This window comes from Actinoplanes subtropicus (genome assembly GCF_000721705.1).
Lineage (GTDB): Bacteria > Actinomycetota > Actinomycetes > Mycobacteriales > Micromonosporaceae > Actinoplanes > Actinoplanes subtropicus.
Genome location: NZ_JOJL01000001.1, coordinates 1 through 112,386, shown reverse-complemented (window position 1 = coordinate 112,386; position 112,386 = coordinate 1). Strand labels below are relative to the sequence as shown.

110 protein-coding genes, 3 pseudogenes and 1 riboswitch (1 of these 114 only partly in view) are annotated in these 112,386 nt (G+C 71.4%); of the genes and pseudogenes, 46 read left to right on the top strand and 67 right to left on the bottom strand.

Features of this window, described 5'->3' with window-relative positions:
* Both IH26_RS0100550 and IH26_RS0100545 read right to left on the bottom strand, forming a co-directional pair.
* Positions 1-130, bottom strand: partial view of a ribosomal maturation YjgA family protein gene (locus IH26_RS0100550; RefSeq protein WP_034213141.1) — the beginning only. It extends 272 nt beyond the left edge of the window; 130 of the gene's 402 nt are visible here — the first part of the coding sequence; the start codon lies at positions 128-130; its stop codon lies beyond the left edge, outside the window.
* A complete protein-coding gene (locus IH26_RS0100545; RefSeq protein ID WP_030434078.1) occupies positions 114-1,565 on the bottom strand; it encodes a deoxyguanosinetriphosphate triphosphohydrolase family protein in 1,452 nt (483 codons plus the stop codon). Before IH26_RS0100545 ends, IH26_RS0100550 begins: the two co-directional genes overlap by 17 nt.
* A gap of 109 nt (positions 1,566-1,674) precedes the next feature.
* Here IH26_RS0100545 and IH26_RS0100540 point away from each other — a divergent pair, with 109 nt between their 5' ends.
* Entirely contained in the window at positions 1,675-2,778 is a 1,104-nt protein-coding gene (locus IH26_RS0100540; protein WP_030434077.1) for an MBL fold metallo-hydrolase, read from the top strand.
* An 80-nt stretch (positions 2,779-2,858) separates the two neighbouring features.
* Here IH26_RS0100540 and IH26_RS0100535 read toward each other — a convergent pair whose 3' ends face one another.
* The 4 genes from IH26_RS0100535 to IH26_RS0100520 form a co-directional block, all read right to left on the bottom strand.
* Positions 2,859-3,080: a hypothetical protein gene (locus IH26_RS0100535; RefSeq protein ID WP_030434076.1), complete on the bottom strand. Its 222-nt coding sequence runs from the start codon at positions 3,078-3,080 to the stop codon at positions 2,859-2,861.
* Positions 3,081-3,217: 137 nt separating this feature from the next.
* Positions 3,218-4,225: a tetratricopeptide repeat protein gene (locus IH26_RS52855; RefSeq protein WP_051807159.1), complete on the bottom strand. Its 1,008-nt coding sequence runs from the start codon at positions 4,223-4,225 to the stop codon at positions 3,218-3,220.
* Between the two features lie 64 nt (positions 4,226-4,289).
* Entirely contained in the window at positions 4,290-5,174 is an 885-nt protein-coding gene (locus tag IH26_RS0100525) for a diacylglycerol/lipid kinase family protein (RefSeq protein ID WP_030434074.1), read from the bottom strand.
* A 34-nt stretch (positions 5,175-5,208) separates the two neighbouring features.
* On the bottom strand, positions 5,209-5,775 hold the full coding sequence (locus tag IH26_RS0100520; protein ID WP_030434073.1) for a GAF domain-containing protein: 567 nt from the start codon (positions 5,773-5,775) through the stop codon (positions 5,209-5,211).
* Positions 5,776-5,921: 146 nt separating this feature from the next.
* Here IH26_RS0100520 and IH26_RS0100515 point away from each other — a divergent pair, with 146 nt between their 5' ends.
* The 3 genes from IH26_RS0100515 (at position 5,922) to IH26_RS0100505 (ending at position 8,248) form a co-directional block, all read left to right on the top strand.
* On the top strand, positions 5,922-6,440 hold the full coding sequence (locus IH26_RS0100515; RefSeq protein ID WP_030434072.1) for a DUF1697 domain-containing protein: 519 nt from the start codon (positions 5,922-5,924) through the stop codon (positions 6,438-6,440).
* A gap of 263 nt (positions 6,441-6,703) precedes the next feature.
* On the top strand, positions 6,704-7,885 hold the full coding sequence (locus IH26_RS0100510; RefSeq protein WP_030434071.1) for a helix-turn-helix domain-containing protein: 1,182 nt from the start codon (positions 6,704-6,706) through the stop codon (positions 7,883-7,885).
* 168 nt (positions 7,886-8,053) lie between these two features.
* A complete protein-coding gene (locus IH26_RS0100505; RefSeq protein WP_157436969.1) occupies positions 8,054-8,248 on the top strand; it encodes a hypothetical protein in 195 nt (64 codons plus the stop codon).
* A 48-nt stretch (positions 8,249-8,296) separates the two neighbouring features.
* On the opposite strand, the gene ligD is transcribed toward IH26_RS0100505, so the two are convergent.
* The 3 genes from ligD to IH26_RS0100490 all read right to left on the bottom strand — a co-directional run bounded on the left by ligD (position 8,297) and on the right by IH26_RS0100490 (position 10,458).
* The gene (ligD, locus tag IH26_RS0100500; RefSeq protein ID WP_030434069.1) at positions 8,297-9,328 is read right to left on the bottom strand and encodes a non-homologous end-joining DNA ligase; all 1,032 of its coding nucleotides are present in this window, start codon (positions 9,326-9,328) and stop codon (positions 8,297-8,299) included.
* 55 nt (positions 9,329-9,383) lie between these two features.
* On the bottom strand, positions 9,384-9,920 hold the full coding sequence (locus tag IH26_RS55280) for an LPXTG cell wall anchor domain-containing protein (protein ID WP_157436968.1): 537 nt from the start codon (positions 9,918-9,920) through the stop codon (positions 9,384-9,386).
* A gap of 94 nt (positions 9,921-10,014) precedes the next feature.
* Positions 10,015-10,458, bottom strand: coding sequence for a hypothetical protein (locus tag IH26_RS0100490; protein ID WP_030434067.1), 444 nt, complete (start codon positions 10,456-10,458; stop codon positions 10,015-10,017).
* A gap of 77 nt (positions 10,459-10,535) precedes the next feature.
* Between IH26_RS0100490 and msrB the strand changes: the two genes are divergently transcribed.
* On the top strand, positions 10,536-10,943 hold the full coding sequence (gene msrB, locus IH26_RS0100485; protein ID WP_030434066.1) for a peptide-methionine (R)-S-oxide reductase MsrB: 408 nt from the start codon (positions 10,536-10,538) through the stop codon (positions 10,941-10,943).
* Here the strand turns inward: msrB and IH26_RS0100480 are convergent.
* The 4 genes from IH26_RS0100480 to IH26_RS0100465 all read right to left on the bottom strand — a co-directional run bounded on the left by IH26_RS0100480 (position 10,940) and on the right by IH26_RS0100465 (position 12,827).
* Positions 10,940-11,407: a dihydrofolate reductase gene (locus IH26_RS0100480; RefSeq protein ID WP_030434065.1), complete on the bottom strand. Its 468-nt coding sequence runs from the start codon at positions 11,405-11,407 to the stop codon at positions 10,940-10,942. The two genes, msrB and IH26_RS0100480, sit on opposite strands and share 4 nt — an antisense overlap.
* Complete coding sequence (locus tag IH26_RS0100475; protein WP_030434064.1) at positions 11,404-12,204, bottom strand: thymidylate synthase; 801 nt, start codon at positions 12,202-12,204, stop codon at positions 11,404-11,406. Before IH26_RS0100475 ends, IH26_RS0100480 begins: the two co-directional genes overlap by 4 nt.
* A 72-nt stretch (positions 12,205-12,276) precedes the next feature.
* Positions 12,277-12,507, bottom strand: coding sequence for a hypothetical protein (locus IH26_RS0100470; protein WP_030434063.1), 231 nt, complete (start codon positions 12,505-12,507; stop codon positions 12,277-12,279).
* 44 nt (positions 12,508-12,551) lie between these two features.
* Positions 12,552-12,827 (bottom strand): isoamylase early set domain-containing protein, encoded by a 276-nt coding sequence (locus tag IH26_RS0100465; protein ID WP_030434062.1) that lies wholly within the window; start codon positions 12,825-12,827, stop codon positions 12,552-12,554.
* A gap of 101 nt (positions 12,828-12,928) precedes the next feature.
* On the opposite strand from IH26_RS0100465, the gene IH26_RS0100460 reads away from it, so the two are divergent.
* Positions 12,929-13,396: a GNAT family N-acetyltransferase gene (locus IH26_RS0100460; protein ID WP_030434061.1), complete on the top strand. Its 468-nt coding sequence runs from the start codon at positions 12,929-12,931 to the stop codon at positions 13,394-13,396.
* On the opposite strand, the gene hemQ is transcribed toward IH26_RS0100460, so the two are convergent.
* The 3 genes from hemQ to hemE are packed head-to-tail and all read right to left on the bottom strand — an operon-like array spanning position 13,368 to position 16,536.
* Positions 13,368-14,069, bottom strand: a complete 702-nt coding sequence (gene hemQ / locus IH26_RS0100455; protein ID WP_030434060.1) for a hydrogen peroxide-dependent heme synthase — start codon at positions 14,067-14,069, stop codon at positions 13,368-13,370. The two genes, IH26_RS0100460 and hemQ, sit on opposite strands and share 29 nt — an antisense overlap.
* Positions 14,069-15,454, bottom strand: a complete 1,386-nt coding sequence (gene hemG, locus IH26_RS0100450; protein WP_030434059.1) for a protoporphyrinogen oxidase — start codon at positions 15,452-15,454, stop codon at positions 14,069-14,071. The genes hemQ and hemG overlap by 1 nt, the downstream gene beginning before the upstream one ends.
* A gap of 47 nt (positions 15,455-15,501) precedes the next feature.
* On the bottom strand, positions 15,502-16,536 hold the full coding sequence (hemE, locus tag IH26_RS0100445) for a uroporphyrinogen decarboxylase (protein WP_051807157.1): 1,035 nt from the start codon (positions 16,534-16,536) through the stop codon (positions 15,502-15,504).
* A gap of 134 nt (positions 16,537-16,670) precedes the next feature.
* Between hemE and IH26_RS57400 the strand changes: the two are divergent.
* Positions 16,671-17,135: pseudogene (locus tag IH26_RS57400) on the top strand (DUF3000 domain-containing protein); the annotation flags it as partial.
* Positions 17,136-17,243: 108 nt separating this feature from the next.
* Here IH26_RS57400 and IH26_RS0100435 read toward each other — a convergent pair.
* Complete coding sequence (locus tag IH26_RS0100435; RefSeq protein WP_030434056.1) at positions 17,244-18,305, bottom strand: S1C family serine protease; 1,062 nt, start codon at positions 18,303-18,305, stop codon at positions 17,244-17,246.
* Between the two features lie 143 nt (positions 18,306-18,448).
* On the opposite strand from IH26_RS0100435, the pseudogene IH26_RS0100430 reads away from it, so the two are divergent.
* The 5 genes and pseudogenes from IH26_RS0100430 to IH26_RS62555 form a co-directional block, all read left to right on the top strand.
* Positions 18,449-19,711: pseudogene (locus IH26_RS0100430) on the top strand (HRDC domain-containing protein); the annotation flags it as partial.
* A 191-nt stretch (positions 19,712-19,902) separates the two neighbouring features.
* The gene (locus IH26_RS0100425) at positions 19,903-21,099 is read left to right on the top strand and encodes a thiolase family protein (protein ID WP_030434054.1); all 1,197 of its coding nucleotides are present in this window, start codon (positions 19,903-19,905) and stop codon (positions 21,097-21,099) included.
* Positions 21,096-23,159, top strand: coding sequence for a 3-hydroxyacyl-CoA dehydrogenase NAD-binding domain-containing protein (locus tag IH26_RS0100420; protein WP_030434053.1), 2,064 nt, complete (start codon positions 21,096-21,098; stop codon positions 23,157-23,159). Before IH26_RS0100425 ends, IH26_RS0100420 begins: the two co-directional genes overlap by 4 nt.
* 162 nt (positions 23,160-23,321) lie before the next feature.
* Positions 23,322-24,287: a hypothetical protein gene (locus IH26_RS0100415; RefSeq protein ID WP_030434052.1), complete on the top strand. Its 966-nt coding sequence runs from the start codon at positions 23,322-23,324 to the stop codon at positions 24,285-24,287.
* A 157-nt stretch (positions 24,288-24,444) separates the two neighbouring features.
* A complete protein-coding gene (locus tag IH26_RS62555; protein ID WP_245664850.1) occupies positions 24,445-25,455 on the top strand; it encodes a DUF2637 domain-containing protein in 1,011 nt (336 codons plus the stop codon).
* A gap of 9 nt (positions 25,456-25,464) precedes the next feature.
* Here the strand turns inward: IH26_RS62555 and IH26_RS0100405 are convergent, their stop codons facing one another.
* The 6 genes from IH26_RS0100405 to dxs all read right to left on the bottom strand — a co-directional run bounded on the left by IH26_RS0100405 (position 25,465) and on the right by dxs (position 33,374).
* A complete protein-coding gene (locus tag IH26_RS0100405) occupies positions 25,465-26,700 on the bottom strand; it encodes a sensor histidine kinase (protein WP_030434050.1) in 1,236 nt (411 codons plus the stop codon).
* Positions 26,697-27,371, bottom strand: coding sequence for a response regulator transcription factor (locus IH26_RS0100400; RefSeq protein ID WP_030434049.1), 675 nt, complete (start codon positions 27,369-27,371; stop codon positions 26,697-26,699). Before IH26_RS0100400 ends, IH26_RS0100405 begins: the two co-directional genes overlap by 4 nt.
* Positions 27,372-27,442: 71 nt before the next feature.
* Positions 27,443-28,681, bottom strand: a complete 1,239-nt coding sequence (locus IH26_RS0100395) for an outer membrane protein assembly factor BamB family protein (protein ID WP_157436967.1) — start codon at positions 28,679-28,681, stop codon at positions 27,443-27,445.
* Between the two features lie 27 nt (positions 28,682-28,708).
* Positions 28,709-30,064, bottom strand: coding sequence for a PQQ-binding-like beta-propeller repeat protein (locus tag IH26_RS0100390; protein ID WP_030434047.1), 1,356 nt, complete (start codon positions 30,062-30,064; stop codon positions 28,709-28,711).
* Positions 30,065-30,068: 4 nt separating this feature from the next.
* Positions 30,069-31,373, bottom strand: a complete 1,305-nt coding sequence (locus tag IH26_RS0100385) for an outer membrane protein assembly factor BamB family protein (protein WP_030434046.1) — start codon at positions 31,371-31,373, stop codon at positions 30,069-30,071.
* A 78-nt stretch (positions 31,374-31,451) separates the two neighbouring features.
* Positions 31,452-33,374: a 1-deoxy-D-xylulose-5-phosphate synthase gene (gene dxs / locus IH26_RS0100380; RefSeq protein WP_030434045.1), complete on the bottom strand. Its 1,923-nt coding sequence runs from the start codon at positions 33,372-33,374 to the stop codon at positions 31,452-31,454.
* A gap of 130 nt (positions 33,375-33,504) precedes the next feature.
* Positions 33,505-33,585: riboswitch (ZMP/ZTP riboswitch) on the top strand.
* 17 nt (positions 33,586-33,602) lie between these two features.
* On the opposite strand from dxs, the gene IH26_RS0100375 reads away from it, so the two are divergent.
* On the top strand, positions 33,603-34,457 hold the full coding sequence (locus tag IH26_RS0100375; protein ID WP_030434044.1) for a bifunctional 5,10-methylenetetrahydrofolate dehydrogenase/5,10-methenyltetrahydrofolate cyclohydrolase: 855 nt from the start codon (positions 33,603-33,605) through the stop codon (positions 34,455-34,457).
* Between the two features lie 128 nt (positions 34,458-34,585).
* Here IH26_RS0100375 and IH26_RS0100370 read toward each other — a convergent pair whose 3' ends face one another.
* Together IH26_RS0100370 and IH26_RS0100365 are read right to left on the bottom strand one after the other, a co-directional pair.
* Positions 34,586-35,851, bottom strand: coding sequence for a class I SAM-dependent RNA methyltransferase (locus tag IH26_RS0100370; RefSeq protein WP_030434043.1), 1,266 nt, complete (start codon positions 35,849-35,851; stop codon positions 34,586-34,588).
* Between the two features lie 85 nt (positions 35,852-35,936).
* Positions 35,937-37,973, bottom strand: coding sequence for an APC family permease (locus IH26_RS0100365; RefSeq protein ID WP_034213134.1), 2,037 nt, complete (start codon positions 37,971-37,973; stop codon positions 35,937-35,939).
* Positions 37,974-38,087: 114 nt separating this feature from the next.
* Between IH26_RS0100365 and IH26_RS0100360 the strand changes: the two genes are divergently transcribed.
* On the top strand, positions 38,088-38,753 hold the full coding sequence (locus IH26_RS0100360; protein ID WP_030434041.1) for a potassium channel family protein: 666 nt from the start codon (positions 38,088-38,090) through the stop codon (positions 38,751-38,753).
* Positions 38,750-39,436, top strand: a complete 687-nt coding sequence (locus IH26_RS0100355; protein WP_211268545.1) for a potassium channel family protein — start codon at positions 38,750-38,752, stop codon at positions 39,434-39,436. The genes IH26_RS0100360 and IH26_RS0100355 overlap by 4 nt, the downstream gene beginning before the upstream one ends.
* Here IH26_RS0100355 and IH26_RS0100350 read toward each other — a convergent pair.
* The 4 genes from IH26_RS0100350 to dut form a co-directional block, all read right to left on the bottom strand.
* Positions 39,433-40,188, bottom strand: coding sequence for a DUF3159 domain-containing protein (locus IH26_RS0100350; protein ID WP_051807155.1), 756 nt, complete (start codon positions 40,186-40,188; stop codon positions 39,433-39,435). The two genes, IH26_RS0100355 and IH26_RS0100350, sit on opposite strands and share 4 nt — an antisense overlap.
* On the bottom strand, positions 40,185-40,562 hold the full coding sequence (locus IH26_RS0100345) for an OB-fold nucleic acid binding domain-containing protein (RefSeq protein ID WP_030434038.1): 378 nt from the start codon (positions 40,560-40,562) through the stop codon (positions 40,185-40,187). Before IH26_RS0100345 ends, IH26_RS0100350 begins: the two co-directional genes overlap by 4 nt.
* Positions 40,563-40,637: 75 nt before the next feature.
* The gene (locus tag IH26_RS0100340; protein WP_084598528.1) at positions 40,638-41,321 is read right to left on the bottom strand and encodes a DUF3710 domain-containing protein; all 684 of its coding nucleotides are present in this window, start codon (positions 41,319-41,321) and stop codon (positions 40,638-40,640) included.
* A complete protein-coding gene (gene dut, locus IH26_RS0100335; RefSeq protein ID WP_030434036.1) occupies positions 41,308-41,790 on the bottom strand; it encodes a dUTP diphosphatase in 483 nt (160 codons plus the stop codon). The genes IH26_RS0100340 and dut overlap by 14 nt, the downstream gene beginning before the upstream one ends.
* 121 nt (positions 41,791-41,911) lie before the next feature.
* On the opposite strand from dut, the gene IH26_RS0100330 reads away from it, so the two are divergent.
* Positions 41,912-42,400 (top strand): DUF3093 domain-containing protein, encoded by a 489-nt coding sequence (locus IH26_RS0100330; protein ID WP_030434035.1) that lies wholly within the window; start codon positions 41,912-41,914, stop codon positions 42,398-42,400.
* On the opposite strand, the gene IH26_RS0100325 is transcribed toward IH26_RS0100330, so the two are convergent.
* Both IH26_RS0100325 and IH26_RS0100320 read right to left on the bottom strand, forming a co-directional pair.
* A complete protein-coding gene (locus tag IH26_RS0100325; RefSeq protein ID WP_030434034.1) occupies positions 42,384-43,184 on the bottom strand; it encodes a hypothetical protein in 801 nt (266 codons plus the stop codon). The two genes, IH26_RS0100330 and IH26_RS0100325, sit on opposite strands and share 17 nt — an antisense overlap.
* Positions 43,185-43,318: 134 nt before the next feature.
* Complete coding sequence (locus IH26_RS0100320; protein WP_030434033.1) at positions 43,319-43,615, bottom strand: DUF4193 domain-containing protein; 297 nt, start codon at positions 43,613-43,615, stop codon at positions 43,319-43,321.
* A 346-nt stretch (positions 43,616-43,961) separates the two neighbouring features.
* Here IH26_RS0100320 and IH26_RS0100315 point away from each other — a divergent pair, with 346 nt between their 5' ends.
* Positions 43,962-44,504, top strand: a complete 543-nt coding sequence (locus IH26_RS0100315; RefSeq protein WP_030434032.1) for a LytR C-terminal domain-containing protein — start codon at positions 43,962-43,964, stop codon at positions 44,502-44,504.
* 4 nt (positions 44,505-44,508) lie between these two features.
* Here IH26_RS0100315 and IH26_RS0100310 read toward each other — a convergent pair whose 3' ends face one another.
* Entirely contained in the window at positions 44,509-45,318 is an 810-nt protein-coding gene (locus IH26_RS0100310) for an inositol monophosphatase family protein (RefSeq protein WP_030434031.1), read from the bottom strand.
* Between the two features lie 232 nt (positions 45,319-45,550).
* Here IH26_RS0100310 and IH26_RS0100305 point away from each other — a divergent pair, with 232 nt between their 5' ends.
* Complete coding sequence (locus IH26_RS0100305; protein ID WP_030434030.1) at positions 45,551-46,963, top strand: RNA polymerase sigma factor; 1,413 nt, start codon at positions 45,551-45,553, stop codon at positions 46,961-46,963.
* Positions 46,964-47,204: 241 nt separating this feature from the next.
* Entirely contained in the window at positions 47,205-47,444 is a 240-nt protein-coding gene (locus tag IH26_RS0100300) for a DUF7455 domain-containing protein (RefSeq protein ID WP_030434029.1), read from the top strand.
* A gap of 149 nt (positions 47,445-47,593) precedes the next feature.
* Here IH26_RS0100300 and IH26_RS0100295 read toward each other — a convergent pair whose 3' ends face one another.
* Genes IH26_RS0100295 through IH26_RS0100285 form a run of 3 tightly spaced genes read right to left on the bottom strand, consistent with a single transcriptional unit; the run spans position 47,594 to position 50,196 of the window.
* Positions 47,594-49,324, bottom strand: coding sequence for a DEAD/DEAH box helicase (locus IH26_RS0100295; RefSeq protein ID WP_157436966.1), 1,731 nt, complete (start codon positions 49,322-49,324; stop codon positions 47,594-47,596).
* 45 nt (positions 49,325-49,369) lie between these two features.
* Positions 49,370-50,011 (bottom strand): trimeric intracellular cation channel family protein, encoded by a 642-nt coding sequence (locus tag IH26_RS0100290; protein WP_245664849.1) that lies wholly within the window; start codon positions 50,009-50,011, stop codon positions 49,370-49,372.
* Positions 49,978-50,196, bottom strand: a complete 219-nt coding sequence (locus tag IH26_RS0100285; RefSeq protein ID WP_020512582.1) for a DUF3039 domain-containing protein — start codon at positions 50,194-50,196, stop codon at positions 49,978-49,980. The genes IH26_RS0100290 and IH26_RS0100285 overlap by 34 nt, the downstream gene beginning before the upstream one ends.
* A gap of 123 nt (positions 50,197-50,319) precedes the next feature.
* On the opposite strand from IH26_RS0100285, the gene IH26_RS0100280 reads away from it, so the two are divergent.
* Both IH26_RS0100280 and IH26_RS0100275 read left to right on the top strand, forming a co-directional pair.
* Positions 50,320-51,267: a pseudouridine-5'-phosphate glycosidase gene (locus IH26_RS0100280; protein WP_030434026.1), complete on the top strand. Its 948-nt coding sequence runs from the start codon at positions 50,320-50,322 to the stop codon at positions 51,265-51,267.
* Positions 51,264-52,169 (top strand): carbohydrate kinase family protein, encoded by a 906-nt coding sequence (locus IH26_RS0100275; protein ID WP_030434025.1) that lies wholly within the window; start codon positions 51,264-51,266, stop codon positions 52,167-52,169. Before IH26_RS0100280 ends, IH26_RS0100275 begins: the two co-directional genes overlap by 4 nt.
* Before the next feature lie 26 nt (positions 52,170-52,195).
* Here IH26_RS0100275 and IH26_RS0100270 read toward each other — a convergent pair whose 3' ends face one another.
* The 5 genes and pseudogenes from IH26_RS0100270 to IH26_RS62545 all read right to left on the bottom strand — a co-directional run.
* A complete protein-coding gene (locus IH26_RS0100270) occupies positions 52,196-52,612 on the bottom strand; it encodes a DUF3099 domain-containing protein (protein ID WP_030434024.1) in 417 nt (138 codons plus the stop codon).
* A gap of 67 nt (positions 52,613-52,679) precedes the next feature.
* Positions 52,680-52,919, bottom strand: coding sequence for a hypothetical protein (locus tag IH26_RS0100265; protein WP_051807151.1), 240 nt, complete (start codon positions 52,917-52,919; stop codon positions 52,680-52,682).
* On the bottom strand, positions 52,900-54,087 hold the full coding sequence (locus tag IH26_RS0100260) for a chemotaxis protein CheA (RefSeq protein WP_245664848.1): 1,188 nt from the start codon (positions 54,085-54,087) through the stop codon (positions 52,900-52,902). The genes IH26_RS0100265 and IH26_RS0100260 overlap by 20 nt, the downstream gene beginning before the upstream one ends.
* Positions 54,087-54,671, bottom strand: a complete 585-nt coding sequence (locus tag IH26_RS62550; protein WP_245664847.1) for a methyl-accepting chemotaxis protein — start codon at positions 54,669-54,671, stop codon at positions 54,087-54,089. Before IH26_RS62550 ends, IH26_RS0100260 begins: the two co-directional genes overlap by 1 nt.
* 242 nt (positions 54,672-54,913) lie before the next feature.
* A pseudogene (locus IH26_RS62545) lies at positions 54,914-55,432 on the bottom strand (methyl-accepting chemotaxis protein); the annotation flags it as partial.
* On the opposite strand from IH26_RS62545, the gene IH26_RS62540 reads away from it, so the two are divergent.
* Positions 55,389-55,757 (top strand): hypothetical protein, encoded by a 369-nt coding sequence (locus IH26_RS62540; RefSeq protein ID WP_245664878.1) that lies wholly within the window; start codon positions 55,389-55,391, stop codon positions 55,755-55,757. The pseudogene IH26_RS62545 and the gene IH26_RS62540 overlap by 44 nt on opposite strands.
* Positions 55,758-55,945: 188 nt before the next feature.
* Here IH26_RS62540 and IH26_RS0100250 read toward each other — a convergent pair whose 3' ends face one another.
* From IH26_RS0100250 to IH26_RS0100240, 3 genes are all read right to left on the bottom strand, one after another.
* On the bottom strand, positions 55,946-56,512 hold the full coding sequence (locus IH26_RS0100250) for an HhH-GPD-type base excision DNA repair protein (protein ID WP_030434022.1): 567 nt from the start codon (positions 56,510-56,512) through the stop codon (positions 55,946-55,948).
* 142 nt (positions 56,513-56,654) lie between these two features.
* On the bottom strand, positions 56,655-57,869 hold the full coding sequence (locus IH26_RS64165; RefSeq protein WP_342668239.1) for a response regulator: 1,215 nt from the start codon (positions 57,867-57,869) through the stop codon (positions 56,655-56,657).
* A complete protein-coding gene (locus tag IH26_RS0100240) occupies positions 57,866-59,008 on the bottom strand; it encodes a sensor histidine kinase (RefSeq protein ID WP_030434020.1) in 1,143 nt (380 codons plus the stop codon). Before IH26_RS0100240 ends, IH26_RS64165 begins: the two co-directional genes overlap by 4 nt.
* A gap of 121 nt (positions 59,009-59,129) precedes the next feature.
* Here IH26_RS0100240 and IH26_RS0100235 point away from each other — a divergent pair, with 121 nt between their 5' ends.
* The 4 genes from IH26_RS0100235 to IH26_RS0100220 all read left to right on the top strand — a co-directional run bounded on the left by IH26_RS0100235 (position 59,130) and on the right by IH26_RS0100220 (position 63,783).
* On the top strand, positions 59,130-59,864 hold the full coding sequence (locus IH26_RS0100235) for an ABC transporter ATP-binding protein (RefSeq protein ID WP_030434019.1): 735 nt from the start codon (positions 59,130-59,132) through the stop codon (positions 59,862-59,864).
* Positions 59,858-62,170 carry an ABC transporter permease gene (locus IH26_RS0100230; protein ID WP_030434018.1) on the top strand — a complete coding sequence of 771 codons (2,313 nt, stop codon included), beginning with the start codon at positions 59,858-59,860 and terminating at the stop codon, positions 62,168-62,170. The genes IH26_RS0100235 and IH26_RS0100230 overlap by 7 nt, the downstream gene beginning before the upstream one ends.
* 364 nt (positions 62,171-62,534) lie before the next feature.
* Positions 62,535-62,885 (top strand): hypothetical protein, encoded by a 351-nt coding sequence (locus tag IH26_RS0100225; RefSeq protein WP_030434017.1) that lies wholly within the window; start codon positions 62,535-62,537, stop codon positions 62,883-62,885.
* 151 nt (positions 62,886-63,036) lie between these two features.
* Positions 63,037-63,783 carry a phosphotransferase gene (locus IH26_RS0100220; RefSeq protein WP_084598527.1) on the top strand — a complete coding sequence of 249 codons (747 nt, stop codon included), beginning with the start codon at positions 63,037-63,039 and terminating at the stop codon, positions 63,781-63,783.
* An 88-nt stretch (positions 63,784-63,871) separates the two neighbouring features.
* Here IH26_RS0100220 and IH26_RS0100215 read toward each other — a convergent pair whose 3' ends face one another.
* Positions 63,872-64,690: a sigma-70 family RNA polymerase sigma factor gene (locus IH26_RS0100215; RefSeq protein WP_030434015.1), complete on the bottom strand. Its 819-nt coding sequence runs from the start codon at positions 64,688-64,690 to the stop codon at positions 63,872-63,874.
* Positions 64,691-64,979: 289 nt separating this feature from the next.
* On the opposite strand from IH26_RS0100215, the gene IH26_RS0100210 reads away from it, so the two are divergent.
* Positions 64,980-65,768: a sporulation protein gene (locus IH26_RS0100210; protein WP_030434014.1), complete on the top strand. Its 789-nt coding sequence runs from the start codon at positions 64,980-64,982 to the stop codon at positions 65,766-65,768.
* Here the strand turns inward: IH26_RS0100210 and dtd are convergent.
* The 3 genes from dtd to IH26_RS0100195 form a co-directional block, all read right to left on the bottom strand.
* Positions 65,765-66,187 (bottom strand): D-aminoacyl-tRNA deacylase, encoded by a 423-nt coding sequence (gene dtd / locus IH26_RS0100205; protein WP_030434013.1) that lies wholly within the window; start codon positions 66,185-66,187, stop codon positions 65,765-65,767. The genes IH26_RS0100210 and dtd overlap by 4 nt on opposite strands.
* A 175-nt stretch (positions 66,188-66,362) precedes the next feature.
* The gene (locus tag IH26_RS0100200; RefSeq protein ID WP_030434012.1) at positions 66,363-68,909 is read right to left on the bottom strand and encodes a bifunctional acetate--CoA ligase family protein/GNAT family N-acetyltransferase; all 2,547 of its coding nucleotides are present in this window, start codon (positions 68,907-68,909) and stop codon (positions 66,363-66,365) included.
* A gap of 10 nt (positions 68,910-68,919) precedes the next feature.
* Positions 68,920-70,104 carry an acetoin utilization protein AcuC gene (locus tag IH26_RS0100195; RefSeq protein ID WP_030434011.1) on the bottom strand — a complete coding sequence of 395 codons (1,185 nt, stop codon included), beginning with the start codon at positions 70,102-70,104 and terminating at the stop codon, positions 68,920-68,922.
* Between the two features lie 68 nt (positions 70,105-70,172).
* Here IH26_RS0100195 and IH26_RS0100190 point away from each other — a divergent pair, with 68 nt between their 5' ends.
* On the top strand, positions 70,173-70,703 hold the full coding sequence (locus tag IH26_RS0100190; protein ID WP_030434010.1) for a DUF1990 domain-containing protein: 531 nt from the start codon (positions 70,173-70,175) through the stop codon (positions 70,701-70,703).
* A 46-nt stretch (positions 70,704-70,749) separates the two neighbouring features.
* Here IH26_RS0100190 and IH26_RS0100185 read toward each other — a convergent pair whose 3' ends face one another.
* Positions 70,750-71,514 (bottom strand): winged helix-turn-helix transcriptional regulator, encoded by a 765-nt coding sequence (locus IH26_RS0100185; protein ID WP_084598526.1) that lies wholly within the window; start codon positions 71,512-71,514, stop codon positions 70,750-70,752.
* 247 nt (positions 71,515-71,761) lie between these two features.
* Here IH26_RS0100185 and IH26_RS0100180 point away from each other — a divergent pair, with 247 nt between their 5' ends.
* Complete coding sequence (locus IH26_RS0100180) at positions 71,762-72,451, top strand: iron-dependent transcriptional repressor DtxR (RefSeq protein ID WP_030434008.1); 690 nt, start codon at positions 71,762-71,764, stop codon at positions 72,449-72,451.
* 7 nt (positions 72,452-72,458) lie between these two features.
* On the opposite strand, the gene IH26_RS0100175 is transcribed toward IH26_RS0100180, so the two are convergent.
* Positions 72,459-73,019, bottom strand: a complete 561-nt coding sequence (locus IH26_RS0100175) for a hypothetical protein (RefSeq protein WP_030434007.1) — start codon at positions 73,017-73,019, stop codon at positions 72,459-72,461.
* 110 nt (positions 73,020-73,129) lie between these two features.
* Between IH26_RS0100175 and IH26_RS0100170 the strand changes: the two genes are divergently transcribed.
* Positions 73,130-73,597, top strand: a complete 468-nt coding sequence (locus tag IH26_RS0100170) for a hypothetical protein (protein ID WP_157436963.1) — start codon at positions 73,130-73,132, stop codon at positions 73,595-73,597.
* A complete protein-coding gene (locus IH26_RS0100165) occupies positions 73,594-74,496 on the top strand; it encodes an alpha/beta fold hydrolase (protein WP_030434005.1) in 903 nt (300 codons plus the stop codon). The genes IH26_RS0100170 and IH26_RS0100165 overlap by 4 nt, the downstream gene beginning before the upstream one ends.
* 27 nt (positions 74,497-74,523) lie before the next feature.
* Here the strand turns inward: IH26_RS0100165 and IH26_RS0100160 are convergent, their stop codons facing one another.
* Positions 74,524-76,323, bottom strand: coding sequence for a glycoside hydrolase family 127 protein (locus IH26_RS0100160; protein WP_030434004.1), 1,800 nt, complete (start codon positions 76,321-76,323; stop codon positions 74,524-74,526).
* A gap of 123 nt (positions 76,324-76,446) precedes the next feature.
* Between IH26_RS0100160 and IH26_RS0100155 the strand changes: the two genes are divergently transcribed.
* The gene (locus tag IH26_RS0100155; RefSeq protein WP_030434003.1) at positions 76,447-77,478 is read left to right on the top strand and encodes a LacI family DNA-binding transcriptional regulator; all 1,032 of its coding nucleotides are present in this window, start codon (positions 76,447-76,449) and stop codon (positions 77,476-77,478) included.
* Positions 77,479-77,493: 15 nt separating this feature from the next.
* Here IH26_RS0100155 and IH26_RS59350 read toward each other — a convergent pair whose 3' ends face one another.
* Entirely contained in the window at positions 77,494-77,763 is a 270-nt protein-coding gene (locus IH26_RS59350; protein ID WP_157436962.1) for a hypothetical protein, read from the bottom strand.
* Between the two features lie 30 nt (positions 77,764-77,793).
* Between IH26_RS59350 and IH26_RS0100150 the strand changes: the two genes are divergently transcribed.
* The 5 genes from IH26_RS0100150 to IH26_RS0100130 are packed head-to-tail and all read left to right on the top strand — an operon-like array spanning position 77,794 to position 84,968.
* Positions 77,794-78,552 carry a glycosyltransferase gene (locus tag IH26_RS0100150; RefSeq protein WP_084598525.1) on the top strand — a complete coding sequence of 253 codons (759 nt, stop codon included), beginning with the start codon at positions 77,794-77,796 and terminating at the stop codon, positions 78,550-78,552.
* A complete protein-coding gene (locus IH26_RS0100145; RefSeq protein WP_051807146.1) occupies positions 78,549-80,012 on the top strand; it encodes a glycosyltransferase family 4 protein in 1,464 nt (487 codons plus the stop codon). The genes IH26_RS0100150 and IH26_RS0100145 overlap by 4 nt, the downstream gene beginning before the upstream one ends.
* Positions 80,009-81,121 (top strand): glycosyltransferase family 4 protein, encoded by a 1,113-nt coding sequence (locus IH26_RS59345; RefSeq protein ID WP_051807145.1) that lies wholly within the window; start codon positions 80,009-80,011, stop codon positions 81,119-81,121. Before IH26_RS0100145 ends, IH26_RS59345 begins: the two co-directional genes overlap by 4 nt.
* On the top strand, positions 81,118-82,650 hold the full coding sequence (locus IH26_RS0100135) for an ArnT family glycosyltransferase (protein WP_030433999.1): 1,533 nt from the start codon (positions 81,118-81,120) through the stop codon (positions 82,648-82,650). The genes IH26_RS59345 and IH26_RS0100135 overlap by 4 nt, the downstream gene beginning before the upstream one ends.
* A complete protein-coding gene (locus IH26_RS0100130) occupies positions 82,647-84,968 on the top strand; it encodes a polysaccharide pyruvyl transferase family protein (protein ID WP_030433998.1) in 2,322 nt (773 codons plus the stop codon). Before IH26_RS0100135 ends, IH26_RS0100130 begins: the two co-directional genes overlap by 4 nt.
* A gap of 60 nt (positions 84,969-85,028) precedes the next feature.
* Here IH26_RS0100130 and IH26_RS0100125 read toward each other — a convergent pair whose 3' ends face one another.
* The 6 genes from IH26_RS0100125 to IH26_RS0100100 all read right to left on the bottom strand — a co-directional run bounded on the left by IH26_RS0100125 (position 85,029) and on the right by IH26_RS0100100 (position 90,905).
* Complete coding sequence (locus IH26_RS0100125) at positions 85,029-85,517, bottom strand: DUF3618 domain-containing protein (RefSeq protein ID WP_051807143.1); 489 nt, start codon at positions 85,515-85,517, stop codon at positions 85,029-85,031.
* Entirely contained in the window at positions 85,493-85,897 is a 405-nt protein-coding gene (locus tag IH26_RS0100120) for a phage holin family protein (protein ID WP_030433996.1), read from the bottom strand. The genes IH26_RS0100125 and IH26_RS0100120 overlap by 25 nt, the downstream gene beginning before the upstream one ends.
* The gene (locus IH26_RS0100115; RefSeq protein WP_051807142.1) at positions 85,894-86,604 is read right to left on the bottom strand and encodes a hypothetical protein; all 711 of its coding nucleotides are present in this window, start codon (positions 86,602-86,604) and stop codon (positions 85,894-85,896) included. The genes IH26_RS0100120 and IH26_RS0100115 overlap by 4 nt, the downstream gene beginning before the upstream one ends.
* A 262-nt stretch (positions 86,605-86,866) precedes the next feature.
* On the bottom strand, positions 86,867-89,746 hold the full coding sequence (locus IH26_RS0100110; protein WP_030433994.1) for a vitamin B12-dependent ribonucleotide reductase: 2,880 nt from the start codon (positions 89,744-89,746) through the stop codon (positions 86,867-86,869).
* A gap of 44 nt (positions 89,747-89,790) precedes the next feature.
* Positions 89,791-90,243, bottom strand: a complete 453-nt coding sequence (nrdR, locus tag IH26_RS0100105; RefSeq protein WP_030433993.1) for a transcriptional regulator NrdR — start codon at positions 90,241-90,243, stop codon at positions 89,791-89,793.
* Positions 90,244-90,584: 341 nt separating this feature from the next.
* Positions 90,585-90,905 carry a LysM peptidoglycan-binding domain-containing protein gene (locus tag IH26_RS0100100; RefSeq protein WP_245664846.1) on the bottom strand — a complete coding sequence of 107 codons (321 nt, stop codon included), beginning with the start codon at positions 90,903-90,905 and terminating at the stop codon, positions 90,585-90,587.
* Between the two features lie 318 nt (positions 90,906-91,223).
* Between IH26_RS0100100 and lexA the strand changes: the two genes are divergently transcribed.
* On the top strand, positions 91,224-91,967 hold the full coding sequence (gene lexA, locus IH26_RS0100095) for a transcriptional repressor LexA (protein WP_051807243.1): 744 nt from the start codon (positions 91,224-91,226) through the stop codon (positions 91,965-91,967).
* Between the two features lie 138 nt (positions 91,968-92,105).
* On the opposite strand, the gene IH26_RS61085 is transcribed toward lexA, so the two are convergent.
* The gene (locus IH26_RS61085) at positions 92,106-93,719 is read right to left on the bottom strand and encodes a hypothetical protein (RefSeq protein ID WP_030433990.1); all 1,614 of its coding nucleotides are present in this window, start codon (positions 93,717-93,719) and stop codon (positions 92,106-92,108) included.
* Between the two features lie 56 nt (positions 93,720-93,775).
* Entirely contained in the window at positions 93,776-95,212 is a 1,437-nt protein-coding gene (gene hflX, locus IH26_RS0100085) for a GTPase HflX (RefSeq protein WP_030433989.1), read from the bottom strand.
* Positions 95,213-95,385: 173 nt separating this feature from the next.
* Between hflX and IH26_RS0100080 the strand changes: the two genes are divergently transcribed.
* The gene (locus tag IH26_RS0100080; RefSeq protein WP_030433988.1) at positions 95,386-96,846 is read left to right on the top strand and encodes an NAD-dependent malic enzyme; all 1,461 of its coding nucleotides are present in this window, start codon (positions 95,386-95,388) and stop codon (positions 96,844-96,846) included.
* 47 nt (positions 96,847-96,893) lie between these two features.
* On the opposite strand, the gene dapF is transcribed toward IH26_RS0100080, so the two are convergent.
* Together dapF and miaA are read right to left on the bottom strand one after the other, a co-directional pair.
* Positions 96,894-97,727: a diaminopimelate epimerase gene (dapF, locus tag IH26_RS0100075; RefSeq protein WP_030433987.1), complete on the bottom strand. Its 834-nt coding sequence runs from the start codon at positions 97,725-97,727 to the stop codon at positions 96,894-96,896.
* A gap of 48 nt (positions 97,728-97,775) precedes the next feature.
* Positions 97,776-98,687, bottom strand: coding sequence for a tRNA (adenosine(37)-N6)-dimethylallyltransferase MiaA (miaA, locus tag IH26_RS0100070; RefSeq protein ID WP_034213118.1), 912 nt, complete (start codon positions 98,685-98,687; stop codon positions 97,776-97,778).
* Between the two features lie 180 nt (positions 98,688-98,867).
* Between miaA and IH26_RS0100065 the strand changes: the two genes are divergently transcribed.
* Positions 98,868-100,076, top strand: a complete 1,209-nt coding sequence (locus IH26_RS0100065) for a DUF349 domain-containing protein (protein WP_030433985.1) — start codon at positions 98,868-98,870, stop codon at positions 100,074-100,076.
* A 92-nt stretch (positions 100,077-100,168) separates the two neighbouring features.
* On the opposite strand, the gene IH26_RS0100060 is transcribed toward IH26_RS0100065, so the two are convergent.
* Positions 100,169-101,119 (bottom strand): threonine ammonia-lyase, encoded by a 951-nt coding sequence (locus IH26_RS0100060; protein WP_030433984.1) that lies wholly within the window; start codon positions 101,117-101,119, stop codon positions 100,169-100,171.
* Between the two features lie 84 nt (positions 101,120-101,203).
* Between IH26_RS0100060 and IH26_RS0100055 the strand changes: the two genes are divergently transcribed.
* Positions 101,204-102,094: a LysR family transcriptional regulator gene (locus tag IH26_RS0100055; protein WP_030433983.1), complete on the top strand. Its 891-nt coding sequence runs from the start codon at positions 101,204-101,206 to the stop codon at positions 102,092-102,094.
* A gap of 13 nt (positions 102,095-102,107) precedes the next feature.
* On the opposite strand, the gene miaB is transcribed toward IH26_RS0100055, so the two are convergent.
* Entirely contained in the window at positions 102,108-103,607 is a 1,500-nt protein-coding gene (miaB, locus tag IH26_RS0100050; protein ID WP_034213115.1) for a tRNA (N6-isopentenyl adenosine(37)-C2)-methylthiotransferase MiaB, read from the bottom strand.
* Between the two features lie 20 nt (positions 103,608-103,627).
* The gene (locus IH26_RS0100045; protein WP_245664845.1) at positions 103,628-104,083 is read right to left on the bottom strand and encodes a hypothetical protein; all 456 of its coding nucleotides are present in this window, start codon (positions 104,081-104,083) and stop codon (positions 103,628-103,630) included.
* 139 nt (positions 104,084-104,222) lie between these two features.
* Between IH26_RS0100045 and IH26_RS0100040 the strand changes: the two genes are divergently transcribed.
* The 4 genes from IH26_RS0100040 to IH26_RS0100025 are packed head-to-tail and all read left to right on the top strand — an operon-like array spanning position 104,223 to position 107,501.
* Positions 104,223-104,966 carry an amino acid ABC transporter ATP-binding protein gene (locus tag IH26_RS0100040; RefSeq protein ID WP_030433980.1) on the top strand — a complete coding sequence of 248 codons (744 nt, stop codon included), beginning with the start codon at positions 104,223-104,225 and terminating at the stop codon, positions 104,964-104,966.
* A gap of 53 nt (positions 104,967-105,019) precedes the next feature.
* Positions 105,020-105,886, top strand: a complete 867-nt coding sequence (locus IH26_RS0100035) for a glutamate ABC transporter substrate-binding protein (protein ID WP_051807241.1) — start codon at positions 105,020-105,022, stop codon at positions 105,884-105,886.
* A 53-nt stretch (positions 105,887-105,939) separates the two neighbouring features.
* A complete protein-coding gene (locus IH26_RS0100030; RefSeq protein WP_030433978.1) occupies positions 105,940-106,614 on the top strand; it encodes an amino acid ABC transporter permease in 675 nt (224 codons plus the stop codon).
* Positions 106,611-107,501, top strand: a complete 891-nt coding sequence (locus tag IH26_RS0100025) for an amino acid ABC transporter permease (RefSeq protein WP_030433977.1) — start codon at positions 106,611-106,613, stop codon at positions 107,499-107,501. The genes IH26_RS0100030 and IH26_RS0100025 overlap by 4 nt, the downstream gene beginning before the upstream one ends.
* On the opposite strand, the gene IH26_RS0100020 is transcribed toward IH26_RS0100025, so the two are convergent.
* Positions 107,502-108,452 carry an ArsR/SmtB family transcription factor gene (locus tag IH26_RS0100020; protein ID WP_030433976.1) on the bottom strand — a complete coding sequence of 317 codons (951 nt, stop codon included), beginning with the start codon at positions 108,450-108,452 and terminating at the stop codon, positions 107,502-107,504.
* Between the two features lie 70 nt (positions 108,453-108,522).
* Here IH26_RS0100020 and IH26_RS0100015 point away from each other — a divergent pair, with 70 nt between their 5' ends.
* Positions 108,523-109,701, top strand: a complete 1,179-nt coding sequence (locus tag IH26_RS0100015; RefSeq protein WP_245664844.1) for an MFS transporter — start codon at positions 108,523-108,525, stop codon at positions 109,699-109,701.
* On the opposite strand, the gene rny is transcribed toward IH26_RS0100015, so the two are convergent.
* Both rny and IH26_RS61080 read right to left on the bottom strand, forming a co-directional pair.
* Positions 109,682-111,406, bottom strand: a complete 1,725-nt coding sequence (gene rny, locus IH26_RS0100010; protein ID WP_030433974.1) for a ribonuclease Y — start codon at positions 111,404-111,406, stop codon at positions 109,682-109,684. The genes IH26_RS0100015 and rny overlap by 20 nt on opposite strands.
* Before the next feature lie 365 nt (positions 111,407-111,771).
* Positions 111,772-112,386 (bottom strand): hypothetical protein (locus IH26_RS61080; RefSeq protein WP_051807138.1); only part of this gene is annotated, 615 nt, incomplete at its 5' end.

The following is a 112,386-nucleotide window of genomic DNA, read 5'->3' as shown; positions in this document are numbered from 1 at the left end:
CGGTGCCGGAGATCTGGTCCAGCGGACCGGTGGCCTCCACCAGCGGCCCGGTGACCAGCCGGATGGCGAACGCCAGCCCCAGCGACCCCACGATCAGTGCGGCGCCGAGCAACCTAGAGGACGAACGCATCGGTCCAGAGCTGCCGCGAGTGCCCGCTCAACGCCTCCATCAGGGCCACCGCCTGGTTGTCGGTGAGCCCGGCCACGAAGTCGATCACCGCGCGGCCGCGGGCCTGACCCAGCCGGTCGGGCGTGCCGTCGGGCAGCTCGGTCTCGGCCAGCTCGACCAGGTCGCGCAGCCGCCGCGGCAGGCGCTGCTCCTCGTCCGGGTCGGTGAGCCAGGCCAGCAGCGCCTCCACCAGCGAGGCCAGCAGCCGGGCCTGACCGCGCTGGTGCAGGGCCAGGTCGGGCCGGGCCAGCACGAACCGGTTCTGCACGAACTTGAGGATCTGCACCTCGTGCCACTGGGCCGTGGCAAGCTGCACGTGCCCGGAGCGGACCGCGGGCTGCTCGACCAGCTCCACCGACTCGACCAGCCGCCTGGTCCAGGTCGCCGAGAACGCCGCGACCTGCGCCTCCGCCTCCAGCGAGCCGTCGAACGGGAGGGCCAGCAGGCCGTCGACCAGCTCGGCGCGGACCAGCTCGACGGCGGCCGCGAACGCCGCGTCGTCGGCCATCCAGCCGTCCTTGCGGTGCAGCTGCCGGCGTAGCGACTCGATCGCCCCGCCGGCCCGGTTCGGGTCCGCCGACGTACCCCACCGCTGCCAGGCCATCAGCTCGGCGGCGACCGCGCCCTGCTGCAGCACGCCGACCCGGTGCACGTCCTCCAGGTCGTGGATCGCGTACGCGATGTCGTCGGCCGTGTCCATCACCGAGGCCTCGACGGTCTGCTGCCAGTCGGCGACCCGCCCGGCGAACGGCGACCGGGCGGCCAGCATGTCGTCGACCTCGGTCAGGTAGGCGCCGAACTTGACCGACCCGGCCTCGGGATCGTCCGGCGACGCGGCCGCCCCGCGCGGCGGCGGGTTCATGTATCGGGCGTCGCCGTGCCGGGTCCACGGGTACTTGAGGATCGCCGCCCGAACCGCGTTGGTGAGGTTGAGCCCGATCGTCGCCTCGCCGCGGATCTCGGTGCTGGTCACGATCCGGTACGACTGGGCGTTGCCCTCGAACCCGTCCGGGACCCGCAGCCGCTGCCGGGCCAGCTGGTCGAGGACCCGCTCGCCGAGGTGCCCGAACGGCGGGTGGCCGAGGTCGTGGGCGAGCGCGGCCGCCTCCACCACATCCGGGTCGCAGCCGCCCAGCTTCTCGGAGAGCACCGAGCTTTCCGCGACCCGCTCGGCGATCGCCCGGGCCACCTGGGCGACCTTGAGGCTGTGCGTCATCCGGTTGTGCACGAGCAGGCCGGCGCCGCCGGGGCTGATCACCTGGGTGACGCCGGCCAGCCGGGCGAAGAACGGGGAGCTGACGATCCGGTCGCGGTCGACCCGGAACGGGCTGGAAGCCAGGTCACCCGGTGCGACCAGGCTCTCCCCGAAGAGCCGCTGGGCCCGCGAATCGTCCATGCCCGGCTACGTTACCGCCCCGGCCGGCGTGTCGACCGTCACGTCCGGGTAGCCCGGATCGTTGTCGTGCGGCTGGCAATCGGCCTGGTCAGTTCGTCAAACTGGGCTGATGGCGAAGCGAGGACGTACCGGAGCGTTGGTGGCACTGGCGCTGGGCGCCGCGGCGGTGTGGGTGGGCAAGGACATCCCCCGGCAGATGGGCGCCAAGGCCAAGGGCGATCGGCTGGCCCGGGTGCTGGCCTCGCCGCAGTTCTCCGGCGGGAAGTTCCGGAACACGGTGCCCGCCACCGAGCTGACCGGGGCGTCGATCCCCGGGCTCGCGCTCGCCGCCATGCGCGACCGCGAGTCCCGCCACCCGCGCCTGCCGATCCCGCTCGTCACCCCCGACCCGGGGCTCGACGCCGACGGCCTGCACGTCACCTGGTACGGGCACTCCTCGGCGCTGGTCGAGATCGAGGGCCGGCGGGTGCTGCTCGACCCGGTGTGGAGCGAGCGGTGCTCGCCGAGCCGCATCTCCGGGCCCAAGCGGCTGCACGAGCCCCCGGTGGCGCTGCGTGACCTGCCGCCGCTCGACGCCGTGCTGATCTCCCACGACCACTACGACCACCTGGACATGGAGACCATCCAGAACCTGGTGGATCTCCAGGCCGCGCCGTTCCTGGTGCCGCTGGGCGTCGGCGCGCACCTCGAGCGCTGGGGCGTGCCCACCACCCGGATCATCGAGCTCGACTGGAACGAGCGGGCCAAGGTGGCCGGCCTGGAGTTCATCGCGACCGCCGCCCGGCACTTCTCCGGGCGCGGCTTCAGCCGGGACGAGACGCTCTGGACGAGCTGGGTGATCCTCGGCCCGACCCGCCGGGTGTTCTACTCCGGCGACACCGGCTACTTCCCGGGCTTCGCCGAGATCGGCCAGGAGCACGGGCCCTTCGACGTCACGCTCGTCCAGGTCGGCGCCTACGGCGACGCCTGGCCGGACATCCACATGATCCCCGAGGACGGGGTGGCCACCCACCTGGACGTCCGCGGCGGACTGATGATCCCGGTGCACTGGGCCACCTTCAACCTGTCCCTGCACGAGTGGCCCGAGCCGGCCGACCGGGTCTGGGCCGAGGCCAAGGCCCGGGACGTGCGGCTGGCCGTGCCCCGGCCGGGCGAGCGGGTCGACGTGGACAACCCGCCCGCGGTCGACGGCTGGTGGCAGGCGATCGCCTGATCAGCGAGCCGCGTTCCCAGCGAGCCGCGTTCCCAGCGAGCCGCGTTCCCAGCCAGTCGTGTTCCCAGCCAGTCGCGTTCTCAGCGAGCCGCGTGGAAGGCCGCCACGAAGAGCATCGCCAGGATCAGCACGGCGCTGGTCACGAACTGGACGGTGTGCGAGACCACCTCGCGGCGGCCGGTGCGTTCCGCCCGGTGGGTGGTGTTCACGTCGGAGCCGCTGAGGCGGTACGCGGTGATGATGACCGTCGCCACGGTCAGGACGGCGGCGACGCTGGCGGCGGAACCCTGTTGATACGACATGCCGAAACCCCCTGGTGCCGGATGAAAGGCCAGTGTGTGGGGAGCGGATCGGTTCAATCCAGAGGATTTCGGGCCCAATAGGTCGTAAACCTCTTAACTCGATATAGACCTTTTGTCGGTAATCTGTCAATAGCCCGTCAGGCCGGGGGTGACCAGGCCTCGATCGAGGTCCGGAGGTCCTCCATCTCCCGGCGGCCGGCGCCGGCCAGGGCCACCACGTCGGCGTGCAGGGCCTGCATCGCCTCGGTGGCCTCGACGTCGTGGCCGGCCCGGGAGCGCATGTCGGCGGCCAGGAAGCGCAGGGTCAGCGTGTCCAGGTGGCTCGGGCCGAGCACCCGGTGGTAGTCCTCGGCCAGGCGATCCATCCGGGACAGGGCCTCGGCGTACGCCCCGGTCTCGCCCAGCCACGCGGTCAGTTCGACCTCGACCTCGAACACCTCGGTGGAATCCGGCCCGAGCACCCGGCGGAAGTCGTCGAGCAGCGGGCGCAACTCGGCCACCGCCGCCTCGGGGTCGGCCGGCCCGACGATCTCGACCAGGGCCACCCGGGTGTTCAGCGTGTCCCGGTGGTCGGCGCCGAGCGCGCGCTCATAGTCGGCGATCAGCTCGCGCAGCCCCTCGGCGGCGCCCTCCTGATCGCCGGACGCGTCCTGCCAGGTGGCGATCGCGTGCCGGGTGGCGAGGGTGTTCGGGTCGTCCGGGCCGAGCACCCGGCGGCGCACGGTCAACAGGTCGCGGAAGCCGGCGAGTGCCCGATCGGGGTCGCCGGCTCGCCCGTACGCCCAAAGAAGGTTGTTTCGCACGATGAGGGTGTCGGGATGTTCCGCCCCGAGCCGCGCGGCCGCGATCGGCAGCAGGCGTTCCCAGTACGTAACGGCGGCGGGCAGCATTCCCTGATGCGGCAGGCTGTTGCCGGCCCGGAACACCACCTGGTGCACGCCGCTCGCCCACAGCGCCTCATCGTCGGTCCGCACCAGCGCCTCGGCGTTGGCCCGTAGCAGTTCGACCAGCTCAGTGTCCCGTTCGACCTCGGGCCAGGCGGCGAGCAGCAGGTCGGCCGCCTCGCCTGGATCGTCCCGCATCAGCGTCTCGAAGTCGTGCTGCCACGACTGCAGATCCCCCGCCCCGGAAGGAAGATGGGTCATAGCCGGATGTGATCACACGACGACGCCGGGTGTCGATACATTGTGGACTTTTGAGAAAAGTCCCTTACCGGGGCAGGCAGATCTTCACGGCGCCGGGCTCGACCGTGGCGGTGAAGCGCGTCGTCTCCTCGCGGGCGCCGCCGTCCAACTCGTACACCATCTTGGTCTTGAGTTTGACGTCGATCCGGCGGGCGCGGGTGGTGCGGACGAAGGGCGACCGGTCGGAGCGGCCGACCGCCATCGTGCCGAGCGCGCGGGCCCACTCCAGCGCGCCCTGGGCGGTGGCGACGCCGACGTCGAGCCAGCCGTCGTCCGGCTTGGCGTCGTCGAAGGCCCGGATGCCGCCGGTGATCGTGCCGACGTTGCCGATCAGCACGCAGCTGGCCTCGTCGTCGAACCACTTCACCCCGTCGACCAGGATACGGGCGCTCGCCGCCTCGCCGTTGACGTGGCGCAGGCCGGTCCAGACGTAGGCGAGCTTGCCGAGCCGGTCCTTCATCTTCCGGTCGGCGTCGCGGATCATCGCGCCGTCGAAGCCGACGCCGGCCATCACGCCGAAGTGTTCGCCGTCGAGCTTGCCGAGGTCGATCCGGTGCCGCCGCCCACAAAGCGCGATATCCAGGGACTTTTCCAGGTCATGCGGGATGCCGAGGTTGCCGGCCAGCAGGTTGCCGGTGCCGGCCGGGATGATCCCCACGGGCACCTTGGAGCCGGCCACCACATCGAGTGCCCGCTGCACCATCCCGTCGCCGCCCCACACGAGGAGCAAGTCGGGCTTTTCCCCGATAAGTGATTTGACCTTCTTGGGGGCCTTGCGGCTCTTGTCGACCTCCTCCCACAGGAGATCGCCGACACCGAAGTCGGACAGACGGCGACGCAATTCATCCAGGCCACCGTCGAGCGTCTTCCGCTGATGGGCGACCACGGCGATCGTTCGAGGGGTGCGCATGTGCTGCGCACTACCCGATTCCGGCGCGCGGTAATCAGTTCACGGTCTCGCGCATGCGCTGCTCGGCCGCCGCGCTGCGGATCACCATGAGCCGCAGCTCCAGCTCGTCGGAGACCATCGAGGCCAGGTGCTCGAGAGCGCGCAGCTGCCGCGGCGTGGCCTCGCGCGGCCGGTTGTCGATCACGTTGACCGTGCCCAGCCGGTACCCGTCGTGGGTGCGGATCGGCGCCGCCGCGTAGAAGCGCAGGCCCAGCTCGCCGCGGACCAGCGGGTGCTCGAGCGTACGCGGGTCGACCGCGGCATTGTTGATCACGTAGACGTCGTCCTGGGCGATCACCGACGCGCACAGTCCGGGCTCCTTGCCCACCTCGCGCACCCCGCTCAGCCCCTGGCAGGCGGCCAGCCACACCCGGTCCTGCTCGACCAGCGACACGGTCGCGATCGGCGTGTCGAAGATCGCCGCCGCGACGAACGCGATCCGGTCGTACGCGTCTTCGAGCGGCTGATCGACCAGCCGGTACCGACGAACCGCCTCGAGCCGCGCCCGCTCGTCCGGCGCCACGCTGTCCAGGTATTCGTACGCGTCATTGTTGCTGGTCATGGAACGACCCCCTCCGTGATCGCCGATGGACACGAGGAAGCCTAGAAATCGCCCAGGTGTGGCGCAACACACACAATGACCGAATTGATGCCACTCGGTGCCGAACCGCCGGAGAATCGCACACGCCGTGTGACAGGCTGACCCGCGTGACGGTGTGGATCGCCCTGCTGCGCGCGGTCAACCTCGGCCCCCGCAACAAGGTCCCGATGGCCACCCTCCGTGACCGGCTGGCCGCCGAGGGCCTGCCCGGCTGCCGCACCCACCTGCAGAGCGGCAACGTCATCGTCGACTCCCCCCACGACGTCGCCCCAATCATCCGCGAGGTGGTCCGCCGCGACTTCGGCGTCGACGAGCCGGTCATGGTCCGCAGCCGTGACCGACTCACCGAGATCCTCGCCGCCAACCCGTTTCCCGCCGCGCTGGTGCGCCCCACCCTGCTCCGGGTGCTCTTCCTGGCCGAGCACCCGTCGCCCGACCGCGTCCGCCTCCTCGAGGAGCACGACGACATCCGGGTCCAGGGCCGCGAGGTCTACCTCGACTACCGCACCCACGTCCACGGCAACCCGCGCAACGCCGCCATGGTCACCCGCCGCCTCGCCCTGCACGGCACCGAACGCAACTGGACAACCCTCACAAAAACCCTAGAAATCTCCAAAACCATGTGACCGTACGCGTGGCACCTCCCCCGCCGATTCCCGGCCGCCCCGCCTCCACAACGCGACCCAGCCGCAACTCGAGGCCGCAGCGCGCCTCTCGCGTGTAGCGGTGGTCCAGCATCCCCAGCACTGCCGGTCAGCCGAGCCATCGGCATCCGCCGCCGGCCCTGCCGAGTGCGCGAGGCCGGTCAGCTGGCAGGTAGCCTCGGAGGCGGCGTGTCCGGTTGTAGCGGACTGGTCCGCCACCCGAGCCGTTAGCAGGGACGGGCCCGATGACCGACCAAGCATCGCAGTTCGCCGCCGAGCTCCGTCGACTCCGTAGCGAGCGCGGGCTGTCCTACCGGGCGCTCGCCGAACGGGCCCACTACGGCAAGAGCTACCTCGAAGACCTGGAGAAGGGCCGCAAACCCGCGAACCAGGCGGTAGCCGAGCGGCTCGACAGGGCTCTGGGCGCGGAGGGCCGACTCGCCGCGATCCTCCACCCGGCGGGTGACGGCGCGGACGACGAGATCGAGGCGATCGAGCTGGCGCGGCGGATCACCGCGTCGGACGTCAGCGATGCGACCCTCGACCAGCTCGAGTCGGCCGCCGACAGCATGGCCATGGCCTACGCGACTACACCACCGGTCATCCTGCTCCCCCGGGTTCGCAGGCACCTCGGCTACGTCAGCTCGCTATGGGACGCCCGCAAGACCCTGGCCCAGCAACAGCGACTCCTGGTGATAGGTGGCTGGCTGTCGCTGCTGCGCGCCACCCTGCACGTGGACCTGCGACAGACCGGCGCCGCCGACGCGCACCTCCGTGCCGCGGCCCAGCTAGCCGAGCAGACCGGGCATCGCGAGATCGCGGCTTGGGTGCTGGAGACCCGAGCGTGGGATCTGCTGACCAACGGCGGCTACCGGGAGGCCCTGGAACTGTCGCGGCACGCTCAGGCTGTCGCTCCGGCGGGTGGATCGGCCATCGTGCAAGCCACCGCACAGGAGGGCAGGGCGTGGGCGCGGCTCGGCGACCGGGCACAGACCGGGCGAGCCCTCGACCGGGTGGAGCGGATGGCCGACCAGCGGACACCGCCCGATCACCCCGAGCACCACTACCGCTACGACCCGGCGAAGGCGCACTCGTATGCCGCGACGACGCTTGCTTGGGCGGGCGACCCCGCGGCGGAAACGGTGGCGCGGGACGTCATCGCGGAACTTCAGACCGAGGGAGCAAGGCCGCGGCGGATCGCCTCGGCGCAGCTCGACCTGGGCTTGGCGCTGCTCGCCTCCGGTAAGCCCGACGAGGCGGCGGAGCAGGCACGTCGGGCGATCACGTCGGGCCGGATCGTGCCGTCGAACTGGTGGCGGGTGGCCGAGGTGGTCGCCGCGGTCCACCGGTCCGGAATTACCGAAGCTCGGGATCTGCGCGAGCTGGCCATCGAGCGTCGGCCCCGCGAGTTACCGGCCGGCCGGTAAAACTGTCCGCCAGTCGCGGACAGGCGGACGGCCCTGGCGGACGCGTCGCTACTCCACACGCCGCAATCGCCCGACGACGATCAGTGCGTGCACATCTGCACGGGCCGTCGCGCTCGGAGCGACCGAGGTTCCCCGGGCGTGACGCCGCCCATCGGCATGGGAGGCGGCATGGATGAAGCGATGTGGGAGGGCTTCCCACTCACCAAGGCGGCCGTCGAGGCTACCGCGCTGCCGCCGGACGACGAGCCCGAGCCGCACTTCAGGAACCGGATCCTGCGGATGTACGCCGAGCAGGGGCAGGTAGTGGAGATCGCCGAGGGCGTCTACTTCGCCAGCAAGCTCGAGCCCGGCCTCGACGAATAGGCAAGCCTTCCCTGGTGCGCCGTTCGTCCCCGGCCCCGAACCGGTGGGCTACGCGTCGTTGTCCCAGTTCGCGCGGTTCATTCGGCTCGGCTGGACGCGAGGTGGCTCGCCCGGCATCTTCGGGTGGTCCGGTGGGTAGGGCATGTCGCCCTGGCCGTTGCGCTCGTCCCGCTCCGACCACTCCAGCAGGGGCGTCAGATCATGGGCCACGTCGTCGATCGCCGCGTGGGGGTCGCCGATCTTCGCGAAGCGGGCCGGCAGCGTGCGCAGGTCGAAGTCGTCCGGCTCCACCTGGGGTAACTCGTCCCAGGTCACCGGGGCCGAGGCGGTGGCCCGGGCGTTGGCCCGCAGCGAGTAGGCGCAGGCGATCGTCCGGTCCCGGGCCATCTGGTTGAAGTCGATGAAGACCTTCTCGCCGCGCTCCTCCTTCCACCAGGCCGTGGTGATCCGGTCGGGGGCGCGCCGCTCCACCTCCCGGGCCAGCGCGATCGCCGCCCGGCGGACCTGCACGAACGACCACCGCGGCGCGATCCGGATGTACACGTGCACGCCGCGGCCCCCGGAGGTCTTCGGGAAGCCCACCCAGCCCAGGCCGGCCAGCACCTCGCGGACCACCTCGGCGGTGGCCACCACCTCGGCGAAGCCGGTGCCGGCGTGCGGGTCGAGGTCGATGCGCAGCTCGTCGGGGTGGTCGACGGCGGCGGCCCGGACCGGCCACGGGTGGAAGACGATCGTGCCCATCTGCGCGGCCCAGGCCACGTGGGCGAGGTCGGCCGGGCAGAGCTCGTCGGCGCCCCGGCCGCTCGGGAAGGTGATTTTCGCGGTCTGGATCCACGGGGGTACGCCGCGGGTCGGGATGCGCTTCTGGAAGAAGGCCTCCCCCTCGATCCCGTCCGGGAAGCGCTGCAGGGTGGTGGGCCGGTCGCGCAGGGCGCGCAGGATGCCGTCGCCGACGGCCAGGTAGTACTCGAAGACGTCCCGCTTGGTGTAGCCCCGGCTCGGGAAGACGAGCTTATCGGGGCTGCTCAGCCGGACGGTGTGGCCGGCGATCTCGTGCTCTTCCGCGGCGGCTTTCGGCATGAGACCGACCCTAACGAAACGGGCCGCCCGGTGGGCGGCCCGTTTCCATGGAAGATCAGGCGCTACGACGGCGCCGCGCGTACCAGACCGAGGCGCCGCCGCCGGCCACCATCAGCGCGCCGACCGCGACGATCGTGCTCATCGGGGCGCCGGTCACCGGTAGGGCGTGGCCGGCGCTGACTCCGCCGCTCGGGGTCACGCTGGCTCCCTTGACGCCGGTGTTCGGGGTCGTGCTCGCCTTGGTCGGCGGCACCGTGTCGACGTGCGCGGTCGGGCTGGTGGCGCTCGGTGCCGGGCTGGTCGGGTGCGTGGTGGACGGCGTGGTGGGCGTCGTCGCCGGCGGCGTGGTGGGTGTCCCGTAGCCGCCGTGCCCGCGGGTGTGGCCGGTGGCCGGCGCCGTGGTGGGCGCGACTGTCCCGGTCGCGGTTCCGCCGCCGTAGGCGCAGCCCTCGCGGGCGGCCGCGGCGCACGGGGTCGCGGTGGCCGCGGGCCGGGCCGGGTGATCGGCCGCGGCGAGGGCCGGCGAGGCCGCGAAGAACAAGGCGGCCGCCGCGGGCAGTCCGGCCACCAGGATCCGACGAGTTGCACTCATGAGGAGTTATCCGTTCTGTTGCGGTATTTCCAGGTCCGGAGGGGAGCTTAGCGGCAATTGCCCGATTTACCCCCTAACACCCCCCGGCGGGTCATCATCCCGGAAGACCACCGAAACGGTGACTACGCCACATATAGGACAAAGCGAACATTTTTACCTCGAAACGGGGGTCCGCGGCGAACAGGCCGCCGCTGTACGGCGCCTGCAGGACCAGGCTCGCGCCCGAGTCGAGATAGACCGAGACCACCGTCCGGCCACCCCGGCGCTCCTCCCGCAGGTCGACCACGTGCCGCCAGGGCGCCAGCCCCGACCGCGTGCGGATGCCGCCCGCGCAGATCTGGATGCCGGCCCGCCGCCCGGCCATCAGGCCACCGGCCGCACCGGCCAGCGGCGGGCCGGCGAGCGTGAGCACCCACGCCCAGCTCGGCGACCCGGCCAGCACGGCGACGCCGAGAGAGACCGCTGCCAGGATCGCGCCCAGGTACAGGCCGCGGCCCACCGATTGCCGCCGCGTGGGGCGGAACGATGCATCTTCCATGTTCCCGTCAACGGGTGTGCCGATGACAACGGCCGCACTACGGGTGCGTCGGCGCCCATCGACGTACCTTTGGTGCCATGGCAACAAACGACACCAGCCTGCCCACCACCGAGGACGAGTGGCGGGTCCGCCTCAGCCCGGACGAGTTCCGGGTCCTCCGCCAGGCCGGGACCGAGGCGCCCTGGTCCGGGGAGTATGTCGACACCAAGACCGAGGGGATGTACGAGTGTCGCGCCTGCGGCGCCGCGCTCTACCCGAGTGACTACAAGTTCGACTCGCACTGTGGCTGGCCGTCCTTCGACGACGCCATCCCGGGCGCGGTCAGGGAGATCGAGGACCGCAGCCTAGGCATGGTCCGCGTCGAGATCCGGTGCGCCCGCTGCGACTCGCACCTGGGCCACGTGTTCCGCGGCGAGCACTTCACCGCGAAGAACACCCGCCACTGCGTGAACAGCCTGTCGATCAAGCTGGAGCCGAAGGGCTAGGAGCGGATCAGCTCCTCGATCACGTACCGCACGCCGTCCGGGGTGCTCCGGCCGGACGACTCGGTCACGACCCACTCGGGACCGAGCTCCGGCGCACGGGTATCCCCGGAAACTTCAAGATCTATCCGCGTACGTACGATATGTCCTGCTTTGGGAAGAAAAGCGGCATAGACCGACTCACCCCCCATGATCCACACGTCGGAATCGAGCGGCACCTCGCCGACCTCGTGCACGACCTCGGCGCCCGGCGCACTCCACGCCCGGTCGCGGGTCAGCACGACGTTCCGCCGGCCGGGCAGCGGCTTGCGGGGCAGCGAGTCCCACGTCCCGCGGCCCATCACCACCGTCGAGCCCGTCGTGTGCTCCTTGAAGATGGCCTGCTCGCCGGGGATCCGCCAGGGGATCCCGCCGTCGGCGCCGATCACCCGGTCGCGCGCCTCGGCCCAGATCATGTGCACGGTCACACCGCCACCGGCGCCTTCAGGGCCGGGTGGTGCTGGTAGCCCACCAGCGTGAAGTCCTCGTACCGGTAGTCGAAGAGCGACGGCGCGTCGGCGATCTCCAGCGTGGGGAACGGGAAGGCCGGCCGGGACAGCTGCTCGGTGACCTGCGAGACGTGGTTGTTGTAGATGTGGCAGTCGCCGCCGACCCAGACGAAGTCGCCCGGCTCGAGCCCGGCCTGCCGCGCCACCAGCAGCGTGAGCAGCGCGTAACTGGCGATGTTGAACGGCACGCCGAGGAAGAGGTCGGCGCTGCGCTGGTAGAGCTGGCAGGACAGCTTCCCGTCGGCCACGTAGAACTGGAACATCGCGTGGCAGGGCGCGAGCGCCATGGCCGGCAGCTCGGCGACGTTCCACGCGGAGACCAGCATGCGGCGGGAGTCGGGGTCCTTCCGCAGGGTGTCGAGCACCCCGGCGATCTGGTCGACGTGCCCGCCGTCCGGCGTGGGCCACGAACGCCACTGCACGCCGTAGATCGGGCCGAGCTCGCCGTTCTCGTCGGCCCACTCGTCCCAGATGGTGACGCCCTGGTCGCGCAGCCAGGCCACGTTGCTGTCGCCGCGCAGGAACCACAGCAGCTCCACCGCGATCGACTTGAAGTGCACCCGCTTCGTGGTGATCAGCGGGAAGCCCTGCGCCAGGTCGTACCGCAGGCGCTCGCCGAACAGGCTCACCGTGCCGGTGCCGGTGCGGTCGGTCTTCGGCGTTCCGCCGTCGAGGACCCGGCGCAGCAGGTCCTCATACTGGGTGTCCACAGCCATGCCGCAAAGTTAGCCGCCGTGGCTCCGCCGTCGTCACCCTGGTGGCAGGAGAGTGACGAACGGCGGAGGGTCTCATCGCCCGGCCCAGGCCTCCGACATCGGGCGGCCCTGCTCGTCGGCGCCCTGCGCGGTGGCGGGCGCGGCGAAGCCCAGCTCGATGCCGATCTGCTGCCAGCGCTCGTACAGCACCTGATCGACCAGAACGTTGCGTACGTCCTGGTGGGCCGCTCGCAACTCGTCCAGCGCGGCCTCGTACCGCGCGACGCGCTTGTGCAGGTCCGAGGTCTCGTACATGGTCGTCATGCCGCCATGATTATCCAGAAATGAGGAAATTTCCGGCTTTCTGGTTACAAGCGGAGTTCGCTCCCCTGCGGGCCGACCGCGTCCGCGTGGTCGTCGTCGAGCCACACGCCGTCGCTGGCCAGGTACCGGAACGAGTAGTGGCCGGGCGGGAGCGGCACGCTGACCGTCCGCGTCCCGTCCTTGCGGCGCTTGAGCTCGTGCGCGCCCGGCTCCCAGCCGTTGAACGTACCCACCACGCTGACGTCGCCGGCCGGGACGTCGCCCGGCAGGCAGAAGGTCACCCGGGTCTTGTTGCCGAAGAGCCTGCTCTTCTTGATCATGAAGACCTCCACGCAGCTCGGACTGAAACGCAGCTCGGGCTTCCATCCCTACAACGGGCGGCCGCGATACGGGTGACGGCGCGCCGCATACGATCGGCCACATGTCTCCGGAACACCAGGACGAGCTGCGCGCCGCGCCGTTCGCCGAGCTCGACGCCGCCACGCTGTACAAGATCCTCATGCTGCGCAGCGAGGTCTTCGTGGTCGAACAGAACTGCGTCTACCTCGACCTCGACGGACTCGACCCGTCGCCGGACACCCGGCATTTGTGGATAGAACGGGCCGGCGAAGTCCGGGCGTACGTGCGGATTCTGGACTTTGATCTTGAACCGAGGATCGGTCGCGTGGTGACCGCACCGGCCGCCCGCGGCGGTGGGCTGGCCGGACGTCTGATCGCCGAGGCGGTCCGGTTGATCGGCGAGCGCCCGAGCGTGCTGCACGCCCAGGCGCATCTCCGGGATTATTACGCCAAGTTCGGATACCGGCAGAACGGTCCGGAGTACGTCGAAGACGGCATTCCGCACATTCCTATGATCCGGGCTACGGCAACACAGCAACTATCTCGCTGATCGAGCGGCGGCGGCCCGTGTAGAACGGGACCTCCTCGCGCACGTGCCGCCGCGCCGTCGCCGCCCGCAGCTCGCGCATCAGGTCGACGATCCGGTGCAGCTCGTCCGCCTCGAACGCCAGCATCCACTCGTAGTCGCCGAGCGCGAACGAGGCCACCGTGTTCGCCCGCACGTCCGGGTAGCCGCGAGCCATCTTGCCGTGCTCGGCCAGCATGAACCGCCGCTCCTCGTCGGGCAGCAGGTACCACTGGTAGGAGCGGACGAACGGATAAACGCAGAGGTACGCCCGCGGCTCCTCGCCGGCCAGGAACGCCGGCAGGTGGCTCTTGTTGAACTCGGCCGGCCGGTGCAGCGCCATCTGCGACCAGACCGGCGCCAGGTGCCGCCCGAGCGCGGTGCGGCGGAACAGCCCGTACGCGTCCTGCAGCGCGTCCGACGAGCCGGAGTGCCACCAGATCATCAGGTCGGCGTCGGCGCGCAGGCCGGAGACGTCGTACGTGCCGCGGATCGTCACGTCCTTGCCCGCCAGCTGCTCGAACAGGCCGTCCACCTCGCCGGCCAGCTCCTCGCGCAGCGGCGGCAGCGGCGCCTGCGCCCGGAACACCGACCACATCGTGTACCGGATGCTCGCGTTCAGCTCGTTGATCCTGGCCGCGTTCGTCTGCTCGCTCATCAACCCTCCAGAGACTTGCTCACGTCTTCGGCCGCCCGCTCGCCGCTGGCGATGCACGCCGGGATGCCCACGCCGTCGAAGGCCGCGCCGGCCAGCGCCAGCCCCCGCGGCAGCTGGGCCCGCGCGAACGCCACCCGAGCCCGGTGCCCCGGCGCGTACTGCGGCAGGCCGCCGCCCCACCGCTGGACCCAGGAGGCGGCCGGCGGCGGCAACTCGTCGCCGATCAGCTCGCCCAGCTCGCGCCGCGCCCGCTCGAGCAGCACCTGGTCGTCGAACTGCAGCCGCTCCTGCTCGCCGGCCCGGCCCAGCGACGCCCGCACGATCACCGGCCCGGCGTCGTCGCCCAGATGCGGCCATTTACGGGTGACGAAGGTCGCGGCCTTGACCAGCGTCCCCTCGCTCGGCGGCACCAGGAACCCGGACAGCTCGGGCAGCGGCGTCCCGGGCGGCAGCGCCAGCCCGACCAGCGCCACGCTCGCGTAGTCGAGCACGCCCACCGCCTCGGCGGCCGCCGCGGAGACGCCCGCCAGCAGCCGCGACGCGGGGCGCGACGGAACCGCGAGCACGACCGCGTCCACGTCGTCGGTCTGCGGGAAGGGAGTAGCCCCTAGGAGAAGCCGCCAGCCGTGCGCCGTACGGGAGAGGTCGCGCACCGGGAGGCCCAGGCTGATCCGCGCGCCACTGGCCGCCGCGGCCGCCGCCACCAGCCGGGTCATCCCGCCGCCGACCGCGGTGAAGATCGGCCCCGGCGTCCGGTTGCGCTTCGCCTGCGCGGCCCGCACCGCACCCTGCAGCGTGTGCTCGACCCGCGCCGCCTCGGCCAGCTGCGGGATGGTGACCTCGAGCGACAGGCCGTCGGCGCGCCCCGCATACACCCCGCCGAGCAGCGGGTCGACCAGCCGGTCCAGCACCTGCTCGCCGTACCGCTCGCGGACCAGCGCGCCGACCGCGACATCTTCGCCCGCGGCGAGCAACGGACGGCCCGCGTCGTGGTCACGGCCGTCGTCCGGCCGCGCCACGCCGCCGAGCTTTCCCAGATCAGCCGGTACGCCGACCAGCGTGCCCGCCGGAATCGGGAGGAGATGGCCACCGATCGAGAGGGCGGCCGGCACCGCGGCCGGGTGCACCAGCGACGAGCCCAGGTCCAGGCGTTTCGCGAGGGCCACCGCCGCGGAATCGCCGCCCGCCGGCCCGGCGGTCAGGAACGACTCGGCGCCCCGCTCGATCGGCAGGCCGCCCAGCTCGCCGGTGCGCAGCTTGCCGCCGAGGGCGCCGCCCTGCTCATACACGATCAGGTCGGTCGCGGCCGGCAGCAGCTCGCGCAGGCGCACCGCGGCGGCCAGCCCGGCGATGCCGCCACCGATGACCGCAACCCGCTTCCGCACGCCACCCACGATCCCAGGCGACCGGCGCCGACGGCCACCGGGGTGGGTCACTGTGAGCCCGACACCTCATGCACCAACTCGGCCAAGCGGGTCAGCACGGTCGGGTCGGTCTCCGGCAGTACGCCGTGGCCCAGGTTGAAGACGTGGCCCGGGGCGGCGCGGCCCTGGTCGAGCACCCGGCGCGCCTCCCGCTCGACGACCTCCCAGGGGGCGAACAGCACGGCCGGGTCCAGGTTGCCCTGCACCGCGTGGCCCGGGCCGATCTGCTTGACGGCCTGGTCCAGCGGCGTACGCCAATCGACGCCCACCACGTCCGCGCCGGCGTCGGCCATCGCCCGCAGCAGTACGCCCGTGCCCACCCCGAAGTGGATCCGCGGCACGTCCTTGTTCGCCAGGCCGGCCAGCACCTCCCGGGAATGCGGCAGCACGTACTCGCGATAGTCGGACTCGGACAGCGCGCCGGCCCACGAGTCGAACAGCTGGACCGCGCTGACCCCGGCCTCGATCTGGGTGCGCAGGAAGGACAGTGTGATGCCGGCGAGGCGGGTCATCAGCGCGTGCCACCGGCCAGGCTCGCCGTACATCATCGCCTTGGTCCTGGTGTAGGTCCTGGTCGGGCCGCCCTCGATCAGGTAGCTGGCCAGCGTGAACGGCGCCCCGGCGAAGCCGATCAGCGGGGTCGCGCCGAGCTCGCCGACCAGCAGCCGCACCGATTCGGTCACGAAGGGGACGTCCTCCGCGGCGATCGGGCGCAGCCGGTCCAGGTCCTTCTCGGCACGGATCGGCTCGGCCACCACCGGGCCGGTGCCGGGCACGATGTCCAGGTCGACGCCGGCCGCCGCGATCGGCACCACGATGTCGCTGTACAGGATCGCGGCGTCCACCCGGTGGCGGCGCACGGGCTGCAGGGTGATCTCGGTGACCAGATCCGGCCGGCGGCACGACTCCAGCATGCCGATGCTCTCGCGGATCTTCCGGTACTCGGGCAGCGAGCGGCCGGCCTGCCGCATGAACCAGACCGGGGTGTGCGGCACGTCCTGGCCGCGGCAAGCGCGTACGAGTGCGGAATCAGTCAACGTCACCGCGCAATCCTGCCATGGCCTTCAGTCCGGTCAGGGGTGGCGGGCGGGGCGGTTGGATGGGCACGTCGTTCGGAGGCGGTTCTTCCGGCGCGGCGATCGACGACTGACACCGGTACGCGGCATAGGCTTCCGGCATGGCGACCCCCTCCGCTCCGCCCGAGGCGTTCACCCGCGCCGTCGCGGGGCTGCGGGCGGCCGCGCCACGACCGGAGATCCTGCTCGAGGAGATTCCCGCGCCGCAGCGGCTGGCGCCCTACTCGTTCGCGGTGAGCGCCACCGTGCTGCGCTCCGGCGAGGAGGTGGCCAGCGGCCGGCTGATCCTGCTGCACGACCCGGCCGGGCACGAGGCCTGGCGCGGCGACCTGCGGCTGGTCACGCTGGTCACCGCGGAGCTCGAGCCGGACATGGCCGGCGACCCGCTGCTGCCCGCGGTGGCGTGGACGTGGCTGACCGACGCGCTGGAGCAGCACGCGGCCACGTATACGGCGATCGGCGGCACGATCACGCAGACCGCGTCGACCCGGTTCGGCGAGCTGGCCGGCCCGGCGCCCACGGCCGATCTCGAGGTCCGCGCCTCCTGGACGCCGACCTCCACCGACACCGCGGCGCGACCCCTTCAGCAGACGCCTTCAGCAGACGCCTTCAGCAGACGCCTTCAGCAGACGCCTTCAGCAGACGCCTTCAGCAGACGCCTTCAGCAGACGCCTTCAGCAGACGGCAAAGGTCGCGCAGGCCGTCTTCACCGGGATGGCCAGGCCGATGCCCTCGGCGTCCTTCGCCTTCGCGGTCGCCAGGCCGACCACCTCGTTGTTCGCGTTCACCACCGGACCGCCCGAGTTGCCCGGGTTGATCGCCGCGTCGAACTGGATCGTCGGCCCGTCCGGGTCGTTCGGCCGGTACGCGCTGATCACGCCGGTGGTCACCGTGTCGTCCAGGCCCAGCGGCGCGCCCACCACGACCACCTGCTGACCCGGCTTGACCGTGCCGGTGAACGCGGTCAGCCCCTTGATCGCCTGGTTCGCGTGCAGCAGCGCCAGGTCCTTGGTCTTGTTGACCTTTACGATCGTCGCGTTGATCTTCGTGGCGCCGCGCTCGAGCGTCACTGCCTTGCCGCCGCCGGTCCACACCTCGGCGACCACGTGATAGTTGGTGAGCAGGTTCGACTGGCCGTCCGCCGCCTTGGTGCCGACCGACCACGCGGTGCCGGTGAACTCGCCGGCGCGCACCCGGAAGACGCTGGGCAGCGCCTTGGCCGAGACCGCCTCCGGGTCGAAGACGCCGGCCAACTGCTTCGCCAGCTCGTCGGTGCGGGTCTTCTCGCCGGCCAGCACCGAGTGCATGGTGGCGTTGTCGCTGCTCATGCTCTGGATCCGGTACGCCTGCCAGGCGGCCACCGCGGCCAGGACGGCGACCAGCCCGGCCAGCATCGGCTTGACGAACCCGAACGCCTTCGGGGCGCCACCGCGGACCCGCGCCGGCTCGGCGACCTCGGGCGTCACCGGGAACGCGCCGGTCTGCCAGGCCCGCGGCTGCGGCGTCGGCTCCGCTTCCCACCGCGGCTCGGCATATTGCTGCGGCTGCTGGAACTGCTGGTACTGCGGCTCCTGGTACTGCGGCTCCTGATACTGCGGCTCCTGATACTGCGGCTCCCGGCGCGGCTCGGCTGCCCACGCCGGCCCGCCGTCCCGCTCCTCGGCGCGCCGGCGCCCGTCGTATCGGCGCTGGTCCGTGCCGTCGGCAGGGATGAACGGGTCGTACGTCGTGGTCATCCGGCACGGCCTCCCGAGTCTCGGCGCTGCGGGAGGTAGTACGGACGAAAACGCGTTCCGGATGAGTCGGCTTTCGCTTCGAGTGTCGACGCGCCGGTACCCGGCTGCACATCAGGGGGGTGGTGCACCCGTACGGTTACGGAGTGACCGACGAAGCACCCCTGCGCCGTCGGGACGAGCCAGAGCCGGCAGGGGACGGACGACCGCTCCCCGAGCCGCCCGACCCGACGTCTGGCGGTCCCGACCCCCTGCCCGCCGCCGTCCCGCTGACCGCACCCCGAGAGGGCACCCCGCGCCCGGTCGAGTCCGTGACCGAGCTCGCCGATGTCGTGGCCCGGATGGCGGCCGGCACCGGCCCGGTCGCCGTGGACGCCGAGCGCGCGTCGGGCTACCGCTACACCCAGCGCGCCTACCTGGTGCAGCTGCGCCGGACGGGCGCCGGCACGGTGCTGATCGACCCGATGCCGCTCGACGACCTGCGTACGCTCGACGCCGCCCTCGCCGAGAGCGAGTGGGTGCTGCACGCGGCGAGCCAGGACCTGGCCTGCCTCGCCGAGCTGGGGATGAAGCCGCGCCGCCTCTTCGACACCGAGCTGGCGGCCCGGCTGGCCGGCTTCGAGCGGGTCGGGCTGGCGGCGCTCACCGAGCAGCTGCTGGGGTATTCGCTCGAGAAGCACCACTCGGCGGCGGACTGGTCGACGCGTCCGCTGCCGGAGTCGTGGCTGACGTATGCGGCGCTGGATGTCGAGCTGTTGACCGACCTGCGCGATCACCTGGCGGCGGAGCTGGACCGCCAGGGCAAGGCGGCCTGGGCGGCGGAGGAGTTCGCGGCGCTGGTGGCCAGCGCGGATCGTCCCCCGAAGGTGCGGCCCGATCCCTGGCGCCGCACTTCCGGCATTCATCGCGTACGGGGTGCGCGGGCCCAGTCCCGGGTGCGTGCTCTCTGGTATGCCCGCGACGGGGTTGCGGCCCGGCGGGATTCGGCGCCCGGTCGGGTGTTGCCGGATTCGGCGATCGTGGCGGCGGCCGAGCAGGATCCGAAGGACGAGCGGGCGCTGCTCGCCATTCCCGGGTTCGGGGGGCGGTCGGTTCGGCGCCTCGCTCGGGTCTGGCTGGACGCGCTCGACGAGGCTCGCGCGCTGCCGGATGATGCGCTGCCGGTCAATCAGCCGATGGACGGCCCACCACCACCGCACCGCTGGGCCGAGCGCGACCCGATCGCGGCCGCCCGCCTGGCTCGGTGCCGCGCCGTCGTCGTCGCCACGGCCGAGTCGCACCGCTTGCCGCCGGAAAATCTGATCAGCCCGGACTACATCCGGCGCCTTGCCTGGTCGCCACCTGATGAGATCTCGGCGCGAACGGTGTCGGATACGTTGCTGGGCTTCGGCGCGCGCAACTGGCAGGTCGGGAATGAAGGGTCAGGGGCAGCGTCAGCTGGGCCCCTGGCCCGGCCTCGGCGTGAGCGACGGTCTGCACCATGCAACCAGGCACGACATGAATTTGATCTTGGTCTTGAGACTGTGACGTTTCTGGCGAGCGGGTGGCACCGCCTAGTTACTGACGAGTAGCCTCTCCTCATACGACAAGGAGGCTTGCTGTGCCCCGTGAAGTACGCGAGGTCGTCTTCGTCGACGGCGTCCGCACACCGTTCGGCAAGGCGGGCGGCATGTATGCCGAGACCCGCGCCGATGACCTGGTTATTCGCTGCATTCGGGAGCTGATGCGGCGCAATCCGCAGCTGCCGCCGGAGCGGGTGGACGAGGTGGCCATCGCCGCCACCACGCAGATCGGCGATCAGGGACTGACCATCGGGCGCACGGCGGCGCTGCTGTCGGGGCTGCCCAAGACCGTTCCGGGGTATGCGATCGACCGGATGTGCGCCGGCGGGATGACGGCCGTGACCAATGTGGCCGGTGGGATCGCGATGGGGGCCTACGACTTCGCGATCGCGGGCGGCGTCGAGCACATGGGCCGGCACCCGATGGGCGAGGGCGTCGACCCGAACCCGCGCATTCTCGCCGAGAAGCTGGTCGACCCGTCGGCGCTGGTGATGGGCGCGACGGCGGAGAACCTGCACGACCGGCTGCCGGAGATCACCAAGGAACGCGCGGACCGGTACGGGCTCCATTCCCAGATCAAGACCGCCAAGGCGTACGCCGACGGCAAGCTGCAGCCCGACCTCGTGCCGGTGGCTCTGCGTAACGCCGAAGAGGGCTGGGGGCTCGCGACCGTCGACGAGGCGCCGCGGGAGACCTCGCTGGAGAAGCTGGCCACGCTGAAGACGCCGTTCCGGCCGCACGGGCGGGTCACCGCGGGCAACGCGGCCGGCCTCAACGACGGCGCCACGGCCGCCCTGCTGGCGGACGAGGCCAGCGCTCGTGAGCTTGGTCTGCCGATCGCCATGCGGCTGGTTTCTTACGGATTTGTCGGCGTTGAGCCGGAAATCATGGGATACGGGCCTATCCCGTCGACGGAGAAGGCGCTGCAGAAGGCCGGCCTGACGATCGACGACATCGGGCTGTTCGAGCTGAACGAGGCGTTCGCCGTGCAGGTGCTCGCCTTCCTCGACCACTACGGCATCGCCGACGACGACCCGCGGGTCAACCCGTGGGGCGGCGCGATCGCCATCGGTCACCCGCTCGCCTCCTCGGGCGTGCGGCTGATGACCCAGCTGGCTCGGCACTTCGCCGAGCACCCCGAGGTTCGCTACGGCCTCACCGCCATGTGCATCGGTATCGGCATGGGCGGCACCGTGATCTGGGAGAACCCGAACTGGGAAGGCGCGGACAAGTGACCATCGAGCACCCCCATGAGGTAGTTACGAAGGCCCTCGTCCGGTTCGTTCAGGTGCCGGGGCTGGCGCGCAAGGCGGCGCTGATCACGCTGGACAACGGGCTCGACTACACCAAGCCGAACAGCTTCGGTCCGGGCGGCCTGCTCTCGTTGGACGAGGCGATCACGACGGCCACCGCCGGCGACCCCGCATTCATCGCCCTCACCGGCAAGCCGTACATCTTCTGCGTCGGAGCGGACATTACCGGTATTCCGTACATTACGGATAAGTCGCAGGCGCTGGAGCTGGGCGAGCTGGGGCACCGCGTGTTCGCGCGGCTGAAGAACTCGACAATTCCGACTTTTGCGTTTATCAACGGGGCGGCGCTCGGGGGCGGCCTCGAGGTGGCGCTGCACTGCCACTACCGGACGGTGTCGACCGGTGCGGCGGCGCTCGGGCTGCCCGAGGTCGCGATCGGCCTGGTCCCGGGCTGGGGCGGCAGCCAGCTGCTGCCCAACCTGATCGGCGCGCCGGGCGCGGCCCAGGTGATCCTGCAGAACCCGCTCACCCAGAAGGTGCTCCGGCCGAAGCAGGCCCGCGAGCTGGGCGTGGCCGACGAGATCTTCGAGGCGGCGGACTTCCTGGAGAGCTCGCTCGCCTGGGCGGCCGCGGTCGTGCAGGGCGCGAAGAGCGTCGAGCGGCCCGAGGTCGACAAGGACATGTGGGACGGCGTGCTGTTCTTCGCCAAGCAGCAACTCGACGAGAAGCTGCACGGCGCCGTCCCGTCCGCGAACAAGGCGCTCGAGCTGCTCGCCCTGGCGAAGGACGCCTCGTTCGAGGACGGCACCGCCGCCGAGACCCGGGCGCTCGCCGACCTGATCATGGGTGACGAGTCGCGGGCCAGCCTGTACGCGTTCGACCTGGTGCAGCGCCGGGCCAAGCGGCCGGTCGGCGTGCCGGACAAGTCGCTGGCCCGCAAGGTCACCAAGGTCGGCATCGTCGGCGCCGGCCTGATGGCCTCGCAGCTGGCCCTGCTGTTCGCCCGCCGCCTGCAGGTGCCGGTGGTCATGACCGACCTCGACCAGACCCGGGTCGACAAGGGCGTCGGCTACGTGCTCGGCCAGATCGACAAATTGGCTTCCCGGGGCCGGCTGGACGAGGGCACGGCCGCGAAGCTGCGCGGCCTGGTCAGCGGCTCGGTCGACAAGTCCGTGTTCGCCGACGCCGACTTCGTGATCGAGGCCGTGTTCGAGAACCTCGACCTGAAGAAGCAGATCTGGGCCGAGCTCGAGAAGATCGTCTCTCCGGAGGCGGTGCTGGCCACCAACACCAGCTCGCTGTCGGTGACCGAGATGGCCGCCGACCTGGAGCACCCCGCACGCGTGGTCGGGTTCCACTTCTTCAACCCCGTCGCGGTTCTTCCGCTCCTGGAGATCATCAAGGGCGAGCGGACCGACGACGCCACGCTGGCCACGGCGTTCGCGGTCGGCAAGGAGCTGAAGAAGTCGTCGGTGCTGGTCAAGGACGCTCCGGCGTTCGTGGTCAACCGGGTGCTCACCCGCTTCACCAGCGAGGTCTTCCGGGCCGTCGACGCCGGCACCCCGCTGGACGTGGTGGACACCGCGTTCGACCCGCTGGGCCTGCCGATGCGCCCGATCGCGCTGCTCCAGCTGGTCGGGCCGGCGGTCGCGTACCACGTGGGCGAGACGCTGCACCGGGCGTTCCCGGACCGGTTCGACGACAGCCCCAACCTCAAGAAGATCGTCGACGCGGGCCTCCCGCTGCTCGTCGACGACGAGATCAACCCCGAGGTGGTCAAGCTGGTGGCCGGCGGTTCCGCGCCGTCGACCGCCGATGAGGTACGCGAGAAGGCGCTGGCCGCGCTCGCCGAGGAGATCCGGCTGATGCTGGACGAGGGCGTGGTCGCCGAGGCCCAGGACATCGACCTGTGCATGGTGCTGGGCGCCGGCTGGCCGTTCCACCTGGGTGGCGTGACGCCGTACCTGGACCGCAGCGGCATCGCCGAGCGGGTCACCGGCAAGCGGTTCCTGCCCAAGGGCGTGGGCAGCCTCCCCGCCTGACGTCGGATCGACGACGCCCCGTGCCCACCGGGTGCGGGGCGTTGTCGTACTCCCGACGGATTTGTCCGGTCGGCGGCGCCGCCGGGCCCGACGGCGGAGGGAGCGTGTTTGGCCGGGCCGGATAGGCTCCGAGGTGGTGTAACCAATCGATGGAGCCGCCCGATGTCGCAGCCGCCGTATTCCGGCCCGCCCTACGGTCAGCCTTCCTCCGGCGAGCCCTATCCGGGGCAGCAGCCCCCGTACGGGCAGCCCCCGTACGGGCAGCCGCCGTATGGGCAGCCGCAGTACGGGCAGCCGTACCCGGAAGTGCCGCCGACGCAGGCTTATCCCCCGCCCGAGTACGGCCAGCCTCAGTACGGCCAGCCTCAGTACGGCCAGCCTCAGTACGGCCAGCCTGAGTACGGCCCACCGCAATACGGGCAGTACGGGCAGCCGGGTTTTCCGCCGCCGGTCCCGCCGCGGCCGAAGTCCCGGACGGTCCCGATCGTGCTGACCATCATCGGCATCGTGCTGGTGCTCTGTGTGGGCGGCGGCACCGCGGTGGCGCTGGTCGTGAAGAACCAGGACAAGAAGAACGCGGCCGACACCTCGTCCTCCACCACCGCCCCGACGCAGTCGACCGACGAGCCGACGCCGGACCAGACCGACGAGACCACCGCCCCGGCGACGACGAAGGTCACCATCGCGGCGCCCAAGGCGCTGGGCGGCCGGCCGAAGCTGAACGACGACGCGCTCGCCGGGGTCACCGACGCGCTGAAGTCGGCGCTCGGCCAGGTCCCGGGCGCGACCAACTCGGTCGGCGCGCTCTACGGCACGATCTCGAAGCAGGACATGGTCGTGCTCGCCGCGGCCGAGGCCCAGATCGACGACCCCGACACGATGCTGGACCTGCTGTTCAGCAGCGCGTCCAGCGGCGGCGACAAGGTCACGAACGTCACCTCGGCGCCGACCGGCTCGCTGGGCGGGGCGGCCAAGTGCGGAACGACCGTCGACTCCGGCACGAACATGGCGCTGTGCACGTGGGCCGACTCGGGCAGCCTCGGCATGCTGATCTGGTACGACAAGTCGGTCGCCAAGGCGAAGGCCGAGTTCCCCAAGCTCAGAGCCGAGGTCGAGAAGCAGGGCTGAGGGCGTCAAGCCGACACGCCGTACGGCTCGATCACATGATCGCAACGCTCCCGGCACGGACCGGACACGGTTCCGCGCCGGAAGCCGTCCGGTAACCCGCACCGGTCAGGATGGTCCGGTCCTTCCGATCGTCCCGACTGACCGAGGAGTAGTTCCGGTGGTGGTCCTGCAACACCTGCGTCGCGTCCGGTGGGCGGTTCGCGCCACCCTGTTCCTCGGGGTGGCCGCCTCGGTGGTCGCCAACGTCCTGCACGCGCTGGACAACCCGATCAGCCAGGCGATCGCCGCGTGGCCGCCGCTGGCGCTGCTGCTGACCGTGGAGCTGATCTCCCGGGTGCCGGTGCACCGGCGGTGGCTGGCGGCGGCCCGGCTGCTGGCCACGGCGACGATCGCGGGCATCGCGGCCTGGGTCTCGTACTGGCACATGGCGGGGGTGGCGGCGCGGTACGGGGAGACCGGAGCGTCGCCGTATCTGTTGCCGCTGTCGGTGGACGGTCTGATCGTGGTGGCCAGCATCTGCCTGGTCGAGCTGGGCGGTCGTATCTCGTCGATGGAGAACGCCGCCGAACCTGCCGAAATCGCCGCTCGGGCCGCCGCCACTCAGCCAGCCGCCGCCCAGCCAGCCGCCGCCCAGCAGGAGGCCGCCCAGCCGGCCGCCGCCCAGCAGGAGGCCGCCCAGCAGGCCGCCGCTCACCCCGAGGCCGGCGCCGGGGCGGCGATCCCCGGCCTGGTCCCCGCGCCGCCCGTGAGCGCGCCACAGGTCGCGGTCGGACAAAGCGGGCGCGGCGGAATGGACCATCGCACCCGCGCGGAGATCGCCGCCGCCCTGTCGCAGAACACCGGCGAGAAGCCGGCCTTCACCCCGACCGTGACCCGTCAGCCGCGGCAGCCCGTCGCGACCGGCCGCGCGGTCCCGGCCCAGCGCAGCACCGCCGCCTCGCGGGCGGCCACCAGCCGGGCGGTTCCCACTAAGACGGATAAATCGGAAAAGACCCGCCGCTCCCCCGCCGAGACGGTCGCCCTCGCCAACCGCATCAAGGCCGAGCGCCCATTCCTGACCGAGACGGAGATCGCCGCCGAACTGGGCATCAGCGCCTCCCGCTGGCGCACGGTCCGCCGCGAGGCCGCCGACCGCAGCGCGGCCGCCAGCCACACGCTGGCCGCCTAGCCGGCCCGCTCAGGTGGCCAGCCCGACGTTCTTGCCGCGCGGCACCGAGGCCGTAGCCGCCACCACGGGCGTCGCCTCCGCCGTCGGCAGCGACACCGTCACCTCGAGCCCTCCGCCCTGCTGCGCCACCGCCGACACCGTGCCGCCGTGCGCGTCACACACCGCCCGTACGATCGACAACCCCAGCCCCGACCCCCGCGACCCGGTCCGTTCCCACCCGCCCCGGCGGAACGGCTCGAACAGCCCCGGCACGTCCGCCGGCTCGACCTCGTACCCCGTGTTGCCCACGACCAGCCGGGCCTGCCCGTTCGCCATCTCCGTCCGCAGCCACAGCTTGCCGAGCAGGTGGTTGTAGCGGATCGCGTTCTCGATCAGGTTCCCGGCCAGCCGGTCGAGCAGGCTCGGATCCCCCACCACCGGCGCCGGCCGCAGATCGGTCGTCACCTCCAGCTTGAGCCGCTCGGCCTCCGCCTTCACCGCCGACAGCGCGTTGTAGACGCTCGTCGCCAGGTCGGCCGGCACCTTGCGAACCAGGCGGCGCCCCGATTGGGCCTCCGACCGGGCCAGCACCAGCAGCGCGTCGACCAGGCCGTTCGCCCGTTCCGAGGCGTTGCGCACGACCTTGGCCATCCGCCGGTACTCGGCCACGTCGGCCTCGTCGTCGCTCAGGGTCACGTCGATCTCGGTACGCATCACCGCCAGCGGCGTGCGCAGCTCGTGCGACGCGTTCGCCACGAAGCGCTTCTGCGACTCGAACGCCCCGGCCAGCCGGTCCAGCATGGCGTCGAACGTGCGGGCCAGCTCGGCCACCTCGTCGTCCGCCCCCGCGTAGCGGATGCGCTGGTCCAGCGTCTCCTCGCCGAGCCGCTGGGCGGTCTGGGTCACCGCGTGCAGCGGCCGCAGCGCCCGGCCGGCCACCGCGTACGCCCCGGCGATGCCGATGATGCCGATCGCGAGCAGCGCGACCAGGCCCTTGACCAGCACCTCGCTCGAGGCGCGGTCGATCACCGCGTTCTGCCAGGCGTTCGCGTCCTGGGTGCCGCCGCTGGCCAGGGTGACCGTCGAGCCGGGCTGGAGCGCGTCGGCCGGGTGCATCGCGTCGCCGACCAGCAGCCAGGCCAGCAGCACGAGGATCGCCCCGGCGCCGACCAGCAGGATGCCGTTGAGCAGGGTGAGCCGCAGCCGGAGCGTGGGCCGGAGGCTGAGCTCGAGCTTGCGGCTGCGGCGCCCGGGGTAGACGGTCATGAGAGGCCGACCGGCTCGGGCACCCGGTAACCCGCGCCCACCACGGTCTCGATCAGCGGTGGGTCGCCCACTTTCTTCCGCAGGGTCATCACCGTGACCCGGACGGTGGTGGTGAACGGGTCGGTGTTCGCGTCCCAGACGCGTTCCAGCAGCTCCTCGCTGGACACCACGCCGCCGCGCGCCTTGAGCAGCTCCTCCAGGACGCCGAACTCCTTGTTGGTCAGCTCGATCGGCACGCCGCCGCGGGTGACCACCCGGCGGGTCTGGTCGAGGATCAGGTTGCCCACGGTCAGCACCGGCGGGGCCGCCGGGGTGGCGCGCCGGCCGAGCGCCTGCACCCGGGCCACCAGCTCCTCGAAGGCGAACGGCTTGGCCAGATAGTCGTCGGCGCCGAGCTGCAGCCCCTCGACCCGGTCGGCGACCGTGCCGCTGGCGGTGAGCATCAGCACCCGGGTGAGCGCCCCGGAGGCGACCAGATCGGCGCAGATCTCGTCGCCGTGCTTGCCGGGCAGATCCCGGTCGAGCACCACCACGTCGTAACGGGTCACGTATGCCATCTCGTGACCCTGCAGCCCGTCATAGGCGACATCGACCGCCATGCCCTTACGGCGCAGCCCTCGAGCGATCGCGTCGCACAGGTTCCGCTCGTCTTCCACCACCAGCACCCGCACCGCACGACCTCCCACGCCATCGCCGGGAACCAGCCTCTCCGACCCAGTGTGAAGAGGCGGTAAATCAAAGGCTACCGAAGCGGCCACACCGCGACCGAGGCGTCGACCAGCCGGCAGGCCAGCACCCCGCCGCCGGTCTCGCAGCCGTTGGAGACCCCCTCGGCCGAGCCGAGCACGTCGATCGAGCGGTCGGCCGGGTCGAGCAGGCCGTAGAAGATCTGGTAGCGGCCGCGCACCTCGCGCCTGCCGTAGACCAGGCCGCCGGGCGCGAGGCCCAGCCCCTGCCAGGCGCCGAAATTCCCCCATTCCTTTCCGGTACGCGGATCCAGCACCCACAGCGGCGGCACGTCCCCCTCGGCCGCGCTCGGGGTGGCCACCAGGTACCGGCCGACCGGCGAGGCGCACGCCCACCGGCCGGAGCTCCACAGCACGTGCCCGTCCGCCGGGTCGAGCACGGTCATCCCGCCGCCCTGCTGGCGGAACGCGCAGATCACCCCGCCGCAGTCGGTCTGCATCCAGCTCTGCGACAGGTCGGCCGTGGTGTGCCAGAGCCGCCGCAGCCCGGGCAGCCGGTACCCGTCGTAGCCGTCGCCCGCCGACACCAGCAGGTACGAGCCGACCGGCCAGATCTCCCCGGCGAAGGCCGGGCGGGTGACCGCGGCGAGCGGCCGGCCGGTGTGCGCGTCGTACGTCGCCAGCCGCCCGGTCCCGGAGATCGCCACCAGCCAGTCCGGATAGCCCCCGCCCGCCTCCGGCCCCGCCTCGGCGAGAAAGCCCTTGACCGGTTGGGCCACCCGCCACCGTTCCCGCCCGGTGGTCAGGTCGACCGCGACCTCCGCGCCGTCCGCGTTGAGCAGGGCGGTCCCGTCGGCCGCCGAGGTCGCCACCAGCCGCTCCGGCCGGCGCCACAGCAGCCGGTCGCCGCCGGCCAGGTACGCCGCGGTGGCCGGGGTGCCGTCGGCGCCGACCTGATAGCTGACCACCATCGCCCCGCCGGCCTGCTGGGCGCCGCCGACCGTGCCGCTGGCCGTCGCCGCGGTACGGGCGAGCACCCGCATCGACGGCAGCTCGTACGTGCTGATCCGCTCTCCCTCGACCAGGTACATCCGCTCGCCGTCGAGGGTGAACGTGTCGGCGAGGCCGGCCGGGAGCACCGTGGGCGCGACCGGGGCCCGCTGCCGGGCGGCGCCACCGGCCAGCGCGAGCAGCACCGCCGACAGCGCGCCGAGCAGCGCGCGGTAGGGCACCGGCCGGCTGCGCACCGGCAGGTCGGCCGGCGCCTCCCCGAGGTCGATCACGGCGTGCGTCACGGTGCCCTCATTGTGCGCCCGGGCGGGTCAGCCGGCGTAGCTCCACACCTCGAGGCCGGCGTCGCCCCTGCACAGCGCGTAGCCCTCGTCGGCCACGCACCCGCCGGCCGGTCCGGCGCTGGCGCCGAGCAGCTGCACCCGGTCGTCCAGCACCACGCCGAACGCGCTCCGGCCGTCCGGCAGCGTGCGGTGCAGCACCAGCGGCTGGTCGGCGGTGGTGCTGATCGCGGCGTCCCAGCCGGTCAGCTCCACCCGGGTGGCGCCGGTGGCCCGGTCGACCAGCCGCCGCGGCGCGCCCCCGTCGGCGTCCCGCTCGAGCACGTAGCCGTCCTGCTCGGCGAGGCTGACCCCGTCGGGCGCCCGCCAGGCCGTTCGGCCGGTCGCCGGGTCGAGCACGTCGACGGCGCTGCTCGGGCCGGTGCAGAGCAGGTCGCCGCAGTCCGGCGGGTCGAGCGGCACCTTGGTGACCGGGCGCTGCCAGCGCTCGGCCAGCGAGTCGGCGGCGTAGGCGGCCTCCTGCCCGTCGACCGCGTAGTCGCCGTAGCGGACCACCAGCAGCCCATCGGCGAGGGTGCCGCCGACCGGCCCGGCACCGCCGATCTTGGGAAGCGGAATGCCGCGCTCGACCGCACCGGTGACGCCGTTCCGCCGCACCAGGCGGTCGGAGGCGAGCACGAGCACGGCCGGGTCGTCGCCGGGCGCGGTGAAGACGTTGACCGAGCCGGCCGCCGAGGCGGTCCAGACCCGCGCGCCGGTGCGCAGGTCGACGCCGTTGATCTCGGTACGGATCGGCGGCTCGGTGTGCGGCTCGCCGGTGGACGAGAAGTACAGCGGGCCGGGCTCCCCGGAGTCCTGGTCGTAGGCCGTGCCGGGGCGGAACACCTCGGTCTGGGTGAGCCCGATCCGGCCGCCCGGCAGCGGGGTGACGCCGTCCGGGGAGCGCCAGCGGATCGCCCCGGTCCGCGCGTCGACCGCGATGGTGGCCGGGCCGTCGGAGACCAGCACCACGTCGCCGGCCGGGCGGGCGTCGATGCCGCCGTAGCCGACCGCGGCCGGGTCGGACTCCCGGACCGGCACGGGCACGCTCCACAGCCGGCGCGGCGGGCTCCCGGCCCGCCAGACGGTGGCGGTCCGCCCGGCGGCGTCCGAGGTGATCGTAAAAATCCGGTCGCCGGCCAGCCGGAACTGGATGTCCCCCCGCTCCGGCAGCGGAAGCACGCCGAGGTGGCTCCACTGCAGCGGCCCGCCGGTCGACGCGCCGCCGCAGACCAGCACGAGCACGGCGGCGAGCAGCAGGCCGGGCAGGCGGTAGCGGTAGGCGGGCGGCACCGGAAGAGCTCGCGCCTCGGGCTGGGCGGTGAGGTCCAGCTCGATCAGCGCCAACTCGTCACTCCTCCTGGTACGCCCACACGACCAGCTCGCCGTAGATCGTCCGGCAGACCAGCCGGGCCGGCGCCGCCTGACAGTCGCCGGTGCCCTGGGGCAACGCGTCCAGCACGCGGGGTCGCAGGTCACCCGGGCGGGCGACGGCGACCATGGTACGACTTTCGGCGTCCGCCGCCCTGGTGAGAACCAGTCGGCCGTCGTTCCCGGTGCCGTCCACCGGCTGCCATCCGGCCAGCTGGATGCGCAGCGCACCGGTCCGCGGGTCGATGACGCCGACCGGCACGCTGCCGTCCGGGTCGCTGTAGGCGACGTACATGTCGCCGAACAGGGCGAGGCTGTGCCACGCGGGCTGCGCCCAGACCGTGTCGCCGGTGTCCGGGTCGATCGCGCGCAGCCCCGCCGGGCCGCCGAGGCAGACCAGCAGGCCGCACGGCTGCATCTGGTACGCGATCTCGGACGGCTCGGACCAGAGCTGCTTCAGCGTCTCCGGGTCGTACGCCGAGATCTCCGCGGAGCTCGCACCGGGGTGGCGCAGCAGGATCCGGCCGCCCGCCACCACCGGGTTGTCCGGGGAGTAGTCGGCGGCCGGGACGTGCGTGCTGGCGATCAGCTTGCCGGTCGTCAGGTCGTGCACTGCCATCGTCTGGTTGTCGTGCACGAGCAGCATCCGGGACTCCTCGTCGCCGAGGCCGGGCACGCCCAGCAGCACCGCGGTGGACGGCACCGGCACGCTCCACCGGGTGTTCCCGGTGGCGGGGTCGATCGCGTCGACCTGGCCCTGCACCCGGCGGCCGGTGCCGTCCAGGGTGCGCGGCGAGTCGACCGCCAGCAGCGTCGACGAGCCGGCGATGTTCACCACGTTGCCGGGCCGCTCCCACAGGTCGGTGCCGCTGAAGGTGGACAGCGCCGTGGTGCCCGGATCACGGTTGGTGCCCGCCCACGGCCGCATCAGCACGACGTCGTCGCTGATCCGCAGCCGGTACGCCGGGGTGGACTGGCCGGCCTGCCAGCGCAGCCGTCCGCTGGTCAGGTCGTACGAGGTGAGCAGCCCGAACGTCTCGGCGAGCAGCTGGCCGTCGGCGGTCGTCGCGTACGAGTCGGCCGGCCCGACCCGCAGCTGGAAGACCGCGGACAGCGGCGATCTCGGCGGCGGCACCGAGCCGGCGCCGCACACCAGCACCAGCGCCGCGAGCAGCGCGGCGGGCACCCACAGCGGGGTCGTCCGCACTCTCGGCGAGGAGTAGGTCGGCGGCTCGCCACGCTCGAGACCAAGGTCGATGGTGACGGTGCCGCCGAAGTCGTCCATCGGCCAAAGATAACGACTAGATAACGGAACTGCCCGTCAGTGGTCCGTTTGCCGCGGGTATGGACTATTAAGACCGTTCTAGGGCGCGGGCTGTGGCTCGGCCGCTTCCTCCGTTCGGGACGCCCACTCGATCACGTCCCGGGCGATGTCCTGCGCGGTCAGCCCGAGCGCCGCGAGGATCTCGCCCCGGCCGCCGTGCGGGTGGAACCCGGCCGGCACGCCGAAGTCGCGCAGCGGCACGTCCACCGCCGAGTCGCGCAGGGCGGCGGCCACCGCGTCGCCCACCCCGCCGGCCCGGATGCCGTCCTCCAGGGTGACCACCATCCGGTGCCGGCCGGCCAGCCCGATCAGCTCGATCGGCACCGGGCGCACCCAGCGCGGGTCGACCACGGTCACGCCGTAGCCCTGCTCGGCCAGCCGCTCGGCCACCTCCAGGCCCAGGCCGGCGAACGAGCCCACGGTCACCACCAGCACGTCCGTGCGGCCGGCCTCGCGCAGCACGTCGACCTGGCCGAGGCGCCGCACGGCCGGGGTCTCGGGGGCGACCGAGCCGGTCGGGAACCGTACGATCGTCGGCCCGTCGTCGACCGCGGCCGCCTCGCGCAGCTCCTCGCGCAGGGTGGCCGCATCCCGCGGCGCGGCGATCCGCAGGCCGGGCACCACGCCGAACACGCTCATGTCCCAGACGCCGTAGTGGCTCGGCCCGTCCGGCCCGGTGACGCCGGCCCGGTCGAGCACGAAGGTCACCGGCAGCCGGTGCATCGCGACGTCGAGCAGGACCTGGTCGAAGGCGCGGTTGAGGAAGGTGGCGTAGACCGCGACCACCGGGTGCAGCCCGCCCATCGCCAGGCCGGCCGCGCTGGTCGCCGCGTGCTGCTCGGCGATGCCCACGTCGTACGCCCGGTCGGGGTATTTCTTCGCCAGCGCCGCGATGCCGGTCGGCTCAGCCATGGCCGCCGTGATCCCCACAATGTCCGGGCGCTCGTCGGCGATCGCCACGAGCTCGTCGGCGAACACCTTCGTCCATTTCAGCACGGGCGCCGCCAACAGCTTGCCGGTCTCCACATCAAAGGCGCTGCTCGGCCCGTGCAGGCAGTCCGCCTCGTCCTCCTCGGCCGGCCGGTAGCCGTAGCCCTTCCGGGTCACCGCGTGCACGATGACCGGCGCGTTGAAGCCCTTGGCCCGGCGCAGCGCCGACTCCATCGCCTGCTCGTCGTGGCCGTCGATCGGGCCGATGTACTTGAGGCCGAGGTCCTCGAACATCGGCTGCGGGCTGACCGCGTCCTTGATGCCCTTCTTGACCGCGTGCAGCACCTCGTAGACCGGCTTGCCCACCACCGGGGTCGAGCCGAGCGCCTCCTTCACCAGGTCGAGCACGCGCTCGTAGCCCGGGTTGAGGCGCAGCGTGGAGAGGTGGTCGGCGAGCCCGCCGATGGTCGGCGCGTACGACCGGCCGTTGTCGTTCACCACGATGACCAGCCGGTTCTTGCCGGCCGCGATGTTGTTCAGCGCCTCCCAGCACATGCCGCCGGTGAGCGCGCCGTCGCCGACCAGGGCCACCACGTGCCGGTCCTCGCCGCGCAACGTGTACGCCTTCGACAGGCCGTCGGCGTAGGAGAGCGCGGTGGAGGCGTGCGAATTCTCGATGTGGTCGTGCTCGCTCTCCGCCCGGCTCGGGTAGCCGGAGAGGCCGCCGCGCTGGCGGAGCTGGTCGAAGCCGTCCTGCCGGCCGGTGAGGATCTTGTGCACGTACGCCTGGTGCCCGGTGTCGAACAGCAGGCTGTCCCGCGGCGAATCGAAGACCCGGTGCAGGGCCAGCGTCACCTCCACGACGCCCAGGTTGGGGCCCAGGTGGCCGCCGGTGCGGGACACCTTCGCCACCAGGAAGTCACGGATCTCGGCGGCCAGCAGCGGCAGCTGCTCGGGCGTGAGGCGCTTGAGGTCACCCGGACAGGTGATGGTCGCCAGCAGGCCGGCCGAGGCGGAAGGGGCTTCGCTCATGAGTGCCGAGTCTATCGGCGCGGCGCATGCGAGTGCGCCGCGCGAACGGCTGGCGGCAGGTCCTACACACAACCTGCACACAGCCGCCGACGGTGACTTCGCTCACCCGGCGGGCGGTATGGCATGCTGGGAGCCTCTGCGCGACTGGCGGCACGGGGATGGGTGACCATCGGGGAGCCGGCCACGGGAGTCGACCGCCTGGGTTCCCGTACCGAAAGGGAGTCCCCCATGTCCGCACGTCTTCTTCCTGGTGGCCCGGTCGCCGAGGCGGTCCTGGCCGACGTCACCACCCGCGCCGCCCAGCTGCGCGAGCGCGGCGTCGTGCCGAGCCTCGCCACCGTCCTGGTCGGCGACGACGAGGCCAGCGCCGGCTACATCCGGGTCAAGCAGCGCCAGGCCGCCGAGCTGGGCTTCGCCTCCCCGCACCGCCACCTGCCGGCCGACAGCACGCAGGACGATCTGCTCCGGGTGATCGACGAGTTCAACGCCGACAAGGGCGTGCACGGCGTCCTCATCCAGTACCCGATCCCTGGCCACCTCGACTACGAGGCCGCGCTGCAGACCCTCGACCCGGACAAGGACGTCGACGGGATGCACCCGCTCAACATGGGCCGCCTCGCCCTCGGCATGCCCGGCCCGCTCCCCTGCACGCCGGCCGGCATCGAGGCGCTGCTCGCCCACCACGGCATCCCGGTGGCCGGCCGCGAGATGGTCATTCTCGGTCGGGGCGCCACGCTCGGCCGCCCGCTGGCCATGCTGACGGCCCAGAAACGCCCCACCGCCAACGCGGCCGTCACCGTCGTGCACACCGGCGTCAAGGATTGGCCGCGCTACACCCAGCGCGCCGACATCCTGGTGGCGGCCGCCGGCGTCCCCGGCATCATCCAGCCCGAACACGTCAAGCCCGGCGCCACCGTGATCGGCGCCGGCGTCCGCTACGAGGGCCGCCGCCTGCTCCCCGACGTGGACGAATCGGTCGCCGAGGTAGCCGGCGCCATCACCCCCCGACTCGGCGGCGTCGGCCCCACGACGATCGCCATGCTCTTCCGCAACGCGATCCAGGCAGCCGAGCGGGCCAGCTGACGCGAGTCACGCTTTCCGATCCCCGAAAAGCAGCGGACGTACGCGTCGGGCCAAGTCCCCGGTCGACACCGCGAGCTGAGTGCACCGTCCAGGCCGTTGCGCGACCATCCGGGCGGAAGAGTTTGTCGTTACGCTCCGGCGGGCTCGAGCAGCGCCACGCACTCGACGTGCTGGGTCATCGGGAAGCAGTCGAAGGCGCGCAGGTCGGTCAGCCGCCAGCCCAGCCCGAGGAACGTGCCCACGTCGCGGGCCAGGGCGGCGGGGTCGCAGGCGACGTAGGCGACCGCTCGCGGCCGGGCGCCGGCGATCCCGCGGACCACCCGCGCGCCGGCCCCGGCCCGCGGCGGGTCGAGCACGACGAGGTCGACCGGGCCGGTGATCCGGCGGCGTTGCAGGGCCGTCTCCACCCGCGCCTCGACCACCTCGACCGTGGGCAGGTCGGTGAGGTTGGCGCGGGCCGCCGCACACCCCACCGGCGACGACTCGACGAGCGTGATCCGGGCCCTGGTGTGCGCGGCAACGGCGGCGGCGAACAACCCCGCGCCCCCGTAGAGGTCCCAGGCGGTCTCGCCCTCGGCCGGCCGCAGCAACTCGACGACGGCCGCCGCGAGCGTGTCGGCGGCGGCCGGGTGCACCTGCCAGAACCCCTCCGGCGGCACCGACCAGCGACGACCCACCGCCTCCTCGGCGACCTCGTCCGGCCCGGCCAGCCGCTTCCGGCGTCCCGCGGCCGACGCCGTGTCGGCGGGATCGTCCTCCGGCAGCCGCCCGCCGCCCGCCGGACGGGTCAGCACGGCCAGGTCGCCGCCGGTGGACGCGGTCACCTCGATGGCGTCGTCGTCCGGCCACTGCCGCGACAGCAGGTCCAGCCGCTGGATGGCCGGGTGGGCTATCCGGCACCGGTCGATCGGCACCACCTGGTGCGAGCGGTGCTGCAGCAGCCCGGCTCGGCCCGCGGCGTCGACCGCGTAGCGAACCCGGCTGCGCCAGCCCAGCAGCGGGGAGCCCGCGTTCGGCAAGGCTTCCACCCGTACGGGAAAGGAGGTTTTGGCCAGACGCCGAAGCTGTTCCGCAACCACCGCGGCCTTCCAGCGCAGCTGCGCGTCGCTTGCGACGTGCTGAAGGTCACACCCGCCGCAGCCGCCGGGATGGGCGTAGGGGCAGGGCGGCTCGACCCGGTCGGGCGAGGGCTCGTGGATCTCGATCGCGTCGGCGCGCACGAAGGTGCGATGCACCTCGGTGATCTCGGCGGTGACCCGCTCCCCGGGCAGCGCGTGCCGGACGAACAGCACCCGGCCGTCGAGCCGGGCCACGCAGTGCCCGCCGTGCGCCGGCGCCTCGACGACCACCTCCACCCGGTCGCCCTCGCCCAGCCCCAGGTCCGGATCGGTCATGCTGAGCCCACCCTGTGCATGCCCTTCTGGCCCTCGCCTGCGGCCTGAGCGCGCAACTCACGGAACTGCCGCTCGGTGCAGGCGGTCATGCGTGTGCATCCTCACTGCTGGGCGGCCGTTCGGTCTCCGCGGATCGGGTGCGTGGACCCCGCTGCGGCGCGTGGCTGAGGCCCCGGTCGAAGCGGTCGAGGTCGCGGTCCTGGCTGGAGCGCAGCTGCCACGGCACGCTGGTCACCATCACGCCCGGCTCGAACAGCAGGCGGCCCTTGATCCGCAGCGCGCTCTGGTTGTGCAGCAGGTTCTCCCACCAGCGGCCGACCACGTACTCGGGGACGAAGACCGTCACCACGTCGCGCGGGGAGCCGCGGCGCAGGCCCTTCACGAAGTCGATGATCGGGCGGGTGATCTCCCGGTACGGCGAGTCGACGACGGTGAGCGGCACCGGGATCTGCCGGCGCTCCCACTCGTCCTGGATCGTCCGGGTGTCCTTGTCGTCGACGTTCACGGTGACCGCGGTGAGCGTGTCCGGCCGGGTCGCCTGGGCGTAGGCCACCGCCCGCAGGGTCGGCATGTGCACCTTGCTGACCAGCACGACCGCGTGGTTGCGGCTGGGCAGCACCGGGCGCTCGTCGGTGGGCTGCAGCTCCTGGGCGACCCGGGTGTAGTGCTTGTGGATGCCCAGCATGGTGACGTAGATGACCAGCATGGCGGCGATCGCGATCCAGGCGCCGAGCAGGAACTTGGTGACCAGCACCACGATCAGCACCGCGCCGGTGAGGCCCATGCCGAACGCGTTGATCGCCCGGGAGCGGATCATGCGGCTGCGCACGGACGGGTCGCGCTGGGTCCGCAGCAGCCGGTTCCAGTGCCGGATCATGCCGCCCTGGGACAGCGTGAACGAGACGAACACGCCCACGATGTACAGCTGGATGAGCCGGGTGGTCTGCGCGTCGAACGCGACGACCAGCACGCTCGCGGCGAGGGCCAGGAAGATGATGCCGTTGGAGAAGGCCAGCCGGTCGCCGCGGGTGTGCAGCTGGCGCGGCAGGTAGCGGTCCTGGGCGAGGATCGAGCCGAGCACCGGGAAGCCGTTGAAGGCGGTGTTCGCGGCGAGGAACAGGATCAGGGCGGTGACCGCGCTGACCGCGTAGAGCAGCGGCGAGTGCCCGCCGAAGACCGTCTCGGCTAGCTGCGCGATCACCGGCTTCTGCTGATAGAGGGCCGGCCCGGAGATGATCTGGGTCTCCGGGTTCTCGACGAACTGCAGGTGGGTCATCCGGGACAGGGTGATGATGCCCACCAGCATGACGATCGCCAAGGCGCCGAGCAGCAGCAGCGTGGTCGCCGCGTTCTTGCTCTTCGGCGGCTTGAAGGCGGGCACGCCGTTGGAGATGGCCTCGACCCCGGTCAGCGCCGCACAGCCGGAGGAGAAGGTCCGTAACAGCAGATAGGCGAACGCGAAGCTGGTCAGGTTGCTGTGCTCGGCGGAGATGACCAGGCCGGCCGAGGGGGCGTGCAGGTCCTGCCCGAGGATGAAGATCCGGAACAGCCCGGTCAGGATCACGCCGATGATCACGATGATGAACGCGTACGTGGGAATGGCGAACGCCGTGCCCGCCTCGCGCAGGCCGCGCAGGTTGAGCGCGGTCAGGATGATGATGCCGCCCACGCAGAACGGGACCGGGTTGTTCTTCGGCAGGTCCCACACCGCGCCCAGCGCCGCGACGCCGGACGAGCTGGACACGGCCACGGTCAGGATGTAGTCGACCATCAGCGCGCTGGCCACGCCCAGCCCGGCCCGCGGCCCGAGGTTGACCGTGGCCACCTCGTAGTCGCCGCCGCCGGAGGGGTAGGCGTGCACGTTCTGCCGGTAGCTGGCCACCACGGTGATCATCACGACCGCGACGGCGAGGGTGATCCACGGCGAGATGGCGAAGGCGCCCGCGCCGGCGATCGAGAGGGTCAGCAGGATTTCGTCGGGGGCGTACGCCACGCTCGACAGCGCGTCGCTGGCGAAGACGGGCAGGGCGATCCGCTTGGGCAGCAGCGTGTGCTGCAGCTTGTCGGAGCGGAACGGTCTGCCCAGCAGCAGCCGCTTGGCGAGGGACGTCGAACTTGCCACGAGTGCCAAGCGTACGGGCGGTCCACCAGCCGCGTATCCCGCCCCGGCCGCCGCCCGTTCGGGGGGCATGGCACGCTCACACATGTCAGGCACCGATCCGGGAGGGCGCGACACGTGCACGTGGTGATCATGGGGTGTGGCCGGCTCGGCTCCACGCTCGCCGGGAACCTCGAAAGCCGAGGTCACTCGGTTGCGGTGATCGATCAGAACTCGGACGCGTTCCGCCGCCTGGGCTCCGAATTCGGCGGCATCACGGTGACCGGCATCGGCTTCGACCGGGACGTGCTGCGCGCGGCCGGCATCGAGCGGGCGGACGCCTTCGCGGCCGTCTCCAGCGGCGACAACTCGAACATCATCTCGGCCCGGCTGGCCCGCGAGACGTTCGGCGTGTCCCGGGTGGTGGCCCGCATCTACGACTCCCGCCGGGCGCAGGTCTACGAGCGGCTCGGCATCCCCACGGTGGCCACGATCCGGTGGGCCGCCGACCGGATGGTGCGCCACCTCGTGCCGGAGGGCACGGTCGAGGTGTTCCGCGACCCGACCAGCGTCGTCTCCATCGTCGAGGTGCCGCTGCACCGCGACTGGGTGGGCCGCACGCTCAAGGAGCTGGAGGCCGCGACCGGCGCCCGGGTGGCGTACCTGATGCGCTTCGGGATGGGCACGCTGGGCACCCCGTCGACCGTGATCCAGGACGGCGACCAGATCTTCATGCTGGTGACCGACGACACCGTGGGCGGCGTGCTGGACGTCGCCGCCGGCACCCAGACGGAAGGGCACTGACCATGCGGATCGCCATCGCCGGAGCCGGCAACGTCGGCCGGTCGATCGCGCAGGAGCTGATCGGCAACGGCCACCAGGTCATGCTGATCGAACGGCAGCCGCGCCAGCTGCGGCCGGAACGGGTGCCCGAGGCCGAGTGGGTGCTCGCCGACGCGTGCGAGCTGTCCAGCCTCGAGGAGGCGGACGTGGCCGGCTGCGACGTGGTGGTGGCCGCCACCGGCGACGACAAGGTCAACCTGGTGGTCTCGCTGCTGGCCAAGACCGAGTTCGCGGTGGCGCGGGTGGTCGCCCGGGTCAACCGCGCCGAGAACGAGTGGCTGTTCACCGAGCAGTGGGGCGTCGACGTCGCGGTCAGCAAGCCGCGCCTGATGGCCGCCCTGGTCGAGGAGGCGGTCACGGTCGGCGACCTGGTCCGGCTGATGACCTTCCGGCAGGGCGAGGCGAACCTCGTCGAGATCACCCTGCCCCGGCACGCCCCCTACGAGGGAAAGCCGGTCCGCAGCGTCCCCCTGCCCCGCGACGCTGCGCTGGTCGCGATCCTGCGCGGCAAGCGGGTCGTGGTCCCCACGCCCGATGACTCCCTCGAAGCCGGCGACGAGCTCATCTTCGTCTGCACCAGCGAGGTGGAGGATCAGATCCGCGCCGTAGTCCTCGGCAGCGAGGGCCGCGAGCTCGGCGATTAAGCCGGCGCGACCTTCTGGTCCGACGTGACTCGGTGGATTGCCCAGGCGGTGTAGGCGAACGTGGCGGCGTAGATCGGCCAGCTGATCAGGATCCGGACGACGCCCAGCGCGTTCGCCTCGCCGAGGGCCCACAGGTAGTACTGGATGCCCGCGCGGAGGCCCAGTGACACGACCCACACCAGGGTCAGCCACTGGAAGGTGCGGAACAGCCGGACGTTGCCGAACCAGTCCTGGTGTCCCTTGTTCGCCATGATGCCCCAGGCGTACCCGATCAGGGGTTTGCGCACCACGACGGAGACCAGCAGCAGCGCGGCCTGCCCGAAGGTCAGCAGGATGCCGGGGAGGTAGAAATTCTTGGCCTCACCCGTACGCCAGGCCAGGAACGCGCCGATCGCGATGCCGAACAGGCCGTTGACCGCGTGCCGGACCGGCTGCTTGCGGAGCAGGCGGAACACGCCGATGCCGATCGCCGAGATCACCGAGCCGGCGATCGCCCAATAGAGCGCGGTGCGCTTGTCCAGGCCCACCACGGCGTCGCCGAGCACGACGTTGAAGACCACGAACGCGAGCACGGGCAGGCTCGACTCGATGAGCCCGCGCACGCCGCCCAACTGCTCGGCGATCTGCTCGCTCATCGAGGGCATGGGCTCTTCGTCGGAGACCTCGTGGAGGTCGAGTTCCTCGATGACCTCCTCGGCGAGCCGCTCCTCCACTGATTCACTCGCGGCGTGACGCGGCTCGCTGCCACTCACCGGGGCGCCTCCAGCTCGTAGTACGGGTTGTAGATGACCTTGCGGTCGTCCCGGATGGCAATCCGGCCACGCGCGGTGAGCTGCCTGCCGGGCTCGATGCCGGCGATCGACCGGCGCCCGAGGAAGACCAGCGTGACCACATCGCTGCCGTCGTAGAGGTCGGCCTCCAGCGTCGGCAGGTTGGTGCGAGGAGTGTACGCCACCGTGCGCAACCGGCCGGACACCGAGACGACCTGGCCCCGGCTGCACTGGCCGGCGGGCATCGCGCCGCACTTGGCGCTCTCCCGCTGGAGATGCTCGGCGTCCAGCTCCGAGTCGCTGGCGGTCAACCGGTCGAAGAACTTGCGCAGACCGGTGCGCTCGTCCGTGGTCATGGGGTTCTCCTTAGAAGACCGGCCCGTTACGAACCACGGTACGCTGCCCGGCCCGCCGAATCACGGCCCGGTGAATCACGCGGGCCGGCCGTTGGCCCCCTGCTCGGCCTGAGCCGCCGCCTGGGCCGCCGCCTGGTCGGTCATCTCCTTGGGCAGCCGCAGCGGCAGCGCCTCGCGGACCGGCCGGGCCTCCGCGTCCCGGATCACCACGAGGCCGGCGAGCACCTCGCCGAGCGCTCCCTCGCGGGACGGGTCGGCCGCCGCCGCGCCCTGGTAGAGCGCCCGCACCATCCAGCGCGGCCCGTCCACCCCGACGAACCGCACGTCGGCCGGCCCCTCGGGGGTGTTGACCCGGGCGGTCAGCTCGATGCCGTACTTCCCGGCGACCTCGCGCGGCACGACGCCGTCGGTCGCCATGGCCTGAGCGATCTCGTCCCGCACCTCGTTCCAGATGCCCTCGCTGCGCGGCGCCGCGAACACGCCGAGCTGCAGCGCGCTCTCGCCGTCGACCAGCACGATCTGCTCGACCGCGCCGTCCGGGTTGGCCTGCACCCGCACCTCGACGCCCTCGATCGCGGGGATCAGCAGGCTGCCCAGGTCGAGCCGCTCCACGCCCTCAGGCGCGTGCTCGGCGTCCCAGGGGCCGCTGGTGGGCGGCGGGGCCTCGTCGTCGGCCGCGAGGCTCCGCTCGAGCGCCGCGGACGGCGGCGCGTCGGTCGGACGCACGTGTTTCGGGCCGCCGCGCTTACGGGAGAACATCACTGCCACCTTCCGGAATCAAGGACTGGTGCCCGCCGGTGGAGCCGGTGCCACCGGCGCCCCGGGCGGTGTCGTCGAGGGTGTCGACCGCCTGGAACACGGCTCGCTCCACCCGCTGGACGACCAGCTGGGCGATGCGGTCGCCACGAGAGATCTTGACGGTTCGCTCCCGGTCGTGGTTGACCAGGATGACCAGAACTTCGCCGCGGTAGCCGGCATCGACCGTACCGGGCGCGTTGAGCACGGTCACGCCCAGCCGGGCGGCCAGGCCCGAGCGCGGGTGCACCAGGCCGACGTAGCCCTCCGGGATCGCCACGGCGATGCCGGTGCGCACCGCCGCGCGGGCGCCCGGGGCCAGCTCGGTCTCCTCGGCGGCGACCAGGTCGGCGCCGGCGTCGCCCGGGTGCGCGTAGGCCGGCAGCGGCAGGCCGGGATCGAGCCGGCGGATCGGGATGACGAGATCGGTCAAGATCGAGTTTCCTTAGGGATGACGAACGGGAGGACGAGCGGAGGACGAGAGCGGCGGCGGCAGGCACCCACCCTGCCATCCTGCCGTGCCCGCCAACGGAGGCGCGCCGTACCCTTCCAGGGTGACACCGCAGTCCCCGGCGCGCAGCACCGAGGCCGCCCTCTACACCGAGCGGCTCGGCATCTCCCCGTGGGCCTGGCTCGCCACGCTGGCGGTCGATCTGATCATCGGCTTCGAGATCCTGCTCGGCTTCCCGCACCTGCCCGCCTGGGTCCCGTTCGCCGTGCTGCTGCCGGCCAGCGCGGCCCTGCTGGTCTGGTCCGGCCGCATCCGGGTGACCGTGACCGCCGAGGAGTTCCTGGTCGACGACGCCCGGCTGCCGCTCGCGGTGATCTCCGATGTGGTCGCGCTGGACGCGGCCGGCAAGCGCGAGTCCCTCGGCGTGGGCGCCCACCCGCTGTCGTTCGTCATCCAGCGGCCGTGGATCGGCCCGGCGGTGCAGATCCTGCTGGACGATCCGGATGATCCGACACCCTTCTGGGTGATCAGCACCCGCCACCCGGTCGAGCTGGCGACCGCCCTGCTCGACGCGATCAAGAAGATTCGATGATCCGCGGGTGGTTCCGCCTCAGGTCCTTCCGTACGTGTTCGCCGAGCGCCCGGGTGGCCCGCCGGTTCAGGTAACCGGCCACGGCCGCGCCAGTGAGCAGCGGCCCCATCGTGCTCAGGCTGCGCCCGAACCGCCGTAGCAGGCTGCGCTGCAGGTCGCGGCGGGCCGCCGTGCCCAGCACGGTGGCGACGCCGACGCCGGGCAGCAGCGGATTGATGCCGCGCTGCTGCGACCAGGACTGCAGGAGGTGCAGAGCGCGCTGCCCGGTGCTGCCGGGGAGCGGCCGGCCGTACACCTCGTGCAGCTCGCCGAGCAGCTTCAGCTCGATCGCGACCACGGACACCGTCTCGGCGGCCAGCAGCACGGGGGCGGAAAGCAGGGTCGGGGTGGCCACCCACTCGACCGCGGCGACGCCGCCGCCGACCGCTCCGATGCTCGCCGTGGAGCGCGCGGCGTTGCGGATCAGTCGTTCGGCGAGCTCGTCGTCGTCTAGGCCGGGGAAGTGGCGGTGCAGCGTCGCGCGGTCGCGGACCGGCACGTGCGGCGCGATGTCGGTGACCACGTCGGCCATCCAGCGCAACGCGGCCTTGGGGCGGAACAGCTGGCCCAGCCCGCGGCGGCGGATGTCGCCGACCAGGCGGCCGAGCAGTTCGCGCCTGCTCGCGGGCTCGAGATCGTCGGCGGTGAGCGCCGCGACGGTCTTGCCCAGGGCGGTGTCGGTGTCCGGGTCGGGCGTGGCGGCGCCCGGCTCGACCTCCGGCGTGCTGTGCTCCGGGTGGCTCATGGTCGTCCTCCCGTCGTGCGTCGGCTTCTCAGCCGAGATTCCCGGTCTGGTGTCGGTTCCAAACTAGGCAACGCCCGCACGCCCGACCGCTCGGCGGGCGGCCGGGTGGTGGCGCTTTGCGCGCGAGTCGCCGGTCAGGCGCACTCGCGGCAGATCAGCTCCCCGTTCCGCTCCGCGGCCAGCTGGCTGCGGTGGTGCACGAGGAAACAACGGGCGCAGCGGAACTCGTCGGACTGCATGGGCAGTACCTTGACGGTGAGTTCCTCGTCGGCCAGGTCGGCGCCGGGCAGCTCGAAGCTCTCCGCCACCTCGACCTCGTCGACGTCCACTGAGCCCGACTGCGAGTCGGCTCGACGGGCCTTGAGCTCCTCGAGGCTGTCCTCGCCGAGGTCGACCTCATCGCGACGCGGGGCGTCGTAGTCGGTGGCCATCGGTTTTCACTCTCCTGTATCGATGGGTCACTTGGCGTTAGTAACGCCTGTGACGAGGTTTCGGTTCCCGCTTCCGCCGGACGATTTCTGACACTGGTGCTGACCTGAAGAAACTGCCCCGGCGAGCGCGGAACGTTACCTGCGTCGCGGCATCGTTGTACGCAAACAGGCGGCCCATTGTTCCCGATGTGACCGAGGCGACATCAAAGTAGGGGCACAACGGTCTGGATCATCGTCGGCGCGCCGGAAGGATTCCCTGTTTCCGCAAGCCTGGCGCACAGACGCTAACCTCTCGACAGGTCCCGCGTCCCGAGCCTGCCGTGTTACCCGATCTGGAGCCAGCCCCATGAGCTTTGCCCGCGTCCGAGCACTGATCGTCGTCGGTGTGCTCGCCGTGGCCGCGATCGTCTTCGTCATCACCGCCCTGGTTCGCGACTCGCAGGGCAAAGAGATTTCGGGCACCAACTGCCCCGCGGGCGCCCCGCTGGCCGACGTGACCCTGCCGGACGACCCGGCCGAGGTCACCATCAAGGTCTACAACGGCACGAGCACCAGCGGGCTGGCCGACAGCGTGAGCAACGAGTTCAAGAACCGCCGCTTCACCGTACAGAAGCCCAGCGAGAGCAAAACCAGGTACAAGGGCGTGGCGGAGATCCGGTACGGGCCGGACGCGGTCGGCCGGGCACAGTTGCTGCGGGCGTACTTCCTGGACCAGTCCAAGCTGGAGTACAACCCCAAGCGCAAGGGCATCCTGATCGACATCGTGATCGGCAGCGGGTTCCGGCAGCTGGCCACCACCACCGAGGTCAACCAGTCGCTGGTCGAGGTCGGCGAGCCGACCCTCCCGCCGGGCGCCTGCGCCAAGCCCGCGAAGAAGAACGCCTCCTAAGGCATCAGGCTCCGCCGGCGGCGTCCAGCTCGACGAGGGCGTCGTGCAGCGGGCCGAAGATCGCCGGCGGGGCGGCCACCACCATGTCCAGCCCCGGGGGCGCGCCCTCGAGGCCGCCGACCAGCGCGCCCGCCTCGGCCGCGACCAGGCCGCCGGCCGCGTGGTCCCACGGGTTGAGGCCCTTCTCGTAGTACGCGTCCAGCAGGCCCTCGCCGACCGAGCACAGGTCGAGCGACGCCACGCCGATGCGCCGGATGTCCCGCACCCGGGTGATCAGCTGGGCCAGCACCGCGCCCTGGTGCGCCCGGCGCTTCGCGTCGTACCCGAAACCGGTGCCGAGCAGGACCTGGGCCAGGTCGGTCTGGGCCGAGCAGCGCAGCCGCCGGCCGGCCCGCCAGGCGCCGCCGCCGCGGGTCGCGGTCCACTCGTCGCCGGTGGCCGCGTTGATCACCACGCCGGCCTGGACCACGCCGTCCACCTCGGCGGCGAGCGAGACCGCGTACGCCGGCAGGCCGTACAGGTAATTCACCGTGCCGTCGATCGGGTCGAGGATCCAGCGCACTGCGCCCGCCTCGGAGGTGTTTTCCCCGTACTCCTCGCCCAACACCCCGTCGTGCGGCCGGATCGTTCGTAACGAGCTCACAACTTGTCGCTCGACGGCCCGGTCGGCCGCGGTCACCACATCGGTGCGGGTGCTCTTGGTCTCGACATCGGTGATCGCCTCGGCGCGCATGCGCCGCGCGGTGGCCGCCGCCTCGCGCGCCACCGGTACCGCGATGGAAAGCAGCTCGTCGGCCGCCGGAAACTCGCTCACTTGTTCGCCCTTTCCGCCGATACCATTCTCGCGCCAAGCGTCTTGAATCAGGTCGGCGACCCCCTGCGGCGTGCTGCGGCGGGAGGATCTCGCTGGACGGCGCTACAATTCACCCCTACCCGCGCTTCGCTCCGCGACCCGAGGGTCCCCACACACACCGGCCAGCCTCTTCGCCGTGCGCTGCGCTGGGCTCATGGTCGTGCACAACCACATCGCCTTCGGAAGGTCATTCGTGACAGAAGCCCACCAGAACGGTGCCGACGTTCGTTCCCTCACCGAGGCCCTGATCGCCCATGCACAGGGCGCGGGCGGGCAGCTCACGTCGGCCGAGGTCGCTCGCACGCTCGAGTCCGCCGAGGTGAATCCGGCTCAGGCCAAGAAGATCCTGCGCGGGCTCGTGGATGCCGGCGTCACCGTGGTCGTCGACGGCTCGGCGAGCACTCGCCGCAAGGTCGCCGCCGCCCGCGCGGCCACGCCCGCATCCAAGGCCACCACCGCCAAGGCCGCCCCGGCGGCGGCCAAGAAGGCGGCGCCCCCGAAGCAGGCCGCCGCCGCGGCGCCGGCTTCGGCGGAGGCCGAGGAGGCCAGGTCGGCCGCCAAGGCCGTGCCGGCCAAGAAGGCGCCCGCCAAGAAGGTGGCCGCCGCCAAGACCGCCACCGCGCCCGCCAAGAAGGCGTCTCCGGCCAAGGCCGCCACGCCCGGCGAGGAGGGTCCGGAGGACGGCGAGGAGATCGATCCCGAGGAGTTGGCCGCCGAGATCGAGGACGTGGTCGTCGAGGAGCCGCCCGCCCTCGTCGAGGCCGCGGCGACCGACGCCGCCAGCTCGGCCACCGACGGCGACTTCGAGTGGGACGACGAGGAGTCCGAGGCCCTCAAGCAGGCCCGGCGGGATGCCGAGCTGACCGCCTCCGCCGACTCGGTCCGGGCGTACCTCAAGCAGATCGGCAAGGTCCCGCTGCTCAACGCCGAGCAGGAGGTCGAGCTCGCCAAGCGGATCGAGGCGGGGCTGTACGCGGCCGAGCGCCTGCGCGCCTGCGAGGAGGGCGAGGAGAAGATCGAGCGGACGATCACCAAGGGCTACAAATTCTCCACGTACGCGACGTGGTGGATCCGGCAGGCGATCACCCGGGCGATGGCCGACCAGGCCCGCACGATCCGCATCCCGGTGCACATGGTCGAGGTCATCAACAAGCTCGGCCGCATCCAGCGCGAGCTGCTCCAGGACCTGGGCCGCGAGCCCACCCCGGAGGAGCTGGCCAAGGAAATGGACATCACCCCGGAGAAGGTGCTGGAGATCCAGCAGTACGCCCGGGAGCCCATCTCGCTGGACCAGACCATCGGCGACGAGGGCGACAGCCAGCTCGGCGACTTCATCGAGGACTCGGAGGCGGTCGTCGCGGTCGACGCGGTCTCCTTCTCGCTCCTGCAGGATCAGTTGCAGCAGGTGTTGCAGACGCTCTCCGAGCGCGAGGCCGGCGTGGTCCGGCTGCGCTTCGGCCTGACCGACGGCCAGCCGCGCACGCTGGACGAGATCGGCCAGGTGTACGGGGTGACCCGGGAGCGGATCCGGCAGATCGAGTCCAAGACGATGTCGAAGCTGCGTCACCCGTCCCGCTCGCAGGTCCTGCGCGACTATCTGGATTAGGCCGTTAGGTCAACATAGCGTGTCTGTTTGGTCACCACCCGTACATCGTCGGGTGGTGATCAGACCGTTGTGCAGAAGTGATCGTTGACGTGGCACCCTTGGATCACGGCACACTAGCCCCATCACGTGTGACCTCGGTCCCCCCGGGGCACAGTGGGAAGGCTGCAACGGTGCAGGGTGTTGCACGATGTGAGCAGTAGCCGAGGAACATGTTCATCGGTTCGAACAGAGGAGGAAGGCGATGACCCCGACTCTCACGCCGCCGGCGGGTAGTGTGGCCGGCCCCGCAGCCGATGAGCGGTGCGACCGCTGCAATGCAGCCGGAAAGCTCCGTTTGACCCTGGCTGGTGGCAGTGAGCTGGTGTTCTGCGGACACCACGCCAACCGGTACGCCGAGGACTTGGTGAAGATCGCGGTGCAGTACGCGGCGGATCCGGATTTCACCTGGCGTGGCGCGGACATGATGTCTAACTCCAACTAGATCCCCCGCTTCAAACGTGCGAAAGGAGCGCCCGGTGTGGGGCGCTCCTTTTCACATCCCAACGGCCCTCAGCAGCCCGTCAGCGGCCTGAGCGGCACGCTCCCCAGACCGGGTACGCCCCTAGGCGCCGCCGCCGCGCAGCGGGCCGCTCACAAGGTCTGGATCGTCGCGATCCGCTCTTCCAGCTGCTCGATCGTCGCCTGCGCGCTGGGCGGCCCGCCGCAGAGCCGGCGCAACTCCGCGTGAATCTTGCCGTGCGGCAGATTGGTGCGGTGGTGATGGGCGGCCACCAGGGTGTTCAGCTGGCGGCGCAGGCTGTTGCGCCGCTCCCCCGCGGTCATCGGGGCGGGCGCCGGGTCGCGCTGGGCCGGCACCTCGGCGACCTTCGGCTGCCGCTTCTGCGCCGCGATCTGGTCAGCCTGCCGCTTGTTCAGCACGATCGACACCTGGTCGGGGGTGAGCAGCCCGGGAATGCCGAGATACTCCTCCTCCTCGGCGGTGCCGGTGCGTGCCCCGGTGCCGAACGAGGTGCCGTCGTAGATGACCTGGTCGAGCTCGGCGATCGAGGACAGCGCCTCGAACTGCTTCTCCAGCTCGCCGGAGGCGTCCTCCTCGCGCTGCGCCCGCTCCATCAGGTCGTCGTCGAGGCCGTCCTTCTGCTTCGGCGCGCCCAGGATGTGGTCGCGCTGCGCCTCCATCTCACTGGCCAGCCCGAGCAGGTGCGGCACGCTGGGCAGGAACACCGTCGCGGTCTCGCCGGGGACCCGGGCGCGCACGAAGCGGCCGATCGCCTGGGCGAAATACAGCGGGGTCGAGGCGCTGGTCGCGTAGACGCCGACGGCCAGCCGCGGGATGTCGACGCCCTCGGAGACCATCCGGACGGCGACCATCCAGCGCTCCTCGGAGGCGGCGAACTTGGCGATCCGGCCGGAGGCGCCCTCGTCGTCGGAGAGCACGACCACGGCCGGCTGCCCGCTGATCTCGTGCAGGAGCTTCGCGTACGCCCGGGCGGTCTGCTGGTCGCTGGCGATGACCAGGCCCCCGGCGTCGGTCATCCCGTGCTCGCGCAGCCGGGACAGCCGGGCGTCGGCCGCCCGCATCACCTGCGGCATCCAGTCGCCGCGGTGGTCCAGCGCGGTACGCCAGGCCTGCGCGATCAGATCCTTGGTCATCGGCTCGCCGAGGCGGGCGGCCAGCTCGTCCCCGGCGTTGGTACGCCAGCGGGTCTCGCCGGAGTACGCCATGAACAGCACCGGCCGCACGACCCGGTCACGCAGCGCGTCGGAGTACCCGTACACCGAATCGGCCTTGGATCTTTGCAGGCCGTCCTCGCCGCGCTCGTAGGTGACGAACGGGATCGGGTTCTCGTCCGAGCGGAACGGGGTGCCGGTCAGCATCAGCCGGCGGGTCGCCTCCTCGAACGCGGACTTCACCCCGTCGCCCCAGGTACGCGAGTCGCCGGCGTGGTGGATCTCGTCCAGGATGACGAACGTGTTCCGGGTCATCGTCCGCCGCCGGTGCACCGCCGGGGCCATGCCGACCTGGGCGTAGGTGAGCACCGCGCCGTGGAAGTCGCGGGACGAGTGCACGTCCGAGTTGCGGAAGGTGGGGTCGAGCTGGATGCCGACCCGGCCGGCGGCGGCCGCCCACTGAGACTTGAGGTGCTCGGTGGGGCAGACCACGGTCACCGCCTCGACGGTGCCGTCGGCCAGCAGTTCGGCGGCGATCCGGAGGGCGAAGGTGGTCTTGCCGGCGCCCGGCGTCGCCACCGCCATGAAGTCGTCGGAGCGACGGCGCAGATACTCCACCAGGGCTTTGCGCTGCCAGGCCCGCAGGGGCGGAAAGGTCTCGAGATCCGGCGGTGGCGGGCTCACGAACATCCCTTCAGGTCCCGGACAAGAAACGCCAGCATAGCCACAGACGGCTCACGGCACGGCGATCGGCGCGGACCACCTCCGATAGAGGGCGAGCAGCCGCACACCCGTGATGAGCACGGCCGCGGCCACCGTCGAGATCGGACCGGCCAGACCCACACCGTGCAGAATCGTGACGAGGATCGCGCCGCCGAGCGAGGCCACCGCGTAGATGTCGCGCTGCAGCACCACCGGGATCTCGCCGGTCAGCAGGTCACGGGCGAGGCCGCCGCCGATCGCGGTCAACATTCCGACAAGGCAGGCGCCGACCGGTGGCACGCCCGCGTTCAGCGCCTTGAGCGTGCCGGTGACCGTGAACAGGCCCAGCCCGGCCGCGTCCAGCAGCAGCACCGTGCGCCGCAGCCGGGACAGTTGGGGGTGCAGCCGGAAGACGGCGACCGAGGCGAGGACCGCGGTCACCGCGTACCGCCAATCGGCGAAGGCCAGCGGCGGGACCGCGCCGATCACCAGGTCGCGCAGGATGCCCCCACCGAGCGCGGCGACGAACCCGACGAATCCGACGCCGAACAGGTCGAGGCGCTTGGCGATCGCGGCCGACGCGCCGGAGGCGGCGAAGACCGCGACGCCGATCAGATCACCGACGAGCAGGCCGTAACCGCTCAGTGGTTCATCGCCTCGTAGATCTCCTTGCACTGCGGGCAGACCGGGGAGCCGGGCTTCGGCGTCTTGGTCACCGGGAACTTCTCCCCGCAGAGCGCCACGACGAAGGTGCCCATGACCGCGCTCTCGGCGATCTTCTCCTTGCGGACGTAATGGAACATCTCCGGACCGGTATCGGCGTCCTTGGTCTCCGGCCGCTCCAGAATCTGCGTCGTCACGACAGTCTGCCCTTCAGTAAGTCTTACCGCCGTCGCCCCCAGCGCGGCGGAGGGTTCGAAGCTCCAACCAGCAAGTCTGACACCTCACAGCGGGCGGGTCCAACGGCACCGTACGGTTGCGTCGTGACTGACTTCGCGATTCGATACGGCGAGCATGTGACCCGTGCCCGCCGGGACGGCCGGCCGCTGGTCGCGCTGGAGAGCACGATCATCTCGCACGGCCTGCCGCACCCGGACAACCTGCGGGTGGCGCGGGAGATCGAGCAGACCGTCCGGGACAACGGCGCGGTGCCGGCGACGATCGGCATGATCGGCGGCGAGCTGGTGGTCGGCCTCGACGACGACCAGATCCAGCACCTCGCGCTGGCCGAGGGCGTGGCCAAGCTGAGCGTGCGCGACCTGGCCGTGGCCGCCGCCCGCCGGGCCGACGGCGCCACCACGGTCGCCGCCACCAGCGCGGTCGCCGCGGCCGCCGAGATCGGCGTGTTCGCCACCGGCGGCCTGGGCGGGGTGCACCGGGAGGCGAGCGTCACCTTCGACGAGTCGGCCGACCTGGGCACGCTGGCCCGCACCCCGATCGTCGTGGTCTGCGCCGGGGTCAAGTCGATCCTCGACGTGGGCGCCACGCTGGAGCGGCTGGAGACGCTCGGCGTCGCGGTCGCGGGCTACGGCACGAAGCGGTTTCCCGGCTTCTTCATCACCGACGGCGGCTTCGACATCGACTGGCAGCTCGACTCGCCCGACCAGGTCGCCGACGTGATCCGGGCCCGGGCCGACCAGGGCGTCGGGGCCGGCGCGCTGATCGTGGCCAACCCGCTGCCCACGGACGAGCAGCTGGACCCGGCGCTGCACGACCGCACCCTGGCAGAGGGCCTCGAGCTGCTGGCCAAGGAGCACATCACCGGCAAGGCGGTCACCCCGTTCCTGCTGTCCCACTTCCACGAGAGCACCGAGGGGCAGAGCCTCGCGGTGAACGTGCGGATCATCCTGCGCAACTCGGCGCTGGCCGCCCGCATCGCGGTGGCATCCACCGCGGCGCCGGCGCCGCTGGGCTTCGCCGCACCCGCGTGACCCCCGGCGACACCAGCAGCGCCGCCGTCATAGTCGTCGGTGACCTGGTCACTGACGTGCTCGTGGCGCATGACGGGCCGATCGAGTTCGGCTCGGACACCGCCGCGACGATCACGGTGGGCGGGGGTGGCCAGGGGGCGAACACGGCCGCCTGGCTGGCCCACACCGGCCGAGCGGTGACGCTGGTGGCGGCGGTCGGGGACGATCCGGCAGGCCGGGAGCGGGTGGCCGAGCTGGCCGCGGCCGGGGTGCGCTGCGCGGTGCGGGCGCATCCGGGGGCGGCGACCGGCAGCGTGGTGGTGCTGGCCGGGCCGCACGAGCGCACCATGGTCACCGACCGCGGCGCGGCGCTGCTGCTCGACCCGGCCGACGTGGTCGCGGCGATCGAGGCGGCCGACGCCCGGCACCTGCATCTGTCCGGCTATCCGCTGCTGCACGACGGGTCGCGGGCGGCCGGCCTCGCGGCGTTGGCGGCCGCCGCCGGGCGCGGCCTGACGACCAGCGTCGACGCGGCCTCGGCGGCACCGTTACGGGCCGTGGGGGCCAAGGCTTTCCTGGCCTGGGTACGGGACGCCGACCTGCTCCTGTGCAACGCGGACGAGGCGGAGGTGCTGGCCGGGCCGGGCCCCGCGGGCGAGCAGGCGGCCCGGTTGACGGAGCACGTGGCCCACGTGGTGGTCAAGCAGGGTGCCGAGGGCGCGTCGTGGGCGACCCGGGGCCGTCAACTCTGGCGGGGAGCCGCCTCGCGCGTACCCGCAAAAGATCCGACCGGGGCGGGCGACGCCTTCGCCGCGGGCCTGCTCCACGCCTGGTGTTCGGGCGCGCTCCCGGAGGCCGCGCTCGCGGCCGGCGCGGCCCTCGGCGCGGAAGCCGTCGCCCAGGTCGGCGCCCGCCCTCGCTAGCACCGCCCGCGCCCGCCCGGACCCGTTCAGTGGGGCTTCTGCTCGCGTTCGGGCTCGGTCGGGGCCCAGCGCTCGCCCTCGACCGGCTCGGCGTCGATGGTGATGTAGTCGATCTGCTCGGCCGAGTGCTGGCTGAGCTCGGCCTGCCGGCGTTCCTGCTCCCGCGCGGCGGCGGCCGCGGCGCGCTCGGCCTTGCTGCGGGCGGGCCGGTCGTTCGCGATGAGCACGGCCGCCCACGGCAGGATGACCATGCCGGCGGCGCACATGATGAGCCAGACGGGCAGCAGCGGCGGGTGTGCGCTGATCAGGATGGCGCCCGCGATCAGGCAGGCGGCCCGCAGGCCCATCATCGTCACGTAGCGGATCTGCCTGCTGCGGAACTGCTCGTCCTGGCTGCGGGCGGCGTCGGTGATCAGGACCGGCCGCTCCGGCTGCTTCTTCACGGTGGCTCACTCCGATCGACCCCCCATCCTTGCACCGGAACGCACGCGATGCCCAGTTGGGCGGCGGTCATCGTCCGGTGAGCAGCGGCAGCACCTGGGCGGCCAGGAAGGCGTCCGCCGGCGCCCCGCTCACCCTGGGCCGGAAGCGCAGCATCGCCTGGAAGGCACCGGCGTGCAGATGATCGCAGCGGCGGAGGTTCACCCTCGGCCGGGCGGTCATCCGCAACCAGGCGGCCAGCTGCTCCACCTCGTCCGCCGTCACCACGCCGGTCAGCGTCGCGGTGGTGTCACCCAACTCGAGCGGCAAGGCCCAGCACCTCCTTCACGTTCAGCACCAGCAGCACCAGCCCGTCGCCGAGCAGGGCGGTGCCGGAGAACTCGTCGGCGTACGCCAGCAGGCCCTCCATCGGCTTGAGGAGCACGTCGACCTCGCGGTGGAACTGCTCGACCAGCAGGCCGGCCCGCCGGCCGCCGACGCTCACGATCAGGATCGCCCGGTCCGCGGACTCCCCATCCGACCGACCCGCCACCACCCTTGAACGGACTGAAGACTCATCCGGCGGCCAGGGCATGTCCAGGGCACGGGCCAGGTCGACGACCGGGACCACCTCGCCGCGCAGCACGATCACGTCCTGGCGCAGGACCCGGTTCATCTCGGCAGCCGGGACGCGGACCGTCTCGGCGACCAGGTCGACCGGAATGCCGAAGCGCTGGCCGGCCACGCTGACCACCAACACCTGGGTGACCGCCATGGACAGCGGCAGGCGCAGCCGGGTCGAGGTGCCCCGGCCGGGCTGCGAGCGCATGGTCACCGAGCCGCCCACCTTCTCCACGCCGGCCCGTACCGCGTCCATCCCGACGCCGCGGCCGGAGAGATCCGACACCTGCTCGACGGTGGAGAACCCGGGCCGGAACAGCAGGTCGACCGCCGCCGGGCCGGCTGTCGTCGCCAGTTCGTCGGCCGAGATCAAGCCGTTCTCGTACGCCGTCAGCCGCACCCGCTCGGGATCGACGCCCCGCCCGTCGTCGGAGATCTCCACCAGCACCGCGTCGCCGTCCGCCGTCGCGGCCAGGGTGATCCTGGCGGTGGCCGGCTTGCCCGCGGCCACCCGCTCGCCGGCCGCCTCCACGCCGTGGTCGAGGCTGTTGCGGACGAGGCGCACGAGCGGGTCGGCGAGCGCCTCGATGACGTCCTTGTCGGCCATCGTGTCCTCCCCCTTCAGGACCAGCTCGACGCTCTTGCCGAGGCGGCGGCTCAGGTCGCGGACCAGCCGCGGGAAGCGGGCGAAGGCCACCGAGAGCGGCAGCATCCGGATGTCCAGCACCGCGGCCTGCAGCTCCTCGGCGATCCGATGCAGGCCGCTGTACTGGTCCTTGATCCGGCGGGCCAGGGCACGGCCGCCCGACTCGTCGGCCGACTGGGCCAGGAAGGTCAGGCCGTTCTTGGCGACGATGAGCTCGCCGACCAGCTCCATCAGGCCTGCCGGCTGGTCTCCGCCAGATCGGCGCGAACCTCCATGATCCGGTTCTGCACCGCCCTGACCAGGTCCTTGATCCGATCGGCGTTCTCGGCCGAGTCCCGGGCCAGGTTGCGGATGTCGGTGGAGACCACCGCGAAGCCCTTGCCGAACTCGCCGGCCCGGGCCGACTCGACCGAGCCGTTCACCGCCAGCATGTTGGTCTGGATCGAGACGGTCGCGATGGCATCGACGATCTTGTCGATCCGACGGGAGATCTGCTCCAGCTCGCTGACCTTGCGGACGTTCTGGATGCCGTCCCGGGCCGCCTGGCCGATCGCCTCGATCATCGAGTCGACCGCGTCCTTGTTGGTGCCCAGCAGCGACAGGATCTGGTCGACCCGCTCGACGGCGGCGCCACCACGCGACCGGGAGAGCTGAGCGCCCCGCTCGATCCGGGCGAGCGACTCGGCGATCTCCTGCACGTTCCCGGCGGCCGTCCGCGCCCCCGAGTTGATCTCGTTGATCGCCCGGTTGATCTGCCCGGCCGCCCGGTTGATCTCCTCGACCGCAGCGGACAACTCCTCCGCCGCGCTCGCCACGTCCTCGGCGTTCCGGGCGATGTCGACGCTGGTCCGCAGCGTCTCGGAGAGCTCGGCCAGGCGTCGGCGGCCTGCTCGCTCTGCCGCAACGCCTGGGTCTGATGGTTGACGGTCTGCAGCGACTCCTCGCACGCGGCCGACTGCTGCTCGGCCGCCACGGCGATCTCCTCGGACCTGGTCCGGGCCGCCCTGGTGGCCTTCCTGGCCTCGTCGGCGGCGGTCGCAATCTCGGTGGCGCCCGCCATGATCGTCCCCATGTCGGCCCGGATCGCCTCCAGCTGCCCGGTGATCGACTTGCCCTTCTCCACCTCGCTCCGGGCGGTCTCGGCGGATGCCTGTACGCCCGAGGCGATGGCGGTGACACTGGCCCGGACCTCGTCGATCAGATCGCGGATCTGGCGGGCGCTGCGCTCGCTGGTCTCGGCGAGCGTGCGCACCTCGTCGGCGACCACGGCGAAACCCTTGCCGTGCTGCCGGGCACGGGCCGCCTCGATCGCCGCGTTGAGGGCGAGAAGGTTCGTCTGGTCGGCGATGTTCGCCACGGTCTTGACGATCTCGCCGATCTCGCTGGCCTGCTTCTCCAGCTCGGTGATCGTCACGACGGAGGCGGCCTGGCGGCTGGAGGCGCTCTCGACGTTGGCGAGCAACCCGTTGATGCCGGTCCGGGTCTCCTGAAGCAGGTTCTGCAACGCCAGGCTGAGCTCGGCGACCTGCCGGGTGGTCCGCTCCTGGCGGCCGATCCGCTCCTCGACCTCGTTCATCGCGGCCAGGCTCTGCTGGGTGGCGCCGGACGCCTCCTCGGCGCCCGCCGAGATCTGCCGCATCGACTCGGTGAGCTGGCGGGACGCCTCGGCCGCCTCGGCATTCTGCGCGGAGATCTCGCCGGTGGCCGAGGCGATCCGCTCGGCCGCCTGCTGCTGCTTGGCCACCGAGCGGGCCTGCCGCCGGCCGGCCTCGGTATCCCCCCTCAGCGGCCGGGTGGACACGGGCGCCGCGACGGGTCGAGCCGGCGATCGGGCGGAATCGCCGCGCCCGGTCGAGGTGCTCGTGGTCAGGGGCATGGCGGTGGTCTCCCGTCTCGGGTGAGCGCTGTGGTGCCCGCGCACGCTGCCGTGCCCGCACACCTGCTCAGGGAAACGCGCTGCCATCTATGGCCCGGCGGTGTTACCTGCGGTTATGTGGTGCCCACCGGGCTTCCCCGCCTACCCGCAGATCGTGGCACCGGCGGTCGTCCCGCCGGGAAGAAATCCACTCACTTGAATCAAAGAGGCGCCCTACTTCTTGGCGGCGGCCTTCATCTCTTTCTTGTACGCCCGGACCTTGCCCAAAGACTCGCCGTCGACGATGTCCGCCACCGATTTGTACGAACCGGCCTCGCCGTAGCCGCCGGCCGCTTCCCGCCAGCCGGCCGGCTCGACGCCGTACTGCTTGCCGAGCAGCGCCACGAAGATCTGCGACTTCTGCTTGCCGAACCCCGGCAGCGAAGCCACCCGCTTGAGCAGCTCACCGCCGTCGGCGACGCCCGCCCAGAGGTTGGCGGCGTCGCCGTCATAGTCCTCGACAAGCGCCCGGCAAACCTCCTGCACCCGAGCGGCCATGGCCTTGGGAAACCGATGCAACGCCGGCGGCTCGGCAAAAACGGCCACCAGGCGCTCCGAATCGAACTCAGCAATCTCCACGGCCGTGGGAGCATGCCCGAGCCGCTGAGCCAGCACGTACGGCGAGGTGAAAGCCTTCTCCAACGGAATCTGCTGATCCAGAACCATCCCGATGAGCAGCGCCAGCGGGTCACTGGAGAGCAGCTTGTTGGCCTCGGCATCGATCGGCAGGCTGAGCGTCATGGCCCTATCTTGCCGCCACAACCCACCTCAGGTCGCCCACCCCCACCCGATTTTCCAACGCCCACCCTGACTTGCCCCGGCGTCGAGCGCCCCCGGCCACCACCGGCCGCTCAGCCGCCGTCCGCCCCTCGGCCCCGGGCGGTCAGCGAAGGCCGGCCTCGTAGGCGGCGACCACCAGCTGCGCCCGGTCCCGAGCGTTGAGCTTGGTCAGCAGGCGGCTGATGTGCGACTTCACCGTCCCGATGCTGACGTGCAGGTCGGCGGCGATCTCCTCGTTGGAGCGTCCCCGCGCGATCAACTCCAACACCTCGAGCTCGCGGGCCGTGATATCCGGCAGCGGGCTCACCTGCCGCTCCGGCTGCGACACGTAGGCCGTGATCAGCCGCCGAGTAGCCGCCGGCGTCAACAGCGCCTCCCCGGCCGCCACCACCCGGATGGCCCGAATCAGATCCTCCGGCAACACCTCCTTCAGCAGGAACCCGCTGGCACCCGCCCGGATCGCCCCGAACACGTACTCGTCAAGGTCGAACGTCGTCAGGACGATGACCCGCGTAGCCAACCCGGACCCACTCTGGCAAATCTCCCGAGTCGCCTCGATGCCACTCATCTCGGGCATCCGCACGTCCATCAGAATCACATCCGGCTTCTCCCGGCGTGCAACCTCGACTGCCTCCCGCCCGTTGGCCGCCTCGCCGACGCACGAAAGCCCCGGCGTGTGGTCGATCAGCAGCCGGAAGCTAGCCCGCAACAGCGCATGGTCATCCGCCAGCGCCACCCGCACCACGTCCTCAACCGCACCCACCAGATCACCCCCAGTCACCGCGCCACACACGTCACCACAGGCCATGCCTGCCCGCACTCCACCACTGGTCACGGCAACCCGGGCAGCACCGCCGCTCATGGCCCCCGCAGCGCCACCAGCCACAAGGCGCCGCGCCTCACCTCCGCGGGTCACAGCACTCAGCACCTCACCCCCGGCCGAAGCAGCCCGCACCTGAACGCCGCCGGTCAGGGCACCTCGCGCCTCACCACCGGCCGAAACAGCCCCCACCTCGCCGCGTGTCATGGCGGTCCGCGCGTCATCACCAGCCACACCACCCCGCACCTCACCACCGCCGGTCAGGGCGGCTCGCGGCCCACCACCGCCGGTCAGGGCGGCTCGCGGCTCACCACCGCCGGTCAGGGCGGCTCGCGGCTCACCGCCGCCGGTCAGGGCGGCTCGCGGCTCACCACCGCCGGTCAGGGCGGCTCGCGGCCCAACGCCGCCGGTCGGGGCAGTCCGTGCCGCGTCGCTGGTCAGGGCGGCTCGCGGCCCAACGCCGCCGGTCGGGGCAGTCCGTGCCGCGTCGCTGGTCATGGCGCGTACCGCAAGGTCGTCGCGACCGCCCAGCCGCCGGCCGGCGACGGACCGGCGACGAGGTCGCCGCCGAACAACGCGGCCCGCTCACGCATGCCGATCAAGCCCTGCCCGTACCCCTGCTCCTTCGGCCTGGCCGAGCCGTCGTCGGTCACCTCGAGCCGCAGCTCTCCCTGCCGATTGTCGATGTCGACCCGGCACGTCGTCGCCTGGGCGTGCTTGATGACGTTGGTGAGCGCCTCCTGCACCATCCGGAAGACTGCCACCCCGACACCTTCCGGCACCTCGGGAGCGCCCCGCACCTCAAGCTCCACGGCGAGCTTCGCGGAGCGCGCGGACTCCACGAGACCGCCGAGATCGGCCAGCCCGGGCGTCGGCGCGACGACCGCCTCGGCCCGCAACGCCCCGAGCGCCCGGCGCAGCTCGACCAAGGCGTCGCGGCTGGTGGCCGCGATGACCCGCAGCGACTCGCGCATCTCCTGCGGCTGGTCGTCGGCGATATGGTCGGCCACCGTGGCGCGCACCGCGATCACGCTCATGTTGTGCGCCACGATGTCGTGCAGATCGCGCGCGATACGCAACCGTTCCTGGCCGAGCGCCAGCTCGGTGGCCTGCGCCGCGCTGCGGGCGGCGTATGCCCGCCGCTCACGCACGGTCAGCCCGACCGTCCAACAGGCACCGAGCACCCAGAGGATCAAGAACACCTCGAACGGTTGCCGCACCGCCCACGCGAACGCCACGCCGGCCACCGCAAGGCAGACCAGAACGAGCCGCACCGAGCGCCGCACCTCGACATCGGTGCCCACGGTGTAAAGGACAAGCGCCAGCACGGTCGTCGGCACAGCGCCGGCAAAGTCGGGGATCACCCCGCTCGCCAGAGACGCGGAGGCCATCAGCAGCCCCGCCCACGCGGCTGGCGCCGGCCACAGGCGGCGGACCGCCAACGGCACCGCGAGCAGGACCCCGGTGGTGACCGAGAGCCAGCCCGGCTCGTGCCAGACCGGCCGCGGAGGCAGCGGCGCCGCGCTGGCAGCGAGCCAGCCGAGCACGGCGGCCGCCGCGGCCAGCAGCGCGTCGAAGGCGAGCAACTGGCCGCGGCTCAATCCGCGGAGAAGCACGGAGGGCTCGGCGGTCGTCATGCCGCGACATTAACGAGGCGAGCCGCGTTGCGCGTCGGACCAGGGTCCGATGTTTGCGATCTCCGAATGTGGACCTGGGTCTGACGACATCGAGGGTGCCCAGCCGCAATCCTCGATGGCCATGACGACACCGATGGTCTCGCTACGTGATCTGCGCAAGGAGTATCGCGCCGGCTCCGACCTGGTCACCGCGCTCGACAGGGTCACGGTCGACCTGCCGGCCGGCACCTTCACGGCGGTGATGGGCCCCTCCGGCTCCGGGAAGTCCACCTTGCTGCATTGCGCCGCCGGGCTGGATCGGCCGACCTCGGGCGAGGTGGTGCTCGACGGCGTTGCCCTGACCCGGCTCGACGAGACCGGTCTGACCGTCCTGCGCCGCGAGCGGGTGGGCTTCGTCTTCCAGGCGTTCAACCTGATCTCTTCGCTCACCGCCGGGCAGAATGTGGCTCTTCCGGCCCGCCTCGCCGGCCGCCGCGTCGACCCGGCCGAGCTCGGCGCGGCGCTGGCGCGGGTCGGCCTCGCGGATCGCGCCCGCCACCGGCCGGTCCAGCTCTCCGGTGGCCAGCAGCAGCGGGTCGCGATCGCCCGCGCGCTGGTCACCAGCCCGGCCGTGTTGTTCGCCGACGAGCCGACCGGCGCGCTCGACGCGCAGACCTCCCGCCAGGTGCTCGCCCTGCTCCGCGGCCTGGTCGACGAGCGCGGCCAGACGATCGTGATGGTCACCCACGATCCGGTGGCGGCCGCGGTCGCCGACCAGGTGCTGCTGCTGGCCGACGGCCGCCTGATCGACCGGCTCGACGCCGCCTCCGCGGAGTCGATCGCGACCCGCATGGCCGCGGTGGAGGCGACATGCTGACGCGCGACCGGCTGGGTGCCTTCGTCGCCGTCCTTTTCGGTACGGCGGTCGTCGCACTCACGTTGACCCTGCTCGCATCGGCCAAGCCACGCCTGCCCGACCGTTATGCGGCGATCGCGGTGGCCGTGCGAAGTCCGGGCGTGACCACGTCGGCCGATCCGTTCCCCGAGCCTCGCCCGTGGTCCTCCACCGAGGCGATCACGCTGACCGCGCGGCTGGCCGCGATCCCCGGTGTCACCGCGGCGATCCCCGACCGCCGCTTCTACGCCCAGCCGGTGATCGACGGCAAACCGCTCCCCGCCGCCGAGGAGGCACACGGTTGGGCCAGCGCGACATTGGCGTCCGATCGCCTGGTCGCCGGTCGGCCCGCGCGAGCCGACCGCGAGGCCGTGCTCTCCCGGCGATGGCGTGTCCCGGTCGGCGACACGGTGACGATCCTGACCGCGACCGGTCCGGCTCGATGGACCGTCACCGGTCTGATCGACGCCGAACGGCTCTACGTTTCGGACGCGACTGCTGCCCGGCTGTCCCCCGGCGTTCGGATGATCGGGCTCACCGGCCATCCCGAGGTGGCCCGCGTCCGCGCGGTCGCCGCCGGAGCGACCGTGCTGCACGGCGTCGCGCTGGGCGATCTCGAGCCACGGGCCGACGCCCGCACCCGCTGGATCGGCCTGCAGGTGCTCAGCGCCATGGCGGCCCTGGCGGCGTTCGCCTGTGTCTTCGTCATCGCTTCGACCGCGGCTCTCATGGTCCACCAACGACGGCGCGAGATCGGGCTGCTACGCGCCACCGGCGCCACTCCTGGCCAGATACGGCGATCGGTCATGCGCGAGGCGGCAGGCGTCGGCACCGTCGCGGGCCTGGCCGGGACGACCCTGGGCCTGCTCCTGGCCCCGCTCGTCGGGCGGGTTCTGGTCGGCACGGGGTTCGAGCCGGCGTCCTTCACCGTCGGCGTGCACCTTTGGCCGGTCGCGGCGGGCCTGCTGGCCGGGCCGTGCGTCGCGGTCGTCGGCTCGCTGACCGCGGCCCGCCGGGCGGCCAAGGTGGGGCCGCTGGAGGCACTGCGGCAGGCGGAGGTCGAGACCACGCCGATGTCCCGGTCGCGCTGGATCGTGGGCCTGCTCTTCACGACCGCCGGGGTGGCCGCGGGCCTGGCCACCACGACGACCGACGATCTGTCCGATCTCGGCACGTTCGCCCTGGCGGGCGCGATGGCGTTGGTGGTCGGCGCGACCGCTCTCGCGCCGGCAGCGGTGCCCCCGCTCGTGCGGGCCTTGCTCCGGCCGGCGCGCGGGCCGATCGGCATGGTGATGCGGGAGAGCGCCCTGACCGGTGCCCGGCGGACCGCCTCGACCGCTGCGCCGGTGCTGCTGACCGTGGCGTTCGCGGTATTCATCGCCGGCAACGTGCAGACCTCGGCGGATGCCTACGCGGGCCGTCGAGTCGAGGCGGCCCGGGCCGGCTCGGTGCTGGTGCCCGCCGGCACACCGGGGCTGAGCGACGCGGCGGCGCCCACCGCTCCGCTGCACACCGTGCTCTACCTGAACGACACGGCGGTGCCTGCCGTCGGCGTCGACCCCGCCGTGACGCCAGCCTTGGCGGCGCCGCAAACCGTGGTGGTGAACGAATCAAGGGCGTCACAACTGCAGGTGGGGCTCGACGACACGATCGAGGTGACCTTCGCCGACGGAGTCGGGACGCCGTTGCGGGTTGTCGGCGTCGCCGCGGACAACGCGCTGCCGGCCGAGCTGGTGGTCGGCCGCGCTACGGCTCGGCAGCACGACCCATCGGCTCTGGCCACGGCCCTACCGCTGCCCGGCGGGACGGCCCCGGTGAACGAGTTCGGCGCCCGGGTCGTCGGCGTCGAAACCTACGCCCGCCAAGCCGACGCCGAGGACGACCGGCTCGTCTGGATCTTCACGATGCTCCTGATCGAAGTGTCCGTCGGATACGGCGCACTCGCCGTCGCCAACACGCTGTTCATGGCCACCGCCCGGCGCGCGCCGGACTACCGCCTACTTCGGCTCGCCGGAGCGACCCCACGCCAGGTCCTGCTCGCGATCGCCGGCGAGTCCGCGGTGGTCGTCGCCGTGGGTGCGACGCTCGGTGGCGTGGCCGCGGTTCTCGCCCTGTGGGGCAGCACGGCCGGCCTGCGGGAGCAGACCGGGAACCCGGTGCCGATGAGCATCCCGTGGCCGACCGCGGCGATCGCGGTCTCCGCCTGTCTCCTTCTCGCCCTCGCGGCCGCCGTGCTGCCGGCGTGGTCGAGGCTGGCGCGCTTCGAGCCGATCCAGGAGCTGTCATGACCGCTCACGAGACGAACTCGGGCGTCTCGGTGCCGAAAATGGTTCCGTCCGGGTCGGAGATGACCGCTTTTGGCACGCCGGCATCATGCCCCGGGGCCGACAACCGCCTAACGCCGAGCGACGCGGGCCACACAGCCCGCCCGAGCGACGCGGGCCACACAGCCCGCCCGAGCGACGCGGGCCACACAGCCCGCCCGAGCGACGCGGGCCACAGAACACGCCGTGCGACGCGGGTCACAGAGACGGCGGTCGTGGGGCGGGTAATGCTGATTGGCGGGTTCACGCGCCCGTTCCGGGCGGATAGCGTCGCAGCGTGGCACGGCCCTCGGTCCACCGGTGGCCGGTTCGTAGGAGGGACAGGACAGTGAGCGACTCGTACGAGAGCATCGAGCGGGAGATCGCCGGCAGCGACTACGGTCCGGGGGTCTTTGACGAGCCGGAGACCTACCGGCCGGAGAAGGGCGACGACGACCCCGGTCTGTCCAGCACGCTTCCCGCGGGCAGCGACGTCGACCAACTGCAGGACGGCGGCCCCCACCCCGAGCACGGCGTGCTGACCACCACCGGCGGCACGGCCGGGCCGAACAGCTTCCGGACGCACCCGCGCTCGGGTCCCGGCGTCGCCAACACGACCACCGGGGACGCCACCACCGGCGCCCTGGAGACCCCGGTCGACAGCTACACGAGCGACGCCAGCAGCACCGCGATCGACTGACACCGTGGCAGCAGGCGGCGACAACGCGCCACCAACCGACGACACCAGGACGCCAGCCGACGACGGCACGACACCAGGCCGCGATAGCACAACACCAGGCGACAACGGCACGACGTCTGGCCGCGATAGCACAACACCCGCCGGCGTCGGGATGCCGCCGGCCGCCGACGGTCGTGACTGCCTTGGCGATGCCATAAGACGGGCCGCGAGCGGTGACCCGTTCGCGGCCGGGCGGGAGGCCGACGTCTTCCTTCTGGACGACGTCCGCGTCCTGCGGCGGTACCGGTACGCGACCGACACGACCCACGAGGCCGAGGTCATGGCCCACGCCGCGGGCCACGGCTACCCCGTCCCGGCCGTGCATGCCGCAAACGGGAGCGACATGGTCCTCGAGCGACTGCGAGGCCCGACCATGGCACAGGCGGGCTTGGCCGGCGAGATATCCCTTCCCGAGTGCGCCGCCATCCTGGCCGAGCTGCTCCGGCGACTGCACGAGCTGCCAGCACGGTCCGGCCACGGGGGCAGCACGATCGTGCACCTCGACCTGCATCCCGAGAACGTGCTGCTCACCGAGCGCGGCCCGGTGGTCATCGACTGGCGCAATGCGGGCGACGGTCCGGCGGATCTGGACACCGCTCTGACTGCGCTGATCCTCGCCCAGGTCGCCATCGGCTCGATCAAGCACCCGCTCGGAGCAGCCGCCGGCGAGCTGCTCGACCGTTTCCTCGAGCTGGCGCCCGGCGACCCGACCCGCCTGCTCGACGACGCCGTAGCCCTGCGCCGCCGCCAGCTGACGATGTCCCCCGAGGAGATCGGGGCACTCGACACCGCCGCCGCCCGAGTACGACACGCAAACGCCGACCGCCCGGCGGGAGAAATTCCCACCCGGCGGTCGTGAAGTAGAACCGGTCGTGAAGCAAAAGCGATCGTGACGCAAAGCGATCGTGACGCAAAACCGGTCGTGAGGCTGACAAGCGAACACCGGGTCAGCCGGCGTACGCCTCCAGACGCGAGGCCCGCTCCGGGTCCCGCAGCTTGAGCATCGTCACCTTCTCGATCTGGCGGATGCGCTCCCGGGACAGACCGAACTCGCGACCCACCTCGTCGAGGGTGCGCTGGCGGCCGTCGTCGAGACCGAAGCGGAGGCGGATCACCGCGGACTCGCGCTCGGAGAGCGTAGCCAGCACGATCTCCACCTCGTTGCGGAGTTCGCCCTGGCCGATGCTGTTGGCCGGGTTGCCGGAGTCGACCGCGGCCACGAAGTCGCCGAGCGCGCTCTCGCCGTCCTCGCCGACGGCCTGGTCCAGGCTGACCGGCTCGCGGTCGTACGACGGGATGCGGATCGTGCGGGCCTGGTCGGCCATCGCCCGGGTGATCGCCTGCCGGATCCACCACGTCGCGTACGTGGAGAATTTGTAGCCCTTGGTGTAGTCGAACTTCTCCACCGCGCGGATCAGGCCCAGGTTGCCCTCCTGGATCAGATCCAGGAACGCCATCCCTCGGCCGGTGTACCGCTTGGCGATGCTGACCACGAGCCGCAGGTTGGCCTCGAGCAGGTGGTTCTTGGCGGCCTTGCCCTCGGCGACGATGATCTCGAGAAGCGGTGCGAGGTCGTCGCCGGCCTCGGCCAGCTTCTCCTCCGCGTACAGCCCGGCCTCGATGCGCTTGGAAAGCTCGACCTCCTCGACGGCGGTCAGCAGGCGAGTCCGCCCGATGCCGTTCAAGTAGGCCCGCACCAGGTCGGCGGAAACGCCGCGCTCGTCCGTCGCGTCCAGGTCGGTCAGGAGCTCGACACCGTCGGTCATGATGTTGTCGGCGGTAACCACCGCCGCTGACTCCGACGCCTTCATCTGCAGGACCACCTTTCAGTCCCCTCCCCGCTGATAACCGTCTCGTGCGTTCCCAGCCGCATTCGTGCCGGTGATCGATAGCTTGGCCCGGGACGCGTTAAGCGGAGGTGAGGCAAGCGTCCAGGTGGCATGAATCAGGGAGAACCCTGACGTCGCCAAGCCGACATGTGGGTGGAATGCCGGATCTGGGATGTTGTGGTGCGCCGATAATGTCCTTCAAACGCCGTCCGGGAAGGTTCGGTTCATGGTCTTCAGGCGAATGTTGCAGGCGATGGGTGTGGGTGGTCCGTCGGTAGAGACGGAGCTGGTCGACCCGAACTGCCGGCCGGGCGGCTTCCTCGAGGGCCAGGTGCGCGTCGTCGGCGGCGACCACGCCGTCGACGTGGAATATCTCGCCGTCGGCTTGATCACCCGGGTCGAGGTGGAGACCGGCGACAGCGAGTACAACACCGATCAGGAGTTCCAGCGGCAGCGGCTGACCGGCTCGTTCCGGCTCGATCCGCACGCGCACTACGACGTGCCGTTCCACTTCGACGTGCCGTGGGAGACGCCGATCACCGAGGTCTACGGCCAGCACCTGCACGGGATGACCATGGGCCTGACCACCGAACTCGAGGTGGCACGCGCCGTCGACAAGTCGGATCTCGACGCGGTCGCCGTGCACCCGCTGCCCGCGCAGGAACGGATCCTCGATGCGCTGCTGCGGCTCGGCTTCCGGTTCAGCCGGGCGGATGTCGAGCGCGGCCGCGTCTACGGGGCCGAGCAGCAGCTCCCGTTCTACCAGGAGATCGAGTTCTACCCGCCGTCGGCCTACGCGAGCGGCATCAACCAGCTGGAGCTGACCTTCATCGCCACGCCGCGGCGCCTCCAGGTCATCCTCGAGATCGACAAGCGCGGCGGGCTGTTCGGCGAGGGCCACGACGCGTTCGGCAAGTTCGACGTCGACTACCCGACCGTCGACGAGGTGGACTGGGCCGGCCAGCTGGACAACTGGCTACGGCAGTCCGCCCAGCGACGCGGCCTGTATTTCTAGATCTCCAACAGCAGCGTCCGCGGCCCGACGTTGACGCTCTCCACCAGCATGTGCGCCCGAAATCTGCCGGTTTCCACGGTCGCGCCCCGGGCACGCAAAGCCTCGACATACGCATCGACCAGCGGTTCGGCGATCTCGGCGGGGGCCGCGGCGCTCCAGGTGGGTCGCCGCCCCTTCCGCGCGTCGCCGTAGAGCGTGAACTGGCTGATCACCAGCAGCGGCGCCCCGACGTCGGACGCGGACGCCTCGTCGTCAAGAATGCGCAGCTCATACGTCTTGCGTGCCAACTCGGCCGCCTTGGCCACCGTGTCGTCGTGCGTGACCCCGACCAGCACCAGCAGGCCCTCCCCGATCTTCCCGACGACCTCGTCGTCGACCGTCACGCTCGCCCGGCTGACGGTCTGCACCACGGCCCGCATAAAACCCCATTTCGCCTACGCTTCGTCTTACTCACTCTTTCAAAAGGCCCATACCGTACGAGGCGAGCCCGCCGCCAACCGCAAAGCGTTCCGCCCCCGCCGCGCACCGCGAGCCAGCTGCAACACCGGGCCGCAGCGCGACCGCCGGGCTGAAGTGGGGGCTCACCCCGGGAACTCATGCGTTGTACAGCCGTCGGGGGCCGGTGTCCGGCCGGGGGTTGGGCGGGCCCAGCTCGGTGGCGACGTGCAGGACCGAGACGCCGTCCGGGCGGGCCAGAATCGGGTTCAGCATCATCGACCGCAGCCGCGGGTGATCGTCGGCCACGCGGCCCACGCGCAGGAGCAGGTCGATCAGGGCCGCACGGTCGACCGGCGCCGACCCGCGGTAGCCGTGCAGCAGGGGCGCCGCTCGCGGCTCGTCGACCAGGGCCTCGGCCGAGCGGTCGGTCAGCGGGGCCGCCCGCCAGGCCAGGTCGCCGAGCAGCTCGCTGGCGACGCCGCCCAGGCCGAAGCCGACCACCGGGCCGAATGCCGGGTCCTCCACCACCTCGATCACCGTGGCCACGCCGGGCGCGACCATCGTCTGAACCAGCACCTCCGGCCCGAAGAGGGTGGACAGGTCGCGATAGGCCGCGCGCACGTCGCCCTCGTCGGCCAGCGCCAGCCGCACCGCACCCAGGTCGATCCGGTGCCGCAGCGCGCCGCCGGCCGCCTTGAGCGCCACCGGGTAGCCCAGCGACGAGGCCGCCTCGATCGCCGCCTCGACCGAGTCGGCCAGCGTGGACGGCACCACCTCGATGCCGTACGCGGCGAGCAGCTTCGAGGGCGGGCCGTCGAGGTCGGCCGCGGACGGGTCCACATCGGACAGCACCGGCAGGACCCCGGGCGGGCGCCGCAGCCAGTCCGCGTAGTTCGCTACCCGGGCCAGGGCGCGCACCGCCTCCTCCACCGACGGGTAGGACGGGACGCGCGGCGGCAGGTTCCCGAGCAGGAACGTGGCCACCGTCGGTTTCTCGCCGGCCAGCGCCACGCTCGCCAGGGCGGCGGCGAAGTCGGCATCCTCGTCGGGGAGCTGGCCCGGCAGCGGCGGGGCGAAGACGACGACCAGCGCGTCGGCCCGCTCGTCGACCGCGGCGTCGGCCAGCGCGTCGGCGAAGTCGTGCGCGCCGGCCTGCGGGCTGATGTCGTGCGGATAGCCCTCGGCCACCACCAGCCCGGCCGCGCGGCAGGCCGCCACCGCCAGCTGGGACAGCGCCGACGAGTTGCCGACCACCGCGACCCGTCGCCCGGCCGGCAGCGGTTGGTGGGCCAGGAGCAGGCCGACGTCGAACAGCTCCGCCACCGTGTCGACCCGGATCACGCCGGACCGGGCGAACAGGGCGGTCACCGCGTTCGCATCGGGCGTCGGCAGGTCGCCGGCCAGGCCGGCCGGGCGGGTCGCCGAGGCCACCGCCACCACCGGTTTGACCCGGGACATGCGCCGGGCGAGCCGGGCGAACTTGCGCGGGTTGCCGAACGTCTCCAGGTAGAGCAGCACCACGTCGGTGCCCGGATCGTCCTGCCAGTACTGCAGGAGGTCGTTGCCGGACACGTCGGCCCGGTTGCCGGCCGAGACGAAGCTGGACAGGCCCAGGCCGCGGCGGTCGGCCTCGGCGAGCAGGGCCACGCCGAGGGCACCGGACTGGCTGAAGAACCCGACCCGCCCGGCCGCGGGCAGCGACGGCGCGAGCGTGGCATTCAGACGTACGGCCGGGTCGGCATTGGCAATCCCCATGCTGCTCGGCCCCACCACGCGCAACCCCGCTTCGTGCGCGCGTTCGACCAGCGCCCGCTGGGAGGCGGCGCCGTCGGCACCGGCCTCGGCGAAGCCGGCCGAGACGACCACGATGCCGCCCGCCCCACTGGCCGCCGCATCCTCGACCGCCTCGCCCACCGCCTCGGGCGGGACCGCGATCAGCGCCAGGTCGACGGCGACGCCGGCCTCGGTGGCCGACCGGTACGCCGGGAGGCCGGCCACCCGTTTCGCCCGGCGGTGGACCGGCACGATCGTCCCGGTGAAGCCGCCGTCGCGCAGGTGCCCGAGCATCGCCGCGCCGATGCCCTGCCCGCTGGCGCTGGCCCCGTAGACCGCCACCGCCCGGGGCGCGAGCAGCCGGGCGATCGAGCGCGCCTCGGTACGCTGCTCCCGCGATTCCTGCACCTCGCGGGATTTCTCGGTCGGCTCGATCGGGAACTCGAGGTGCACCACGCCATCCGCATAGCGCCGCTGGATCTGATAGCCGAAGTCGCTGAACACGCGCAGCATGCCGCCGTTCTCCGGCAGCACCTCGGCGACGAAGCGGGTGATGCCGTTTTCCCGGGCCGCGTCGGCGAGGTGCTCGAGCAGCACCGAGCCGATGCCCCGGCCCTGATACGCGTCCTCCACCACCAGCGCGACCTCGGCCTCGGGCGAGTCGTGGCCGAGGCGTTCGTACCGGCCGACGGCCGTGATGCGCGGGCCGCTGACCGTGATGAACGCCTCGCGGTCGCGGTGGTCGACGTTGACGAACCGCTCGAGGTCGCGCTCGGGGATGCGCGGGTAGGGCGAGAAATACCGCAGGTAGCGCGTGCGCTCGCTCATCCGGGAGTGGAACTCCACAATGGCCGGTGCGTCGTCGGGGCGGATCTGCCGCAGGTGCGCGGCCGAGCCGTCGGAAAGCAGGACATCCGCGTTTTTCTCCACGACGGCTCCTCTAGTCGCGGGGGTCGTGCGGGTCGAGGCCGTGCAGCGGGAAAACGGCCACCCGGGTGGCCAGGATCGCGCGGTCGACCGCGTCGGGCGTGGTGCCCGGCTCCCACGGCTCGATCACCGGATCGACCCCGTCGGTCATCGTCTCGGGCACCTCACGGCCGGGGCACCGCTCGGCTGCGAATTTTCGCCAGGCCGCCGGCGTGCGGGTCGCCGGGTCGAGCGGCTCGCCGGTGGCCACCGCCAGCAGGTGGGTCCAGGCCCGCGGGACGACCTCGACCAGCGCATAGCCCCCGCCGCCGGTGGCCACCCACCGGCCGTCGCACAGCTCGTCGGCCAGGCCGCGCATCGCCAGGTAGGCCGCGCGCTGGCCGTCGACCGACAACCGCAGGTCGGCGAGCGGATCGAGGCGATGGGCGTCGGCGCCGCACTGGCTGAAGACGATCTCGGGGGCGAAGGCACGCACGACCGACGGCACGATCGCGTGGAAGGCGCGCAGCCAGCCGGCGTCGGAGGTGGCGGGTGGGAGTGGCACATTCACCGCCGTGCCCTCGGCGGCCGGCCCGCCGATCTCGTCGGCGAACCCGGTGCCCGGGAAGAGCGCGAGCGGCGACTCGTGCAGGCTGATCGTGAGCACCCGCGGGTCGTCGTAGAAGGCGGCCTGCACACCGTCGCCGTGGTGGACGTCGACGTCGATATAGGCGACCCGCTGGGCGCCGCGGTCGAGCAGCCGGGCGATCGCGACCGCGGGGTCGTTGTAGACGCAGAAGCCGGCCGCGCGGGCCGTCATCGCGTGATGCAGCCCGCCCGCCACGTTGACCGCGCGGGTGACCGCGCCATCCCAGACGGCATCGGCCGCGGCGATGCTGGCGCCGACGATCCGCGCGGACGCCTCGTGCATCCCGTCGAAGACCGGGTTGTCCGGCGTGTTGAGCCCCCAGCCGTGGAAGAACGGATCGCTCGGGGCGAGGCGGACGGCATCGAGATAGTCGGCCCGGTGGACCCGGGTCAGCTCCTCGTCGGAGGCCGGGCGCGGAGTGATCATCTGCACCCCGGGCCGGTCGAAGAGGCCCAGCTCGCGGGCGAGCGCCATGGTCAGCTCGACGCGCACCGGATTGAGCGGATGGTCGCCCATGTCGTAATCGAGCAGGGCTTGATCCCACACCACGGCGGTCGTCCGGTCTGCCATGAGCTCATGCTGCCACGGGCCCCCGACAGTTTTGTCGTCGTCTACCGTGACCAGGTGTGGCATGGAGGGTGGGGAGTCTCGCCGAGCTGGCGGCTGCCGGCCTGACCTACCCGGAGGCCGGCGTCAGCCGCGACCGGCAGTCACCCTCCGGTTATCGAGTCGTGCGGCGCGACGTCATCATCGGAAGGGGAAGGCCGGCGTTCGAGCGGGCCGCCGACGGACTCCTGAGCTGGCAGATGCACCGCGGAGCGGGATTCCGCATCACGGCCTCCGCCTCGGAAGTCGCCGACGGCGTCACAGTGTTGCTGAGAGCCGGATGGCTCGCCATCCCTTGCCGCGTGGTCTACACCCTCGACGAGACGTCTCGGCGGGGATTCGCCTATGGGACGCTGCCCGGGCATCCGGAACGGGGCGAGGAGGCGTTCGTGGTCGAAACGAACGATACGGGCGAAGTGCGCTTCCGCATCTGGGCGTTCAGTCGTCCGGCGTCGCTCCTCGCCCGGGCCGGCGGCCCCCTCACCCGTCTCGTCCAGCAGTACGCGACGAGCCGCTATGTGGCCGCGATGCGCGACCTCGCCGACGGGACCGCGGTCGAGTGACGGCCTTGCGTCGCACCCAGCGCATCCGAAAAGGCGGGACTTGTGCTCACGCGTACGGTATCGGGCTTTTGCGGGGTTGATCGGGAAGGTCGAGGAGGCTCTCCAGGTCGTCGACCACCATCTGACCCGCGGCCTGAGGTGGCAGCACGAACTTGTAGCCGACCTGCCGCACCGTGCCGATCATCGACTCGTATTCGCTGCCGAGCTTCGCGCGGAGGCGTCGGATATGAACGTCGACGGTGCGGTGACCGCCGAAGTAGTCGTAGCCCCACACCTCTCGCAGCAGCTGATCCCGGGTGAACACTCGGCCCGGATGCTGCGCGAGGAACTTCAACAGCACGAACTCCTTGTACGTGAGGTCGAGTGGGCGTCCTTTGAGTTTCGCGGCGTACGTCTCGGGGTCGATGGTGAGCTCACCGGTGTTGACCAGCCCACCCGGCGTGTTACCCGCGTCGCTCGCGATCCGGGTCACGCTCAGGCGGAGCCGCGCCTCGACTTCGGCGGGGCCGGCGGTCGCCAGTACGACGTCGTCGACTCCCCAGTCGTCGTTGACCGCGACCAGTCCGGCCTCCTCCAGCACGGCGAGCAGCGGAACCCGGATGCCGGTGGAACGCAGCATCCGGCAGGTGCCTCGGGCCTCGGCCAGCGTGCGGCGAGCGTCCACCAGCACGACATCGGGATCGGGACCGGACACCAGCGCGGCCACGTCGTGCCCGGCGACGCGCAGCCCGTGCGACAGCAGATCGAGTGCGGGCAGCACCCGGCGTGCCGGCTCACCGCGGAACTGAGCTGTCAGTACCAGAATCTCCACGTGGTTCCACCTCTCCGCCGGCCGGAAGTCCAGCTTCGACGCAGCATGCAGCGCCAATGTTTCGGTTCCGTGGTCACGTGTTACAGCCTTGCATCGCGCCCAGCGCATCCGAAAAGGCGGACTTGGGCTCACGCGTACGATGTCGGGCTTTTGGTCGACGGCCCCCGGCGGATTTGACCGAGGCCGTTTCGGGCCGTCCATCACCCTCCGTTAACAGGGTAATATTTGCAGCTGGGAGGGCCGCACCGTGAATGATCTTGTAGATACGACGGAGATGTATCTCCGTACCATCCTTGAGCTCGAGGAGGAGGGCGTTCCGCCGCTGCGCGCGCGCATCGCTGAGCGCCTGCACCAGAGCGGCCCGACGGTGAGCCAGACGGTGGCCCGGATGGAGCGCGACGGTCTGTTGACCGTCGAGGGTGACCGGCACCTGGTGCTGACCGGGGCCGGCCGGGTCGCGGCCGTCGCCGTCATGCGCAAGCACCGGCTCGCCGAGTTGCTGCTGGTCAACGTCATCGGCATGCCGTATGAGGAGGCCCACGAGGAGGCCTGCCGCTGGGAGCACGTGATGAGCGACCAGGTCGAGCGCAAGGTCTACGAGTTGCTCAACCGGCCGACCCGCTCGCCGTACGGTAATCCGATCCCCGGTCTCGACAAGCTGGGCCAGCCCGACGAGCAGTCCGACGAGACCGTGCCCGGCCCGGGCGAGCGTAACCTGGCGTTCCCGGGGCTGACCGGCAGCGTCGTGGTACGCCGCATCTGCGAGAGCGTGCAGACCAACGCCGACGTGCTGCGCCAGCTGCACGCGGCCGGCATCGACCCGGGCACGACGGTGACCGTCGCCCAGGAGCGCGACGCCGTCACCATCGACCGCTCGGGCGACAAGATCCGGCTGCCGCGCGAGGTGGCGTCCCGCGTCTTCGTCGCAGCCCACTGAAAACCGACTAACCGTTGGTGGTGTCCATCGCCTTCGCCAGGGTCAGCAGGTTGTTGTTCATCGCGGTCACGTCGGCGGCCTTGGCATCCTTGGCGAAGGTGAAGCGCAACGTCTGCAACTGCTTCGCCTCGCTGAGCCAGCCGATCTCCACGGTCGGCCCGTGCCCGCCGCTCGCCGCCGTGTTGAGGCGGTAGGCGGCCAGGCCCAGGCCCTTGAGCGTGGCCGCGTTCTTCGGCTTGAGGTCGGAGAGGAACAACGCGGCGCCCGCCTGGGTGCTCTCCACCACGGAGAGCGCCAGGTCGGGCCAGTCCTGGCCGACCGTCTGCACCACGCAGGTGGAGGTTTCGTCGGCCTGGCCCGAGGCGGCCACGTCGAAGGTCACGCCGATCTTCGACTTGATGAAGGCGTAATCCCACAGGATGCAGGCGCCGCCGGCCGAGGCCGCGGGCTCTTCGGCCAGCCCGACCGGGGGTAGCGCCTCGCCTTCCTTGGCGGCCTCGGCGCGGTTGTCGCAGGCGCTCAGGCTGAGGAGCAGGGCGGCGCCGAGCACGACGGAACGGGAACGCACGAGTGATCCTCCCGAGGGTTTCGGGGCACACCGTACTTTGCCGGGCGTTCGGAAGAAAGCCCGAGGACGTCCCGATTCGCTTGACACCACTCGTCAAGTAGCATGGCGTGGTGACCGACCTCGTCGACCAGATCGTGCGCCTGCTCGACGTGCGCCTGCTCGACCCGCTCGAGGTGCTGCTCGACGGCGACGACGCGGTGGCGGCGCTGCGCGAGCTGGTGCGGCGGCGCGCTCGCCGCTGGGCCGACACCATCCGGAACGGCGACGATCGGGCGGCCACGATGACCGCCGCCCGGCTGATCGCCACGCTGTATCCGAGCGACCGCGCCTTCGACCCGCCCGCCGAGTGGTGGGCCACCCCGCTCGGCCAGGCGGTGGCGGTCCGCGCCGGGCATCCGTGGGCCGAGTCGGTCTCGTATGCCACCGCCGGCGCGATGCTCGGCATCACCCGCCAGGGCGTGCACGACCTGGTGCGACGCGGCCGCCTGCCGCGCCATCCGGACGGCGGGGTGCCGTCGTCCGCCGTCCGCGACCGGTTGCGGGCCCGCGACGACCACGATCCAGAGGAGACACCGTGATCAACGACCGCCTGATCGACGCCGGGGAGCTTCCGCTCGCGGTCCGCGACTTCGGCGGCGACGCCCCGCCGCTGCTGCTCCTGCACGGCGCCGGCGGCAACCTCGCCCAGATGACCACGCTGGCCCGCGCGCTGCGCCCGCACCACCGAGTGGTCACGATGGACCTGCGCGGCCACGGCCGCTCCGGCGACGGCGCCTGGAGCTGGGACGCTGCGCTCGGCGACCTGGCCGCGGTCTGCGTCCAGCTGGAGCTGGAGCGACCGGCCGTGGTCGGTCACTCGCTCGGCGGGATGCTGGCCGCGCTCTGGGGCCAGCGGCACCCCGAGGCGCCCGGCGTGGTGAGCCTCGACGGCAATCCGCCGCCCACCCGGCCCGGCCAGCTGCCCGGCATGGACCCGGCGAAGGCGGCCGCCGAGCTGGCCCGGCTGCACGCGATCTTCGACCGGATGGCGGCGACCGCGGGCGCGGTGATCCCGGCCGACCAGCTGCCCGACCTGGTCGAGCGACAGCAGATGGCGGCCCGCGACATGGGCGCGAACGAGAAGGTGTGGATCGAGGGCTTCCGCCGCAACCTCGTGCACGAGAACGGCGAGACCTCGACCCGCCCGTCCGCGGCGACCACGGCGCAGCTGCGGACGCTGATGAACGAGCTGGAGCTGGGCCCGGTCTACGCCGCCACGACCTGCCCGGAGTTGCTGGTGTTGCCCACCCGCGATCTGCCCGAGCAGGAGCCCTTCGCGGAGCTCTACGCGGCCCACCGCCGCTACGTCGTCGACCAGGCCGCGGCCGCCGGCCACGTCCGCTATCTCTCCCTGGCGGACGCGTCGCACGCGATGGTGGTCGAACAACCAACCGTCCTGGCCGCCCTGATCACCGATTTCCTCTCGGCGAATCGCTGAGGCCGAAAGCCCGATCCTTCCGCGGGATCAGGACGGGCTGACGGGCAGCCAGATCCGCATCGTGGAGGGGCCGCGGCGGGCCCATCGGTGGTACGGGAGCAGCGGAACCACGACCGGATCGGGGCGTTCGGTGGCCGTGCGGTGGCTCTGGTACGGCCAGCCCGGATCGGCCGGATGCGTGCGGTGCCCCTTGACGGCGCCGGCCTCGGGGGCGACCGACGTGTCGACCTGGACCTCGTCGAGACGTACGCCGTTCTCCTGGTCGGTCGACTCGGCGCACATCACGATCGGGCCCACCTCGACGGCCGCGCAGCCGCGCAGCGCGTCGGCCCGCGGGTCCGGGAACGTCCAGCGTGGACGCATCGGCAGCTCGAGCCGAAGCTGCTCGCCAGAGTGGAATATGCGTCGAAATACGCTCTGCGGGCCGGTGGCCCACTCCGGGATGCGGAAGGTGATCGTGCGCGGGGTCGGCGGGGCGTCGACCACGGTCACGATGACCACCCCGGCGTCCGGGTAGTCGGTGTCGACGTCGAGCACCATGCCGCCGGCCTCGACCCGCATCGGCGCGTACTGGTGCAGTTGCACGCCGCCCGGGTCCTCGGTGACGCAGTAGGTGCCGAGCGAGGCGACCAGCCGGGCCACGTTGTTGAGGCAGCAGGACACCTCGAACCAGGGCGCCCGGGCGCCGCCGCCGAAGCGCAGCTGCACCTTGTCCTTGGCCACCACCTCGGTGGGTACGCGCTGGTGCAGCGTGTGCGCGTAGAAGAAGGACCGGCCGTCGTCGGCGACCGCGGTGGCGATCACGTTGTGCAGCACCCGGTCGACGATGTCGCCGTAGCGCATCTCGCCGGTGGCCAGCAGCAGCCGGTGGGCCAGCATGATGGTGGCGACGCCGGCACAGGTCTCCGAGTACGCCCGGTCCGGTGGGAGCACGAAATCCTCGCCGTAGCTCTCGTCCAGGTGCCGGGAGCCCATCCCGCCGGTGAGATGGGTGCGCCGGGCGAGCGTACGGTCGAACTGCCGGGCCACCGCCTGCAGCAGCTCCTCGTCGCCGGTCTCCACCGCCACGTCCACCGCGCCGGCGGCGAGATACAGCGCTCGTACGACATGGCCGTGAAAAACCTCGCCGTTGCGTACGGGCACCGCGTCCTGGAAATACTGCCAGCCGAACTCGTGCTCGGGCAGCGTGCGCTGGCCGCGCCGGGCGACGAACTTGGCGGCCTGGTCCAGATAGCGCCGCTCGCCGGTGACCCGGTAGAGCTCGACCAGCCCGGTCTCCACCCCGGGGTGACCGCAGAAGCCATCGTCGGCGAACTGGGCGCCGATGTGGTCGGCGAGCCGGGTGCCGATGTCGAGCAGGCGGGGCGCCGCCCCGGTACGGGACCCGGCGACGGCCGCCTGCAGGAAGTGGCCGGCGCAGTAGAGCTCGTGGCCGAAATTCAGGTCGCTGTAGCGCGGCGGCTGGCCGGGCCGCCCCCACGCGGTGTGCAGGTAGCCGTCGGCCTCCTGCGCACCCCCGATCAGCGCGGTCAGTTCGGCCAGCCACTCGTCATGGCGTACGCCGCCGGGCCGGGCCGACTCCCAGCAGAGCGCCTCGGTCAGCTTGTAGACCTCGGAGTCGCTGAACTCGCGGCCCCGGGGCCGGGCGGTGCCCGGGTCGGCGAAGTTGCCGCTCCAGCCCATCCGGTCGATCCAGGTGCGGCTGTGCTCCAGCGTGGCGGTGCCGTTGATCGCCTGGCGCCGGCCCCAGAAGCCGCCGGTCAGCCGCACCTGTGCCGGCCCCACCGGCCGCAGCGCGCCGCGCGATGGCACGACGGGTCCGGTCATGGACGCACCTCCGAAACCTTCGAAAACCTTTTCGGGAATAGTGTCAGGCCCCACTCCGCAGTGTCAACCGATGATTTCGGGCCGCTCCTGCTATGCTGCCGAAAACATTTCGGGAGGAGTTCGGTGCCCAGGAAACGCGCGCAGGTGACGCTGACGGATGTCGCCAAGCGGGCCGGGGTCTCGGTGGCGACCGCCTCCAAGGCGCTCAACCAGCGGGACGAGGTCGCCCCCGCCACCCGGACGCGGGTGCTGCAGGCGGCCGAGGAGTTGTCGTTCCAGCCGAACGTGCTGGCCCGCAGCCTGATCTCCGGCAACACGCGGACGGTCGGGCTGCTCACCGACGAGCTGTCGGCGGCCCGGTTCGCCATCCCGGTGCTGCTCGGCGCCGAGAACGCGCTGGGCAACGAGCAGATGAGCGTCCTGCTCTGCGACGCCCGCGGGGACGCGATCCGGCGCCGGCACTACATCCGTACGCTGCTGGCCCGGCAGGTGGACGGCTTCATCATCCTCGGCGACTCGAACGAGATCCGGCCGTCGCTCACCAAGGAGATTCCGGTCCCGGTCGTGTACGCGTACTGCGAGTCGGACGACCCGAACGACCTGTCGGTGGTGGCCGACGACGCCGGCGGTGCCCGGCTCGCCGCCCAGCACCTGGTCACCCTCGGCCGTACGAAGATCGCCCACATCACCGGCGACCCGGGTTACCGGGCGGCCCGCGACCGCGCGGCGGCGCTGACCGAGGTACTCGACGCGGCGAGGCTGCCGCTGGTCGGCGACGCGCTCTTCGGGCAGTGGTCGCAGCGGTGGGGCCGGCACGCGACGTCCCGGTTGCTGGCCTCGCACCCGGATGTGGACGCCATCTTCTGCGGCAGCGACCAGATCGCCTCCGGGGTGACCGAGGCGCTGCGCGACCTGGGCCGCACGGTCCCCGAGGACGTGGCGATCGTCGGCTACGACAACTGGGAGGTCATCGCGACGGAGTGCCGTCCGCCGCTGACCACAGTGGACCTGAACCTGGAACAGCTGGGTACGACGGCGGTGCGGCATCTGTTCGCGGCGCTCGACGGGGATCGCCAATCGGGCGTGATACGGCAGCCGGGCCGTCTGGTGGTCCGCGAGTCGACGGCGGTGGCGGGCCCCATTCCGCCCCGCTGAATTCGTCGATTACGGTCACCGGTCGCGTTTCCTCGCACCCGAGCCGCGAACCGGCGAATCAGACTCCGCGCCGGAAAACAGCGCCTTTCTTTCCCGCAATTCCGCTGCGACATCACCCCGTCGCGGGACGGTATCAATGCCGTTACACAGCTCGATTAGCGTCCTGAAATAGCAGGTCAGGGCGTTGATCGGATGTTTGTTCGGCACACCATCACCCAGCAATACCAATTCGAAAAGAATGGCTCGGTCGCGCCCGACCCGCTCAATGGGTGCTTTTCGCTGCACATTTTCGAACCCGGGTGAAGGGACGTCCCGTTGACCGAGCTCGAGGTACTCATCCCTGCGTACAACGAGGAACGGCGATTGAGCCGGGTTCTCGAATCATGGGCCGGACATCTACGCCGGAGTGGTCTGGACGCGGCGCTGCGCGTGATCGACAACGGCAGCAGCGACCGCACCGCCGACATCGTCGACCGGTTCGCCGCCCAGGGCGTCCCGGTCGCCGTCACCGGCTGTTCGAAGCGGGGCAAGGGCGCGGCGGTGATCCGCGGCGCGCTCACCAGCACCGCGCGCTATGTCGGTTTTGTCGACGCAGACCTGGCCACGCCGACCGAGACGGTCGACATCGCGCTGCGGCGGCTGCGGGCCGGCCATGAGGTGGTCATCGGCTCACGGCGGTGTGCGGGGGCGAGTTACGTCTCCCGGCAGCCCTTCATCCGGCGGGTCGGCGGCACGGGCTTCCGGTTGCTGTCACGCAGGCACTCCGGCGCGGTCGCCGACACCCAGTGCGGGTTCAAGTTCTTCCAGGCGTACGCGGCCCGGCAGATCTTCCGCGACATGCGCCTCTCCGGCTTCGCCTTCGATCTGGAGATCGTGGCCCGCGCCCACCGGCTGGGCCTCTCGATCACCGAGGTCCCGGTTGCCTGGTCCGATCAGGGCGACTCGACGTTCCGGTTGTTCTCCGACGGTCGCAAGGTGGCCGCGGAACTGTGGCGGCTGCATCGCGAGGTTCCGCCCGCCGGGCTCTCCGTCACCCGGTACGCTCTCGGGTCCGCTTCGGCGGGCGGCCGATGAGCGCTCCCGGCGCGTTCGCTCGCGCCTGGCGTGGGCGGCACGTCGTCATTTGCAACTGGCGGGACAGTGGCCATCCCGCGGCCGGCGGCGCGGAGCTCTACTGCGAACGGGTGGCCGGGGAACTGCATCGGGCCGGCGCCCGGGTCACCTACTTGACGGCTCGCGCGGCCGGCCAGGCTCGCACCGAGACAACGCCCTACGGGACCGTGGTCCGCCGCGGAGGCACCCTCACGGTGTATCCGCACGTGTTGTGGTGGCTGCTACGGCACCGGCGCTCGGTCGACGGCGTGATCGACTCGCAGAACGGCATTCCGTTCTTCACGCCGCTCGCGCTGCGCCGCCGCACGCCGGTCGTCCAACTCATCCATCACGTGCATCAGGACCAGTTCGAGGTGCACTTTCCGAAGCCGATCGCCCGGCTCGGCCAGTTCCTGGAAAACCAGGCCAGCCGCTGGGTGTACCGCGACCGTACCCTGGCGGCGGTCTCGCCTTCCGCACGTCAGGAGATCCGCCGCCGCCTGTCGCTGCGCGGCCCGGTGCTGCTCGCCGCATGTGGCCAGGAGATGCCCGACCAGCACCGCAGGGAACCGGCCGCGAGGCCGCGGATCGTCTGCGTCGGGCGGCTGGTCCGGCAGAAACGCGTCGACCTGCTGCTCCACGCGTTGCCCGCGGTGCTGCGCCGGATCCCCGACCTGGAGGTGCATCTGGTCGGCAGCGGCGACGCCGTCGACGACCTGGTCGCCTTGGCCGACCGGCTCGGCCTTGGCGACCGGGTCGTGTTTCACGGCAGGGTCGACCCGGCGACCCGGGACGCCCTGGTCGCTTCGGCCTGGCTGACCGTCAGCGCCTCGATGGGCGAGGGCTGGGGTCTGTCCATCATGGAGGCGGCCGCCTCGGGCGTCCCCGCCGTCGCGTTGAACGTTCCCGGCCTGCGCGACACGATCCGGCACGGCGAGACCGGATGGCTGGTCGAGGTCGGCGAGGACCTGGCCGGCGGCTTGTCGGCCGGGATCGTCGAGGCGCTGCTGACCCTCGCCGACACGGTGGAGCGAGCCGCCTGGTCGGCCCGCTGCGTGGCCTGGGCATCGCAATTCACCTGGGAGAGCACGGCGGCCGTGCTCCGGTCCGCGCTCTCCGCGGAACGTCATCGGCTGGCGAACGGCCGGCCGGAGGCACGGCAGGTCAACGACGCGGTGACGCTGGTCGTCCTGCCGGCCGACGTCGCCGGCCGCGGGAACCTGGCCGGTCTGCGGGGCACCGACCGCGTCGCATCCGGGCCGGATCACGTCGCGCTGCTGATGTACGGGACCGACGAGATCAACGCGGAGCGCGCGCTGACGGCGCTCGGCTTCGACGTCCACGATCCCCGGGTGACCGTCCGCCTGGCCCGGCAGCGCGACCTGCTCGGCTGGCAGACCGTGGTGCGCCCGCTCGGCGACAGCGCGCGGGCCGGCGCATGAGAATCCTGCATCTCGCCTACGAGGACAAGAACCAGCCCGGCTCGGGTGGCGGATCCGTCCGTACGCACGAGATCGGCCGGCGGCTGGCCGTCCGGCACGACGTCACCGTCGTCACCGCCGGCTGGCCCGGGTGCGAAGACCGGGTGGAGGACGGCGTGCGATACGTGCACGCGGGTCACGGGCGTACCCGGGCCCGATCCGCCGGGTACTTCGCCCGGATACCCACGCTGCTCAGACGGTACGAGGCCGACCTGATCGTGGAGGATTTCGGGGCGCCGATCTCCACGATCGGGGTGCCGCGACTCACCCGGACGCCGGTGGTCGGGATGGTCCAGTGGATGTTCGCGGCGGAGATGGCGGCGAAGTACCGGTTGCCGTTCCACCTGGTGGAGCGATGGGGCCTGCGGCAACACCGCCGGCTGATCGCCGTTTCGGAGGACCTCGCCGCCGAGATCCGCCGGCGCCGCCCGGATGCCGACGTCCGAGTGGTCGCCAACGGGGTCGACGCGTCGGCCTTCGCCGTCGCGTCCGATCCGGCGAGGTTCCCCGAACCCACAACGCCGCTCGTGTTCCTCGGGCGGCTCGATACCGCGCAGAAAGGGCTGGACGTCCTGCTCGACGCGATGCCCTCGATACCCGGCCGTCGCTTGCTGATCGCCGGGGACGGACCGGACGAGGCTCGCCTGCGCCAGGCCGCGAACCGGCTCGGGATCGCCGATCGGGTCGGCTGGCTCGGCCGGCTGTCCGGCCCGGACAAGTTCTCCCTGCTGGCGGGCGCGGCCCTGGTCGTGGTGCCGTCACGCTTCGAGACCTTCGGCATCGTGGCGATCGAGGCGGCTGCCAGTGGCACTCCGGTGATCGGCTCCGACATCGAGTGCCTCCGCGACGTGATACCCGCCGCGGTGGGGACACGAGTGCCGCCCGGCGACCCGTCCGCGCTCTCGACGGCGGTGAACGACGCGCTGGCCCGTCCCGACCTGCTGGCGGCGCTGAGCGTGTCGGCCCGCGCCTTCGCTCGCCGGTTCGACTGGGACGCGCTCGCCGATCAGCAGGAATCCCTATTCGTATCGATCGCTTCGGCCGATGACCTCACGAGGAGCACACCGTGACCACCGAAACTCTGGACACCGCCGCCACGCGGGAGGTGCCCGCCGGCCGGTGGCGCGACTCGCGGGCGATCACCGCGAGCACGGTCATCGCCATCGTCGCGGTGACCCTGCTGCTGCGTCTGATCGGCATCGGCCGCAGCTACGACGTGTTCGTCGACGAGCCGTTCTACGTGAGCCTCGGCAGGTCCGTCGCGGATGGACACTGGGTGCCGATCGGCTCCGGCCGGCCGTTCCTGCTGCATCCGCCCGGCTTCTTCTACCTGGAGGCGCTCTGGTTCAAGCTCTTCGGGTATCGCCACGACCCGTTCCAGGACATCTACTCGATCCGGGTGCTGCAGGCCCTGCTCGCCGCCGGATCCGCGATCCTGATCTACTTCCTGGTCCGGCACATCGCCGGGCGCGGTCCGGCCGTGGTCGCCGTCGCGGTCTTCTCGATCGACGCCTACGTGCTGCAGCAGAACGGCCGGGTCATGCTCGAGACCGCGGCGGTCACGCTGGCGCTGGGCGGTTACCTCACGCTCGTCCGGCAGATCCGTACGGGCCGGCGCAGCCTCCCCGCGGCGATCGGCGTGGGTCTGCTCTTCGGCGCGGCGATCCTCACCAAGGACATGGCGGCCCTGATCACGGTCCTGCCGTTGCTCGCGATCGCCGCTTTCGGCTGGTACGGATGGCGTCGAGAGGCAATGGCCGGCGCCGCCACGGCCATCGCGGCCTACCTGTTGTACGTCCTTGTCGTGCTGGTCAGCGGGCACGCGAAGGATTTCTGGGAGCAGAAGACCAACGGCCTGTCCCGGGCCTTCGGCACCTCGGTCAGCACCGGATTCACCGCCGACAACGCACCCTCGCTCGCCAAGCAACTGTGGGTCCAGCTCCTCACCTTCGGCGGCAGCTACGTGGTGCTGGCCATCGGCGTCGTCGCCGGGCTGTGGTTGCTCGTTCGGCCGTGGACTCCCCTGGATCGGATTCTGGGCCTCGGCACGGCCGGCGGCCTGCTCATCATGGCGTACGGACTGGCGCTGGGCACCGTCGAGGAACAGTTCCTGTACTTCCTCGCCGTGCCCGCGATCATGAGCCTGGCCACCGCGGCACATCGGCTCCGCACGCGGGCGGCACGACCGGCCGGGCTTCGCCGGGTCGCGTTCTCCGCGTTCGCCGTGCTGCTGGCCGTCGAGCTCTTCTCGTGGGGAAGCGTCCACGCCGAGGCCGACGACAGCCAGCACAGGGCTTACGAGTGGCTGATCCGCAACGCTCCGGCCGGGTCGATCGTGGCCTGGGTCGCCAGCCAGTCCGAGGTCACCTTGCGGGGCAGCGGTCTGGTGACCACGCCGGTCGGCACCCCGGCGGAGATGGCCGCGAAGCAGGTCACGTATCTCCTCGTGCTCGACAAGACCGTCCGGGAGGGGTACGCCCCGGTACCCGCGGCGGACATCGACTGGTATGCCGCGCACTCCACGAAGGTGTTCTCGGCCACCGGCCGATCGTTCGGCGGGGTCGCGATCTACCGGACGACCGATGTGAGCCTCTGGTGAACCGCGGCGGGTGGTTGCTGCTGACCGGATCGGTGACGATCGCCGCGCTGAACTACGGCTACACCGTCGCTCTGATCCACCTCCTGTCGCCTTCCGGGTTCTCCCAGGTCGCCGCCGTGTCGGCGCTGCTGCTCCTGGTCGGCACCGCCGCGTCCGCGACGATACCGTGGGTTCTGGCCCGGGAGATCGCCAACGCCGCCGCCGGCAGCGATCGGCGACGGCAGGCCGTCCGCTTCGCGCTGGTCACCTCGTTCGGGGCGGCACTGCTGACCAGCGCGCTGGTGTCCGCCGCGGAGTACCGATATGCCGGGCCGGCCCTCATCGGAACCTCCGCTCTCGCCTGCACCGGCATCTTCATCACCGCGGCAGGCGCCGGTTACCTGCAGGGACAGAGCCGATTCGGCCTGCTCGCCGCCTATCGGGTCACCGAGGCGTTGGTCAAGGTCGTTGCCGGGGCCGGCGCGATCGCGGCGACCGATTCCCCGGCCGCCGGGGTCACCGGCTTCGCCGTCGGCTCGCTGGTCTGCGCCGGTTGGGCGCTCTGGCTGATGCGCCCGGACCTGGGGCGGGCCGGCCGGGCCGCCGCCTTCGCGCTCGGCGACCGGCAACTGTGGCGGCACGCGACCGGAATCAGCTCGATCCAGGTGCTGTGCGGCGTCCTGCAATCGCTGGACGTCCTGGTGCTCAGCATCGCCGTCGGCGCGAACCCGGAGGTGGCCGGCTACCAGGGAATGCTGGCGCTCGGGCGGATCCCGCTCTACCTGTCGATCGCCCTGGCCACTGTCGCGTTTCCCCGGCTCGTCGATGCGCGGACCGGTGCCGCCGAGGCGGCTCGGATCGTCCGCCGGGTGCTCGGTCTCTACACCGCCGCGGGCATCGTCACCGTCGGGCTCGTCGCGGCCGCCCCGCGCACCGTCCTCTCCGTGGTGCTGCCCGATCATTACCTGGGCTACACGACGCTTCTGCTGCCCCTGGTGCTCGGCGGGTTCGCCGCCGGTCTGCTCAACCTGGTCACCACGATCCACCAGGCGGCCGGCCGATACCGCCCGACGGTGATCACGCTGACCATCGTCACGGTCGTCGGCGCCACCACGCTGGCAACGGTGAGCGGAAGTCTGAACGCCGTCGCCTGGTGGACCGCGGCGATCCAGGGAGGCACCGCGCTCGTCGTCCTCGCGTTGGTTCCGCGACGCGAGGCCGGCCGTTGGGTGGGTGACGCGCGGCTGCCCGCCGACGTGCTCCGCGCCGCCGTCCGGCACGCGACCCGCCGCCGGGGCCCGCGATCCGGCCGAGTCCTGCTGCTCGGCAACTACGGCAACGGAAATACCGGCGACGAGTCGATTCTGGCCGGCCTGTTGAGCCTTGCCGACCGGCCAGAAGTGATCACAGTGGTCGGCCGCGATCCCGGCAACCTCGCCCGGCTGCACGGGGTGACCGCGGTGCCGACCGTCTCGGCGGCCGCGATCCGCGCTTATCTCGCCGCGGACGCGCTCTGCATCGGCGGGGGAGGCATGTTCGGAGCCGGGCTTCCCCCGCTGGTCCGGGCGCTGCCGATGGCGGCGATCGGGGCCCGGCTGCTCGGCAAGGAGCTCTACTTCCTGAGCCTCGGCGCGTACGAGACCACGCCGGCGAGCACGAAATACCTGCTGAGGATCGCCGCGCGCCTGGCGACCGCGGTGACCGTCCGGGATCCGCAGTCACAGACCACGATCTCCGCCGATCCCACGCGGGCCCACATCGTGCCGGACCCGTCGACGCTGGTGCCGCCGGCCCCGCCCCACGTGGTGGCTCGGCACAGCCCGCTGCCCGGCCGGCCCCTGGTGCTGAACGTCAAGGCCATGCCCGACGTCGAGGCGCTGCGCACGGTGCTGACCGAGCTCGGACTCGGGGTCGCCACCTGGGCCGCGACCCACGACAACCCGATCTATCTGGTGTCGATGTCGACCGCCGGTGACTACGGCCTGGGCACCGACTACTCCGACGCGAATCTCGGACGATGGATGCTCGACCGGGCCGGCCTGGCCGACCGGGCACACATACTCGGTCCCCACCTGAACCCGTCGCTCGCGAAGGGGCTGCACGCGAGCGCCATGGCAGTGATCGCCATGCGCCTGCACTCGCAAATCTTCGCCACCACGACCGGCACACCGCTGCTGGGCATCTCCTTCGAACCGAAGAGCCGGCTGTGGCTCGCCGACGCGGGCGCCGTCGAACTGCCGGCCGACCGGCTGACCGCCGCCGCGGTGGCCGAGTGGCTGCATGGTGTTCCCCAGAACACTGCCACCTCCTCGGGCGGGGCCATGTCTCCGCCGCACTGACGGCGGTCGTCCCGCACGGATGCCGCCCGCTCGGGGCGAGCAGGCGGCATCCGTATCCGGTCAGGCGTTCCGGGTGGTCTGCACGGCGTCCTGAGCGGTCGAGCGGACCTCGTCGACCGCATGCCGCGCGGAACCGGAGAGATCCTCCTTGAGATCGCCGGCGACGTCCTTGACCTTCTCGGTCAGGTCGCCGCTGTGCTCCTTGAGCTGCTGTCCGGCGCGGCGCTCCGCCTCGGTCACCGGCATCAGCGTGGCGGCCAGCATGCCCACGCCGAACGCGATGATCCCGGCGGCCAGCGGGTTGCCCTGGGTCTGGGTCGCCACGGCCCGCGGCGCGGACCGGACGGCGTCGGCGGCGTCCTGCGCCTTCTCCTCGACTCTGTTGGCCGTGGATTCGGTACTGCCCATGACCTTCTCCCGGACGGCGGTCCACCGGCGCCGCGCCGCCTGGCGCGGGCTCGTCTTCTCGGCCAGCCGGTCGACATCGCGGGTGAGCGACGCCCGGGTGGCCTCGATGTTCTGCCTCATCCGGTCGGGTTCTTCAACCATTGCGCATCCTCCTTGATCGTGTCGACCGTCCGCCGCGGCACGGGGTCCACGGTCTTGAGCCGCTTGCGGCCGGTGGCGTAGAGCACCGCCGCGATGATCGCCCAGAGCACGGCCACGATCAGCGCCGCCCAACCGGCGTCCATGACGTTCGCCAGGCCGAACACGAGGGCAAAGCTGAGCAGCACGACGGTCAGATAGCCGGCGAACCCGGCGCCGCCGAGCATGCCCGCCGCCTTGCCGGCCTTGCTCGCCTCCTGCTTGATCTCGGCCTTGGCGAGCTCGACCTCCTGGCGGAACAGCCGGGACAGGTCGTCGCTGATGTTGCCGATCAGCTCGCCGATCGACGTCTCGGCGACCTGGTCCTTCCGTGGGGTGGTCATCGCCGGATCTCCGGCTCGGCGGCCGGATAGCCCTCGTCCACCGGGACGGGCCGGCCGGTTCCGGTCGCCGCGTACTCCGTGCCCACCGTGCCCGTCGGGCCCACGGTCGTCGTCGCCGGGTACGTCGTCGCGGCCGGCGGCTCGGTCACCGGGGTGGACCGGTAGCTGCTGGAGAACTCGTCCGTGCCGGGCTTGTCGGCCGGCGAGCCCGCCTTCGCGACGCCCTTGCCCAGCCGGCCGACGACGAAGCCGGCCGCGAGGGCGGTCGCCAGGAAAGCACCCGGCCGGCGGCGGGCGAAGTCCTGCACCTCGCGCAGCACGCCGTCGGGCCCGTTCCGGTCCAGATAGTCGGCGAGCTGGCGGCCACCGTCGGCCACCCGGGCGACGACCGTGGCCGCCGGCGAGTCGCTGCGGTCGCCGCGCATCTCGTCGAGCTGGTCCGCCGTCTCGCGAATGCTGCCGGCGAGCCGGTCATTCTGCGTCCGCGCCTGCTCAGTCAGCCGATCGCGTACGTCGCCGGCCAAGTTGCGGGCCTGGGCCTTGGTCTCGGCGCCAACCCGCTGTGCCTGCTCGACCGCCTTGTCCTTGACGTCCGTCGCCGCGTGCCCGGCAGCTCGCGCGCCTTGCTCGGCGACCTGTTCGGTGCGGGAGGACTCGCCCCCCGGCGAATTGTCCGGCGTGTACCCGCCGGTCGATAGGTCGGTCACGTTGCCTCCTACTGAGGATTTTCCTGCACGACCCAAATCCCCACCGCACGACCGTTTAGTCGGCCCGGTTTTCGCGCTGCACGAAATCAATAGTTGGCTCATGGCAAGCAACGTGTTTTACCGGCCGACCTCAGGGTAACCAGGCCGTTCGCCCCGTGCCGCACCCGCCATAATTGATCAAAAAAACGGTGCGTATTTCGATCTACGCGCACACGAAAAGGGGCGGTCCCGGTCGCCCGGAACCGCCCCTTTCGCGCTTGTCTCAGCTGCAGCCCGAGGTCGAGCCGCATCCCTCGCAGACGTAGCAGCTGCCCGCGCGCCGCATCTTGGTGCCGCACGTGAAGCACAGCGGCGCATCCGCCGCCTGCCCCATCACGACCTCCAGCAGCTCGGTCGACGAGCCGACCGTGACCGGGGTTGCCGGCTGAGCCGGGGCGGGCGCGTCCGACGACGCTGCACCCACCGGCGCGGAGACCGGGGCTGAGGCCGCCATGCCCTCCAGATCGGCGGATGCCGCCGCGGCCTCGGCCGCCGCTTCCGCCTGGACCTGGGCGGCCCGCTCCTTGGCGGTGAAGATGCCGAGCTCGGCCCTCGTCTCGTACGGCAGGAAGTCGAGCGCAAGCCGCCGGAAGATGTAGTCCATCACCGAGGCGGCCATGCGGACGTCCGGGTCGTCGGTCATGCCGGCCGGCTCGAAGCGCATGTTGGTGAACTTGCCGACGTACGTCTCGAGCGGCACGCCGTACTGGAGTCCTATCGAGATCGCCACGGAGAAGGCATCCATGACGCCGGCCAGGGTCGAGCCCTGCTTCGACATCTTGAGGAAGACCTCGCCCAGGCCGTCGTCGGGGTATGACGACGCCGTCAGGTAGCCCTCGGCGCCGCCGACCGAGAACGACACCGTCTCCGACGGCCGCTTCTTCGGCAGGCGCTTGCGGACCGGGCGGTACTCGACGACCTTCTCGACGACCTTCTCGATCTCGGCGACCGGGGCGACCTCGGCCGTCTTCTTCGAGGAACCGGCGGCCGAGAGCGGCTGACCCACCTTGCAGTTGTCCCGGTAGATCGCCAGCGCCTTCAGGCCGAGCTTCCAGCCCTGGTAGTGGATGTTCTCGATCTCCTCGACGGTGGCCGTCTCGGGCATGTTGACCGTCTTGGAGATGGCGCCCGAGATGAACGGCTGGACGGCCGCCATCATCCGCACGTGGCCCATCGGCGCGATCGCCCGCTCGCCCATCGCGCAGTCGAAGACCGCGTAGTGCTCCGGCTTGAGGCCGGGGGCGTCCACCACGTTGCCGTGCTCGGAGATGTGCTCGACGATCGCCTCGACCTGCTCCTCGGGGTAGCCGAGGCTGCGCAGCGCGCGCGGCACGGTCTGGTTGACGATCTGCATCGAGCCGCCGCCGACCAGCTTCTTGAACTTGACCAGGGCCAGGTCGGGCTCGATGCCGGTGGTGTCGCAATCCATCATCAGGCCGATGGTGCCGGTGGGGGCGAGCACCGACGCCTGGGCGTTGCGCCAGCCGTTCTTCTCACCGATCTTGATGCCGCTCTGCCACTGCTTGGTGGCTTCCTTGACGATCGCGGTGGCGACCAGGTTGCTGGAACGGATCTCGTCGTTGGCGGCAGCGTGCTTGCGCATGACCCGCTTGTGCGCCTCGGCGTTGCGGGCGTAGCCCTCGTACGGGCCGACCACGCCGGCGATCTCGGCGGAGCGGCGGTACGCCGTACCCGTCATCAGCGAGGTGATCGCGGCGGCGACGTTGCGGCCGGCCTCCGAGTCGTACGGCAGGCCCGAGGCCATCAGCAGCGCGCCGATGTTCGCGTACCCGATGCCGAGCTGGCGGTAGGCGCGGGTGGTGATCCCGATCTTCTCGGTCGGGAAGTCGGCGAACGCGATCGAGATCTCCATCGCGGTGATGATGAACTCGACGCTCTTGACGAACTTCTCCACCTCGAAGCCGCCGTCGGCCTTGAGGAACTTCATGAGGTTGAGCGACGCCAGGTTGCACGAGGAGTCGTCCAGCGACATGTACTCCGAGCACGGGTTGGACGCGGTGATCCGGCCGGTCTCGGGGTTGGTGTGCCAGTCGTTGATCGTGTCGTCGTACTGCAGGCCCGGGTCGGCGCACTCCCACGCGGCGGTGGCGATGTCGCGGAACAGCTTCTTCGCGTCGACCCGCTCGATCTCCTCGCCGTCCAGCCGGCCGCGGAGCGCGAAGTCGGTGCCCTCCTCGTACGCCCGCATGAATTCGTCGGAGACGCGGACCGAGTTGTTGGCGTTCTGGTACTGCACCGAGACGATGTCGGAGCCGCCGAGGTCCATGTCGAAGCCGGCGTCCCGCAGCGCGCGGATCTTGTTCTCCTCGCGCGCCTTGGTCCAGACGAACTCCTCCACGTCCGGGTGGTCGACGTCGAGGATGACCATCTTGGCCGCGCGCCGGGTGGCACCGCCGGACTTGATGGTGCCCGCGCTGGCGTCGGCGCCGCGCATGAAGCTCACCGGGCCACTGGCGGTCCCCCCGGACGACAGCAGCTCCTTGGACGAGCGGATGCGGGACAGGTTGACCCCGGAGCCGGAGCCGCCCTTGAAGATCAGCCCCTCCTCCTTGTACCAGTCGAGGATCGAATCCATCGAGTCGTCGACCGACAGGATGAAGCAGGCGCTGACCTGCTGCGGCGACTTGGTGCCGACGTTGAACCAGACCGGCGAGTTGAAGCTGAACACCTGGTGCAGCAGCATCCAGGTGAGCTCGTGGTCGAAGAGCTCGGCATCCGCCTTGGTGGCGAAGTAGCCGTGCTTCTCGCCCGCCTTGCGGTACGTGTCGACGACGCGGTCGATGAGCTGCTTGAGCGACCACTCCCGCTCCGGCGTGCCGACGGCGCCCCGGAAGTACTTGGTGGTGACGATGTTCGCCGCGTTCACGCTCCAGAACGCGGGGAACTCGACGCCCTTCTGCTCGAAGTTGATCGAGCCGTCCCGCCAGTTCGTCATGACGACGTCGCGGCGCTCCCACTCGACCTCGTCGTACGGGTGGACGCCCTCGGTCGTCCAGACCCGCTCGACCCGCAGCCCCCCGCCGGCCGCGCTGCCGCTCGCCCGGCTGCGCTGCCGCCCTGCTGTGATGCCGTCCCCGGCCATACTGCTCCCCCTCGTCGTACCGCTTGTTGCTTCTCGTCTGTACGTCAGTTGCTGAGGCGCTCGCGCAGCGCGGCGATCTCCTTCTCGAACTCGTCGAGCGAGTCGAAGGACTTGTACACGCTGGCGAAGCGGAGATAGGCCACCTGGTCGAGCTCCCGCAGCGGGGTGAGGATCGCCAGCCCCACCTCGTGGCTGGGGATCTCGGCCGCGCCCTTGGCCCGGACGGTCTCCTCGACGCGTTGCGCGAGCTTCGCGATCGCATCCTCGTCGACGGGCCGGCCCTGGCAGGCCTTGCGGACCCCACTCATGATCTTCGTCCGGCTGAAGGGCTCGGTGACGCCGCTGCGCTTGACCACGGCGAGAACCGCCTCCTCCACCGTGGTGAAGCGCTTGCCGCACTCGGGGCACGAGCGACGGCGCCGGATCAACGCCCCGTCGTCGGCCTCACGCGAGTCGACCACGCGCGAGTCGGCGTGGCGACAGTACGGGCAGCGCACTTCGATCTCCCTCCGGAGCGCTCCCCCCGCGGCTGATCCGGACACGCCGAAGCGCGACGTCGCGATGGTCATTTCCATCGCGCCGCCGTGGACGGCCTGTGGATAACCCGGGGAGGTCAACCCCAACCTGTGGATGACTTACACCCTTGTAACTACTAGATGTTGGGGTAGACGGTATGCCGACGCGGACGCGGACGCAAGCTCAGCGGCGCGCCGACGCGCCGTATTTTCCGACTCAACACGTGCGGTGTACCGGCGACTACCGACCGCCGCGCTTCGTCCCGTTCTCGCAAGATCAACGGAGCATTAACCCCTTGATCACGTACGCGGGAGAGAGAAGATCACGTACGCGGGAGAGTGAGCACCTGGCCGGGCTGAAGATCGTAGCCGGTCAGGTGGTTGAGGTCGCGAAGCTCGGCCACCGACTCCCGGACGTCGCGGCCGGGACGCACCGCCGACGCGATCTCCCACAGCGTGTCGCCGGGCCGGACGGTGATCGTGGGGCCCGGGGTCGCCGAGTCGCTGGAGGCCCGGGACGCCGTGGTGAACAACACGACACTCGCGGCGCAGGCGACCGCCGCGAGCAGGATCAGCACCACGGCCCGGCCGCGGCGGGTCAGGCGCAACGGCGGCTCGGCCCGCCGAACGGTGTGCGCGACCATCACAACTCGCCCTCTCCCCTTTGGCCAAGATCAACGGTTAGGACACTCGTTCGATCGAACGCCCGTACGACGGTCTATCAGAACACACGTACGGAAGTCGAGCACCGAAGAGCGACACGCCGAGGGAAAGTCGTACAGATGTTTGAATATGTCGGACCCCGCCACTACGGTTTCCGACAAGAGGGGTCAGCCGGGCGAACGCCATCCCCACGGCATTCCGCGCCGGCTCCGCGAGCGCACCACGTGCCGACAGGCACTTGGCCGACAGGGAGGGCGGACGTGTCGACCGACGACCGGACGAGCCGGCAACAACAGCAGATGACCAAGCCCGAGTCCGCGGCGCGCCGCCGGGCGCCGGGCCGGGCCCGCGGCCCCGAGGCGCCGCAGCTGCGGTCGGTCACACCCGTGGTCAGCCACTTCCCCGACCTGGTGACCGCCGACCTCACCGCCCGCCAGCGGCGCATCCTCGAGTTCATCCGCGACTGGGTGGAGCGCTACGGCTATCCGCCCAGCGTGCGTGAGATCGGCGAGGCGGTCGGCCTGGTCTCCCCGTCCAGCGTGGCGTATCAGCTGAAGGCCCTGGAAAACAAGGGCTTCCTGCGCCGCGACCCGAACCGTCCGCGCGCCGTCGACGTGCGCTCGCCCAGCGAGCTGGTCGACGACGAGACGGTGCGCAGCGCGCGCCCCCAGCCGGCCTACGTGCCGCTGGTCGGCCGCATCGCCGCCGGCGGCCCGATCCTGGCCGAGCAGGCGGTGGAGGAGTTCTTCCCGCTGCCACGCGAGCTGGTCGGCGAGGGCGACGTCTTCATGCTCGAGGTCAAGGGCGAGTCGATGATCGACGCGGCGATCTGCAACGGTGACTGGGTGGTCGTCCGCCAGCAGCCCACCGCGGTCGCCGGCGACATCGTGGCCGCCATGATCGACGGCGAGGCGACCGTCAAGAGCTACCGCCAGCGCGACGGCCACGTCTGGCTGATGCCCGCCAACCCCGCGTTCGACCCGATCCCCGGCGATGACGCGACCATCATGGGCAAGGTCGTGGCGGTCCTCCGCCGGGTCTGATTCCGCCTACCGTACGGATCGGACAGGTCCCCGGCGTGCCGGACGGCCCGGCTGCACCACCGGGCCGTCCCCGGCCGCCGGGCTGTCCTGCGTGGTCGCGCTCCGACCGCCGTACGGCAAAGGCCCCGCTTTGGTCTCTCAGCGGCGGTAGCCGGGGTCGTCGTAGCCGTCGCGCCCGCCCGGCTGACCGTACGTGCCGCCGCCCGGGGGGCGCTGGCCCTGCTGCGGCCGAGGCGGCTGACCACCACCCGGCGGCGGACCGGCCGGGCGCTGCGGACGCTGGCCCTGCTGGGGCCCGCGCGGCTGGCCGTACTGACCGCCGCCACCGCCCTGGCCCCCGCCCCGCCCGCCGTACACGCCGGGCTGTTGCGGGCGCTGCGGCTGCTGCGGACGGCCCTGACCGCCGCCCGGGCCACCCTGCTGCGGACGGCCGTACTGCGGACCGCCGCCACCACCACCGCCGCCGTAGACCGGGCCGCCGCGCTGACCGGAGCCGCCTGGGCCGCCGCCGGGACCGCCGCCCGGGCCGCCGCCGTAGACTCCGCCGCCGCCGTACGCGCCGCCCTGCTGCGCGCCGCCGACGCCGATGAGCTCGGTCTCCGGGTCGCCGGACGGGCGGTCCAGCTCGACCGGCGGCGGCATGTCGGCCAGCCGGCGGCGGTGCTTGACGATGCCGAGCACGCCGGCGCCGACCAGCAGCAGGCCGATCAGTCCGACCGCGCCGACCGAGTAGGTGATCTGGTTGATCGTCAAGTCCGCGTACCAGGCCTTTCCGCCACCGGCCGCCGTGTCCGAGGATTTCTTCTCGACCGCGACCGTGGTGGCCGGGGTGTACTGGAGAATGTAGTTCGCCGTGTCATGGTTACCGGACATGTCGGACACGGTGTCGAAGTACTTGCCGTCGGCGCTGTAGGTGATCGCCTCGCCCTGCGTCTCGTTCGGCAGGCCGGTCGTCCGCGGCTTCTTCTGGATCGCCGCGAGCACGTCGCCGCCGGACACGTCCCACTCCAGCGCGTCGGTGTAGGTGCGCAGCACGACCTTGTCGCCGCCGGCCGCCATCGCGCCGCCGACGATCGTCTTGTTGCCGATCCGGCCGAGCGGGTTCGCGGGCGTCTCGGTCGCCGCGACGGTCAGCGTGGCGACCTTCTTCAGCGACACGCCCTGCTCGCTGTTGGCCACCAGGGGGCCGCTCGGCTCATAGACGTTGGCCGGCTTGTCGATCTCCTTGGTGATGATCAGCGGGGTGTTGTCGCCGGTGAGCAGCAGCGCCTCGGCGTCGTGATAGTCACCCTCGGGATACTTCATCCGGTACAGCGTCGGCTTCTTCGAGCCGTCGGCCGGCATCTTCCAGATGGCGATCGAGGGGCGCCGGCTGTCGTCCTTGTTGTAGTTGTTGTCGCCGATGTCGGCGATCCACAGCGTCTTCTTGTCCGGCGAGAGGATCAGATCTTCCGTGTCGCGCGGCCCCTGCCCGCTGTACGCCTCCGCGTTGGTCACCTGGCACTTGGTGTCGAGGTAGAAGACCTTCTTGTGGTTGGCCAGCGTCGAGCTGTCGTCGACCGCGATGTAGCCGTTCGCGGTGGCGACCAGCCCGGACAGCTCGTCGAGCCGCGGGTCGGTCACCTTGCAGAGCTTCTTGCCGGCCGTCGCGGGAACGCTGACGGTCGGTGCCGGGTCGTCCGCGAACGCGCTGGACGGACCGACCATCACCAGGCCGGCGGCCGCGATGACCGGAAAGACGAGACGCCGCATCCGATCAGTGTCGCATGCGGCGTCCCGAAACGATGTTTCGCGTAAGTCAACCCAGGTCAGCGCATCAACTCTCCGTCGCGGAACGACTCCAGCTCGGCAGCGAGCTGTTCGCCGACCCGCACCTGCAACTCGGTACCCTCATCCGTGTAGCGGGTGTTGAGTACCTGACCGGACCGATGAATTCGGGCGACCAGGTCACCTCGGTCATACGGAAGGATGACCCGCAGATCGACGGCCGGGCGGGGCAGCCGCTGCGCGATCGCCGCGTGCAGCTCGTCGATCCCGACGCCGCTGCGGGCCGAGACGAGAACCGCCTCCGGCCAGGTGCGCTTGAGCCGCAGCAGGCTCTCCTCGTCGGCGGCGTCCACCTTGTTGATCACCAGCAGCTCGGGGATCCGGTCGGCGCCCACCTCGCCCAGCACCTCGCGGACCGCGCTGACCTGACCCTCCGGGTCCGGGTGCGCACCGTCGACCACGTGCACGACCAGGTCGGCCTCGGCCACCTCTTCAAGCGTCGAGCGGAACGCCTCGACGATCTGGTGCGGCAGGTGCCGGACGAAGCCGACCGTGTCGGAGAGGGTGAACACCCGGCCGTCCTCGGCGGCGGTGCGCCGGGTGGTCGGGTCGAGGGTGGCGAACAACGCGTTCTCCACCAGCACGCCGGCCTGGGTGAGCCGGTTGAGCAGGCTGGACTTGCCGGCGTTCGTGTAGCCGGCGATGGCCACGGCGGGGACGCCGCTCGCCTGCCGGCGCGAGCGCTTGGTCTGGCGTACGGTCCGCATGGCCTTGATCTCCCGCCGCAGGCGCGCAATGCGCTGGTTGATCCGCCGGCGGTCGGTCTCGAGCTTGGTCTCACCGGGACCGCGCAGGCCCACGCCGCCGCCCGCACCGCCGCCGCGGCCGGAGCCGCCGGACTGCCGGGACAGCGTCTCGCCCCAGCCACGCAGGCGTGGCAGCAGGTACTGCAGCTGGGCCAGCTCGACCTGCGCCTTGCCCTCTTTGCTCTTCGCGTGCTGGGCGAAGATGTCGAGGATCAGCGCGGTCCGGTCGACGACCTTGACCTTGGTCTGCTGCTCCAGGTTGCGCAGCTGGGACGGGGACAGCTCGCCGTCGCAGATCACCGTGTCGGCGCCGGTCGAGACGACCACGTCACGCAGCTCGTCGACCTTGCCCCGGCCGATGAAAGTGGCCGCGTCGGGCCGGCCACGCCGCTGGATGAGCCCCTCGAGCACCTGCGACCCGGCGGTCTCGGCGAGCGCGGCCAGCTCGGTCAGCGAGTTCTCCGCGTCCGCGATGGTGCCCTCGGTCCAGACCCCGACCAGGACCACCCGCTCGAGCCGCAGCTGCCGATACTCGACCTCGGTGATGTCGGTGAGCTCGGTGGAGAGCCCGGCGACGCGCCGCAGCGAATGCCGCTCCTCGAGCTCGAGCTCGCCGGTCGTGGGGTCCGCCTCGAGATCGTCGAGGACCGGTGCCTGGTAAGTGTTTCGCAAAAAAGTGACCTCCTCGGCCCGATCGTGGCACGTCGCGCTGGTGGGCGCATCCACATAACGGGGCCGCCTGTTGGCAGTGAGTGCCGGAACCAGAAGTAACGACCAGAATGCAAGCGGGTATTCCGGAAGAGCAACAATGCGGAGTAGCACCCGCCAACGCCGGAGGACACACCGTGGTGACCACCCGCCTGCCCAGCGCAGGATTCTCGATCACGATCCGCATCGCCGTAACCGCGGACGCCTCGTCGATCGGCCGACTCACGACCTGCGTCGGCGAGGCCGGCGCGATCGTGACGGCGCTCGACGTGGTCGACTCCGACCCGGCCAGCGTGCTGGTCGACCTGACCTGCGACACCGCCGACTCCAACCACGCCGACCAGGTCGTCAAGACGCTGGAGGAGCTGGACGGCGTGGATGTCCGCAAGGTGTCCGACCGCACGTTCCTGCTGCACCTCGGCGGCAAGATCGAGGTGAGCTCGAAGGTCGCGTTGCGCAACCGGGACGAGCTGTCCCGCGCGTACACCCCCGGGGTGGCCCGGGTCTGCATGGCGATCGCCGAGAACCCGGCCGACGCCCGCCGGCTCACCATCAAGCGCAACACGGTCGCGGTGGTCAGCGACGGCTCGGCGGTGCTCGGCCTGGGCAACATCGGGCCGGCCGCGGCGATGCCGGTGATGGAGGGCAAGGCGGCGCTGTTCAAGCGCTTCGGCGGGGTGGACGCCTGGCCGGTTGTGCTCGACACCCAGGACACCGACGAGATCGTGAAGATCGTCAAGGCGATCGCGCCCGCGTACGGCGGCATCAACCTGGAAGACATCGCCGCGCCGCGCTGCTTCGAGATCGAGGAGCGGCTGCGCGAGCAGCTGGACATCCCGGTCTTCCACGACGACCAGCACGGCACCGCGATCTGCGTGCTGGCCGCGCTCACCAACGCGCTGCGGGTGGTCGGCAAGCGCCTCGAGGACGTGCGCGTGGTCGTCTCCGGCGCGGGCGCGGCCGGCACGGCGATCATGAAGCTGCTGCTCCGGCAGGGCGTGGGCGACATCATCGCGTACGACCGGAAGGGCGCCCTGCACCGCGGCATGCCCGAGCTCACGCCGACCTGGCACTGGCTGGCCGACAACACGAACAAGGCCAACTACTCCGGCGATCTCCCCGGCGCGCTCGTGGGTGCGGACGTTTTCATCGGCGTGAGCGCGCCCAACCTGCTCACCGGCGACGACATCGCGAAGATGGCGGACCGGTCGATCGTCTTCGCGCTGGCCAACCCCGACCCCGAGGTCGACCCGCGGGAGGCCCGCAAGCACGCCGCCGTGGTCGCCACCGGCCGCTCCGACCAGCCCAACCAGATCAACAACGTGCTGGCCTTCCCCGGCGTCTTCCGCGGCATGCTCGACGCGGCCGCCCGGGAGTTCACCGAGGAGATGGCGCTGGCGGCCGCCCGCGCGATCGCGGACGTGGTCGGCGAGGACAAGATCAACCCAACGGTGATCATCCCGAGCGTCTTCGATCCCAAGGTCACCCCGGCCGTCGCCGCCGCGATCCGAGCGGTCGTCCGCGGCACGCCGATCCCGCACAACCTGGCCGCCATGCCCGAGGCCGAGCTGGCCGAGGCCCCGGAGGAAACCTTCTAAGACCATTCGGCCGTACGCGTGGGGAAGGCCGGCCGGGATCGCCCGCCTCAGTCCAGCAGCTCGCCGTTGGCCACCAGGACGGCGGGGCCGGCCAGCCACCAGCGGCCGGCCTCGTCGTGGGTGACGGTGAGGCGGCCGCCGGGCAGGTCCACCGCCACCACCCCGGTCGTCAAGCCGGCGTCGCGCAGGGCCGAGGCGCCGACCGCGAGCGCGCCCGAACCGCAGGCCAGCGTCTCGCCCGAGCCGCGCTCGTAGACCCGCATCGCGACGTGCAGATCGGTGCCCTCGACCGGCTCGGCGGGCACCACGAACTCGACATTCACCCCCGAGGTGAACAGCGCCGGGTCGAAGCCGGGCGGAACCGACAGGTCGAGCGACGGGAGCCGCAGGCCGTCGTGCAGGGTGCAGACCAGATGCGGGTTGCCGCAGTCCACGGCCACCCCCGGGAAGGTCAGGGGGCCCACGGTCGCGGTGCTCGCCGCGTACACCCTCGGGGTTGGCATATGCACCCTGATCTCGTCGCCCTCGAGAAGCGCGACCACGACGCCGGCTCGCGTGGCGATCGGCAGGCCGGCCGGGCCGGGCGTGGCCAGCCCGCGGGAGACCAGGTAGCGGGCGAAGACGCGCACGCCGTTGCCGCACATCTCGGCGATCGAGCCGTCGCTGTTGCGGTAATCCATGAACCACTCGGCCTCCGTGGCGAAGCCGGCGCCGTCGGGGTCCTTCGCGGCGCGCACGACCCGCAGCACGCCGTCCGCCCCGATGCCGAAGCGGCGGTGGCAGAGCTGCGCGACCCGCTCGGGGGTCAGCAGCAGAGCTCCGTCGGGATCGGAGACGATGACGAAGTCGTTGCCGGCGCCGTGGCCTTTAGTGAATTTCATTCTGGGGTTTTCCGCCGCGGGTTGGTCGAGTGAAGAACACGTCGCCCATCATCCCGCAAGCGCTAGAGCGTCCGCCACGAGTGTGTCCGAGGCCCCGTCCAGCCAGTGGATCGCCGGATCGCGCTTGAACCAGGACCGCTGCCGCCGCACGAAGCGCCGGGTCCCCTGCACCGTGGCGGCCTTGGCCTCCGCTTCGGTCAGGTCGCCGTCGAGCTGGGCGAGCGCCTGCTGATAGCCGAGCGCACGGCTCGCCGTACGCCCGTCCCGCAAGCCCGCCGGAAGCAACCCGCGCACCTCTTCCACCAGCCCCGCGGCCCACATCGCGTCCACCCGCCGGGCGATCCGCTCGTCCAGCGCCTCGGTCTCCCGGTCGACGCCGATCTGCAGCGCCGGGTAGTGCGGGGTCGGCTGCGGCAAGGTCGCGGTGAACGGCCGGCCGGTCAGCTCGATCACCTCCAGGGCGCGCACGATCCGCCGGCCGTTGGAGGGCAGGATGTTCGCCGCCGCGGCCGGGTCCCAGTGCCGCAGCCGCTCGAAGAGCGCCGCCGGGCCGTTCGCCGCCAGCTCCGCCTCCAGCCGCGCCCGCACGTCGGGGTCGGTGCCTGGGAACTCGAACTCCTCGAGCACCGCCCGGATGTACAGCCCGGAGCCGCCGACCAGCAGCGGCACCCGGCCCCGGGCCCGGATGTCGTCGATCGCCGCGCGGGCCAGCGTCTGATATTCCGCGACCGCCGCCGGGGCAGTCACGTCCCAGACGTCCAGCAGATGGTGCGGGACGCCCTCGCGTTCCTCGGCCGTCAGCTTGGCGGTGCCGATGTCCATCCCCCGATAGAGCTGCATCGAGTCGGCATTCACCACCTCACCGCCCAGCGCGTGGGCGAGAGCAATGCTCAGGGCGGACTTGCCCGCCGCGGTCGGTCCCACGACCGTGACGACACGGGGGACCAAATCGAACGGCACGGAGCAACCGTAGGACAAGGTTGTGTCACGGTCATCGGCGGGCGCTTCCCCATAACCGGGTTGGACCTGTGACAATGCGCGAGAAAGAATGCCGAGGAGAAGGTTCGGTGTTCGGCTGCGCTGTGGCGGTGGTTGCCGGCTCGCAAGGGTCGCGGCTGCCGGGAGACTTGAGGACGGGTTATGAGCGACTGGACGGCCTACGGACGCGTGGATGCCGACGGCACCGTGTACGTGAAGACCGCTGACGGCGATCGCGTGGTCGGCTCCTGGCAGGCGGGCACCCCCGAGGAGGGGCTGGCGCACTTCGCCCGGCGCTTCGCCGATCTGGTCACCGAGGTCGACCTGGTCGAGGCACGTCTCAAGTCCGGCGCCGCGGACGCGCCGCACGCGCTCGCCACCGTGAAGCGGCTGCGCACCCAGCTCGACGAGGCCCACGTGGTCGGCGACATCGACGGCCTCGCGGCCCGGCTGGACAGGCTGGCCGGCGTCGCCGACGAGAAGGCCGGCGAGGCCCGCGCGGCCCGCGAGGCGGCCCGCGGCGAGGCGCTCGCCCGCAAGACCGCCCTGGTCGAGGAGGCGGAGAAGATCGCCGCCGACGCCACCGGCTGGAAGACCGCCGGCGACCGCCTCAAGGAGATCCTCGACGAGTGGAAGACGATCCGCGGCGTCGACAAGAAGACCGACGGCGAGCTGTGGAAGCGCTTCGCGGCCGCCCGGGACGGCTTCACCCGCCGCCGCGGCGCCCACTTCGCCGCCCTCGACGGCCAGCGGAAGCAGGCGCAGACCGTCAAGGAGGAGCTGGTCAAGGAGGCGGAGAGCCTGGCCGAGTCGACCGAGTGGTCGACCACGGCGAACCGCCTCAAGGAGCTGATGTCCGAGTGGAAGGCCGCGCCGCGCGCCGCGAAGGAGGCCGAGCAGCGCCTCTGGGAACGGTTCCGCGCCGCCCAGGACGGCTTCTTCACCCGGCGTAGCGAGGTCTTCTCCGCCCGGGACGCCGAGTACAAGGGCAACCTGGACAAGAAGCAGGCGATCCTGGCCGAGATCGAGGCCGTGGACGTCGACGCCGACCCGCGCGCCGCGCAGAACAAGCTCCGCGACGCCCAGGCCGCCTGGCACGACGCCGGCCGGGTGCCGCGCGAGTCGTCCGCCGCGCTGGACCGCCGCTGGCGGGCCGCGGAAGAGCGGATCCGGGTGGCGATGGACTCGGCGTGGCGCAAGACCACCCCGCAGGACAACCCGCTGCTGCAGCAGATGCGCGAGCAGGTGGCCGAGGCGGAGGAGAAACTGGCCCGCGCCCAGGCCGCCGGCGACGCCCGGCGGATCAAGGAGGCGGAGCAGGCGCTCGCCTCGAAGAAGCAGTTCCTCGCCCTCGCCGAACAGGCCAATTAACTTCAAAAGCCTAAAAACCATATGATACGGGATTTTCGCCGAGTCCCGTTTTGACCCGGCCAGGTCCGTAGGTGGACCAGGCCGTAGCGCCACTATCGCGTTGGCGGGTGGCTGAGCAGCGCCAACTCGCCCGCCGAGGCGTTGCCGCCGGTGCAGACGACGGCGACTTCCTTGCCCGCGAAGCGGTCGGGGTGGGTGAGGACGGCGGCCAGTGGGGCGGCGCCCGCGCCCTCGGCCAGGGTGTGTGCCCGGGTCGCCAGCAGGCGTTGGGCGTCGGCTATCTGCTCGTCGGTGACCAGCAGGAAGTCGGTCAGCGAGGCGCGCAGGTAGCGCTGGGTGAGGTCGAACGAGCGGCCCGTCGCCAAGCCTTCGACCCGGGTGCGGCTGGGGCGGGTCGCCGGGGTGCCCGCGCGCCACGCGTCGTGGGCCGCCGGGGAGGCCGCCGACTGCACGCCGAGGACGGCGCAATCCGGGGACAGGGCACGGGACACGATCGTGGCGGCCGCGGCGCCCGAGCCGCTGCCGACCGGGACGACGATCGCGTCCAGGTCCGGGCGGGCCTCGAGGATCTCCAGGTAGAGCGTGCCCACCCCGGCGATCAGCGACGGGGTGTCGCCGGGGCTGACCAGCTGGGCGCCGGTGGACGCGGCCACCTCGGTGGCGTGTGCCTCGGCGTCGGCCAGAGTCGCGCCGGTCAGGATCACCTCGGCGCCCCAGGCCGCCACCGCGGCGGCCTTGGCCGGGTGGGCACCGGCCGGCATCACGACCGTGCATGCGGCGCCGGCGATGTGGCTCGCGTACGCCATCGATTGGGCGTGGTTGCCGGTCGAGTAGGTGACCGTGGGCCGGCCGCCCAGGGCGGCGATCAGGACCAGCCCGCCGCGGACCTTGAAGGCGCCGGTGGGCTGTGTGTTCTCGTGCTTGACCAGCACGGTCGCGCCGGCCGTCGCGTCGAGCACCGGGTACGACCACATCGGCGTGGGCGGCAGGTGGCGGCGGACGATCTCGCTGGCCGCGCGCACGTCCTCGATGGTGAGCTCCATGCCTCGATCCTCGGGGCGACCCGACCCATAGGTCCAATGGCAATCTTCGCGGAAACCTATCGACGAGACTGATACGTTCGGGCGATGCTCGACGTGACCCGGCTGCGGGTGCTGGTCGCGGTCGCCCGGCACGGCTCGGTGACCGCGGCGGCGCAGGCGCTGCACTACGCCCAGCCCTCGGTGAGCCACCACCTGCAGCGGCTCGAGGCCGAGACGGGCAGCCGGCTGGTGCAGCGGGCCGGACGCGGCATCCGGCTCACCGAGGCCGGGCGGGTGCTGGCGGCCCGGGCCGAGGAGATCCTGGGCCGGCTCGACGCGGCCGAGGAGGAGCTGGCGGCCTACGACGGGCTGCGCCGCGGGCGGGTGCGGCTGGCGGCGTTCCCGTCGGCTCTCGGCACCTTCGTGCCGCTCGCGGCGGCCGGCTTCGCCGCCGCGCACCCCGAGGTCGACCTGCGCTTCCGGGAGGCGGAGCCGCCGGAGGGCGTACGCCTGCTGCGAAGTGGCGAGGTCGAGGTGGCGCTGCTCTTCACGCATGCGGTCCGCACCCATCCGGACGAGCCGGCGCCCGACCTGGCGGGGCTGCGCCACGAGGTGCTGCTGGACGAGCCGCTGTATCTGGTCACCCCGCCGGACTGGCCCGGCGACCGGCTCGCCGACCACCGCGACCGGCCGTGGATCGGCGGCTGCGAGCGCTGCCGCGGTCACCTGCTGCGGGCGGCGGCCGCCGAGGATTTCGCGCCGGACATCCGCTACACCACGGACGACTACGTGGCCGTGCAGCGGCTCGCGGCGGCCGGTCTCGGCGTGGCCGTCCTGCCGGCGCTCGCCCTCGATGCACACCGCGACGAGCGGGTCCGCACGGTGGCGCTGCCGGATGCCGCACGACGGGTGATGGTCGCCGTGCACGGCGAGCCGCCCGATCCACCGGCGACGGCCGCTCTGCTCGCCCAGATACGGGCCGCCATCGCGCGCTGAGGTCCCGGGACGGTCAGCGGGCGCAGCCGCCGGTGGAGGCGGGTAGTGGGGCCGGGACGCCGACCGTGGGCAGGCCCAGCGAGACGCCCTTGAGGCGGGGCACGCGGCCGGCCTCGTAGGCGTCGCCCGCGCGGGTGCGGCGGTGGGAGAGCGGGTCGCCGTCGGCGTTGAGGTGGTGGGGGGCGGCGTAGGTGATCACCGTCTCGACGATGTCGCCGGGGCGGGGGGCTCGGTCGCCGGTCAGGGTGCCGATGGCGAAGTGGACCAGGCGGCCGTCGCGGGCGCGGCCGCTCAGCCGGCCGGTGCGCTCGTCCTTGCGCCCCTCGCCGACGGCCACCAGGACCTCGACCTTCTCACCCACCAGCTTTTTGTTCTCGGCCCAGGTGATCTCTTCGAGGAGGGCGATCAGGCGGTTGTAGCGATCCTGCACCACGGCCTTGGGGACCTGGTCCTCCATCGTCTCGGCGGGAGTGCCGGGGCGCTTGGAGTACTGGAACGTGAAGGCGCTCGAGAACCGCGCTTGGCGTACGACCGCAAGGGTTTGCTCGAAGTCTTCCTCGGTCTCGCCCGGGAAGCCGACGATGATGTCGGTGGTGATCGCCGCGTCGGGCATCGCGGCCCGGACCTTGTCGATGATGCCGAGGTACTTCTCCTGGCGGTAGCTGCGGCGCATCGCCTTGAGCACCCGGTCGGAGCCGGACTGCAGGGGCATGTGCAGGGAGTGGCAGACATTCGGCGTCTCGGCCATCGCGGCGATCACGTCGTCGGTGAAGTCCTTCGGGTGCGGGCTGGTGAAGCGCACCCGCTCGAGGCCCTCGACCTCGCCGGTCGCGCGCAGCAACTTGCCGAAGGCGAGCCGGTCGCCGAACTCGACGCCGTACGAGTTGACGTTCTGCCCGAGTAGGGTGACCTCGAGGACGCCCTCGGCGACCAGGGCCTCGACCTCGGCCAGGATCTCGCCGGGGCGGCGATCTTTCTCCTTGCCGCGCAGTGCCGGGACGATGCAGAACGTGCAGGTGTTGTTGCAGCCCACCGAGATCGACACCCAGCCGGCGTAGGTCGACTCGCGCTTGGTCGGCAGGGTCGACGGGAACACCTCGAGCGACTCGAGGATCTCGACCTCGGCCTCCTCGTTGTGCCGGGCGCGCTCGAGCAGCGCCGGCAGCGAGCCGATGTTGTGGGTGCCGAAGACCACGTCGACCCAGGGCGCCTTCTTCACGATGTCGCCGCGGTCCTTCTGGGCGAGGCAGCCACCGACGGCGATCTGCATGCCGGGGTGCTTGAGCTTGGTGGGGCGCAGGTGGCCGAGGTTGCCGTAGAGGCGGTTGTCGGCATTTTCCCGGACCGCGCAGGTGTTGAAGACCACGACGTCGGCCGCCTCCGGATCGGCGGCGCGCACGTACCCCGCATCCTCCAGCAGACCGGAGATGCGCTCGCTGTCGTGCACGTTCATCTGGCAGCCGTACGTGCGCACGTCGTACGTGCGTGGGGTGCCCAGGATTTCGGTAGTCATGGCAATTGAACAGGGTACTGCTACCCGGCGGTGGGCCGGAAACGTGAGCCGCCGCAGCCCGGGCCCAGGGCGCAGGCCGCGTCGCTCCCGGTGCACGGGCGGAGGTGCCGCCGCTCGGGGCCGTCGTCGGTCTCCACCTCGTCGACGTGCACCGGGCGGAGCGTGCCGTCCGGCTCGGCCAGCACGTACCGCGTGGGGTTGAGGGTGTCGTCGGGCAGCAGGACGGCCTCGCCCAGCCGGACCGAGACGGCGCTCGCGGTGGTCGCCTCGGCGAAGCCGGCCGGGGCGAGGAAGACATCGACGAGCGTCGGGAAGTCGCCGCCCACGTGGTAGACGTCGCAGAGCACGCCGGCGCCGCCCAGCGGGACGACCGACCGCTCGAGGGCCCCGGCCAGGGCGCCCCGAACTCGATCCGCGTCAATGCGTTTTCCGATGGACCAGTTCCACAGACCGAGTGTCGGATCCCCGTCAGCCATACCGAACATCGTGGACAATGCGCGGGCCCCTCATCCGCTAAGTTACCGCTCCGTGACCATTCGCGGCGCGAACCGATACTACGGTCCACTTAGAGTGTGCCCATCCGGGTGATCCGCAACGAACGGACGGGGTTCAACAGTGTCCGACGATGCCCTCATCGTGCTGGAGAAGGTCAACAAATGGTTCGGCCCGCTGCACGTGCTCGACGATGTGAATCTGTCCGTCGCGCGCGGCGAGGTGGTCGTCGTGATCGGACCGTCCGGCTCCGGCAAGTCCACCCTGTGCCGGGCGATCAATAGGCTGGAGCCGATCAACTCGGGCACCATCACGTTCGACGGCCGGCCGCTGCCCGCCGAGGGCCGGGCCCTCGCCCGGTTACGCAGCGAGGTCGGCATGGTGTTTCAGTCGTTCAATCTCTTCGCCCACAAGACGATCTTGCAAAACGTCATGATCGGCCCCGTCAAGGTGCGTAGGGAGAAACCCGTCGAAGTTCACGATCGGGCCATGGCGCTTCTCGAGCGGGTCGGCATCGCCAATCAGGCGGACAAATATCCGGCCCAGCTCTCGGGCGGCCAGCAACAGCGCGTGGCGATCGCCCGGGCCCTCGCGATGCAGCCGAAGGCCCTGCTCTTCGACGAGCCGACCAGCGCACTCGACCCGGAGATGGTGGGCGAGGTGCTCGATGTGATGACGTCGCTGGCCCGCGACGGGATGACGATGGTGGTGGTCACGCACGAGATGGGATTCGCGCGGCACGCCGCGAACCGCGTCGTGTTCATGGCCGACGGACAACTCGTGGAACAGGCGGCGCCGGCCGAGTTCTTCGCGAGTCCGAAAAGCGACAGAGCCAAAGATTTCCTTTCCAAAATCCTTACGCATTGACGGTGCGAACACCTTTAGTCCAAACGCAAGCAACTATTTCGAGGAGCGTAATGATGCGCATCACCCGATTGGCCGCGACGTTCGGAGCAATGGCCTTGGTGCTCGCCGGGGCCGCGTGCGGTGGGAGCTCCGACAAGGCCGGCGGCAGCGGCAGTGGGGGCGGGGCCTCCGGAATCGTCGGCAAGGCGGCCGGCGGCAAGCTGACCTTCGGCGTCAAGGCCGACCAGCCGGGCCTGGGCCTGCAGACCGGCAGCACGTACACCGGCTTCGACATCGAGATCTCGAAGATCATCGCGAAGGGCCTGGGTGTGCCGGAGAGCGGCATCACCTGGAAGACCACGGTGTCGGCCAACCGTGAGGCCTACATCCAGCAGGGGCAGGTCGACGTCGTGGTGGCGACCTACACGATCAACGACGCGCGCAAGCAGAAGGTCAACTTCGCCGGGCCGTACTACGTCGCCGGGCAGGACCTGCTGGTGCCGGTCAACTCGACGATCACCGGGCCGGAGTCACTGACGGGCAAGAAGGTCTGCTCGGTGAGCGGCTCGACGCCGGCCAAGCGGATCCAGACCGATCACAAGGACGCGCAGTTGCAGCAGTTCGACTCGTACTCGAAGTGCGTGACGGCGCTGGCCGGCGGCCAGGTCGACGCGGTGACCACCGACGACATCATCCTGGCCGGGTACGCCTCGCAGCCGCAGTACGCGGGCAAGTTCAAGGTGGTCGGCAAACCGTTCAGCACCGAGCCGTACGGCATCGGCGTGAAGAAGGACGACACCGCGGGCTGCAACAAGATCAACGACATCCTGAAGGCGGCCGCGACCGACGGCTCCTACAAGAAGGCCTGGGAGGACACGCTCGGCAAGAGCGGCAAACCCGCTCCCGAGCTGGACACCTCCAAGCTGACCAACTGTTCCTGAGGTTCATCGGCGACGGGGCCGGGCGATCCGGCCCCGCCGTTTTTGGGGTGACAATGAGCGTTTTCTCCGATCCGACCAACCGTGACGTCTATGTGACCGGGTTCCTCTGGATCCTGAAGCTCACGCTCGCGTCGTCGGTCTGCGCGCTGGTGCTCGGCACGCTGCTGGCGGCGATGCGGGTGTCGCCGGTGCCGGTGCTGCGCGGCTTCGGCGCGGCCTGGGTGAACATCTTCCGGAACACCCCGCTGACCCTGATCGTCTTCTTCTGCTACTTCGGCCTGTACTCGACGCTGGGCTTCACCACCTCGAACGACCTCGAGCTGAACAACTACTGGCTCGGCGTGGTCGGCCTGTCGGTGTACACCGCCGCGTTCGTCTGCGAGGCGATCCGCTCCGGCATCAACACGGTGCCGGCCGGGCAGGCCGAGGCGGCCCGCGCGATCGGGATGACCTTCCGCCAGACCCTCACGTCAATCGTCCTGCCGCAGGCCGGCCGGGCCGTGATCGCGCCGCTGGGCAGCATCTTCATCGCGCTGGCCAAGAACGCGACGATCGTCGGCACGATCGGGCTGATGGAGTCGTCGAACGCGATGAAGCAGCTGATCAACGACAACGGCAACGCGGTCTTCGCGATCTTCTTCGTCTTCGCCGGTACCTTCGCCGTCGTCCTGATCCCCACCGGCTACGGCTTCGGCTGGCTGGCCGACCGACTGGCGGTGAAGCGGTGAGCACCGACGCTGTCCTCTACGACCACCCCGGGCCGCGCGCCCGGGCCCGCAACCGGATCCTCACGGTCGTCTTCGGGGTGCTGCTGCTCGCGCTGCTGTACTGGATCTACTCGAAGTTCGACGACAAGGGCCAGTGGGCGGTGGCGCTGTGGAAGCCGTTCACCGAGGCGAGCACGTGGACCGGAGCCATCCTGCCGGGCCTGAAGAACACGCTCGCGGCGGCGCTGGTCGCGATGGTGCTGTCGCTGGCGTTCGGCGTGATCTTCGCGGTCGGGCGGCTCTCCGACCACTGGTGGCTGCGCCTCCCGTCCGGCGTCGTGGTCGAGTTCTTCCGAGCCGTACCGCTGCTGCTGATGATGTTCTTCATCTTCTTCGGGATCCCGTTCGTGACCGAGGAGCCGATGTCGAACTTCTGGGCGGTCGTGATCGCGCTGACCCTCTACAACGGATCGGTGCTGGCCGAGGCGTTCCGGGCCGGGGTGCGGGCGGTGCCGATCGGGCAGAGCGAGGCGGCGTACGCGATCGGCATGCGCAAGGGCCAGGTGATGAGCCAGATCCTCATCCCGCAGGCGGCCCGCGCGATGCTCCCGGTGATCGTGAGCCAGCTCGTGGTGCTGGTCAAGGACACCGCGCTCGGCTACATCATCTCCTACAGCGAACTGCTGCAGCTGGGCGTGAACAACCTGGCGGCCAACTTCGGCAACGTGCTGCAGGCCTCGATCGTCGCCGCGATCATCTACATCGCCATCAACGCGACGCTGACCGCCGCGGCGTCCTGGCTGGCCCGGCGGACCCGGCGCAGCGGCCGGGTGGCGCGGCCGGCGACCGGGCGGTCGGTCCTGGTCGGCGTCGGTGGCGCGGGCGGCGAGGCCGGGGCGGGTGCCTGATCAGGACCCGTCGACGAGGCGGGTGCCGAGGTCGCTGCGGCGGTAGAGGACGTGGCGGCCGGAGCGGGTCCGGGTCAGCAGGCCGGCCGCGTGCAGCAGCTTGAGGTGCTGGGAGACGGCGCCCGGCGTCACCCGTAGCCGGGCGGCCAGGTCGATCGTCGGGCGGGGCTCGGCCAGCAACTCCAGCAGCCTCGCCTTGGCCGGGCCGAGCAGGGCGGCGAGGACCTCGGGGCCGGGCGGCGGCGCCGACGACCAGAGCGACGCGATGCCCCGGGCCGGGTAGGACAGCCAGGGCGGCTCGTGCCGGCTCATCGGCGGGATCGCCTTGTACGCGAAGATCGACGGGAGCAGCAGGAGGCCGCGGCCGGCGGCGGCGACCCGATGCCGGCCGATCATCTTGGTGATCCGCAGCACGCCGTCGGCCCAGCTGACGTTCGGGTGGATGTCGGCGAAGAGCAGCCGGGCGCCGCCGACGGCCAGTTGCCGGGCCCGGTAGGTGGTGTCCGCCTCCAGCACCAGGCGCATCCTCGGCCAATCGGCGGCCATCGTCCGGTCCCAGGAGCGCTGCAGCAGGTCGGCCAGGTCGGTCAGGGACGCGGCGCGCAGGATGGCGGGGACCGGGCCGGGCGCGTGGGTGGCGACGATGTCGCGCTCGACGCGGCGGGCGGGCACCCGGCGTACGGTCGCAAGCTGCTCGGCGAACGACGGCGCGTAGGTCGCCGGACGCGGCGTGAGGAAGTCGGGCAGGCCACGGTCCTTGCCGACGAGGGCGAGCAGCAGCTGGAGATCGGCCGGGTCGAGGGCGGCCAGCGCGGCCCGGCGCCACGGCCGGTGCAGTGGGTAACGGCCGGGGTCGCGCAGGGCCCACAGGCTGCACACCAGCTCCTGGATCGGGGAGATCGCGAAGCGGGTGTCGGCCAGGTCCTCGGCGTCCAGCTGATATTCGATCATTTAGCCGTACGCTATATCTGTTCCCGCCGAGGCGGGGTCCCGGTGGACTCGGCGCATGCGTAAACGGCTCGTGCTGCTGCTCGCGACGGTCTCCGGGGTCGCGGTCGGCAATGTCTACTTTCCGCAGTCGCTCACCCCGGCGGTCGCGGCCGGCCTGCACGTCTCCCCCGGCGGGGCGGCGACGGTGATCACGGCGGCGCAGGCGGGGTACACGGCGGGGCTGTTCCTGCTCGTGCCGCTCGGTGATCGGGTGCCGGTGCGCCGGCTGCTGCCGACGCTGCTGGTCGTCACCGGGCTCGGGCTGCTGGCGGCGTCGCTGGCGCCGGGGCTGCCGGTGCTGGTCGCGCTCAGTTTGGTGATCGGGACGAGCACGGTGGTGGCGCCGATCATCGGGCCGTTCGTGGCGGGGCTGGTGCCGGCGTCGCGGCAGGGGGTGACCAATGGGCTGCTGCTCAGCGGCAGCACCGGGGGGATGCTGCTGGCGCGGACGGTCAGTGGGTACCTGGCGTCGTGGTGGTCCTGGCGGGTGCCGTATGCCCTGGCCGGCATCTTGATGCTGGGGCTGGCGGCGGTGGCTGGGCGCGCGCTGCCGATGGTTGGGCCGGCCACCGCACAGCCTTATCCGCGGCTGCTTGCCTCGCCCGTGCGGCTTTTGTTTTGCATGCCGGATCTGCGCCGGTCCTGCCTCTATCAGGCGACGATCTTCGGCGGGTTCTCGGCGGTGTGGGCCTGCGTGGCGTTGCTGCTGACGGGACCGCACTATGGGTTCGATGCTCGGGCGGTGGGGCTGCTCGCGCTGGTCAACGCGGGGACGATGATCGCTACGCCGATGGCCGGGCGGCTCGTCGATCGGCATGGGCCCGATGTGGTCAATCTGGTCTGCGCCGGTGGGGTTCTGCTGTCGGCCGGGCTGCTGGCGCTGGGCTCGCTTCCGCCGCTCGTGCTGGGGACGCTGGTGCTGGACATGGCGATGCAGTCGGGGATGACCGCCAACCAAGTCCGGATTTACGGGCTTTCATCGGGTGCGCGGAGTCGGCTCAACACGGCCTACATGACCTGCGCCTATGCGGGCGGCGCGGCCGGGTCGTGGCTCGGTCTGCACGGCTACGCGGCATTCGGGTGGGGTGGGGTGTGCGCGCTGGTCGCGGCGTTGGCGGCCATCCCCGGCGGGGCGCTCCTCCGCCGTACGGCCAAAGCGCGAAGCGCCGCACCCGGCGCGAGCGAAACGCCTAGCGCGCCAATTCGGTGACCCTGGACTCGCGGACGACGGTGACGCGGATCTGGCCGGGGTAGGTCAGCTCCTCCTCGATCTGCTTCGCCACGTCGCGGGCGAGCACGGCGGCGCCGATGTCGTCGATGTCCTCGGGGCGGACCATGACCCGGATCTCCCGGCCGGCCTGCATGGCGAAGACCTTCTCCACGCCCACCTTGCCGGCCGCGATCTCCTCGATCCGCTCCAACCTCTTGACGTACGCCTCGAGGCTCTCCCGCCGGGCCCCCGGCCGCCCCCCGGAGCAGGCGTCCGAGGCCTGGGTCAGCACCGCCTCGATGGTCTGCGGCGGCACCTCGTTGTGGTGCGCCTCGATCGCGTGGACGACGTCCTCCGACTCGCCGTACTTGCGGGCCAGGTCGGCGCCGATCAGCGCGTGACTGCCCTCGACCTCGTGGGTCAGCGCCTTGCCGATGTCGTGCAGGAAGGCCGCCCGCTTGATCGACGGGATGTCGAGGCCCAGCTCGGCCGCCATGATCCCGGCGATGTGCGCGGTCTCGACGAGGTGCTTGAGCACGTTCTGCCCGTAGCTGGTGCGATACCGCAGCCGGCCGAGCAGCTTGGCCAGCTCCGGGTGGATGTTGGTGATCCCGACGTCGACCAGCGCCTCCTCGGCGGCCCGGTCGCAGAGCACGTCCACCTCGTTCTTCGCGCTCTCGAAGACCTCCTCGATGCGGTGCGGGTGGATCCGCCCGTCGAGGACCAGCTTCTCCAGGGTGAGCCGGCCGACCTCGCGGCGGACCGGATCGAAACAGGAGAGCAGCACCGCCTCCGGGGTGTCGTCGATGATCAGGTTGACCCCGGTGACCGACTCGAAGGCCCGGATGTTGCGGCCCTCGCGGCCGATGATCCGGCCCTTCATCTCATCGCTGGGCAGGTGCAGGACGCTGACCACGCTCTCCGCGGTCTGCTCGCTGGCGATCCGCTGGATGGCGTCGACCACGATCCGGCGGGCGCGGGTGTCGGCGGTGCTCTTCGCCTCGTTCTCGACGTCCCGCACCATGATCGCGGCTTCCCGCTTGGCCTGGGCCTCGATGCTCTCGACCAGCTCGGCGCGGGCCGCGTCGGCGGTCAGCTTGGCGATCCGCTCCAGCTCCCGGCGCTTCTGCTCCTCGGCGCCGACCAGCTCCGCCTCCCGGGCCGCGAGAGCGCTTTCCCGGCGGGCGAGATCGGCGTCCTGGGCGGCCAGCCGGCGCTCCCGTTCGACCAGGCGCTCCACCTCGTCGCCGTGCAGGCGCTCCCGCTCGTCGATCCGGGCGGCGCGGCGCTCGACCTCGGCGGCCAGCTCCTTCGCGGTGGCGTTGAGCAGGGCGACCTCGCGCTCGCCGGAGCGGCGGGCGGCGGACCGGACCTGCTCGGCATCCGCCTCGGCCTGGCGGTGAGCGTGCTCGAGGATGGTGTCGGCCTCGCTGTGCGCGGCCTCGAGGACCCGGCGGGCCTCGGCGCGGGCGGAGGAGGCCTCCGCCTTGGCGGCGGCGGCCTCGGCTCGTACGGACGCGGCCTTGGCGTTCGCGTCGGCGACCTTGGCCTCGGCGGCGCCGACGGCCTGGTCCTCACGCTCCTGAGCGTCGGCCCGCTGGGTCTGCAGCTGGCGCAACGCGCGGGCACCGAGCACCAGCCCGGTCACCACCAGGGCACCGAGCACGACGATCGCCACCACCAGCACCCAGTCCAGGGCGGTCATCTCGCCGCGTCTCCCTTCGCCGCCCGGCGCAATGTGCGCGCGCAGGCACTCTGCGGCATGCCCGACCAAGGCTGAAGGAACGCAGGCTACGTCGAACCGCGGCGCACCGGCCGTTGGCACGCCTGGTCTCAGGTGCTCTTCGGTGACCCTCCGTCGCTTCCCTTCCGGTGACGGCGGTGGTCACAAGTGATGCCGTAATGTAATGCGATCTATGTTGTGCGTGTTGCATGCGATGGTCGGACACACCTTGTGTAACGCGAGGCTAGGTCGCGAGTGCCACTTCGGTCAAGGATCCGTGAATTCCGCCCGGATGGGACTTAGGGCACAGACCCGCTTACGCGCAGCTCACGAACTCGATGGGCATTTCAGGCGTACCGGGACCAGAGATCGCGCATCGGTTCCCACCGCTCGCCCAGACCATCCTTCCAGTACGCCAGCAGATAGGCGGCGATGGGCGTTTGCGCGTCATCCCACCAGATCCCGGCGACGGTCCGCGTGACGCCACCCTCGGTGAGGCGGTATGCGTACTCAACGTAGTTGCCTGCGGCCGTTTTGCCCGGGGGCTTGACGCCGGGGGCGAGCGTGCTCGCGTCGCGGACCTGGGGCTGGAGTTTGCCGCGCGCCTTGTCCCGCTCGGCGATCGACTTGTACTCGACGAAGAAGGCGCTCATGCCGTCGATGGTGCAGCGGACCCGGGTCGTCTCGCCGTCGGCCTGGGCGGGGGTGGCCCTGGCGCAGTCGGCTAGGTAGGGGAGCCAGGGGCGGGCCAGGTTCGGGCCCTTGAAGTGGGCGGCGTTGAGGGTTGCCTGGGTTTGCTCGAAGACGCCCAGGGTGGGGGTGGTCGGGGTGGGTGGCTTTGGCGGGGTTGACGTGGGGGCTGTGCCGCGGCCGGTGAGCCAGCCGGCGGTGCCGAAGAGGAGAAGGCCGGTCAGGAGGCCGATCAGGAGGCCGGTCAGGAGGCGGGTGGGGCGGTGGGGGGT

Excerpts from the sequence above, each read along its gene's own strand:
- IH26_RS0100545 (WP_030434078.1), bottom strand. The coding sequence starts at position 1,565 with ATGGACGATTCGCGGGCCCAGCGGCTCTTCGGGGAGAGCCTGGTCGCA.
- IH26_RS0100540 (WP_030434077.1), top strand. The coding sequence starts at position 1,675 with ATGGCGAAGCGAGGACGTACCGGAGCGTTGGTGGCACTGGCGCTGGGC.
- IH26_RS0100535 (WP_030434076.1), bottom strand. The coding sequence starts at position 3,080 with ATGTCGTATCAACAGGGTTCCGCCGCCAGCGTCGCCGCCGTCCTGACC.
- IH26_RS52855 (WP_051807159.1), bottom strand. The coding sequence starts at position 4,225 with ATGACCCATCTTCCTTCCGGGGCGGGGGATCTGCAGTCGTGGCAGCAC.
- IH26_RS0100525 (WP_030434074.1), bottom strand. The coding sequence starts at position 5,174 with ATGCGCACCCCTCGAACGATCGCCGTGGTCGCCCATCAGCGGAAGACG.
- IH26_RS0100520 (WP_030434073.1), bottom strand. The coding sequence starts at position 5,775 with ATGACCAGCAACAATGACGCGTACGAATACCTGGACAGCGTGGCGCCG.
- IH26_RS0100510 (WP_030434071.1), top strand. The coding sequence starts at position 6,704 with ATGACCGACCAAGCATCGCAGTTCGCCGCCGAGCTCCGTCGACTCCGT.
- IH26_RS0100505 (WP_157436969.1), top strand. The coding sequence starts at position 8,054 with ATGGATGAAGCGATGTGGGAGGGCTTCCCACTCACCAAGGCGGCCGTC.
- ligD (WP_030434069.1), bottom strand. The coding sequence starts at position 9,328 with ATGCCGAAAGCCGCCGCGGAAGAGCACGAGATCGCCGGCCACACCGTC.
- IH26_RS55280 (WP_157436968.1), bottom strand. The coding sequence starts at position 9,920 with ATGAGTGCAACTCGTCGGATCCTGGTGGCCGGACTGCCCGCGGCGGCC.
- IH26_RS0100490 (WP_030434067.1), bottom strand. The coding sequence starts at position 10,458 with ATGGAAGATGCATCGTTCCGCCCCACGCGGCGGCAATCGGTGGGCCGC.
- msrB (WP_030434066.1), top strand. The coding sequence starts at position 10,536 with ATGGCAACAAACGACACCAGCCTGCCCACCACCGAGGACGAGTGGCGG.
- IH26_RS0100475 (WP_030434064.1), bottom strand. The coding sequence starts at position 12,204 with ATGGCTGTGGACACCCAGTATGAGGACCTGCTGCGCCGGGTCCTCGAC.
- IH26_RS0100470 (WP_030434063.1), bottom strand. The coding sequence starts at position 12,507 with ATGACGACCATGTACGAGACCTCGGACCTGCACAAGCGCGTCGCGCGG.
- IH26_RS0100465 (WP_030434062.1), bottom strand. The coding sequence starts at position 12,827 with ATGATCAAGAAGAGCAGGCTCTTCGGCAACAAGACCCGGGTGACCTTC.
- IH26_RS0100460 (WP_030434061.1), top strand. The coding sequence starts at position 12,929 with ATGTCTCCGGAACACCAGGACGAGCTGCGCGCCGCGCCGTTCGCCGAG.
- hemQ (WP_030434060.1), bottom strand. The coding sequence starts at position 14,069 with ATGAGCGAGCAGACGAACGCGGCCAGGATCAACGAGCTGAACGCGAGC.
- IH26_RS0100435 (WP_030434056.1), bottom strand. The coding sequence starts at position 18,305 with ATGACCACGACGTACGACCCGTTCATCCCTGCCGACGGCACGGACCAG.
- IH26_RS0100415 (WP_030434052.1), top strand. The coding sequence starts at position 23,322 with ATGTCGCAGCCGCCGTATTCCGGCCCGCCCTACGGTCAGCCTTCCTCC.
- IH26_RS0100405 (WP_030434050.1), bottom strand. The coding sequence starts at position 26,700 with ATGACCGTCTACCCCGGGCGCCGCAGCCGCAAGCTCGAGCTCAGCCTC.
- IH26_RS0100385 (WP_030434046.1), bottom strand. The coding sequence starts at position 31,373 with ATGGACGACTTCGGCGGCACCGTCACCATCGACCTTGGTCTCGAGCGT.
- dxs (WP_030434045.1), bottom strand. The coding sequence starts at position 33,374 with ATGAGCGAAGCCCCTTCCGCCTCGGCCGGCCTGCTGGCGACCATCACC.
- IH26_RS0100375 (WP_030434044.1), top strand. The coding sequence starts at position 33,603 with ATGTCCGCACGTCTTCTTCCTGGTGGCCCGGTCGCCGAGGCGGTCCTG.
- IH26_RS0100370 (WP_030434043.1), bottom strand. The coding sequence starts at position 35,851 with ATGACCGATCCGGACCTGGGGCTGGGCGAGGGCGACCGGGTGGAGGTG.
- IH26_RS0100345 (WP_030434038.1), bottom strand. The coding sequence starts at position 40,562 with ATGACCACGGACGAGCGCACCGGTCTGCGCAAGTTCTTCGACCGGTTG.
- IH26_RS0100340 (WP_084598528.1), bottom strand. The coding sequence starts at position 41,321 with ATGTTCTCCCGTAAGCGCGGCGGCCCGAAACACGTGCGTCCGACCGAC.
- IH26_RS0100325 (WP_030434034.1), bottom strand. The coding sequence starts at position 43,184 with ATGAGCCACCCGGAGCACAGCACGCCGGAGGTCGAGCCGGGCGCCGCC.
- IH26_RS0100320 (WP_030434033.1), bottom strand. The coding sequence starts at position 43,615 with ATGGCCACCGACTACGACGCCCCGCGTCGCGATGAGGTCGACCTCGGC.
- IH26_RS0100315 (WP_030434032.1), top strand. The coding sequence starts at position 43,962 with ATGAGCTTTGCCCGCGTCCGAGCACTGATCGTCGTCGGTGTGCTCGCC.
- IH26_RS0100300 (WP_030434029.1), top strand. The coding sequence starts at position 47,205 with ATGACCCCGACTCTCACGCCGCCGGCGGGTAGTGTGGCCGGCCCCGCA.
- IH26_RS0100295 (WP_157436966.1), bottom strand. The coding sequence starts at position 49,324 with ATGTTCGTGAGCCCGCCACCGCCGGATCTCGAGACCTTTCCGCCCCTG.
- IH26_RS0100260 (WP_245664848.1), bottom strand. The coding sequence starts at position 54,087 with ATGGAGCTGGTCGGCGAGCTCATCGTCGCCAAGAACGGCCTGACCTTC.
- IH26_RS0100250 (WP_030434022.1), bottom strand. The coding sequence starts at position 56,512 with ATGACGCTCAGCCTGCCGATCGATGCCGAGGCCAACAAGCTGCTCTCC.
- IH26_RS64165 (WP_342668239.1), bottom strand. The coding sequence starts at position 57,869 with ATGACCAGCGACGCGGCACGGACTGCCCCGACCGGCGGCGTTGGGCCG.
- IH26_RS0100240 (WP_030434020.1), bottom strand. The coding sequence starts at position 59,008 with ATGACGACCGCCGAGCCCTCCGTGCTTCTCCGCGGATTGAGCCGCGGC.
- IH26_RS0100235 (WP_030434019.1), top strand. The coding sequence starts at position 59,130 with ATGACGACACCGATGGTCTCGCTACGTGATCTGCGCAAGGAGTATCGC.
- IH26_RS0100230 (WP_030434018.1), top strand. The coding sequence starts at position 59,858 with ATGCTGACGCGCGACCGGCTGGGTGCCTTCGTCGCCGTCCTTTTCGGT.
- IH26_RS0100220 (WP_084598527.1), top strand. The coding sequence starts at position 63,037 with ATGCCGCCGGCCGCCGACGGTCGTGACTGCCTTGGCGATGCCATAAGA.
- IH26_RS0100215 (WP_030434015.1), bottom strand. The coding sequence starts at position 64,690 with ATGACCGACGGTGTCGAGCTCCTGACCGACCTGGACGCGACGGACGAG.
- IH26_RS0100210 (WP_030434014.1), top strand. The coding sequence starts at position 64,980 with ATGGTCTTCAGGCGAATGTTGCAGGCGATGGGTGTGGGTGGTCCGTCG.
- dtd (WP_030434013.1), bottom strand. The coding sequence starts at position 66,187 with ATGCGGGCCGTGGTGCAGACCGTCAGCCGGGCGAGCGTGACGGTCGAC.
- IH26_RS0100195 (WP_030434011.1), bottom strand. The coding sequence starts at position 70,104 with ATGGCAGACCGGACGACCGCCGTGGTGTGGGATCAAGCCCTGCTCGAT.
- IH26_RS0100160 (WP_030434004.1), bottom strand. The coding sequence starts at position 76,323 with ATGACCGGACCCGTCGTGCCATCGCGCGGCGCGCTGCGGCCGGTGGGG.
- IH26_RS0100145 (WP_051807146.1), top strand. The coding sequence starts at position 78,549 with ATGAGCGCTCCCGGCGCGTTCGCTCGCGCCTGGCGTGGGCGGCACGTC.
- IH26_RS59345 (WP_051807145.1), top strand. The coding sequence starts at position 80,009 with ATGAGAATCCTGCATCTCGCCTACGAGGACAAGAACCAGCCCGGCTCG.
- IH26_RS0100125 (WP_051807143.1), bottom strand. The coding sequence starts at position 85,517 with ATGGTTGAAGAACCCGACCGGATGAGGCAGAACATCGAGGCCACCCGG.
- IH26_RS0100120 (WP_030433996.1), bottom strand. The coding sequence starts at position 85,897 with ATGACCACCCCACGGAAGGACCAGGTCGCCGAGACGTCGATCGGCGAG.
- IH26_RS0100110 (WP_030433994.1), bottom strand. The coding sequence starts at position 89,746 with ATGGCCGGGGACGGCATCACAGCAGGGCGGCAGCGCAGCCGGGCGAGC.
- IH26_RS0100100 (WP_245664846.1), bottom strand. The coding sequence starts at position 90,905 with ATGGTCGCGCACACCGTTCGGCGGGCCGAGCCGCCGTTGCGCCTGACC.
- lexA (WP_051807243.1), top strand. The coding sequence starts at position 91,224 with ATGACCAAGCCCGAGTCCGCGGCGCGCCGCCGGGCGCCGGGCCGGGCC.
- IH26_RS61085 (WP_030433990.1), bottom strand. The coding sequence starts at position 93,719 with ATGCGGCGTCTCGTCTTTCCGGTCATCGCGGCCGCCGGCCTGGTGATG.
- dapF (WP_030433987.1), bottom strand. The coding sequence starts at position 97,727 with ATGAAATTCACTAAAGGCCACGGCGCCGGCAACGACTTCGTCATCGTC.
- IH26_RS0100065 (WP_030433985.1), top strand. The coding sequence starts at position 98,868 with ATGAGCGACTGGACGGCCTACGGACGCGTGGATGCCGACGGCACCGTG.
- IH26_RS0100060 (WP_030433984.1), bottom strand. The coding sequence starts at position 101,119 with ATGGAGCTCACCATCGAGGACGTGCGCGCGGCCAGCGAGATCGTCCGC.
- IH26_RS0100055 (WP_030433983.1), top strand. The coding sequence starts at position 101,204 with ATGCTCGACGTGACCCGGCTGCGGGTGCTGGTCGCGGTCGCCCGGCAC.
- miaB (WP_034213115.1), bottom strand. The coding sequence starts at position 103,607 with ATGACTACCGAAATCCTGGGCACCCCACGCACGTACGACGTGCGCACG.
- IH26_RS0100045 (WP_245664845.1), bottom strand. The coding sequence starts at position 104,083 with ATGGCTGACGGGGATCCGACACTCGGTCTGTGGAACTGGTCCATCGGA.
- IH26_RS0100035 (WP_051807241.1), top strand. The coding sequence starts at position 105,020 with ATGCGCATCACCCGATTGGCCGCGACGTTCGGAGCAATGGCCTTGGTG.
- IH26_RS0100030 (WP_030433978.1), top strand. The coding sequence starts at position 105,940 with ATGAGCGTTTTCTCCGATCCGACCAACCGTGACGTCTATGTGACCGGG.
- IH26_RS0100020 (WP_030433976.1), bottom strand. The coding sequence starts at position 108,452 with ATGATCGAATATCAGCTGGACGCCGAGGACCTGGCCGACACCCGCTTC.
- rny (WP_030433974.1), bottom strand. The coding sequence starts at position 111,406 with ATGACCGCCCTGGACTGGGTGCTGGTGGTGGCGATCGTCGTGCTCGGT.